The 93,637-nt window shown below is 33.7% G+C and carries 81 protein-coding genes (1 of these 81 running past the window's edge); 39 read left to right on the top strand and 42 right to left on the bottom strand.

Annotated features, from left to right (window positions below):
- A partial coding sequence (locus OD803_RS07720) for a restriction endonuclease (protein WP_262733010.1) occupies nucleotides 1-984 on the top strand: 984 nt, incomplete at its 5' end.
- A gap of 2 nt (nucleotides 985-986) precedes the next feature.
- Complete coding sequence (locus OD803_RS07715; RefSeq protein WP_262733009.1) at nucleotides 987-1,310, top strand: HNH endonuclease; 324 nt, start codon at nucleotides 987-989, stop codon at nucleotides 1,308-1,310.
- A 42-nt stretch (nucleotides 1,311-1,352) separates the two neighbouring features.
- On the opposite strand, the gene OD803_RS07710 is transcribed toward OD803_RS07715, so the two are convergent.
- Both OD803_RS07710 and OD803_RS07705 read right to left on the bottom strand, forming a co-directional pair.
- Entirely contained in the window at nucleotides 1,353-1,979 is a 627-nt protein-coding gene (locus OD803_RS07710; RefSeq protein WP_262733008.1) for a CHAP domain-containing protein, read from the bottom strand.
- On the bottom strand, nucleotides 1,969-3,114 hold the full coding sequence (locus tag OD803_RS07705; protein WP_262733007.1) for a cysteine desulfurase family protein: 1,146 nt from the start codon (nucleotides 3,112-3,114) through the stop codon (nucleotides 1,969-1,971). The genes OD803_RS07710 and OD803_RS07705 overlap by 11 nt, the downstream gene beginning before the upstream one ends.
- Nucleotides 3,115-3,203: 89 nt before the next feature.
- Here OD803_RS07705 and OD803_RS07700 point away from each other — a divergent pair, with 89 nt between their 5' ends.
- Entirely contained in the window at nucleotides 3,204-4,136 is a 933-nt protein-coding gene (locus OD803_RS07700) for a hypothetical protein (RefSeq protein WP_262733006.1), read from the top strand.
- Here OD803_RS07700 and OD803_RS07695 read toward each other — a convergent pair.
- Together OD803_RS07695 and OD803_RS07690 are read right to left on the bottom strand one after the other, a co-directional pair.
- Nucleotides 4,133-4,684 carry a Smr/MutS family protein gene (locus tag OD803_RS07695; protein ID WP_131507319.1) on the bottom strand — a complete coding sequence of 184 codons (552 nt, stop codon included), beginning with the start codon at nucleotides 4,682-4,684 and terminating at the stop codon, nucleotides 4,133-4,135. The genes OD803_RS07700 and OD803_RS07695 overlap by 4 nt on opposite strands.
- Entirely contained in the window at nucleotides 4,681-4,890 is a 210-nt protein-coding gene (locus tag OD803_RS07690; protein ID WP_131507321.1) for a hypothetical protein, read from the bottom strand. The genes OD803_RS07695 and OD803_RS07690 overlap by 4 nt, the downstream gene beginning before the upstream one ends.
- A 149-nt stretch (nucleotides 4,891-5,039) precedes the next feature.
- Here OD803_RS07690 and OD803_RS07685 point away from each other — a divergent pair, with 149 nt between their 5' ends.
- The 4 genes from OD803_RS07685 to OD803_RS07670 all read left to right on the top strand — a co-directional run bounded on the left by OD803_RS07685 (nucleotide 5,040) and on the right by OD803_RS07670 (nucleotide 6,412).
- Nucleotides 5,040-5,321: a DUF2752 domain-containing protein gene (locus OD803_RS07685; protein ID WP_129760746.1), complete on the top strand. Its 282-nt coding sequence runs from the start codon at nucleotides 5,040-5,042 to the stop codon at nucleotides 5,319-5,321.
- A gap of 14 nt (nucleotides 5,322-5,335) precedes the next feature.
- Nucleotides 5,336-5,668, top strand: coding sequence for a CCC motif membrane protein (locus tag OD803_RS07680; RefSeq protein ID WP_131507323.1), 333 nt, complete (start codon nucleotides 5,336-5,338; stop codon nucleotides 5,666-5,668).
- A gap of 68 nt (nucleotides 5,669-5,736) precedes the next feature.
- Complete coding sequence (locus tag OD803_RS07675) at nucleotides 5,737-6,012, top strand: CD225/dispanin family protein (RefSeq protein WP_129760744.1); 276 nt, start codon at nucleotides 5,737-5,739, stop codon at nucleotides 6,010-6,012.
- 31 nt (nucleotides 6,013-6,043) lie between these two features.
- Entirely contained in the window at nucleotides 6,044-6,412 is a 369-nt protein-coding gene (locus tag OD803_RS07670) for a DUF2752 domain-containing protein (RefSeq protein WP_262733005.1), read from the top strand.
- A 55-nt stretch (nucleotides 6,413-6,467) separates the two neighbouring features.
- Here the strand turns inward: OD803_RS07670 and OD803_RS07665 are convergent, their stop codons facing one another.
- Nucleotides 6,468-6,917 (bottom strand): DUF5362 family protein, encoded by a 450-nt coding sequence (locus OD803_RS07665; RefSeq protein ID WP_262733004.1) that lies wholly within the window; start codon nucleotides 6,915-6,917, stop codon nucleotides 6,468-6,470.
- A gap of 4 nt (nucleotides 6,918-6,921) precedes the next feature.
- On the bottom strand, nucleotides 6,922-8,166 hold the full coding sequence (gene rocD, locus OD803_RS07660) for an ornithine--oxo-acid transaminase (RefSeq protein WP_262733003.1): 1,245 nt from the start codon (nucleotides 8,164-8,166) through the stop codon (nucleotides 6,922-6,924).
- Between the two features lie 239 nt (nucleotides 8,167-8,405).
- On the opposite strand from rocD, the gene rlmD reads away from it, so the two are divergent.
- Genes rlmD through OD803_RS07635 form a run of 5 tightly spaced genes read left to right on the top strand, consistent with a single transcriptional unit; the run spans nucleotide 8,406 to nucleotide 12,202 of the window.
- Nucleotides 8,406-9,857 carry a 23S rRNA (uracil(1939)-C(5))-methyltransferase RlmD gene (gene rlmD, locus OD803_RS07655; protein WP_262733002.1) on the top strand — a complete coding sequence of 484 codons (1,452 nt, stop codon included), beginning with the start codon at nucleotides 8,406-8,408 and terminating at the stop codon, nucleotides 9,855-9,857.
- 51 nt (nucleotides 9,858-9,908) lie between these two features.
- Entirely contained in the window at nucleotides 9,909-10,433 is a 525-nt protein-coding gene (locus OD803_RS07650; RefSeq protein ID WP_262733001.1) for a DUF6452 family protein, read from the top strand.
- A complete protein-coding gene (locus OD803_RS07645; RefSeq protein ID WP_262733000.1) occupies nucleotides 10,399-11,154 on the top strand; it encodes a DUF6048 family protein in 756 nt (251 codons plus the stop codon). Before OD803_RS07650 ends, OD803_RS07645 begins: the two co-directional genes overlap by 35 nt.
- A 37-nt stretch (nucleotides 11,155-11,191) precedes the next feature.
- A complete protein-coding gene (locus OD803_RS07640; RefSeq protein ID WP_262732999.1) occupies nucleotides 11,192-11,716 on the top strand; it encodes a DinB family protein in 525 nt (174 codons plus the stop codon).
- Nucleotides 11,717-11,734: 18 nt separating this feature from the next.
- Nucleotides 11,735-12,202, top strand: coding sequence for a hypothetical protein (locus OD803_RS07635; RefSeq protein ID WP_129760737.1), 468 nt, complete (start codon nucleotides 11,735-11,737; stop codon nucleotides 12,200-12,202).
- On the opposite strand, the gene OD803_RS07630 is transcribed toward OD803_RS07635, so the two are convergent.
- Nucleotides 12,199-13,356 carry a THUMP domain-containing class I SAM-dependent RNA methyltransferase gene (locus tag OD803_RS07630; protein WP_262732998.1) on the bottom strand — a complete coding sequence of 386 codons (1,158 nt, stop codon included), beginning with the start codon at nucleotides 13,354-13,356 and terminating at the stop codon, nucleotides 12,199-12,201. The two genes, OD803_RS07635 and OD803_RS07630, sit on opposite strands and share 4 nt — an antisense overlap.
- Before the next feature lie 100 nt (nucleotides 13,357-13,456).
- On the opposite strand from OD803_RS07630, the gene OD803_RS07625 reads away from it, so the two are divergent.
- Genes OD803_RS07625 through OD803_RS07615 form a run of 3 tightly spaced genes read left to right on the top strand, consistent with a single transcriptional unit; the run spans nucleotide 13,457 to nucleotide 14,987 of the window.
- Nucleotides 13,457-13,885, top strand: a complete 429-nt coding sequence (locus OD803_RS07625; RefSeq protein WP_262732997.1) for a hypothetical protein — start codon at nucleotides 13,457-13,459, stop codon at nucleotides 13,883-13,885.
- Nucleotides 13,885-14,553, top strand: a complete 669-nt coding sequence (locus OD803_RS07620; RefSeq protein WP_262732996.1) for a ZIP family metal transporter — start codon at nucleotides 13,885-13,887, stop codon at nucleotides 14,551-14,553. The genes OD803_RS07625 and OD803_RS07620 overlap by 1 nt, the downstream gene beginning before the upstream one ends.
- A gap of 5 nt (nucleotides 14,554-14,558) precedes the next feature.
- A complete protein-coding gene (locus tag OD803_RS07615; RefSeq protein ID WP_262732995.1) occupies nucleotides 14,559-14,987 on the top strand; it encodes a DUF4268 domain-containing protein in 429 nt (142 codons plus the stop codon).
- Nucleotide 14,988: 1 nt separating this feature from the next.
- Here the strand turns inward: OD803_RS07615 and OD803_RS07610 are convergent, their stop codons facing one another.
- From OD803_RS07610 to OD803_RS07600, 3 genes are read right to left on the bottom strand one after another with little or no spacing between them, the layout of a single operon-like run.
- Nucleotides 14,989-15,477, bottom strand: a complete 489-nt coding sequence (locus OD803_RS07610; protein ID WP_262732994.1) for a GNAT family N-acetyltransferase — start codon at nucleotides 15,475-15,477, stop codon at nucleotides 14,989-14,991.
- Between the two features lie 10 nt (nucleotides 15,478-15,487).
- Nucleotides 15,488-16,117 (bottom strand): PAQR family membrane homeostasis protein TrhA, encoded by a 630-nt coding sequence (gene trhA, locus OD803_RS07605; RefSeq protein WP_129760732.1) that lies wholly within the window; start codon nucleotides 16,115-16,117, stop codon nucleotides 15,488-15,490.
- Nucleotides 16,114-16,803, bottom strand: a complete 690-nt coding sequence (locus OD803_RS07600; RefSeq protein WP_131507351.1) for a DUF4294 domain-containing protein — start codon at nucleotides 16,801-16,803, stop codon at nucleotides 16,114-16,116. Before OD803_RS07600 ends, trhA begins: the two co-directional genes overlap by 4 nt.
- 131 nt (nucleotides 16,804-16,934) lie before the next feature.
- Here OD803_RS07600 and OD803_RS07595 point away from each other — a divergent pair, with 131 nt between their 5' ends.
- The 10 genes from OD803_RS07595 to OD803_RS07550 all read left to right on the top strand — a co-directional run bounded on the left by OD803_RS07595 (nucleotide 16,935) and on the right by OD803_RS07550 (nucleotide 27,012).
- Entirely contained in the window at nucleotides 16,935-18,023 is a 1,089-nt protein-coding gene (locus tag OD803_RS07595; protein WP_262732993.1) for a M42 family metallopeptidase, read from the top strand.
- A 149-nt stretch (nucleotides 18,024-18,172) separates the two neighbouring features.
- Nucleotides 18,173-18,730, top strand: coding sequence for an NUDIX hydrolase (locus tag OD803_RS07590; RefSeq protein WP_262732992.1), 558 nt, complete (start codon nucleotides 18,173-18,175; stop codon nucleotides 18,728-18,730).
- Between the two features lie 21 nt (nucleotides 18,731-18,751).
- Nucleotides 18,752-19,429 (top strand): PrsW family intramembrane metalloprotease, encoded by a 678-nt coding sequence (locus OD803_RS07585; RefSeq protein ID WP_262732991.1) that lies wholly within the window; start codon nucleotides 18,752-18,754, stop codon nucleotides 19,427-19,429.
- Between the two features lie 36 nt (nucleotides 19,430-19,465).
- On the top strand, nucleotides 19,466-21,385 hold the full coding sequence (locus OD803_RS07580) for a DUF294 nucleotidyltransferase-like domain-containing protein (RefSeq protein WP_134200062.1): 1,920 nt from the start codon (nucleotides 19,466-19,468) through the stop codon (nucleotides 21,383-21,385).
- Entirely contained in the window at nucleotides 21,385-22,047 is a 663-nt protein-coding gene (locus tag OD803_RS07575) for a 3'-5' exonuclease (RefSeq protein ID WP_262732990.1), read from the top strand. Before OD803_RS07580 ends, OD803_RS07575 begins: the two co-directional genes overlap by 1 nt.
- A gap of 76 nt (nucleotides 22,048-22,123) precedes the next feature.
- A complete protein-coding gene (locus OD803_RS07570) occupies nucleotides 22,124-22,606 on the top strand; it encodes an acetyl-CoA carboxylase biotin carboxyl carrier protein subunit (RefSeq protein WP_262732989.1) in 483 nt (160 codons plus the stop codon).
- Between the two features lie 121 nt (nucleotides 22,607-22,727).
- Nucleotides 22,728-24,194 (top strand): acetyl-CoA carboxylase biotin carboxylase subunit, encoded by a 1,467-nt coding sequence (accC, locus tag OD803_RS07565; RefSeq protein WP_262733011.1) that lies wholly within the window; start codon nucleotides 22,728-22,730, stop codon nucleotides 24,192-24,194.
- Nucleotides 24,195-24,428: 234 nt separating this feature from the next.
- Nucleotides 24,429-24,731, top strand: coding sequence for a GIY-YIG nuclease family protein (locus OD803_RS07560; protein WP_262732988.1), 303 nt, complete (start codon nucleotides 24,429-24,431; stop codon nucleotides 24,729-24,731).
- Between the two features lie 136 nt (nucleotides 24,732-24,867).
- Nucleotides 24,868-26,409 carry an acyl-CoA carboxylase subunit beta gene (locus OD803_RS07555; protein WP_262732987.1) on the top strand — a complete coding sequence of 514 codons (1,542 nt, stop codon included), beginning with the start codon at nucleotides 24,868-24,870 and terminating at the stop codon, nucleotides 26,407-26,409.
- Nucleotides 26,410-26,451: 42 nt separating this feature from the next.
- On the top strand, nucleotides 26,452-27,012 hold the full coding sequence (locus tag OD803_RS07550; protein ID WP_262732986.1) for a DUF1579 domain-containing protein: 561 nt from the start codon (nucleotides 26,452-26,454) through the stop codon (nucleotides 27,010-27,012).
- A 57-nt stretch (nucleotides 27,013-27,069) separates the two neighbouring features.
- On the opposite strand, the gene OD803_RS07545 is transcribed toward OD803_RS07550, so the two are convergent.
- Nucleotides 27,070-29,628: a T9SS type A sorting domain-containing protein gene (locus tag OD803_RS07545; protein WP_262732985.1), complete on the bottom strand. Its 2,559-nt coding sequence runs from the start codon at nucleotides 29,626-29,628 to the stop codon at nucleotides 27,070-27,072.
- A gap of 116 nt (nucleotides 29,629-29,744) precedes the next feature.
- Nucleotides 29,745-31,262 (bottom strand): helix-turn-helix transcriptional regulator, encoded by a 1,518-nt coding sequence (locus OD803_RS07540; RefSeq protein ID WP_262732984.1) that lies wholly within the window; start codon nucleotides 31,260-31,262, stop codon nucleotides 29,745-29,747.
- A gap of 273 nt (nucleotides 31,263-31,535) precedes the next feature.
- Between OD803_RS07540 and OD803_RS07535 the strand changes: the two genes are divergently transcribed.
- The 3 genes from OD803_RS07535 (at nucleotide 31,536) to OD803_RS07525 (ending at nucleotide 34,036) form a co-directional block, all read left to right on the top strand.
- The gene (locus OD803_RS07535) at nucleotides 31,536-32,747 is read left to right on the top strand and encodes a multidrug effflux MFS transporter (RefSeq protein ID WP_262732983.1); all 1,212 of its coding nucleotides are present in this window, start codon (nucleotides 31,536-31,538) and stop codon (nucleotides 32,745-32,747) included.
- A 72-nt stretch (nucleotides 32,748-32,819) separates the two neighbouring features.
- Complete coding sequence (locus OD803_RS07530; protein ID WP_262732982.1) at nucleotides 32,820-33,599, top strand: S1/P1 nuclease; 780 nt, start codon at nucleotides 32,820-32,822, stop codon at nucleotides 33,597-33,599.
- Between the two features lie 152 nt (nucleotides 33,600-33,751).
- Nucleotides 33,752-34,036 carry a helix-turn-helix domain-containing protein gene (locus OD803_RS07525; RefSeq protein WP_262732981.1) on the top strand — a complete coding sequence of 95 codons (285 nt, stop codon included), beginning with the start codon at nucleotides 33,752-33,754 and terminating at the stop codon, nucleotides 34,034-34,036.
- Nucleotides 34,037-34,161: 125 nt separating this feature from the next.
- On the opposite strand, the gene OD803_RS07520 is transcribed toward OD803_RS07525, so the two are convergent.
- The 6 genes from OD803_RS07520 to OD803_RS07495 all read right to left on the bottom strand — a co-directional run bounded on the left by OD803_RS07520 (nucleotide 34,162) and on the right by OD803_RS07495 (nucleotide 40,252).
- Nucleotides 34,162-34,467 carry a GIY-YIG nuclease family protein gene (locus OD803_RS07520; RefSeq protein ID WP_129760718.1) on the bottom strand — a complete coding sequence of 102 codons (306 nt, stop codon included), beginning with the start codon at nucleotides 34,465-34,467 and terminating at the stop codon, nucleotides 34,162-34,164.
- Nucleotides 34,468-34,839: 372 nt separating this feature from the next.
- Entirely contained in the window at nucleotides 34,840-35,403 is a 564-nt protein-coding gene (locus OD803_RS07515; protein ID WP_262732980.1) for a YceI family protein, read from the bottom strand.
- A 98-nt stretch (nucleotides 35,404-35,501) separates the two neighbouring features.
- Nucleotides 35,502-36,086: a Crp/Fnr family transcriptional regulator gene (locus OD803_RS07510; RefSeq protein ID WP_129760713.1), complete on the bottom strand. Its 585-nt coding sequence runs from the start codon at nucleotides 36,084-36,086 to the stop codon at nucleotides 35,502-35,504.
- Between the two features lie 324 nt (nucleotides 36,087-36,410).
- Nucleotides 36,411-38,318: an acetate--CoA ligase gene (gene acs, locus OD803_RS07505; protein WP_262732979.1), complete on the bottom strand. Its 1,908-nt coding sequence runs from the start codon at nucleotides 38,316-38,318 to the stop codon at nucleotides 36,411-36,413.
- A gap of 3 nt (nucleotides 38,319-38,321) precedes the next feature.
- Nucleotides 38,322-38,687 carry a DUF779 domain-containing protein gene (locus OD803_RS07500; RefSeq protein WP_131507382.1) on the bottom strand — a complete coding sequence of 122 codons (366 nt, stop codon included), beginning with the start codon at nucleotides 38,685-38,687 and terminating at the stop codon, nucleotides 38,322-38,324.
- A 65-nt stretch (nucleotides 38,688-38,752) separates the two neighbouring features.
- On the bottom strand, nucleotides 38,753-40,252 hold the full coding sequence (locus tag OD803_RS07495; RefSeq protein WP_262732978.1) for an aldehyde dehydrogenase family protein: 1,500 nt from the start codon (nucleotides 40,250-40,252) through the stop codon (nucleotides 38,753-38,755).
- Nucleotides 40,253-40,480: 228 nt separating this feature from the next.
- Between OD803_RS07495 and OD803_RS07490 the strand changes: the two genes are divergently transcribed.
- Complete coding sequence (locus OD803_RS07490) at nucleotides 40,481-41,398, top strand: AraC family transcriptional regulator (RefSeq protein ID WP_262732977.1); 918 nt, start codon at nucleotides 40,481-40,483, stop codon at nucleotides 41,396-41,398.
- Between the two features lie 2 nt (nucleotides 41,399-41,400).
- On the opposite strand, the gene OD803_RS07485 is transcribed toward OD803_RS07490, so the two are convergent.
- On the bottom strand, nucleotides 41,401-43,125 hold the full coding sequence (locus OD803_RS07485; RefSeq protein ID WP_262732976.1) for a sodium:solute symporter family protein: 1,725 nt from the start codon (nucleotides 43,123-43,125) through the stop codon (nucleotides 41,401-41,403).
- On the bottom strand, nucleotides 43,115-43,369 hold the full coding sequence (locus OD803_RS07480; RefSeq protein WP_129760707.1) for a DUF4212 domain-containing protein: 255 nt from the start codon (nucleotides 43,367-43,369) through the stop codon (nucleotides 43,115-43,117). Before OD803_RS07480 ends, OD803_RS07485 begins: the two co-directional genes overlap by 11 nt.
- A gap of 181 nt (nucleotides 43,370-43,550) precedes the next feature.
- Between OD803_RS07480 and OD803_RS07475 the strand changes: the two genes are divergently transcribed.
- A complete protein-coding gene (locus OD803_RS07475) occupies nucleotides 43,551-44,444 on the top strand; it encodes an AraC family transcriptional regulator (protein ID WP_262732975.1) in 894 nt (297 codons plus the stop codon).
- Nucleotides 44,445-44,449: 5 nt separating this feature from the next.
- On the opposite strand, the gene OD803_RS07470 is transcribed toward OD803_RS07475, so the two are convergent.
- Nucleotides 44,450-45,832: an alanine/glycine:cation symporter family protein gene (locus tag OD803_RS07470; RefSeq protein WP_262732974.1), complete on the bottom strand. Its 1,383-nt coding sequence runs from the start codon at nucleotides 45,830-45,832 to the stop codon at nucleotides 44,450-44,452.
- Between the two features lie 186 nt (nucleotides 45,833-46,018).
- Here OD803_RS07470 and OD803_RS07465 point away from each other — a divergent pair, with 186 nt between their 5' ends.
- The 4 genes from OD803_RS07465 (at nucleotide 46,019) to OD803_RS07450 (ending at nucleotide 48,808) form a co-directional block, all read left to right on the top strand.
- A complete protein-coding gene (locus tag OD803_RS07465) occupies nucleotides 46,019-46,693 on the top strand; it encodes a T9SS type A sorting domain-containing protein (protein ID WP_262732973.1) in 675 nt (224 codons plus the stop codon).
- A 162-nt stretch (nucleotides 46,694-46,855) separates the two neighbouring features.
- Nucleotides 46,856-47,587 carry a T9SS type A sorting domain-containing protein gene (locus OD803_RS07460; RefSeq protein WP_262732972.1) on the top strand — a complete coding sequence of 244 codons (732 nt, stop codon included), beginning with the start codon at nucleotides 46,856-46,858 and terminating at the stop codon, nucleotides 47,585-47,587.
- A gap of 293 nt (nucleotides 47,588-47,880) precedes the next feature.
- On the top strand, nucleotides 47,881-48,342 hold the full coding sequence (locus OD803_RS07455; protein ID WP_131507394.1) for an SRPBCC domain-containing protein: 462 nt from the start codon (nucleotides 47,881-47,883) through the stop codon (nucleotides 48,340-48,342).
- 1 nt (nucleotide 48,343) lies between these two features.
- A complete protein-coding gene (locus tag OD803_RS07450) occupies nucleotides 48,344-48,808 on the top strand; it encodes a DUF1572 domain-containing protein (protein WP_262732971.1) in 465 nt (154 codons plus the stop codon).
- Here OD803_RS07450 and OD803_RS07445 read toward each other — a convergent pair.
- Nucleotides 48,800-49,750: a phosphoribosylaminoimidazolesuccinocarboxamide synthase gene (locus OD803_RS07445; RefSeq protein WP_131507398.1), complete on the bottom strand. Its 951-nt coding sequence runs from the start codon at nucleotides 49,748-49,750 to the stop codon at nucleotides 48,800-48,802. The genes OD803_RS07450 and OD803_RS07445 overlap by 9 nt on opposite strands.
- 88 nt (nucleotides 49,751-49,838) lie before the next feature.
- On the bottom strand, nucleotides 49,839-50,792 hold the full coding sequence (locus OD803_RS07440; protein WP_129760701.1) for a PhoH family protein: 954 nt from the start codon (nucleotides 50,790-50,792) through the stop codon (nucleotides 49,839-49,841).
- A 110-nt stretch (nucleotides 50,793-50,902) separates the two neighbouring features.
- Here OD803_RS07440 and OD803_RS07435 point away from each other — a divergent pair, with 110 nt between their 5' ends.
- The 3 genes from OD803_RS07435 (at nucleotide 50,903) to gldG (ending at nucleotide 54,534) form a co-directional block, all read left to right on the top strand.
- A complete protein-coding gene (locus OD803_RS07435; RefSeq protein WP_134200096.1) occupies nucleotides 50,903-51,739 on the top strand; it encodes an SAM hydrolase/SAM-dependent halogenase family protein in 837 nt (278 codons plus the stop codon).
- A 2-nt stretch (nucleotides 51,740-51,741) separates the two neighbouring features.
- On the top strand, nucleotides 51,742-52,038 hold the full coding sequence (locus OD803_RS07430) for a putative quinol monooxygenase (RefSeq protein WP_262732970.1): 297 nt from the start codon (nucleotides 51,742-51,744) through the stop codon (nucleotides 52,036-52,038).
- Nucleotides 52,039-52,143: 105 nt separating this feature from the next.
- Nucleotides 52,144-54,534: a gliding motility-associated ABC transporter substrate-binding protein GldG gene (gldG, locus tag OD803_RS07425; RefSeq protein ID WP_262732969.1), complete on the top strand. Its 2,391-nt coding sequence runs from the start codon at nucleotides 52,144-52,146 to the stop codon at nucleotides 54,532-54,534.
- A 49-nt stretch (nucleotides 54,535-54,583) separates the two neighbouring features.
- On the opposite strand, the gene OD803_RS07420 is transcribed toward gldG, so the two are convergent.
- Nucleotides 54,584-57,472, bottom strand: coding sequence for a S8 family serine peptidase (locus OD803_RS07420; protein ID WP_262732968.1), 2,889 nt, complete (start codon nucleotides 57,470-57,472; stop codon nucleotides 54,584-54,586).
- A 238-nt stretch (nucleotides 57,473-57,710) separates the two neighbouring features.
- On the opposite strand from OD803_RS07420, the gene dnaN reads away from it, so the two are divergent.
- Complete coding sequence (gene dnaN / locus OD803_RS07415; protein WP_129760696.1) at nucleotides 57,711-58,829, top strand: DNA polymerase III subunit beta; 1,119 nt, start codon at nucleotides 57,711-57,713, stop codon at nucleotides 58,827-58,829.
- A gap of 103 nt (nucleotides 58,830-58,932) precedes the next feature.
- Here the strand turns inward: dnaN and OD803_RS07410 are convergent, their stop codons facing one another.
- The 6 genes from OD803_RS07410 to OD803_RS07385 form a co-directional block, all read right to left on the bottom strand.
- Nucleotides 58,933-59,475 carry a hypothetical protein gene (locus OD803_RS07410; protein WP_262732967.1) on the bottom strand — a complete coding sequence of 181 codons (543 nt, stop codon included), beginning with the start codon at nucleotides 59,473-59,475 and terminating at the stop codon, nucleotides 58,933-58,935.
- A gap of 76 nt (nucleotides 59,476-59,551) precedes the next feature.
- On the bottom strand, nucleotides 59,552-61,612 hold the full coding sequence (locus tag OD803_RS07405) for a T9SS type A sorting domain-containing protein (protein WP_262732966.1): 2,061 nt from the start codon (nucleotides 61,610-61,612) through the stop codon (nucleotides 59,552-59,554).
- 191 nt (nucleotides 61,613-61,803) lie between these two features.
- Nucleotides 61,804-63,027, bottom strand: a complete 1,224-nt coding sequence (locus OD803_RS07400) for a hypothetical protein (RefSeq protein WP_262732965.1) — start codon at nucleotides 63,025-63,027, stop codon at nucleotides 61,804-61,806.
- Nucleotides 63,028-63,169: 142 nt separating this feature from the next.
- Nucleotides 63,170-63,922, bottom strand: a complete 753-nt coding sequence (locus tag OD803_RS07395) for a LytR/AlgR family response regulator transcription factor (RefSeq protein ID WP_262732964.1) — start codon at nucleotides 63,920-63,922, stop codon at nucleotides 63,170-63,172.
- Between the two features lie 3 nt (nucleotides 63,923-63,925).
- Nucleotides 63,926-66,757, bottom strand: coding sequence for a sensor histidine kinase (locus OD803_RS07390; RefSeq protein WP_262732963.1), 2,832 nt, complete (start codon nucleotides 66,755-66,757; stop codon nucleotides 63,926-63,928).
- Nucleotides 66,758-66,973: 216 nt separating this feature from the next.
- A complete protein-coding gene (locus OD803_RS07385; RefSeq protein ID WP_129760691.1) occupies nucleotides 66,974-67,312 on the bottom strand; it encodes a DUF4870 domain-containing protein in 339 nt (112 codons plus the stop codon).
- 131 nt (nucleotides 67,313-67,443) lie between these two features.
- On the opposite strand from OD803_RS07385, the gene OD803_RS07380 reads away from it, so the two are divergent.
- The gene (locus OD803_RS07380) at nucleotides 67,444-68,442 is read left to right on the top strand and encodes a metal-dependent hydrolase (RefSeq protein WP_262732962.1); all 999 of its coding nucleotides are present in this window, start codon (nucleotides 67,444-67,446) and stop codon (nucleotides 68,440-68,442) included.
- Between the two features lie 37 nt (nucleotides 68,443-68,479).
- Here OD803_RS07380 and OD803_RS07375 read toward each other — a convergent pair whose 3' ends face one another.
- From OD803_RS07375 to OD803_RS07320, 12 genes are all read right to left on the bottom strand, one after another.
- Nucleotides 68,480-69,895, bottom strand: a complete 1,416-nt coding sequence (locus OD803_RS07375; protein ID WP_262732961.1) for an MBL fold metallo-hydrolase — start codon at nucleotides 69,893-69,895, stop codon at nucleotides 68,480-68,482.
- A 63-nt stretch (nucleotides 69,896-69,958) separates the two neighbouring features.
- The gene (locus OD803_RS07370) at nucleotides 69,959-70,753 is read right to left on the bottom strand and encodes a sulfite exporter TauE/SafE family protein (protein ID WP_262732960.1); all 795 of its coding nucleotides are present in this window, start codon (nucleotides 70,751-70,753) and stop codon (nucleotides 69,959-69,961) included.
- Between the two features lie 98 nt (nucleotides 70,754-70,851).
- A complete protein-coding gene (locus tag OD803_RS07365) occupies nucleotides 70,852-73,581 on the bottom strand; it encodes a PQQ-dependent sugar dehydrogenase (RefSeq protein WP_262732959.1) in 2,730 nt (909 codons plus the stop codon).
- Nucleotides 73,582-73,747: 166 nt separating this feature from the next.
- Nucleotides 73,748-74,719 carry a PorP/SprF family type IX secretion system membrane protein gene (locus OD803_RS07360; RefSeq protein WP_129760686.1) on the bottom strand — a complete coding sequence of 324 codons (972 nt, stop codon included), beginning with the start codon at nucleotides 74,717-74,719 and terminating at the stop codon, nucleotides 73,748-73,750.
- A gap of 41 nt (nucleotides 74,720-74,760) precedes the next feature.
- Nucleotides 74,761-82,980, bottom strand: coding sequence for a T9SS type B sorting domain-containing protein (locus OD803_RS07355; RefSeq protein WP_262732958.1), 8,220 nt, complete (start codon nucleotides 82,978-82,980; stop codon nucleotides 74,761-74,763).
- 70 nt (nucleotides 82,981-83,050) lie between these two features.
- Nucleotides 83,051-85,636: a PorP/SprF family type IX secretion system membrane protein gene (locus tag OD803_RS07350; protein WP_262732957.1), complete on the bottom strand. Its 2,586-nt coding sequence runs from the start codon at nucleotides 85,634-85,636 to the stop codon at nucleotides 83,051-83,053.
- Nucleotide 85,637: 1 nt separating this feature from the next.
- Nucleotides 85,638-87,101, bottom strand: coding sequence for a gliding motility-associated C-terminal domain-containing protein (locus tag OD803_RS07345; RefSeq protein WP_262732956.1), 1,464 nt, complete (start codon nucleotides 87,099-87,101; stop codon nucleotides 85,638-85,640).
- Between the two features lie 133 nt (nucleotides 87,102-87,234).
- Nucleotides 87,235-88,539: a hypothetical protein gene (locus OD803_RS07340; RefSeq protein ID WP_129760682.1), complete on the bottom strand. Its 1,305-nt coding sequence runs from the start codon at nucleotides 88,537-88,539 to the stop codon at nucleotides 87,235-87,237.
- 279 nt (nucleotides 88,540-88,818) lie between these two features.
- Entirely contained in the window at nucleotides 88,819-89,268 is a 450-nt protein-coding gene (locus OD803_RS07335) for a hypothetical protein (protein ID WP_262732955.1), read from the bottom strand.
- A gap of 149 nt (nucleotides 89,269-89,417) precedes the next feature.
- Nucleotides 89,418-90,182, bottom strand: a complete 765-nt coding sequence (locus OD803_RS07330) for a glycoside hydrolase family 16 protein (RefSeq protein WP_262732954.1) — start codon at nucleotides 90,180-90,182, stop codon at nucleotides 89,418-89,420.
- Entirely contained in the window at nucleotides 90,179-92,482 is a 2,304-nt protein-coding gene (gene bglX / locus OD803_RS07325; protein WP_262732953.1) for a beta-glucosidase BglX, read from the bottom strand. The genes OD803_RS07330 and bglX overlap by 4 nt, the downstream gene beginning before the upstream one ends.
- 3 nt (nucleotides 92,483-92,485) lie before the next feature.
- Nucleotides 92,486-93,637: the 3' portion of a glycoside hydrolase family 16 protein gene (locus OD803_RS07320; RefSeq protein ID WP_262732952.1), read on the bottom strand. Its footprint extends 480 nt past the window's final position; only the last 1,152 of its 1,632 coding nucleotides appear in the window; the start codon falls outside the window, past its right edge; its stop codon occupies nucleotides 92,486-92,488.

Raw genomic sequence — 93,637 nt, 5'->3', positions numbered from 1 at the left:
AATAGGTATTACCTAAAGACCGTTCGAGTTCTCCTCTCTACTCTTGTTAAATTTAATAATATCAAAGTAAAGGAGACTGTTGTACATAATTTAACGAACGAAATGGAAATACCTAAATTTCACGAAACATTCATTCCTATTTTAAAGGTGTTAGAGAATGGAGAAACTCTACAAGCAAGAGAAATGTATCAAAAGGTTATTGATAATTTCTATTTTAAATTAACTAAAGAACAATTAGAACAAAAGACAAAAAGTGGAGATCGACTAATTATTAATAGAATTGCTTGGGGAAAATCTTACCTAAAAAAAGGTGGATATATAGAATTTCCAAAAAGAGGTTTTGTGAAAATTACTGAAAAAGGAAAATCCCATAATTCAAATAATCTAACACTTAAGCAGGTTGAAAGTTCAGATAATTTTTTAGAATTTTACACCGAAGAAGATCCAAAAGAAAATTCAACACCAACCAAAATTTCAAATGCCTCTCCACAAGATTTAATTGATGAAGGTTTTAATTCTATAGATATTCAGGTAAAAGATGAACTTCTTGAAAAATTAAAAACAATAGATCCTTTTTATTTTGAAAGAGTTATATTAAAATTATTGCATAAAATGGGATATGGTGACTTTATTGAGACTTCAAAAACTGGTGATGGAGGAATAGATGGAATAATTAACGAGGATAAACTTGGACTTGACAAAATATATATTCAAGCAAAAAGATACGGAGAAAACAAAGTACGCGAAAAAGATATCAGAAATTTTATCGGAGCAATGAGCGGAGACACTCAAAAAGGTGTTTTCGTTACAACTTCAACTTTCGATAAAGGAGCAATTAAAAAAGCAAACGATGCTCATCACACTATTATATTGATTGACGGCTCAAAACTAGTTGATTTAATGCATCAATATAATGTTGGTGTTCAGATCAAAATGATTTATGAAGTAAAAGAACTTGATAATGATTTTTTTGATAGTGAATAAATATGGCAAATAAATGGGGAATTCCGATTGAAGTAGAAAACTTAGTGTTATCAAGAGATAAATCCTGTGTTTATTGCGGAGTTATTTTTACTAAAAATGACAATTCAAGAAAAACAAAACAGTCTTGGGAACATATAGTAAATGACATTAGAATAAATGGAGCTGACAATATTGCTCTTTGTTGTATGTCTTGTAATGCTAGTAAAGGATCAAAATCATTAGAAGTATGGCTTGAAACTAAATACTGTAAAGAAAAGGGAATCACAAAAGATAAAGTTGCTTTGGTTGTTAAAGAAGCAATTAAAAATAAACCTGAACTGAAATAAAAAACTACCCGCAACAATTTAAACCACAATAACGGTTACTTCTCAATCTTTCTTTAACCAACCCAATACGCTAGTTTCATCAACAATCCATTTTCCGTTCACTTGTTTTAAACCTAATTGGTCTCTAGATTGTTTTCCAACGTTTTGTTGTACAATTTCAACATAGCTATCTTCTACCCTACTCACAATAGCTACATGTCCATAAGGGTTAAACACATTTCCTTTAAAGACAACCAAATCATTAACTTTTGGTTTGCTACTACTACCATTAGTGTATTGTAGTAAATTCCTATCTCTATTGATGCTGCCATCTGCTATTTCAGTATTAAAAAAATCGACAGCATGTCCATAACTATTAGGCATTTTATGGTTGAGATGTTGATAGTAGTAACGTTTTACAAACTCTACACACTGCCATTTTAACCCTAGATTATAACCGTCTTTGGTTAAATGCCTACCAGAAGTATTCCCTATACTTTTATTGTAAATAACATACACTTCGTTAAATACATCTAGTGTATCACCAATGTTTTTAACCTTAAAGGTTTTAGGAGATTTAGCTGTTAGTTGTTGCAACTCTTGAGTAATCACAATGTCTTGCTTAGGTTCTTGTTTACAAGACACAAACAATAAAGCAACAATAACTACTACAATTGGGTTAGTTTTCAACAAAGTCTTTTAAAACCTCTATAACGTAGTCTACTTCGTCTTTAGTATTAAAACTACTGAACGAAAAACGTACTGAAGGTTTTTTTAGTTGTTCTTCATCTAGTATTTGAGACAACACATGAGAGCCTAAAGTACTTCCGCTTTGGCAAGCACTTCCTTTAGAACACGCAATTCCTTTTAAATCCAACTGAAAATGTAACATTGGTGCTTTTTCGGGCGCAATTGGTAAACATACATTAACCAATGTGTATGTGCTGCTTTCAAAACACTTACTAGCTCCATTAAAGCTTGCTTGTGGTAAAACGTCTTTCAGCTTAGTAATGAAATAATGCTTTAAATCTGATATATAAGCAGTTTCTTCTTCTAGAGTGTTGTAGCTTATATTAAGAGCTTCTTCCATACCTACAATATCGTGTATAGCTTCAGTACCTGCTCTAAAACCTCGTTCTTGTTCACCTCCAAATACTGATGCTTTTAAACCAGAGTTTTTTCTTATGTAAGCGAACCCTACACCTTTTGGACCATGAAATTTATGTGCACTAGCTGTAATAAAATCAACAGCTACATCTTGTAAATCTATTTTATAATGTCCAACAGATTGCACAGTATCACTATGAAACAGAGCTCCATTGGCTTTGCACAATTGCGCAACACGCTTTATGTCTAAAATATTTCCTATTTCGTTATTAACATGCATTAAAGACACTAAAGCTTTTTCAGTAGATGTTAATACCGTTTCTAGATGTTCAATATCAATGTTACCATCGTCTAACAATGACACAAAATGAAGCGAAACGTTATACTCATTACTCAATGCTTCTAATGTATGTAGTACAGCATGATGCTCTATTTTGGACGTTATAATATCGGTTACTCCTAAATCTCTTACAGCACTCCTAAGTATTAAATTATCGGCTTCAGTACCACCTGCAGTAAATACAATTTCTGATGCTAAAGCATTAAAATGTTTAGCAATTGATTTTCTTGAATTTTCAATTAAAGCTTTAGATGACCTACCAAAACTATGTGTAGATGAGGCATTTCCAAAGTTACTCATCATCACTTCTGTCATCTTATTCACAACCTCTGCACGCATAGGCGTGGTTGCAGCATTATCAAAATACACTTTCTTCATGCTGCAAAAATACTTCAAATAAAATTATTTGCATCTTACTGCGTTATAAGTTTATCAAATCTTTTATTTTTGTTTCCAAATCAAATACAATGCGAAAAATACTCTATATATTTTGTCTAAGTTTACTGTTAACAAGTTGCGATGATGGCGATATTCTTGAAATTGAATTAGACTTTGAAGATGACCTTACGTTATGCGATCAATTTGAAGATGAATACAGCTTATATAAGATTAAAGCAGACCCTTATGAATCGTTGAGCATTGTTTTTCCTTCCAATACTAATAATGATCAAATTTTTAATCCTCCAACTGATGAAATTCCTTTTGAAGGTACTATAACTGGAAGTGTTAGGTTTATTTACAGAACTTATGATGGAAATCCAGAAAATCTTTTCTGTACTCTTGTTCCTGGTTCAGACGTTAATATTATTAGCGATAATGAAAGTGAATCAATAGATATAGATTTCACCTCTACTTTTGTGGATGATGATGATGATGGAATTCCTTCTGAATTTGAAGATTTAAATGGTAATGGTAATTATGATGACGATGACTTTGATGGAGATGGTATACCAAACTATATCGACCAAGATGATGATAATGACAATGTATTAACCATTAACGAAAATCATAATTTTAGCACTGAAAATGGCTTAGCTAATGCTGTAAACACTGATAATGACACGTACGACCACGATAACGATCCTACAACTCCCGAAATACCTTTACCTAACTATTTAGATAATGACGATGATGGTGATGGTGTATTAACGCGTTATGAGGATGAAGATATGGACAAAAACCCAACTAACGATTTTGCTATAGATGCAACTATTGCAAGGTATTTAGACGCAGATGCTGCTGATACTTTTGTGGTTGATGAGTTTATTGACAATACTTACACTAGAACAGTAACCACGAATTTTGAAATTAATGACCCTTTCAATTTAGGTGCTTTAAGTATGGATTATTACTTCTTTGGAACTTATGAAACTATAATTACGTTTCCTGAAGAAGACTAATTCACGTTTTGGTAAATATAAACCTCAGTAGCTCCTAAACCATATTTTTTGTAGTCTGCGTCGTAAAATTTGATGTTGTCGTAGCGTCGAAACAATGTTTCTAATTCCATTCTTAGAACACCTTCTCCTACTCCATGTATAAAAACGATTTTTTGGATTCGTTTTTTTATTGCAAATTCTAGTTGTCGTTGAGCAGTATCTAACTGTAAAGTTAACTTTTCATGGCTAGTCATTCTAGAATCATGATCAGTAAGCTTGTGTATGTGAAGATCAACTTCCATAGCAGGATTATTACGCTCTTTAGGCTTTATCTTAGGAAGTTTTCGTCTTTGTTGCTGCTCTTTTTCTTGAATAACAGCACTAGCACTTTGTGTAGAAAACAATTCAGATTGTATTGAAGCATCAGTTTTTATAAGTTCGCTTGCAGGAAACTCAAACACAAAACCATCAGGAGTTTCAATACTCACTTGTGCATCTGAAGTTTTTAAAACAACACCTGAAATGTCTTCATCTAATACTGAAACTTTATCGCCTTTTTTAAATTTCATTGTGCAGTATCATTATCAGATTCGTTAGTGTCATCGTTTTTATATTTACTAGGAATATTACGAGAAGTCCTGTAAATACCCATCATTAATAGTACAATTCCTGCCATTAGCAAATAAACACTTTGTCCATCACCTGCTTTGGCATAAATTGCAATAATTCCGCCAGATAAAATCAAAATAAAATTTATGGTTCTTGATAAACTCATGTGTTTGCCTATTAAAAATATGTTATCTATAAAGTAATAGATACAAAAGTAAAGCATTATGCTAAATCGTTCAAATTTTCACTAAAAAACAAAGAAACCTTAGTTTCATTTTTAACTTTTTTTACATTTGTAAGAACTAAAACAGTACCATGTCGCAATACGAAGACTATATGTTACCTTGCTTAAACAAAAAGTTGTTTGGCTTTGAGTGTATGGGTTGTGGCATGCAACGATCGGTTGCACTTATTCTTGAAGGCGACTTTATTGGTGCATTTTTTATGTATCCTGCTATTTATACACTTATACTCCTTTTTGGGATGCTAATAGTAAATGCGCTTAAGATTTATGAAATTTCTCAAAAAATTATTCTTACATTGGTAATCATTAACATCGTTATTATTGTAGGTAACTTTTTACTAAAAATAATCTAATCAAAACTAAAATTATGGAACAACAAAAACTCAACCCAACTATTGTTTATGTATTAGCAATTCTAGGATTACTATGCTGCTGCATAGGAGGTTCAGGATTTATCCTTGCTGGTATTGCTTTTTTTATTGCACAAAGTAAATTAAAGCAAGCTCAAGCAGCCCCTGAAAACTACGATCATGATAGTGTTAAAGCTATGAACACTGCCAAAATTGTAGCAATGGTAATACTAATAATAAATATAGCATACTTAATTTTTACTATATACCGAATTTCAACAGTTGGTTGGGATGAGATGATGGAACAGTCCAGAGAAATGATGGAACAGTACCAACAACAAAATCAATAAATGAGAAAAGCGACCAAATGGTCGCTTTTTTTATTACATTTGAACACTAACTTAACAAAAAATATTACATGGAACAAAAACCTACAAGACCTAATAGTTACTTAGCCTTAGCTATAATAAGTACCATTTTATGCTGTTTACCTTCTGGTATTGTGAGCATTATTTACGCTACAAAAGTTAATTCATTATATGAAGATGGAAAGTATGATGAAGCAGTACGTGCCTCTAAGAATGCAAAAACTTGGGGAATTGTTTCTGTGGTTATTGCACTTGTAGGATGGTTACTTTATATTTTAATCTTTGGAGTTGCAATGCTTGGAGCAATTGCTAATGGTGGTTACTAAGTCAAAAAAAATAATAGTATACACAAGTATAGTGATAGTATTTTTAGGAATGCTATCACTATATTTTTTTTGGAATCCGTCTAACCATGCCTTTTTTCCTAAATGTCCTTTTTATGCTCTTACTAGCATTTTCTGTCCTGGTTGTGGTAGTCAAAGAGCAATACACAAGTTAATTAATGGTGAAATTATTGAAGGTATAAGACACAATTATCTAATATTTCTTCTATTTATAGTTTTAGGGTATCAGTCTATCTTGTTTTTGCTTAACAAGTTTACCACAACAACCTATAAAAATCTAACTCATAAACCAATTACCACAAAAGTAATTTTAGTAATTGTTATTCTGTTTTGGATACTTAGAAATATTAGTGTTTTTCCGTTTACCGAGTTAGCACCTTAACAAAAAAAAAAGCAACCAAATGGTCGCTTTTTTTCTTATAAATTAATGTCAGTTTTTAAAATAAGGAAGCTCCAACTACTGCTCCTATTAAAATTAAAGTGTATAAAGAAATAACTACAATAGTAAAAATCCCGATAAACTTATAGTGAGATTTTAGGTTTGCAAACGCCTTTTTAAAGTCTTGATTATTGCTTAGTCTTAACGCACTTTTCATGTTTTTAGAAAACCTAAATAAGTATAACACAGGAAACAAATAAACAAGCGCTAAAACAACATATACAAACGCTACACCAACAGCGTATCCTGCTCCATACGCTCCATCAAATCCACTGTTTGCAATGCCTCCTGAAATGGCCATAATCAATGCTCCAATAAGCATAAAACCTATTCCTACAAATCCTAATATTGATAAAATATAAGACCATTTAGATGTTTCTTTTAAATAATCAATAATCTCTTGATTAACATCTAGTTCAAAGCTTTTAAAAGCCGATTGCTGTTCCATAAATTTAGTTTTCAAATTGTTGTAATGTCTTTGTTATAATTGACACACAGTCTAACAGTTGCTCCTTGTTCATTACTAAAGGTGGTGCAAATCTAATAATATTACCATGTGTTGGTTTAGCTAAAAGACCATTATCTCTTAATGCCAAACAAATGTTCCAAGCTGTATCGCTATCTTCATCATCATTTATAACAATAGCATTTAGCAATCCTTTTCCTCTTACTAAATTAACGGTAGAACTTGTTGCAATGTATTTATTCATTTCCTCACGGAATAATTGTCCTAGTGCTTCAGCATTTTCAGCTAGCTGCTCGTCTTTAACCACTTCTAAAGCAGCAATAGCAACAGCAGCAGCAACAGGGTTGCCACCAAAAGTACTTCCGTGGTTTCCTGGTTTAATCACATTCATAATGTTATCGTTTGCTAACACAGCCGAAACAGGATAAGCACCTCCAGATAATGCTTTACCAAGAATTAACACATCTGGTTTTACATTTTCATGGTCTACAGCTAACAACTTTCCTGTTCTAGCAATACCAGTTTGCACTTCGTCTGCAATAAAAAGTACACCATGGGCTTCACATAACGCCTTTGCTTTGGCTAAATACCCATCACTTGGCACATAAACTCCTGCTTCTCCTTGTATTGGCTCAACCATAAAACCTGCTACGTTAGGATTGTTTTTTAAAGCAGTTTCTAAAGCTTCTAGATTATCGTATTCAATTTTTATAAACCCTTTAGTATAAGGTCCAAAGTTTTTACGTGCTACAGGATCGTTACTAAACGAGATAATTGTAGTTGTTCTTCCATGGAAATTGTTTTCGCAAACAATAATTTCAGCATCGTTTTCTGAAATACCTTTTACTTCATAAGCCCATTTTCTACAAAGCTTTAAAGCCGTTTCAACAGCTTCAGCTCCTGTATTCATTGGCAATAATTTATCAAACCCAAACATTTCAGTTGCATACTGTTCATACTTTCCTAGCATGTCGTTATAAAACGCTCTAGAAGTTAAGGTTAAAGTTTTTGCTTGAGATACCATGGCATCTACAATTTTTGGGTGACAATGTCCTTGGTTAACTGCTGAGTAAGCCGATAAAAAATCATAATATTGCTTACCCTCTACATCCCAAACATGGACACCTTCTCCTCTACTCAACACTACAGGTAACGGATGGTAATTGTGTGCACCATACTTGTTTTCTAAATCTATCGCTTGTTGCGATGTTAATTGGTCTAAAACAGCCATTTTAAAAAAATTTTAATTGTGAAAAAATAACCATTCCTGCTCTACCTTTATTCTTTCATAAGCGTTGCGCAACCATTTTTGAAGTTATGGTGACGCTTAGAAAAAGCAGCGTGGGAGAGAAATCATCCCTAGAGGATGTAAATTTAGTAATTTCTGAACGATTTATAAATAATCACTATCAATTTTAAGTGTAGAATTTTATAAAATGCCACTATCTTTGCAATCAAAATTTTAAGCACATGGCAAGACGAGAACGCAATAAGTTTGTAAAACGTGGCGAAACGATAGATATCTTAATAGAAGATTATGCTTTTGGTGGTAAAGGTATAGGACGTATTAGAAATGAACATGGTGAGTTTGTTGTTTTTGTGCCTAATACTTTACCTGGTCAGTTAGTGAAAGCTCAGGTTAAAAAATCGAGTAAAAAATATGCCGAATGTAAGTTGCTTGATGTTTTAAAACCTTCTGAAGATGAAATAGAAACTCCTTATCAAGATATTCCTGGTGCACCTTATATTCAGCTTCCAATAGACAAACAGCATGACTATAAAACGCAAAGTACATTAGAACTTTTTAAGCGTATTGGAAAAGTAAAGGATATAGAAACCAAGTATGATGAGTTTGTAAGTTCACCTAATACATTTCATTATCGTAATAAAATGGAATATGGCTTTTCAGCTATTGGTTATAATCGTGAAGCTAAAACTGATGTAGACGAGTTTACACTTGGGTTTAAACGTCGTGGTCTTTGGTGGTGTGGTGATAACTTAAATAGCGATTCTGGTTTATTCGATGCGCAGTTAGAAAACCACCTTAAAGACATTAGAGCGTATTGCGAAAATACAGGATTAGCACCATGGCATGCTCCTAAAAAAGAAGGGTTTTTCCGTTTTTTCGTGGTAAGAAAATCCTATAAAACCAATAAGCTGCTATTCAATTTAGTGACTACTTCTTATGATTTAGACCAATTTGATTTAGATGCATTTGCTAATTATTTAGTAGAATTGTTTGGAGATAGAGTTGCTGGTTTATTACATACCATTAATGACGAAATTGGAGATAGAACCATTGCTACCACTGGAAGCATACGCTTAGTTTATGGTGAAGATAAAATAGTTGAAGAACTACTAGGTCTTAATTTTGAAATTAGCATGAAAAGCTTCTTTCAAACCAACCCAAAATGTGCTGAAAAACTATACTCTAAAGTAGTTGATTATGCTTTAGAAAATAAAGACGCTATAGACAATACCGTTGTTTTAGATTTATTTTGTGGTACGGGAACCATAGGACAAATAGTTGCTAGCAAATCCAACAATGCTAAAATTGTTGGTGTAGATATTGTAGCTTCAGCCATTGCAGATGCTAAAGAAAATGCAAAACGAAACAACATTAAAGGCTTAGAATTTTATGCTGCTGATGTTGGTAAATTCTTAACCGAGCATCCTGAGTTTAAAAACAAAATAAGAACCATTATCTTAGATCCTGCTAGAGCTGGTATTGCGCCAAAAACTTTAAATAAAATAATAAACCTAGGCGCAGAACGTTTGGTTTATGTATCTTGCAATCCAGCCACACAAGCTAGAGATACTGAGCAATTAATGCAGTCAGGATATGAAATAAAAAAGCTTAGTCTTGTGGATCAATTTCCACATACAGCACATATTGAGACTGTGGTTTTATTTGAAAAGTAAGCTATTACAAAAAATCTTGTGTAGACTATCACTGAAAAAAGAAAAATTATAATGATAAAAAAAATTAGCGTCTTAGTCTTTTTAATTGCTGTCCTATTTTTAGGCTGCGAAAGAGATGACATTTGTGCTGAAGCAACAGCAACTACGCCACATTTAATCATACGTTTTTATGACGTTAATAATCCTGAAGAAACAAAATCTGTAAGGCGTTTGTCTGTAAAAGGTCAAGGTGTAGATGAAGAAATTGTCACTAACACCAATACTGATTCTATCTTGCTTCCATTAAGGTTTCAAAACGAAGGTGAGACCATTTCAACTTTCTTTGAATTAAAAAAAGACACCGACTATGACACTAATGGTAACGATAGTAACGCTTCAAATACTGATGTTATTGAAGTAAGCTACACACCAGAATTTATATACGTATCAAGAGCTTGTGGTTATAAAAGTATATTTGCAGGTACTGAAATTGACGTCATTGAAGCCGATGACGATGACGTATGGATTATAAACGCACTAACCGTAAACACTACAATTGAAGATGAAAAAGCAGCACACATCAATATCTATCATTAGTCTGGTATTTTTGATGTTATGCTCCATAACATCATTTTCGCAAAATACAAGTGAACAAGAAGACAGCAAAACATCTAATGACACTCTTGTTTTTAAACAAAAATATGGATTGAGACTAGGTATAGACCTTAGCAAACCTGTGCGTTCCTTTTTAGATGACGATTATACTGGGTTTGAAATAAATGCCGATTACAGACTTACCAAAAGACTTTATCTAGCAGGAGAGCTTGGTACTGAAGAAAACAACTTAGTTACAGATTACCTCGATGTCACTTCAAAAGGAAGTTACTTTAAAGCTGGAGTTGATTACAACATGTACCTAAACTGGTTAGACATGGAAAACATGATATATGGCGGACTTAGAGCTGGAGTAAGCACCTTTAGTCAAACATTAAACAATTACACCATTTACAACCCTGACCAATACTGGAATGAGCCTTTTTCTCCTTCAGATACTAAAGAGTTTGATGGTTTGTCAGCTATTTGGGCCGAACTTATAATTGGTATTAAAGCCGAAACTTTAAACAATTTATATGTTGGATTAAACCTTCAATTAAAAGGTTTAGTAAGCGAAAATGCACCTAGCGATTTTGAAAATCTTTACATTCCTGGATTTAACCGAACCTATGACAGCGGACGTTTTGGAATAGGATTTGGATACAATATATCTTACCTAATACCTATCTACAAAAAAGATAAGAAAGTCGCTAAAGAAGACTAAAAATTGTGTATCTTTTCAATGAAAATGATCACAATTTATGGACAAGGAAAGCATTGCTGAACTTTTAGAATCAAAGCATCAGATTTTAATTGATGTGTTAAGTTCTCAAGATGATGAAAAATGGCAGCAAGGTCCTGAAGGAAAATGGACTTCTGGCCAGCAAGCATTGCATTTACTTCAAAGCATAAAACCACTTAACGATGCGTTAAGTCTTCCTAAGTTTATTATAAAATATCGGTTTGGAACAGCTAATAGAGCTGTGAGAGATTACGCAATTGTTGTAAATAGATACCAAGAGCGATTACAAGAGTCTAAAGGTATCGTTTATGGTCCATCAAAAAACATGAAAGTTCCTTTGCTAAAAGACAAAAACTACATTTTAAACCGCTTACAGGTTGAAAACAAAAAACTACAATACAAGACTCGAAAGTTATCTGACAAACATTTAGACACACTTATATTGCCTCATCCTTTAATGGGAAAAATGCCTTTACGAGAAATAATAATGTGGACTGCTTATCACGTAGAGCACCACACTAAACAGTTACAAGAAAACTATTAATCAATTAACTATATACTTATGAAAAAAACACTTCTATTTATCGCATTTTTAACACTTTCACTTAATGCCAATGCACAATACGTTAACGTTTGGAAAGATGGTAAACTCACCTTTGAAACAAAACAAAAAATTGATACTGAAGGAGATGAAGATGAAACCGATTATGATGGAGAAAATGATGTTTTAGGCATAAATATGCAAATTGTTACTATTAACCAAAACGTTGATAAAAATTCAAACACTCTTAAACTTGTGAGCAGAGAAGGTTGTAAAAATATGTATATGGATATTATTGAAGATGGTCGTCCTTTTTTACCTAACTATATGAGCCACTACACAGTTTGTCGTGATGGTGAAGATTATGTTTTAAATGCTGTAATTTATAGAGAGGACAATAAAAAAGCATATGATATAAACCTATATTGCTATGATATTAGTGTAAAACAAGGTGTTAAAATTCTGGAGTCCTTCAAGTTTTTAGACTAGTCCATATATTTAGCTTTCTTACTGCCTTCATACATTTCGTATTTTACTAAACGAGATTCTAATTTAGCATTAAACAGTTTTATTTTTCGTGAAGGTCGTAAGCCTACAAACTTTAGCGCATCTAAGTTAGAGGTAATAAACCAAGCGTGAGTTCCTGGGTAACCTTGTTTTAGGGTATCACCAATATTGGTATAAAATTTCTCCATGTCAATATCTAAACGTTCTCCATAAGGCGGATTAAAAACCATGTGCAGCTTTTTATCTCCTGCTTTTTGGGTCTTAAAAAAGTCTTCATGCTGAATGCTTATAAACTCGTCTAAGTGCGCGTTTTTTATATTGTCTTTAGCTTTTTTAACAGCACTTGGTGACTTGTCGTAACCTATAATTTTATGATGAAAATCTCTGGTCTTTTTCAATAAAGACTCTTCAATGGTTTCAAATAAATCCACATCCCAATCCTGCCATCTTTCAAAAGCAAATTCTTTTCGCATTAAATTAGGCGGAATATTACAAGCTATCATTGCTGCTTCGGCTAAAATGGTTCCACTACCACACATTGGGTCCATAAAATCACTCTGTCCATCCCAACCTGATAGCATAATCAATCCTGCAGCTAGCACTTCGTTTATTGGTGCAATGTTGGTAGCTGTTTTATAGCCTCTTCTGTGTAACGATTCTCCTGATGTATCTAACGAAATGGTACATTGTTGCCTATCGATATGGACATTTATTTTTAAATCAGGAAAACGTAAATCTACATTAGGTCGCTCTTGAGTAGTATCTCTAAATTTATCTACAATAGCATCTTTTGTTTTTAATGCAATGTATTTTGAATGTGTAAACACATTAGAATGTACTGTAGCATCAATTGCCAAAGAACCTGTAGGTTTCATATAGTTTTCCCAAGGCATTTTGTACACCTTATCATATAAATCTTGTTCAGTTATAACTCTAAACGTTTTTATGGGTTTAAGAATTTTTATGGCTGTTCTTAATCCTAAATTGGCTTTATACATAAATCCTTTATCACCAACAAAGCTTACATTTCGCACTCCTTTTTTAATGTCTTGTGCTCCTAATTGCAATAGCTCCTTTTCTAGTAAATCCTCAAAGCCAAATAAGGTTTTGGCAACCATTTTAAAATTATTCTCCATACATAAATGCCTTATAGTACTTTCAAAATTCAAAAATACTTTATTTTTGCCAATGCACTAAAAATCTCATTTATATTTAGCAGTAATTAATTAGAAATAGATGTTGGAAATTTTACAAAATATATCGCTAACCATAATTGGTATAATTATAGGTTTTGCCGGAAATTATTATCTAGCCATTTTTAATGCTCGCAATGAACTCAAAAAAGAGATCGCCATGAAAAGAGCAACGTATTACATTGAATTATGGAAACTTTGTGAATATAACTTAACAACTAAGGATGCTCAAATTGAGAAGTTGAATAATATGAAACAATGGTATGATGATGGTGGCGGATTGCTATTACCTTTTAAAGCCACTAATAGACTATTAGGAGCTATTAAAATTTTAAAAAAGAAAGAGGAATTAAATGATGTTGACATTTCTAATTTAAAAGAAAACCTAACTTGGTTAAGAACTGAAATGAAATACGAAGTAGGATCTTATTCTAGAAAAGAAGCAAAAACAAAACTACCAAGCACTAAATAATGAACAAATATTTATTTCCTGTATATGCAGTAATTTTGGGTGTTTTAATCGTATTGATTTACAAAAAGAAGAACCTACACTCTAAATTACTACTATCCTTTAGTGGTGCGTTTTTATTAGCTTTAACGCTTTTTGAATTACTCCCAGAAGTTTATCATCACTTAGAAGCCAAAAAAACAGGCTTACTTATAATGACAGGTATTCTTATACAGATTATTTTGGAGTTTTTCTCAAAAGGTGCTGAACATGGTCACGTACATCATGAGGACACCAAGGAATTTCCATGGTTACTTTTTATAAGTTTATGCATTCATAGCTTTTTAGAAGGGTTCCCAATACATCAACATAACGATATTGTTTATGGTGTATTAGTACACAAAATACCAATAGCTATAGTAATTACAGGGTTTTTACTAGAATCAAGATGTAATAAATTACAAGTAGTTCTGTTTTTAATTTTGTTTACTGCAATGACGCCTTTAGGAACATTTATTTCTAATCATACAAGTATGCCTGCCAATTATGTAAATGCAATTAACGCTATTGTAATTGGTATATTTTTTCATATTTCTACAGTTATTCTTTTTGAAAGTGATGAAGGACATAAATTTAGCTTAACCAAACTAGTTGCCATATTACTAGGTATTGGAATGGCTTATGTAATTTAAAAGGTATGTTTAGTAAAGAAGAATCAAGACGACTGCGTCAAGACTTTTGGATAAGCTTTGGAAAATCATTTCCAAGGAAATGGACGCTATACGATACCAAAATAAAAGGCTTTAGCTTTAAATTTCATTTTGACACCAAAAAAGCACTTATAGCGCTAGACATTGAAGACGATTTAGAAAACCGTATCACCTACTGGGAAAAACTAGTATCACTTAAATCTATTTTAACCCAAGATTACTTACCTGACGTTATTTTTGAAGAAGAATACTTTCTAGAAAACGGTAAAGAAATATCAAGAATTTATCTTCCATTAGAACAAAAAGTGTCTATCCACAATAAAAACACATGGCAAGATGTAATGGTGTTTTTCAATGAAAATATGAGCAAGTTTGAAGATTTCTTTGAAGACTACAAAGAGGTAATCAAGGATTAATTTATAGGTTTTTAACCATTCGGTAATCGTCCATCACAAAACCATTTCCTATATCCATTACCAGTGCTTCAACAGTTTTAAACCCTAATTTTTCATAGGCTTTAATAGAATTGACATTATATTTATTCACTGTCAACTCAATGTTCTTGCAATGTAATGTATTGGCTCTACGTTCAACAAACTGCATTGCTGTTTTTCCTATTTTTTTTCCTCTGTAATCAGAAAGCACATAAATCTTGCTTAAAAACAAAGCGTCTCGCTTTTTCTTAACGCAAATATATCCTACAGGCACAGTTTCAAAAGTGATTAAATAATACTCAAAACCTTCTTTTACTTGCTGATGTATAGCTTTTTCTGATTGAAACTTATCTAGCATATAAGCTACTTGTTCCGCTCCAATAATAGGTGTATAATGTTCGTTCCAGATGATAAAACCTAAATCGGCTATCTGTTTGTAATCGTTGGGTGTTGCAAGTGTAATTTCTGTCATCTATTAAAAACTAAAGCACGTAAAAATAAATCATAAAAAAATGACAAATGGCGCCTCCAAGAACAAAAAGATGCCAAATCACATGGTTATAAGGAATACGCTCAATAGCATAAAACACAATACCTATGGTGTAAAACAATCCGCCAGCAAATAATAATAACACTCCATTGCTTCCTAAAGCGGTTGAAACATTAGAAAAATCGAACACAATTAACCAACCCATAACCAAATACAGTAAGGTTGAAAACACTTCAAACTTTCCTGTAAAGAATAGTTTTAGCACAACGCCAAAAGCAGCAATTCCCCAAACAACCCAAAACAAAAGCCAACCAAGACTATCTGGTAATGCAATGAGCAATACAGGAGTATAAGTTCCTGCAATGAGCATGTAAATACTAATGTGATCTACTATCCTGAAATAATGCTTTCGCTTTTCTCCTTTTACAGCATGATAAAAAGCGGATGCACTAAACAAAACAATTATTGAAATACCATAAACTATTACGCTAAATAAACTCCAAGGCAACTTCACTTGTAAGGCTGAGAGAATAAGTAAAACCAATCCTGCAATTCCCAACAAAGCACCAAGTGCATGACTCCATGTGTTTAGACGTTCTTCAAAAGGTGTTTGTATTCTCATTCTTTATCAACAGTAGGTTTTGGGTTTAACCATTTATCGGTAAGATCATAAAAATCAATATCAACAGCAGGTTTTTGACGTACTAATAATCCATTTTGAAACGCACGTTCTAAAATATCTTCAATAAGATAATCCTCTTTCACATTCAAAGGGTCAAACTCTTTTTTAAGCGAAATATCAAACAGTTTTGCAGTGTTTTGAAACCAGAAAGCTCGCCAACCACTTCTAAGGTCTTTAATAAGCTCAAAAGTCGTTTTACCAGTTTGCCTATGAATTAGTTTTATTAGTATTTGCCCTTCGGTTCGAGTGAGTTTTTTTAATTCTGCTGAAAACTCTTCTTCAATATATCGCTGAATTATCTTTGCATACTGCCTACGTTCTCGTTTAGAATCTAGAGTTGCTAAACGTTCATTTAAAGTTTCTAATCGTTCAGCAGCTAGTTTTGCATAAGGATATACTTTTATAGTTTTTCGTTTTAAAATAAGATAGCGCTTTCGGTCTTCACTACTATCAAACTTTAATTTATTGAGCAGAATAACTTCATCTAAATCAATTGTTGTTCTTGGAACCGAATCACCTTCAATTATAATCCATTCAACCTCTGTTGTATCTTTCTCCACAACAGGTCGCAATTGGGCAAATGCCAAAAACGGAAACAATATAAAGATGTAGGTTATTTTATGCATACACAAGATATAAGCTAAAAGTATTCCAAACTTTTACGTACTTAAAACGTACTGACCAAAATTAATAATTTACAACCTCTAAAACCTTAAAATCGTATTAATATTATTATTTTAGTCCAAAATAATTGAATATGGCAAAAAAGAGTATACTGAATAAAAAGTCAATGGACTTTTTAGAAAAATATTTAAACAATGCGTCTCCAACTGGTTATGAATGGGATGGACAAAAACTATGGATGGAGTACTTAAAACCGTATGTTGATGAGTTTATTACTGACACCTACGGAACTGCTGTTGGTGTTATAAACCCTGAAGCAGAATACAAAGTAGTTATTGAAGGTCATGCTGATGAAATTTCGTGGTATGTAAACTATATTACTGACAACGGATTAATCCATGTAATTAGAAATGGTGGTAGCGATCACCAAATAGCACCAAGTAAAATTGTAAACATCCATACCAAAAAAGGGATTGTAAAAGGTGTATTTGGTTGGCCTGCAATTCATACCAGAAACAAAGCAAAAGAGCAAGCTCCTACTTTAGAAAACATCACTATAGATGTTGGTGCAAAAGACAAAGAAGAAGTTGAAAAAATGGGTGTTCATGTAGGTTGCGTCATAACTTATCCTGATGAGTTTCATATATTAAACAAAGACAAGTTTGTATGTCGTGCATTAGATAACAGAATGGGAGGTTTTATGATTGCTGAAGTTGCGCGTTTGCTTCACGAAAACAAAAAGAAATTGCCTTTTGGACTTTACATAACAAACTCAGTACAAGAAGAAATAGGACTTCGTGGTGCTGAAATGATTACACAAACTATAAAGCCTAATGTAGCTATAGTTACCGACGTAACTCATGACACTACTACTCCAATGATTGACAAGAAAAAAGAAGGTCATCTAGAACTTGGTTTAGGTCCTGTTGTGGCTTACGCGCCTGCAGTACAGCAAAAATTACGTGACTTAATTACTGAAACAGCCGAAGAAAAAAATATCCCGTTTCAGCGTTCAGCATTATCAAGAGCTACAGGAACTGACACAGATGCTTTTGCTTATAGCAATGGTGGTGTTGCCTCTGCATTAATTTCATTACCATTACGCTACATGCATACTACAGTAGAAATGGTACATCGTGAAGATGTAGAGAATGTTATCAAGTTAATTTATGAGTCTTTATTAAAGATTAAAAACGGAGAAACATTTAGCTACTTTAAATAAGATAGCAAATGTCATTGTGAGACCTTTAGGTCGTGGCAATCTTGCAATTGAATAAAACAAACTATGTCTGTTCGAGCGCAGTCGAGAACTTGAAAAAAGGTATCTCAAAAAACATCTCGACTGCGCTCGATGGGACAACTCTTATTTAAATGGATGAATTAATCGACATTGTTGATGCTTCTGGTAACCCAACAGGAGAAACTGCTTTAAAATCTGTAATACATACCAAAGGGTTTTATCATAATACAGCGCATGTTTGGTTTTACACTAAAAATGGAGACATTCTACTAGCGCAACGAGCAGCTTCAAAAACCATTTGTCCGTTACTATGGGATGTTTCAGTTGCTGGTCATATCGATGCAGGAGAAAGCATTACACAGGCAGCAGTTAGAGAAACAAAAGAAGAAATAGGTTTAGCTATTTTAGAACAAGACCTTAATAAGATTGGTGTGTTTGAATGTTTTCAAAGTTATGATAATGGCATTATTGATAACGAGTTTCATCATACTTTTATAACTAAACTTGAAGTTCCTATAGAAGAGTTAAAGCCTCAACTAAATGAGGTTGAAGCCTTAAAACTTGTTAGCTTTTCTACATTTCAGTCCTTATTGAATAACAGTGAAACCAACAACCATTTTGTAGCTAGCAATAGAGCCTACTACACTACTATTTTTAATGCTATCCAAAAAAACTGTAGCAGGTTTTAATATTTTACTTAATTTTCAACTATGAATCTACTCCTCCTTGCGATAGCTCCTGTTATAATGATTATCCTTTATATTTATTTTAAAGATAAATATGAAAAAGAGCCCAAACGGTTAATCTTATATTGCTTTTTGTTTGGTGGTATTGGAAGTATAACGATTACAACTTTTCTTTACCTTGTTACAGATAGTGTTATTCCAATACCTTTTAACACAAGTGTTTTTGACCAATTCATCAAAGCTTTTTTTATTGTTGGATTAGTTGAAGAGTTTAGCAAATATGTCATCGTACGCTATTTTGCTCAGCCTAAAAAAGACTTTAATGAGCCTTTTGATGGCATTGTATATGCTGTGGTAGTTTCAATGGGTTTTGCAGCTACCGAAAACATTATGTATGTGTTTGAAGGTGGTTATAAAATTGCATTTTTAAGAGCCTTTACTGCAGTTCCTGCACATGCTACCTTTGGTGTACTAATGGGCTATTTTATGGGTAAAGCAAAGTTTTCTAATAACAGAATAAAACTAAATCTTATAGGTCTTGCATTGGCAACCCTATTCCATGGTGCTTACGATTTCTTTTTGTTTATCGACTTTATTCCTGGTATTTGGGTTGGTGCTTTTGTCTCGCTAGCTGTTGGATTATTCCTAGCTAGAAAAGCCATAAAACGCCATCAAAACGATTCGCATTTTAAACTAGATTAATTATGCAAATACAGGTTTGGTGCTTAACTTAGCAGTATGAAGAACACTATAGCCGAACGTATTGCCGATTTCCTTAAACGCTTCCCTCCTTTTGATTTGCTTAAAAAAAATCAGTTGTTGGAGATTGCTGTTCAGGTTACTATTAAGTATCTCGACAAAGGACAGATAATCTACAACCAAAACGACACATTACACCAGCATTTTTATATTATTCACAAAGGTGCTGTGTCACTAAAAAAGACTATTAACAACACATCTGAAGTGATTGATAAGTTTGACGAAGGCGATGTGTTTGGACTTCGTCCGCTTTTCGCACAAGAAAACTATGCCATTACCTCCATAACCGAAGAGGAATGTATATTATACAGCATTCCTATTGAGGTCTTTAAACCTATGGCCGAAAAAAACAAAGAGGTAGGTAAATACCTTTTGGAGAGTTTTGCTTCCAATACCGAAAACCCTTTTTCTAAAGAGCATCAACTGCGCTTTTTTTCGGATACCGAAATTGTCTTAAACCCAACCGATAACTTATTTGAGCTACAACCAGTAAGCTACATTAAAAAAATTGTTACTGCTAAGCCTACTTCAAAAATTAAAACCATTGCAAAACTAATGAGCTCCAAAAACATTGGCTCAATAATTATTGAAGACAATGGTTTGCCCTTGGGTATTGTTACCGATAAAGACCTTAGAAATAAAGTTGCTACTGGCTTACATACCATTAAAGAGCCTGTTAAAAATGTAATGAGTGCTCCTGTGCTTTGTTATCCTAAAAACTTAACCATTGCTCAAGCACAAATTACCATGATGAAACATAAAATTGGGCATTTGTGTATTACCGAAGATGGCACACCAAACTCTAAACTCATTGGTTTAGTCTCTGAGCATGATATGACGCTTATGAAGGGAAATAACCCTTCTGTGTTAATGAAAGCGATTAAACGTACTAACAGCACCAAAGACCTTAAACGTGTACGAGAAAAAATAGCCATTTTACTAAAAGGCTATATCCTACAAAATATTCCATTGACACATACAAGCAAGATTATTTTTGAATTAAATGATGCCACAATAAAGCGAATTATTGAACGATGCCTTGAGAAAATGAAAGAAGAGCCTCCTGTTAAGTTTGCGTGGATGTCTCTTGGCAGTCAAGGACGTAAGGAACAGCTTTTACAAACCGATCAGGACAATGCTATTGTGTTTGAAAATGTCCCAAAAGAAGAACTTGAAACCGTTAGAGACTATTTTTTAAAACTGGCAAAAAAGGTCAACAAGCGTTTAAACACTATAGGTTTTGAGTTTTGTAATGCAGATATGATGGCTAAAAACCCTAAGTGGTGTTTAAGTCTTGATGAATGGAAAGCACAATTCAGTAACTGGACCTCCAATACAGGAAATGATGAAATCCTACTCTCTTCTATTTTCTTTGACTTTGATATTAGTTATGGCGAAGCATCACTCACCAATGCCTTGTCAGACCATGTATTAAGTATAACCAAAACCAATTCGGTGTTTTTAAGCAAATTGGGTGTAAATGCTTTAAGAAGTGCGTCACCACTTGGTTTCTTTAGACAGTTTCTTGTTGAAAGTGATGGTAAGCATAAAGACTTTTTCGATTTAAAAAAACGTGCACTTATGCCTTTAATTGATGCTGGTCGTTTGCTAACACTAACGTATCAAATCAAAAACATCAACAATACTGCTGAGCGATTTGAAAAACTTGCTGAACTGTTTCCTGAAAACAAGGAACTTTACTTATCGTCTTCTTATGCGTTTAAGGCTATCCTTAAGTTTAGAACCAAACACGGACTTCTAAATAACGACAATGGAAGATTTATAGCTCTTGAAGTCTTAACCAAAGAAGAAAAGATGAAACTAAAGCGTTGTTTTAAAACCATAGCAACACTGCAAGAGTTTATTAAAATAAGGTTTAACCTAAGTACTCTAGTATAATGTTATCTTTTTTTAATAAAAAACCAACACCTGAATATCCAAAGTATTGGTTAGACTATGAGGCTTTGTTTGCTACCACTAAACGCAGTGAATTGCACAATACACGCTTTGTTGTTCTTGATACTGAAACTACGGGTTTTGATTATGAAAAAGACCGTGTACTATGCATTGGTGCTGTTGATGTTTTTAATAATGAAATCAATGTTGCCAACGCCTTTGAAGTATATATTAAACAAGAACATTTTAATGAAAACACCGTAGAGATTCACGGAATCATAAAAAATGAACGTATAGAAACCACAACCGAAGAAGATGCCTTAAAGCTGTTCTTAAGTTATATTGGCAACAGTATTTTAGTGGCACATCATGCTCGGTTTGACATCACTATGATTAATAAAATGCTTCTGCGTCATAACTTACCCAAACTTAAAAACAGCGTTTTAGATACCGTAAATTTATATCGCGCGACACGCATTAAATCTAACCTTATTAAACAAGATAAATACACCCTTGACGAAATTGCAGAAAACTATGTACTTGATGTCTCTGATAGACATACAGCTGCTGGTGACGCATTACTTACAGCAATTATTTTTTTAAAAACCACTACACTCCTAAAAACCAACAAAGGCTTAACCTTAAAAAAACTCTTCAAGTTATAAGAAGTAGTCTTAACGCTTCAAAGGTTTCGAAAACGTTTTAGTTTATGTACCTTTACAGCTCTAAAATTATAATTTCATGACGAACTTTAAAACATCTGTTAATAACACAGATCATTTTGAAATTTCAAACGAAAACATCCAAAACCTTGATGTCGTTCCTACAAAAGCAAATACATTTCACATTCTAAAAAACAATCAATCTTTTAATGCTGAAATCATAGAAAAAGATTTCAATAACAAAACCTATGCTGTGAAAGTAAACAACACAGTATATAATGTTGCAATTGCTGATTATTTAGACCAACTTATTAAAGACATGGGATTTGAAGTAGGTGCTTCTAAACATGTAAACGATATAAAAGCCCCAATGCCAGGGCTTATCCTAGATATTAGCGTATCACAAGGTCAAGAAGTTATAGAAAATGACACATTGCTTATCCTTGAAGCTATGAAGATGGAAAACGTATTAACATCTCCACGTGATGGTGTTATAAAAACCATTTCTGTAGCAAAAGGCGATGCTGTTGACAAAAACCAACTATTAATAGAATTTGAGTAGAACTCAAGAGATGAGAAAAGAGATAAAAGAAATGATAAAATAGAGATCAAATATATACGTCTCTATTCTCTGCTCTCTATTCTATTTTCTATTATCTAAAAAGAACATCTAAAACATGAATATTAAAAAAATATTAGTAGCAAACCGAGGCGAAATTGCCATTCGTGTGATGCGAACTGCAAAAAAAATGGGTATAAAAACGGTTGCCGTTTATTCCACTATAGATAGACATGCGCCACATGTAAAATATGCTGATGAAGCTGTTTTAATTGGTGAAGCACCTTCTAATCAATCGTACTTATTAGGTGATAAAATTATACAAGTCGCTAAAGACCTTAACGTAGATGCCATTCATCCTGGTTATGGATTCCTTTCTGAAAATGCTGACTTTGCCGAATTATGCGAAGCCAACAACATTATCTTTATTGGGCCAAAAAGTAAAGCCATAAAAATTATGGGAAGCAAGCTAGCAGCCAAAGACGCTGTTAAAGCTTATGATATTCCTATGGTTCCAGGAACCGACGAAGCTATTACAGATATTGCTGAAGCCAAAAACATAGCCACAGGCATTGGGTTTCCTATCTTAATAAAAGCCTCTGCTGGTGGTGGTGGAAAAGGGATGCGTATTGTTGAAAAAGAAGCCGATTTTGAATCGCAAATGGATCGTGCTATTAGTGAAGCCGTTAACGCCTTTGGTGATGGTTCGGTGTTTATTGAGAAGTATGTAGCATCGCCGCGTCATATTGAAATTCAGGTGATGGCAGATACACATGGTAACGTCATTCATTTATTTGAGCGCGAATGTAGTATTCAACGTCGTCATCAAAAAGTGGTTGAAGAAGCGCCATCATCTGTACTAACTCCAGAGTTACGTGCTAAAATGGGTGAAGCTGCTGTAAAAGTGGCAAAAGCCTGCGATTATATTGGTGCTGGAACAGTTGAGTTTTTATTGGATGAAAACCATAACTTCTACTTTCTGGAAATGAATACGCGTTTGCAAGTAGAACATCCTGTTACCGAATTAATCACAAAAACCGATTTGGTTGAACAACAAATTCGTGTGGCTCGTGGTGAAGTTTTAGCCATAAAACAAGCCGATTTAAGTATTCATGGTCATGCTTTGGAGCTGCGTGTTTATGCTGAAGATCCGCTAAATGATTTCTTACCAAGTGTTGGTCATTTAGATGTGTATCAATTGCCAGTTGGTGAAAACATTCGTGTAGATAACGGTTTTGAGCAAGGTATGGATATTCCTATTTATTATGATCCTATGCTTTCCAAATTAATCACTTACGGAACGACGCGTGACGAGGCTATTCAACTTATGATAAAAGCGATAGAAAACTATCAAATTGAAGGTATTCAAACCACTCTTCCATTTGGAACGTTTGTTTGTGAACATGATGCTTTCCGTTCAGGTGATTTTGACACTCATTTTGTTAAAAAACATTACTCACCAGAAGCCATTAAAGCCAAACAAGAAACTGAAGCAAACATTGCTGCGCTTATTGCTGTAAAACAGTATCTGGAAGACCAAAACGTATTACGAACTTGTCATTCCGCACTTGATGCGGAATCCATAAAATAAACGCAGTGGATCCTGCGTCGGAGCGCAGGATGACAAAGAAAATGATACAAGTACAACGAGATAAAATTAGAACAATTGCTTGTCATTCCGCACAGAGCCTGTACTAAACTTGATTTGATAATGCGGAATATATATAAAATAATTAATAGTGAAACATTTTTAAAAACACATCAACTTTTGTCATTCCGTGCTACGACACGGAATCCATAAAAAATCATTTAAATGTTTTAAAAAATGAAAGGAAATTATTACCAATTTTATGTTTACATATTAACAAATAAAAAGAACGGAACACTTTACATTGGTATGACAAATGATTTAGAACGAAGAGTATTTGAGCACAAAGCAAAACTTATAGAAGGTTTTACTAAAAATTATGGATTAGACAAATTAGTGTACTTTGAACAATTTCAATATGTAAATGATGCAATAAAAAGAGAAAAGCAATTAAAAAATTGGAATAGACAATGGAAAATTAACCTAATTGAAGCTGAAAATAAAAACTGGAATGATTTAGCAGAAGATTGGATATATTAAGTGGATCCTGCGTCATAGCGCAGGATGACAAAGAACAACAATACTGTCATTCCACACTTGATGCGGAATCCAAGAAAAATTGACAAAGTGGATCCTGCGTCGTAGCGCAGGATGACAAAACAAAAACATACATGCTATGCAAGACAAAATAAAAGACTTAAACGAAAAATTAGCCCAAGCCTATTTAGGTGGTGGCGAAAAACGTATAGAAAAACAACATGCCAACAAGAAACTAACGGCTCGCGAACGCGTGCAATATGTATTAGATGAAGGCTCGTTTGAAGAAATTGGTGCTTTAGTGACGCATCGTACCAAAGACTTTGGTATGGACAAACAACAGTTTTATGGCGATGGCGTTGTAACAGGTTATGGTACTATTGATGGTCGCTTGGTGTACATCTTTGCACAAGACTTCACCGTATTTGGTGGTTCGCTTTCTGAAACTCACGCAGAAAAGATTTGTAAAATTATGGACCTTGCTGTAAAAGTTGGTGCGCCATTAATTGGATTGAATGATTCTGGTGGTGCACGTATTCAAGAAGGTGTGCGCTCGCTTGGTGGTTACGCTGATATTTTTTACAGAAATGTACAAGCATCAGGTGTTATTCCGCAGTTATCTGCCATTATGGGACCTTGTGCTGGTGGTGCTGTATATTCTCCTGCCATGACCGATTTTACCCTTATGGTTGAAAACACCAGTTATATGTTTGTAACTGGACCAAATGTGGTTAAAACTGTGACGAATGAAACTGTAACTTCTGAAGAGCTTGGTGGTGCATCTACACACGCATCAAAATCTGGTGTGGCGCATAAAACGTCAACAAATGATGTGGAATGTTTAGAAGACGTCAAAAAACTATTGAGTTACTTACCTCAAAACAACCAAGAAAAGCCAAAAGATTTACCGTTTGAATTAGGTGATGAATTGAGAGAACAATTATCTGACATTGTTCCTGATAATGCCAACAAGCCTTATGATATGCACGAGGTTATTTCTGGTATTATTGACGAAGATTCATTTTACGAGATTCATAAAGACCATGCCGAAAACATTATTGTTGGTTTTGCGAGATTAGGTGGAAAATCTATTGGTATTGTTGCTAATCAACCTATGTTTTTAGCAGGTGTATTAGATGTAAACAGCTCTAAAAAAGCAGCACGATTTGTACGTTTTTGTGACGCATTCAATATTCCATTGTTAACGCTAGAAGATGTTCCTGGATTCTTACCTGGAACTGACCAAGAATGGAATGGTATTATTGTTCATGGTGCTAAATTATTGTATGCTTTTAGCGAAGCCACTGTACCAAGAATAACGGTTATCACTCGAAAAGCTTATGGTGGTGCTTATGACGTGATGAACTCTAAACACATTGGTTCTGATATGAACTTTGCATGGCCTAGTGCTGAAATTGCCGTAATGGGTGCCAAAGGTGCTGCCGAAATTATCTTTAGAAAAGAGATAAAAGACGCTGATGACCCTGAAGCAAAATGGAAAGAAAAAGAAGCTGAATATGCTGAAAAATTTGCTAATCCTTACAGTGCTACCGAACGCGGTTTTATTGATGAAGTGATTTTACCAAAAGATACACGACGTAAATTGATAAAAGCCTTTGCGATGCTTGAGGACAAACATGTAGACACGCCAAAACGTAAACATGGTAATATTCCGTTGTAATTTTTAGTATCTTTATGATAATCAACTTTTAATCATACTATTATGAAAAAATTACTGATATCACTAACACTATTGATGTTTTGTGCAACAGGGTTTGCGCAAACTCCAGAAGAAATGAAAGCATGGCAAGACAACATGACTCCTGGCAAATACCATAAATGGTTAGCTGCTATGAATGGTGAATGGAACGCTACTGTAAAAATGTGGATGGATCCTTCGCAACCACCTTCAGAGTCTAAAGCAACTACCACTAACGAAATGATCATGAATGGACTGTACCAACGTTCATCGCATAATGGTGAAATGATGGGAATGCCTTTTATGGGAGAAAGCATTACAGGCTATGATAATGCTAAAAAAGAATTTATTGCCACTTGGATTGATAATTTTGGAAGCAGTATCATGCTCATGAAAGGACAGTTGGATGAAAAAACCAACACCTTAACCCTTGAAGGCAGTATGCTAGATCCTGCAAGCGGACAAGATATGCAAGTCAAAGAAGTGTTTACCGTATTATCTGAAACCTCTCATAAATTTGAAATGTTTATCGTTATGGGAGACCAAGAAATGAAAAGTATGGAAATAGTTTACACAAAAAAGTAACAATAAAAAAGGAGTCTTCATAAGACTCCTTTTTCTTCCCTCATAACTAATTGTTACTTACTTAATAACAACTTTTTGTGTTGACACATAATTGCCACTAGTCATTCTTACTACATAAATTCCTGATGCAATATCATTTACTTTAATTAGGTTATCTCCAGAACTTAGTTTTCCTTTTTTCACTAAGCCTCCTACTACGTTATAAATAACATAATCATAATCAAACTCAGTTGGTATATTAATATATAGCAACCCATCTGTTACAGGATTAGGATATAACTTTGGAGCATTATCATCTGTTGGTGATGTTTCATCAATACCTAATGTATTATTATTTATACTTATCTCCCAAAGCCCTCTTCCATACGTTCCTGCAATTAATTTATCAACTGTATAGTTTATTTCAATATCGTTTATGATAACATTTGGCAAACCTTGACCTAATGGTTGCCAATCATTGGCTCCTGTTTTGTAATAAACACCTAACTCTGTACCTAAAAACAAAATTTCTTCACTTTGATTTTGCTTCAAAACAACTTGCTTTACTAAAATATTAGGTAAACCAGAAGATATGTTTGACCAAGTCAATCCTCCATCTGTTGATTTGAAAACCTTAGAACCATCTACATACCCTTTAATTGTAGCATAAACAATATTTGGGTTTGATTGATTAAAAGTTACTGAATTCATATCAGCAGATACAGATGGTTCTACTATAGCTGACCAAGACACTCCATCATTTAATGATTTTCTTCCTCCATTCTCACCAATAACAAATAAGCTATTACCAAAGGTTTCAATAAACTCTATTTGTCCAGCTCCAGAGTTTAGGTTAGTCCATGTATCTCCTTTGTTTGTAGATTTATATATTTCACCAAAACCACCATATAAAGTTGTGGATACTGTTGAATTCATTTTCATTGTCCACACAAATGGCGCTCCAGAAGGTGTTGTAATATCAACATCACCTGCATAATTATTGGCAAAACCGGAATCTGTCCTAATGAGAGAGCCATTTTGTCCACCTAAATATCTAATAGAAGGGTTAGTAAAGTCAATAGCAGTACAAGTTCCGTCACCTGCTAAGGCAGACACCCACTTTAAAGTACCATCTTTCATCTCCAAACTATAACCGTCATTATCTTGGTTTCCTATTATTTTATGATCTTCACTTTGAGGAGAAATAGCTACCGAATATAATTGTGTAATTAATACACCATCTGACATGTACTCAACACCTGGTTTTTCTTCCGAAACTGTTGGATAATTAAAGTAAATTAATCCTCCATCATTACATGCCCAAAATGAATACCCATTGTCTAAATACCCCATTTCATGTATATCTGCATGTCCATAAGATCCTGCCGAACTATTGTCTTCCCATGCATTATTAAGAGTAGTATACCACACGCCTCCATTATTATCAGAGTTTATAGCATCTACGCCTCCACTAATTATTAGACCATCTTTTACAACCAAAGCTTGATTGTATGTTCCTTGTGGGTTATAATTTGTTGTTGGATTTCCTAAATCGGTTAAAGCAGGAACTGATGCTGCAGGATTGTAAGTTGATATTTGTCCTGCTTTGTTTTGAACATAAAATATACCTGTAGCTAAATCTGATGTCACAGCATGTCTTTCATAGTTTATACCTACAGGTTTTATTATTGACCATGTGTTACCATAGTTAGATGAAAACAGTAATCCTCCCCAACTATCAGCACACATTATATTTGCTCCATTTCTGTGAAACTTTCCTATTTGGGCATCATTATAAACATGCGTATAAACGTTGGTCCATGTTGCACCTCCATCTGTTGTTTTCTTTATATATTGATTAGTTCCTACGATTACAGTGTTATCATTTATTACTATTAAATTAGACGTTGTCTCTTGTTGAGACAAACTAAATGTTAATCCTGTTGATTGAAATGTTTCTCCAAAATCAGTAGATTTTAATACTCCTATGGATTTTATATGGTCAGCATCATAATCGCCTGTAGACACATATATAGTTCCTGGTGCATTAGCATCAGTAGAACTACTTTTAATATCAGTCACTCCAATTCCTGCTATAAAATCTAACTTAGGTTCCCAAGTGATACCGTTATCTATAGATTTCCAAACTCCTCCATTAGGCGCACTTACAAAGAGTACATTTTCGGTTTCAGGTACTTTTTGAAATCTTAAAAAATTAGTGAGCCTACCCATTTGTGGATAATTAGAGTAACCATTAGCATCTGGCACTACTTGAGGACCAACATTAACCCACGATTGAGAACTTTGAGCACTTCTAGACATTTGTCCTACAGAAGGTTGTATTACTCCATTTCTATCAATAATACCTGCATTGTAATATCCCAAAAGTTCATTTGGAAAATTACCGTTTGCATCTACTCTATCTTTCCAGTAATATGCCCAACGTTCAAATTGTTTAATTTTTTTAATATCGGTTTTTGAAGTACTGTTCTTTAGTGGTTCTAATTCTTGTCTTACAGTATTGACAATTTCAAAGTAATTACTCCCTTTTTTATTGGGAGCATTTTTGTAATTTGTAGTTTGCGAAAATACTACTGTAGTAAAAAAACACAGTAGAAAAAAGTAGCTTTTTTTCATTTTTGATATTGTTTGATTAATAGTTGTACAAATATCAAAAACCCTGTATTTAAAATTGATTTTATAGGTACTCACCTACTACGCACCACACAATTTTACTGGCTTTTTTAAAACATTTACAATTGTGTAAGATAGTCTAATAATGAAACGCTTTTATCTTTAAGTTGTAGTTTTTTTCCTATTCGGTAGCGCTTACTTTCAATAGACCGTTCTGTAGTATTTAAGAAGACCGAAATTTCTTTGTTTTTAAATCCAGTATGTATGTAATAGCAGATAATTAAATCTGAAGAAGTCAATTCAGGATGTTTAGAACTCATCTTATTAAAAAAAGCAACGTTAAGTTCATTAATAAGTTCTAAATGATTTTCACTTTTATTAAGCAATGTTGATGAGTTTAAATGTATGCTCTTATACATTTGTTTTATTTCATTTTTTTGGTCGTTTACATCGCTTATAGTAGCTATTTGCTTTATATTATGTTTTATATCTTCAATATAACCTTCTAAACCTTTAACTTTTACTTTTAATTTTTCATGGTTAGACTGTAAGTAGGCATATTCGCTATCTTTTTTTATAAATTTATTTATTCTTTTCTTAAAAGTGTTATACTTTACAACTACTAAACTGATTAAACCTAATAACACTATTACAAGCCCTAAGATATAGTATCTGTTAACATATTTTTTCTTAGTCTCAACACGTAACTGCCTTTCTGAATGTAGTAATGCTGTGTTTATTTCTAAACTTGCATCAATAGTCTCTGCTAATTCATTTTCATGAAATAACTGTAAAGAATCAACATATTTTTTTTTGTTTTTTAAATCTGATTTAGAATCATAATAATTTAAAAAAACAGTGTAATAGTTTTCCACATCAGCATCATTCATAAACTTACGTAAAGGTTTAGCTTTATTTAAATATATAAATGTAGAGTCTATTTCTTTTTGTTTTAAATGTTCATCAGCAAGACAAGTATAAATAGTCACCAAATGAGCATCGTGTAATGGTGGTGAAATAGTTGTGTCATTTTTTATACGCTCTAAATGGTAAAGGTATTTATGTGCTTTATCAATGTTATACAAGTGTGTATAATTAGATGACAGCATAAACAGTGCATACATATAGTAATAGCCATCATCTGTTATGTTTTTATACTCTTCAAGATGCTGTAACGTTAATTCATTACTTTTTTTAAAATTGTTATTGTGCATCTCAATGTAAGCGTACATTTGGTTAACTTCAATTAAGCCATTATAATTATTGTCAAGAGTATAAAAAGCTTTAGCTTGCTCAAGATATTTTACATCGGCTTTACCATCATTAACAATAATTGTATTGTAAAACAGTTCAATACTACTCATACCTGCAATATCATACTTTTGTTCTTGCTCAGCATATTTTAGAGCCAACAAAAAGTTTTGAAACTCTTTTGCTCCTTCATTAAGTCTATCATTTATAAGTGCTTTTAATTGGTAATACTCTGCAAGGCTACCAGCTATAGATGCAGTTACTGGCTCTGGTATAGAATCTAAATACTGTTGTGCTAGTTTAGGCTTAATGGAGTAATAGATGTCGGCAGAATCGATATACCTAAAAACATCTTGACCATTTTTATTTTGTCCAAATGAAACCATACAGCAAAATAAAACACATAATATACTTTTGTAATAATTAGCCATTTATTCGCTTTAAAATATGGAATAAATATAGCTATTAGTTTTAAAATTTAACTTAGCGGTTTTTTAAATAACAATTACTAAGGTGTAAATACAGTTTTAGCATATTTATTTTAATAATTTCACAAAAAAAGAGCTCCTTAATTATCGATTAAGGAGTTTTTCTTTTTTTAAGATAGCTTTAAGACTTTACATTCAATTCAATACAGTAAAACAAGGTACTTTTGTAGCATGCGAAAAAAACCAGCCTTCAAAATTGAGTTTATAGCACTTATGGCATCTTTGATGTCTATTGTAGCACTTTCCATAGATGCTTTATTACCTGCTTTACCGCAAATAGGTGATGCTTTGGGTGTGAGCGACCCTCATCAAAATCAGTATTTAATTACCATGATTTTTTTAGGTATTGGGTTTGGGCAATTAATCTTTGGTCCGCTATCGGACAGTTTTGGTAGAAAGCCCATGGTGTACTTTGGGTTTGCTGTGTTTGTTATAGCAAGTATCATTTGTGTAACCACCAATGATTTTACGGTTATGCTTATAGCTCGTGTGCTTCAAGGTGTGGGTCTGTCCTCTCCTAGAACCATTGCTGTCGCTATGACACGCGATACTTACAGTGGTGACTTTATGGCTAAGGTACTTTCCATAATTGTAATGTTCTTTATTTTGGTGCCTATTGTAGCGCCAACTTTTGGACAGCTCCTCCTCGACTTTTTCAATTGGCAATCTATTTTTAATGCCAACTTAATTATAGGTTTAATCATTGTGCTTTGGTTTTGGAAACGACAACCAGAAACCCTTTCGCCTAAAAAACGTATTCCGTTTAAGCCTTCTATATTTATAAGTGGTACTAAAGAGTTTTTTAAATATAAAGATGCTATTGCCTTTACTCTAGTGTCTGGTTTTATTACAGGTTCGTTTATGGTGTATTTAAGCACATCTCAACAAATCTTTCAGGTGCAGTATGATCTTGGGGATATGTTTCCTTATATTTTTGCGAGTACTGCCTTTTCGGTTGGGTTTGCAACCTTTAGCAATAGCCAATTGGTTATTAGGTTTGGGTCGTTTAATATTGCTTATACTGCTGGTATTGCGTACACTATTATCTCATTGCTATATGTAGTCTTGTTTCACACAGGTGTTAACCCTAGTGTGCATGTTTTGATTACCTTTTTTATTCTGCAGTTTTTTGCTGTTGGTTTTCTTTTTGGAAACTTACGCTCTCTAGCTATGGAACCTTTAGGACATATTGCTGGTATTGGGTCGGCAATTAATGGTTTTGTATCTACCGTTATGGCTGTTCCTATTGCCAACTATATAGGAAGTTTTGTCACCACTTCTGCATTACCACTATTTATAGGGTTTTCGGTATTTGGAATATTATCAGTACTAGTGTTTGCATGGTTGCGTAACGCACAAAAAAAGACCTTAGCAACAGCTTAATCTTTATCGGTTGTTGGTCTTCTGTTTTAATAAATACAGTTATCTTTACTACATCATTTTAAGTTATACGTTATGAAACCAAAACACCTATTCCTGTTAAGCCTGTGCCTCGTCTTGTTAGTTCCTACCAATGCCAATGTGAAATGGGGAAAAACAGGTCATCGTACTGTTGGAGCCATAGCTGATAACTATTTAACAGCTAGGTCTAAACGTATGATTAAAAAACTGCTTAATCATGAGTCTTTAGCTTTTGTATCGACCTATCCTGATGAAATTAAAGCCGATAATCGTTTCAACCAGTTTTACACTTGGCACTATATAAACATGCCACTAGATGCCGATTATGATGCCTCTAAACAACATCCTGATGGTGACTTGGTTTCTGGTATTGTACACTGTAAAGCCGTATTGCAAAACCCTGATGCTACACATGAGGATAAAGCCTTTTACTTACGTATGCTTGTACATCTTATTGGCGATTTACACCAACCTATGCATATTGGTTTAGCCGAAGATAGAGGTGGCAACGACTTTAAAGTACAGTGGTTTTATAAAGACACCAACCTGCATTCGGTATGGGATACTAAAATGATTGACGACTATGGCATGAGTTATACCGAACTTGCCGCTAATGCCGATTACCTTACCAAAGCCGAAGTAAAAGCCATACAACAAGGTACAGTGATTGATTGGGTCAATGAAACCCATATTCTTACACGAGAAGTATATGCCAATGTAGAACAAGGAGAAAACTTAAGACACAAATACTCTTATGCCTATTTGCACGTTGCTAGAACACAACTACAAAAAGCAGGTATTCGACTTGCAGAAGTGTTGAATAGTGTGTTGTAGCGCAATACTTTTAAAGTAACTACAATAATTTTATTACCAACTCATTAACAAGCAGTTATCAACATTACTTTGTTTATATTTTCAATACACACAGGTTAAAACATTGTGTTTTAATGCTTTACTTTATTTGTATTAAATTCATTTTTTACGTTATGAAAAAACAAGATAAAAACGTAACCCAGTCTCCCCAAAATTTACCTAACACACCTAACGGACTAATACTGGATTTAGCTATAGTCAATGAAGAAGAATGGTACACCACAGCAGATATGATGTACCACTTTAAACTAAGCCGAAGCAGTATTTACCGTTTACGTATGAAGAACATTATACCTGCTTTAAAACTTGGTGGCACTGTGGTGTATCCTAAAACCTTAGTCAATAAGATTTTAATGAACATGGCATTGCAAAATGTAAATGGGTCAATTAAAGAATAACTGATACTGTTTACACTCCTGAATAAAAAATTAATAGCATTTTTAAAGTGAATGGTGACACCTCTTTATGTCTTTTGTCATTATAAAAACACAAGGGTCATTGCGAACCTTTAGGCTGTGGCAATCTATCCTTCATACTCTAACAAAACTTTTTCATACAAATCTTCCCAAGCGGGATTCATACCTTGTATCAACGCTTCTTTTTTCGCTCTACTCCCTGCTTTCAATTGTTTTTCTCTTCCTATGGCATCACCAATCATTTGAAACGCTTCATAGTATACTAGTTTATTTATACGATAACGCGTGGTAAATGCCTTAGGATCACTTTGTGCTTTGTGCTGTTGCACACGTAATATCAAATTTGAAGTAACACCTACATATAATGTTGTATTATTATAATTGGTGAGTATGTAAATAAAGCCTGGTTTCATAAGACATTGATAACATATTAGTTATTAATACCAATATACTCATTTTTGAGATTGCTTCGTTGCACTCGCAATGACAATAGTAAAATCATTATAGAAAACACAAGCGTCATTGCGAAGCCTTTAGGCTGTGGCAATCTATACATTTAAAATAGACTGCCACGTTATACTCGCAGTGACAAAAAAGAGACTACCACGTCGCTACGCTCCTCGCAATGACAACAGTGTGAAATGCTGAACTAATGGATTCCGCATCAAGTGCGGAATGACAAAACTGAGATTGCTTCGTTGCACTCGCAATGACAATAAGGAAAGACATAAAAAAACCGTTTCTGGAGAAAGAAACGGTTTTAGTGCTATTAATCTATTAAGGGTTTAAAACTGAAGGTCTGCTACAATATCAAACTCATCATATATTGCTTTGTCTTTTAAGTTGTTGAAAAAACTTTTAGAACCATAACGTACGTTGTACTGGCTACGGTCAATTTTTAGGGTTACGGTTGCTTTACTACCATATACCGATAGTATAAAAATTACAGGGTTAGTGATGCCTTTTATGGTTAAGTTACCTTCTACTTCGTAAGCATTTTTACCTGATGGTGTTACTTTAGTAAATACCAACTTAGCTGTTGGATGATTCTCTACACCAAAGAAATCGTCGCTTTTTAAGTGTCCGTCCAATTGGTCTTTGTACTCGCCTTCGAGGTCTGTGGTGTTAATGCTAGTCATATCCATTACAAACTCGCCTCCTGTAAGTTGCTCGCCATTGAATTGTAATGTACCAGATTCAATCTTAATGGTACCTTCGTGAGATCCTGCTACTTTGTAGCCTTTCCAAACGACTTTACTCTCTGAAGTGTTTACGGTTTGTTCTTGTGCTTCAACTGAAGCTGTAAATGTTGCAAATGCTATAATTGCAGTGGTTTTTAATGTGTTCATTTTGTTGTGGTTTTTTTGATTAAAAAATTACACTACAAAACTATCAACACATCGTAAGGGTAAAAATGAAGTAGTTTATAAAATAAGGTTAAACTAGTTTAACTTTCTTGAGCGACCTGTTTTTTTATTTTGCTTAAAAACTCTTTGGTAATACCCAAATAAGAGGCTATCATGTACTGCGGAATACGTTGTTCTATCTTAGGATAGGTTGCTCTAAAGAACAGGTAACGGTCTTTAGCCGTCATACTAAAGTTGCGAATAATTCGGTTTAAGGCTGCTGCAAGACCACGTTCGGTCACCTTACGGAAAAAGCGCTCTAGCTTTGGGATGCGTTCGAAGATGTCCTCGATAGTGTCATAATGAAATTGTGCCAACTCGGTATCTTCTAAACACTGTATGTTGAATTCGGCAGGTGTTTGATTTATAAAACTTCCAATATCTGAAGTCCACCAATCTTCAACACCTAGCATAATGATGTGTTCGGTTCCTGTATCGTCTACATAAAATAGTTTGGTGCACCCTTTTAGTATAAACGAACTGGTTCTGCACACATCGCCTTGCTGAAGGATGTATTGTCCTTTTAAATACCTACGATAGTGTAAATGCTCCACCAGATAGTCAGTTTCTTCTTTGGTGAGCGCTACGTGTTTTGCTATGTAGTTTAAAAGTGGTTGGAAGTGCATAACTGTACTTTTGGTAAAAATAGAAAAAGTAGTTTATAGTTTTAAGGTTTATTTGGGTTTAGTTTTTGGGTTTTCGATACATTCCAACTTTGCAGTTGGAACACTTGAACTGACAGCACAAAGTAACTACGCTAAAATTATGGATTCCGCGTCGTAGCGCGGAATGACAAAACTGAGATTACTTTGTTATTTGTCTTCGACAGGCTCAGACTGACAAAAAGGGTGAGATTGCTTCGTCGCTTCGTTCCTCGCAATGACATATAAGGAATGACATAAAAAAACCGTTTCTGGAGGGAAACGGTTTATCATATAGAATTTAGTGTATTAAAGTACTCCGTCCATAATTTCTTTAACACAATCAGGGTTTAGCAATGTGCTTGTATCTCCAAGATTAGCTGTATCATTACTAGCAATCTTACGAAGAATACGACGCATTATTTTACCACTACGTGTTTTTGGCAACCCACTTGTAAACTGTATTTTATCTAGTTTAGCAATAGGCCCTATTTGCTCTGTAATGAGTTGGTTAATTTCCTTACGTAAGTTATCGTGATTTCTGCTTTCTCCTGTTTCTTTTAAAATAACATATCCATAGAGTGCGTTTCCTTTGATATCATGAGGGAATCCTACAATAGCACTTTCAGAAACTGCTGGATGTTCGTTAATAGCATCTTCTATTGGTGCTGTTCCTAAGTTATGACCAGACACAATAACAACATCATCTACACGACCTGTAATTCGGTAATATCCTACTTCATCACGTAACGCGCCATCACCTGTAAAGTATTTATTTTCAAAAGCTGAAAAATAGGTGTCTTTATAACGTTGGTGATTGCCCCAAATGGTTCTTGCCATACTTGGCCAAGGGAATTTTATACATAAGCGTCCGTCTACCTGATTGCCTTTTATTTCCTGTCCTTGCTCATCCATTAGCGCTGGTTGTATCCCAATAAACGGTAAGGTTGCATAGGTAGGTTTTGTAGGTGTTGCAAACGGAATAGGTGTTATCATTATGCCTCCTGTTTCGGTTTGCCACCAAGTATCTACAATAGGCGCTTTTCGTTTACCTATATTATCATCATACCAATGCCATGCTTCTTCATTAATAGGTTCACCAACTGTACCCAAGACCTTTAAAGACGATAAATCATGATTTTCGACGTGCTCTACTCCTTCTTTAGCTAGAGCTCTAATAGCTGTTGGCGCTGTATAAAATTGGGTTACTTTATGTTTTTCTACAATCTGCCAGAATCGACCATAATCTGGATAGCTTGGGACACCTTCAAACATAACGGTTGTTGCACCATTAGCTAGTGGACCATATACAATATAGCTGTGTCCTGTAATCCAACCTATATCTGCAGTGCACCAATAAATGTCATTTTCTCTATATTGAAATACGTTTTTAAAGGTATATGCTGTATACACCATATAACCTCCTGAAGAATGCACCATCCCTTTTGGTTGACCTGTTGAACCAGAAGTATATAAAATAAATAAAGGGTCTTCGGCATCCATTATTTCTGGTACACAGTCGTGATAAGCTTCTTCCAACAGTGGCTCCAACCAGTGGTCACGTCCTTCTTTCATATTGATTTCAGAATGAATGCGTTTAGCTACTAAAACTGATTCAACTCTTTCACAATCGTTTAATGCATCGTCAACTATTCCTTTTAAGTCTATTGTTTTTGAGCCACGATACGATCCATCAGAAGTAATCACCATTTTAGCATCACAATCCTTAATTCTTGTTGCTAGAGCCGATGATGAAAATCCTGCAAATACTACAGAATGAATTGCACCAATACGCGCACAAGCTAATACCGAAATAGCCAATTCAGGAATCATTGGCAGGTAAATACACACTCTATCACCTTTACCTATCCCTTTTTCTTTTAGCACATTGGCAAACCGACATACTTTATCATGTAATTGCCTATAGGTTATATGCTGAGCGTCTTCATCAGGATTATTGGGTTCAAAAATAATAGCTGTTTTATCGCCTCTCGTATAAATGTGTCTATCAATACAGTTTTCGGTAATATTCAATTTTGCACCTTCAAACCACTTTACTTCAGGTTTAGTAAAATCCCAACTTAATACATTGTCCCACTTTTTTCGCCACATGAAGTGCTCTTCAGCTATTTCTTCCCAAAAGACCTCTGGGTTTCTAACCGATTTACGATAGACTTGATAATATTCTTCTAAATGTTTGATATGGTAGTTACTCATTATTTATTCTGTTTTCGTTTTATTAAAATAGTTTTCTTCTTCTTGTGTTAGTAATCTAGACTTTATTATAAACCGGAGTCCTAAAGGGATTTCTAAAGAGAAGCTTGCGCCTCTACCTTCGGTAATATCTATGGTTAAGTGTGTGTGTTTCCAATATTCAAATTGGTCTTGATTCATGTAAAAATTAACACCTTGAAGCGTACCTAAAAACACATCACTCTCATCAAGATACATGTCATCCTTTTCAAAAATCATTGGTGCAGAACCATCACAACAACCACCACTTTGATGAAAAATAAGTTCACCATGTTTTTCTTTAAGCTGATTAACCACTGCTGCAGCTTTTTCTGTAATTGCTACTCTTTGCATACCCTAAATATATTAAAAAGGCTGAACATACATTCAGCCTTCGTTTCTAAATAAAACTAACTAATTTAAAAGAAACCTAACTTATTCTTGTCATAAGAAATAAGCATATTTTTGTTTTGACGATAGTAATCCATCATCATCACATGATTTTCTCTACCAAATCCTGACTTTTTATAACCTCCAAATGGAGCGTGAGCAGGATATGCATGGTAACAGTTTACCCAAACACGACCTGCTTTAATAGCTCGAGGTATTTGATATAATTGGTGTGCATCGCGTGTCCAAACACCAGCACCTAAACCGTATAATGTATCGTTTGCAATCTCTAAAGCTTCAGCTTCATCTTTAAATTTAGTCACACACACTACAGGTCCGAAAATTTCTTCTTGAAATACACGCATTTTGTTATGACCTTCTAAAATGGTTGGCTTAATATAAAACCCATTTGCAAGTTCGCCATCCAACTTATTGGCTTCTCCACCACATAATACTTTAGCGCCTTCTTCTTTTCCTATCTCTAAATAAGACTGAATTTTCTCATACTGATCGTTTGAAGCCTGTGCTCCTATCATGGTATTTACATCATACGGATTGTCTTGTACAATAGCATTTGTACGCGCAATAACACGCTCCATAAACTTATCATAAATATCTTCTTGTACTAATAAACGCGAAGGACATGTACAAACTTCACCTTGATTAAAAGCAAACAATACAGCACCTTCTATAGCTTTGTCTAAATAAGCATCATCAGCATCCATAACACTATTAAAGAAAATGTTTGGTGACTTACCACCTAACTCCATAGTTACTGGATTAAGGTTTTTAGACGCATATTGCATAATCAATTGTCCTGTAGTTGTTTCGCCTGTAAAAGCGACTTTATCTACTTTTGAACTTGATGCTAAAGGTTTTCCTGCTTCTGGTCCGAAACCATGTACTACGTTTATTACACCTGGAGGAAAAACGTCGGCTATTTTTTCCATTAATAACGTAGCGGATGATGGTGTTTGTTCAGCTGGTTTTAATACCACACAGTTACCTGTTGCTAATGCTGGAGGCAGTTTCCATGATAACATTAATAATGGAAAGTTCCATGGAATAATTTGTCCCACAACACCAAGTGGTTCTTTAATATTCATTGATAAGGTATTGGCATCTAGTTCGGTTGCACTACCTTCTTCTGCACGAATACACGCTGCAAAATAACGCCAATGGTCTGCAGATAAAGGTACATCAGCATTAAGTGTTTCTCTAATAGCTTTCCCGTTATCGCAGGTTTCAACCAATGCAAACTCTTCCAAATTTGCTTCAATAATATCTGCTACTTTATTTAATAAGGTTGCACGCTCTGTTGCAGATGTATTTCCCCAACTTTCTTTTGCTGCATTTGCTGCATCTAGTGCTAATTCTACGTCTTCTTTTTGAGATCTTGGATATTTAGCAATCACACTATTATCTATTGGTGATCGGTTTTCAAAATATTGACCATCTAATGGTTCTATAAACTTTCCGTTTATAAAATTTCCATAGGATGCTTTAAACTTTGGTTTTGAATAACTCATACTTTTTTAGTTTAGATTATTATTTCGTTTAAAATCAGATAATTATCAATCATGGTGAATTGTTAAAAATTTTAACACTTAAACAATTAAAAGCCTATATATTTAGGTTATTGATAATTTTTATAAAGTTATTTTATGATATTCTGATTTTATTGAACATATTTATTAAATTGTTGAACATATCTATCAACACTAAAATAGACTTGTTCAATTTTTGTAATATTGAGTATGAATCATTTATTAAGACATCATAAAAGCCATAGAAAGCTCACCACTTTGGTAGAGAATCGTACTACCTACAATGCAGATTATGCCGAATTGAATATTTATGAAACTCATGAATATGCCGAAAAGGTGTCATTGACTTTTGATTTTCCTGTAATTGCAAGCATGCTTACCGGAAAAAAGATAATGCATATTGATGGCTTACCGTCTTTTGATTTTTTTCCAGGCGAATCTGTTGTTATGCCAACTAATAAAGAAATGATTATTGATTTTCCTTTGGCAAAAGCTAATGACCCAACGCAATGTCTTGCGCTTGGAATAGATAGCGATAAAATTGATGAAGTGGTTGAAAAGTTTAATCATCATGTAACTATTGAGCGTGAAAACAACAATTGGAAATTAGATGATAACGCGTCGCATCTTATAAATAATGTAGATGTTAATCATTTAGTTGAGCGTTTGGTACATACTTTTACTAATACTACTTCGTCAAAAGATGTTTTATTGGATTTAATGATTCAAGAGCTTATTGTAAGGCTTTTACAAACCAAAGCAAAGGCTTTTTTATTGAATGATACTGATGGTATTTTTAACGACACACGTATAGGGTTTGTTATTAAATATATAAAACAAAACCTTACCAATAAAGACATTACCGTAGATTTACTTGCAGAAAAAGCATGTATGAGCGCGTCACATTTTCATAAGAAGTTTAAAAACACACTTGGTGTCTCACCTATAGATTATATCAATTCTGAAAAAATTAAATTTTCTAAAAAGCTTATCAAGGAAACCAAAGATTTACGCATGTCTGAAATAGCGTTTAAGTCTGGGTTTAATAACACCAGCTACTTTAACAGACAGTTTAAAAAAATGGAATTAATGACGCCACAGCAGTTTAAAAACTCTATCAGTAAATAGTTTTAATGCTGAACAGCTTCTCCTGCTCCACTTGGTATTCTTATGTTTTCTACAATTTCTTGAACTTCAGCTGGCGGTGCTTTTGTAAATTTCATAACAACTATAGACACTACAAAATTAAGTACCATAGCCACTGCTCCAAACCCTTCAGGAGAAATACCAAACCACCATTCGCTTTTATCAGGAACAACATCGTCAAACCAACCTAGTTTGTACTTAATCATGTACAACAACATAGCTGTAATACCAACTATCATACCTGCAATAGCACCTTCTTTATTCATTCGTTTGTAAAAGATTCCTAAAATAATAGCCGGAAAAAAGGATGCCGCTGCCAACCCAAAAGCAAGTGCTACAACAGCTGCTACAAAACCAGGTGGATTAATCCCAAAATAGCCTGCAACACAAACAGCTCCAACAGCTGATAAACGCGCAGCGATGAGTTCGCCTTTTTCAGAAATATTAGGCTTGATAATCTTTTTAACTAAATCATGAGAAACAGAAGCTGAAATAACTAACAATAAACCTGCTGCTGTTGATAGTGCTGCAGCTAGTCCGCCAGCAGCAACTAAAGCTATCACCCAATTAGGCAGTTTTGCTATTTCAGGGTTTGCTAACACCATGATATCTCTATCAACAGTTAATTCGTTTATAGATTCGTCAGCTACATATTGAATTAGTCCATCGTTATTTTTATCAGTAAATGCAATAAGTCCGGTTGCTTCCCACTTTTTAAACCATTCAGGAACCGTTGCGTAGGATTGATTGGAAACCGTTTCAATTAAGTTTGTTCTAGCAAAAACAGAAACTGCAGGTGCTGTTGTATATAAAATAACTATAAGCAGCAACGCAATACCTGCCGATTTACGAGCATCTTTAACTCGTTTTACCGTAAAAAACCTAACAATTACATGAGGTAAACCTGCAGTACCTACCATTAATGCCAAGGTAATTGCAAAAACATCAATCATAGATTTTGAGCCATTGGTATATTCAGAAAAACCGAGTTCTGTGCTTAACCCATCTAATTTATCTAATAGATAGGTTCCTGAACCATCACTTAAAGTATCCCCAAAACCTAGTTGCGGAATCGGGTTTCCTGTCATTTGAATAGAAATAAAAATAGCAGGAACCATAAATGCAAAAATAAGTACACAGTATTGTGCTACTTGTGTATAAGTAATGCCTTTCATTCCACCTAAAACAGCATAAAACAAAACAATAAGCATCCCAATAATAACACCTGTATCAATATCAACTTCGAGAAAACGAGAAAACACAACACCAACGCCACGCATTTGTCCTGCCACATAAGTAAACGACACAAGCAAAGCACAAAATACAGCAACAATACGTGCAGTTTTAGAATAATATCTATCGCCTATAAAATCAGGCACTGTAAACTTGCCAAACTTACGCAGATAAGGCGCTAGTAACAGGGCTAATAACACATAGCCTCCAGTCCAACCCATTAAATAGACAGAACCATCATAACCACTGAAAGAAATAATTCCTGCCATAGAAATAAATGATGCGGCACTCATCCAGTCAGCTGCTGTTGCCATTCCGTTTGCCAATGGAGAAACGCCACCACCAGCAACATAAAAGTCTTTTGTAGAACCTGCTCTAGACCAAATAGCAATACCTATGTATAAAGAAAATGTAATACCAACGAGTATGTAGGTCCATATTTGAACATCTACATTTAAAAAGAAATTATGCATCATATCCGTACTTTTTGTCTAGTTTATTCATTAATCTAACATAAACGAAAATAAGGACGACAAACACGTACATAGATCCTTGTTGAGCAAACCAAAACCCAAGTTTAAAGCCTCCTAATTGTATGGTGTCTAATTCATCCTTAAATAAAATTCCTGCGCCATAAGACACCAGAAACCAAATTGCTAAGAGGATTAAAACGTATTTAATATTGGCTTTCCAATACTTTACTGGGTTTTGTTTATTCATAATAAAAAACTGCTTTAATTTTCAATTTATAAATAAAAACCAATAATAATTATTAAACTATCACTATTTTCACTAATTCTTATACAATAATTTCAAATCATAATATTAATCTATCAAAATAAGCACTAGTTTTTGGGAATGGTTAATTTTTACTAAATTAAGGCTGCTTTTTTAATGAACCATGTGCGAAAATATCCATAGAGAAATTACCCAACTAAAACCCTTTGATGTGTTTTTAGTTATTGATCGAACCAAACCAAGTTTTGATTTTCCAATTCACTTTCACCCAGAGTACGAACTTAATTTTATTAGAAATGGTAAAGGTATACGACGTATTGTTGGTAACAGTATGGAAGAAATTGACGCTATTGAATTAACGCTTATAGGCTCAAACCTAGAACATGGTTGGGAGCATCATAACTGCACAAGTAATGCTGTTGATGAGATAACCATTCAGTTTCATGATTGGTTATTTACTGATGAATTGCTGAACCTAAACGCGTTTAAAGCTATAAAACAATTGTTTTTAAGAGCGAAGGAAGGCATAAACTTTTCAACAGAAACTGCTTTAAAACTTGAAAAACAGCTTACCTCTTTAGCGGAACACAATAATATTAATGATTATTTTGAATTGTTTTCAATACTTCAAACATTGGCTGACAGTGACGACTATAGACTGCTCAATACTGACAACGATGTTGAAATTAGTGAATATGAAAACAGTAAAAAAATACAATTAGTACATGATTTTGTACATAATAACTACCATCAGAAAATTTCTTTAGATGAAATTTCTAACTTGGTAAATATGAGTACAAGCTCTTTTAATCGTTTTATAAAAAAACGAGCAGGTAAGACTTTTATTAACTATGTAAATGATGTTCGTTTAATTTATGCTACTAAACAACTTATAAACACCGACATGAGCGTTAGCGAAATTAGTTACAATTGTGGATTTAATAACATATCCAACTTCAACAGGATATTTAAAAAAATCAAAAAAATTACACCAAGCAATTACAGAAACGAGTTTAGTAAAGTCACTCGTTTTTCATCTGAATTACACCAAGTATAATTCATTTATTTATCAGAAGAAGTCTTTAGCGTTTGTGTGTAGCTTTTAATTTGCTTAACCACTTTAGGTGCTAAAATAAGCGTAGAAATCATTGTTGGAAATGCCATTAGCGCAAAGAAACCATCAATTAAATTAATCATCATTGCAAGTGAGGTAGTTGCTCCCATTATGATACTAAGAATATACACTATGTTGTAATAGTTTTTGTTTTTAGCTCCAATTAAAAACGATAAACATTTTGTACCATAATATGAATATGAAAACAAAGATGATACACTAAACACTATAATACAACACAACAACATATACTTTCCTGTTGAAGCAAATGCTTGTTCAAAAGCTAAAGCTGTGAGGCTTACTCCATTGGCATCAGTAGTTTTCCAAACACCAGTAACCAATATAGCTAAAGCAGTAAGTGTACATACAATAATAGTATCTATAAATGGACCTAACATAGCTACTAAACCTTCACGAACTGGTTGTGATGTTTTAGTTGCTCCATGAGCCATTGGCGCAGTACCAATACCAGCTTCGTTAGAAAAAGCACCTCTACGTATTCCTAAAAGTATAAGTCCGCCAACTACACCTCCTAAAAATGTATCTCCTGTGTAGTGATGAGCTGTAAATGCTTCAGTAAAAATAAGCGAGAAATATTTTGGTACTTCACTCGCATTTAAAATTAAAATTGAAAGCACCATTACAAAATACAACAACACCATAGCAGGTACTAACTTTGAAGCTGTTTTACTAATTCTATTTAATCCACCAATAATTACCAAAGCAGTAAAAAACACCAAAACGCCACCTATAACAAGGTTTGAGGTAGTATTCACCTCCACTCCATTTGGTTGTAACAATATATCATTAATAGCTTGCGTAAGCTGATTAACATTAAACACAGGTAATGCACCAACCATACCACAAAAACTAAAAAACACTGCTAAGGGTTTCCAATGTTTGCCTAAACCTTCAACGATAACATACATTGGTCCACCTTGTAAGTTGCCTTGACTGTCTTTACCACGATACATAATCGCTAAAACAGCAGTGAAGAATTTTGTTGACATACCAATAATAGCACTCACCCACATCCAAAACACTGCTCCAGGACCTCCAATAGATATTGCAACAGCAACACCAGCAATATTCCCCATTCCAATTGTGGAAGACAATGCTGTAGTGAGTGCTTGAAAATGTGTAATTTCTCCAGGATCATCAGGATTATCATATTTACCTCTAAGTACACTTAAAGCATGACCAAACAACCGAAAAGGCAAAAACCTTGATAAAATGAGTAAGTACAAACCACCTCCAATTAACAAAATAAGCAATGGCAAGCCCCAAGCATATGAAGCAAAATCTGAAATAAATTGATTGAGTTGTTCCATGAAGTGTTTTAAACAGTACTAAAAGTAATAATTTATTTGAATAGGTAATATTTGTGATTTACAAACTTCATCTTTAATAAGAAAATAAAACCATAGCCATTCAAAGAAAAAACTCATTTTTTTCTTCATTATTCACCTAAAATAAATAGTTTTGATTCATTAAATATTAACCCCAAATTTTATATTATGACAAAACTTTACCTAACTTTTTTTGTTATTCTAACATGTACTATTCATGTAAGTTCGCAAATTACTTTTAAGGGCTGTACAGGAGTATTAGGAGACCAAGATTTTTACCTATCCAATACAGGTACTACTGATGATTCTGGAGACATCAGAAACACTTACGAAACGCAACCTAGTGACTTTGCCCAAAGTTGTCCTGCAGGTGTTTGTGAATTAAGAATTATATGGAACACATCCCTTGACAGATGGGAAATTCAGCTAGACAATGATGGACCACTAAATACTCCTGATTATACTACTGCAGTGATGTATTACAACACTACACCTTCTTTACCAAACCCTCCAGATTTAACCTTAGGTAGCTGGGTTAACGCTGAAGGTTATTGCCCAGAAACTATTACTACTTTAACAGGAAGCGTACAGGGCAATACATTAGGGAATGATGAAGTTGCTTTAATTAGTAATGTGAGTTTATACCCTAACCCTTCAAGCAACTTTATTGTTGTTGATGGCTTGACAAATACTACAACTTTTAATATTTATAATCTTGTTGGTATGAACCTTAAAAATGGTAAAATATCAAATAAAGAAAAACTAAATATTCAAAACTTAAATAACGGAATCTACTTATTAAAATTAGAAAACGGTACTACGTTTAAGTTTATAAAAGAATAACTATTACCAACTTATAATAACACACACCTATTTCTTATACATAGACCGAAAGGTTTTGTTTGAGAAATAGGTGTTAATAATTAACATCACTTTACTTCAGGCTTACTTAATAGTCAACTTATTTTTTAACTTTTTAAAATCCCTATAACTTAAATTAAAACCATGAAACACATTTACTCTGCCTTACTATTTACATTAATCAGTACATTATCATTCTCACAAGTTTTTGACTGGGAAACGGTTGAACTTGCTGATACTGGAGTTGCTCAAACAGTAGCTGGTATTACAGCTACATTTTCTTCATCTTATTCAAATACTGATGCAACGGCCTTATATGGTAATGGCTTCTCTGGCACTTCAGGTGTTGTTGTATTTACCTATCAAACAGATTCAGGTGATTCTGCAACTGTGAGTTTTAGTTCTCCTGTTGATATAACTTCGATTTATGCTTTTGCTCTTTATGATTATTCTGGAACTCGCACTTGGACCTTTACACCTTCAGGTGGAAGCAACACAAGTGTTAATCAAGACTTGATATACGAAACAGGATCAGCTGTAACTGTAAATTGGACTAACGTTAATTCTTTTACTATAACTAGTAGCCTTGGTAATGATTCATTTGGTCTTGATGATATCGTATTTTCTGCTGCAACATTAAGCACAAGTGATTTTAGCCTTAATGATAAAGTTGTTTACCCAAACCCTTCTTCAAGTTTTATTCATATTAAAGGCTTAACAGAAATAAGCAACTATAGTATCTTTAACAATCTAGGAGCCGAAGTAATGAATGGTACACTATTAAACACTAACAAAATAGACATTCAAAATTTAAACAATGGCATCTATTTCTTAAAGACTGATAATGGATATACGTTTAAATTCATAAAAGACTAATAATACTAACTGGTAATAAAAATTATAACTTCAATGGCTACAAGGTTCAAAAACTATGTAGCCATTGTTTTTATAAGGCAGCTTTTGTATTTTAACCTAACACACAAAACCTAATACAACCAACAAATTCTCACCAAAAACACATATATTAGTAGAGCTATAAGTGATTATATTAAATTTAAAAGCACCTTAAAACATAAATGCTTTTGTAGCTCATTTAATACAGAACTTTTAAACTCATTAAATCAAAGGGCATACCCATAAAACAATATAGTTTTTAAAACACTAAAACCATGAAAAAAATAAAATTTAGCACACAAGTAAATGCCTCTTCGCAAAAGGTATACGAAACTATGTTAGGGCTTAACAATAAAAATACTTATGAGCAGTGGACAGCTGAATTTAATCCAACCTCAACCTATGAAGGCAGTTGGAACAAAGGTGAAAAAATGTATTTTGTTGGAACTGATGAAAACGGAAAAAAAGGTGGAATGATTTCAGAAATTGCTGAAAATATCCCATCAAAATTCGTGTCCATTCGCCATTATGGAATTCTTGATGGTGATCATGAAATTACTTCTGGTGAGCAAGTTGAAAAATGGGCTGGAAGCCTTGAAAACTATTCGTTAACAGAAAACAATGGTGTCACTACAGTAGAAGTTGAATTGGATACTGATGATAATTACGCAGATTATTTTAATAACACTTGGCCTAAAGCACTAAACAAACTGAAAGAGATTTCAGAAAACCAATAAAATGAATTCAACACAACAACTCGCCAATCGTTTACGCGAAGTTATTTTAAATGGAACTTGGATTGCTAACACCAATTACAAACACCAACTAGAAGGTTTAGATTGGACTGTTGCTGTTGCCAAAGTAAAATCGCTCAACACTATTGCTGTGTTAGCACAACACATCCATTACTACATTGCTGGTGTAAAACATGCTTTTGAAAGTGGTACGCTAGAAATACGTGATCAATACAGTTTTGATTTTCCTCCAATAGAATCACAAGAGCAATGGAATGCTTTTTTAAATAGATTTTGGACAGATACTGAAGGTCTTATCGAACTAATTGAAAAATTACCTAACAGTAAGCTTAACCAAAATTTTATAGATGAAAAATATGGAACTTACCAACGTAATATTGATGCTATGATAGAACATAGTTACTATCACCTTGGACAAATAGTATTGTTAAAAAAACTATTAGCCTAAATAAGCCAATACATTAGTTTGAATACGCTCTTGTATATTACTTACATCAGCTTTTACAAAAGGTTCTCCTGTAATGTTTTCGTAAAGTTCTATGTAGCGTTCTGAAACACTTGTAATATACTCATCGCTCATTTCAGGAACGGTTTGACCTTCTAAACCTTGAAAATTGTTTGCAATCAACCATTGGCGTACAAACTCTTTTGATAATTGCTTTTGGGCTTCTCCTCTATCCTGACGTTCTTGATAACCGTCAGCATAAAAATATCGTGAAGAATCTGGAGTGTGGATTTCGTCAATCAATACAATCTTTCCGTCTTTGGTTTTTCCAAATTCGTATTTGGTATCTACTAAAATCAATCCTCTTTCAGCAGCAATTTCAGAACCTCTTTTAAAAAGCTTACGTGTATAATCCTCAAGTACTAGGTAATCTTCTTCTGATACAATTCCGCGTTTTAAAATGTCTTCTCTAGAAATATCTTCGTCATGATCTCCCATTTCTGCTTTTGTAGCTGGTGTAATTATAGGTTCAGGAAATGCATCATTTTCTTTCATCCCTTCAGGCATTGGCACACCACACAACAGTCGTTTTCCAGCTTTGTACTCACGTGCAGCATGACCAGACATATAACCACGAATAACCATTTCAACCTTAAAAGGATCGCACAAATGACCTACAGCAACATTTGGATCAGGAGTAGCTGTTAGCCAATTAGGAACCAAATCTTCAGTAGCTTTCATCATATTGGTTGCAATCTGATTTAAAATTTGCCCTTTGTAAGGAATACCTTTAGGCATCACCACATCAAAGGCGCTTAACCTATCGGTTGCAATCATTACTAACTGCTCGTCGTTAATATTATAAACTTCTCTAACCTTTCCTTTGTATACACTTTTTTGATTAGGAAAATTAAAATTGGTATCTATTATTGTGTTGTGTGACATTTGCTTTAATTTATCATCATTACATACGATATAATAATAACTCTATTTAATTTTTTGTTGGCTGCGACTAAAAAACTACCAACTTAATTTATTCTCTATTTTCTATGCTCTTGTATGCTGCTATAATCTTTTTTACCAGCTTATGGCGAATAACATCTTTATCATCTAAAAATATAATACCTACGCCTTCTACATTTTTAAGAATTAACAAGGCTTCTTTAAGTCCTGAAATAGTACGACGTGGTAAATCAATTTGTCCAGGGTCACCAGTTAGTAAAAACTTAGCATTTTTCCCCATACGTGTTAAAAACATCTTCATTTGTGCATGAGTAGTGTTTTGACCTTCGTCTAAAATCACAAATGCATTATCCAAAGTACGTCCACGCATAAAGGCTAAAGGAGCAATTTGTATCGTTCCGTTTTCTATAAAACTAGCCAGTTTTTCTGCAGGAATCATATCACGTAACGCATCATACAACGGTTGCATGTAAGGGTCTAATTTTTCTTTTAAGTCACCTGGAAGAAATCCAAGATTTTCACCAGCCTCAACAGCAGGTCTTGTTAAAATAATACGTTTTACCTCTTTATTTTTTAATGCTTGAACCGCTAGAGCAACTCCTGTATAAGTTTTACCTGTTCCTGCAGGACCAATGGCAAATACCATATCGTTTTTGCGCATGCTTTCAACAAGCTTCCTCTGGTTAAGGGTTTGCGCTTTTATAATTCTTCCACCAACACCATGCACAATGGTTTCTCCACTTTGTTCAGACGTTGTATAATCGTCACTACTTTGACTGGTAAGTACTCGCTCAATAACATTTTCGTCCAACTTATTGTACTTAGCAAAATGAGTCATTAACATGGTCATACGACGGTCAAACTCTTCAAGCAAGTCTTCGTCACCATATGCCTTAATTTTATTTCCTCTAGCTACAATTTTTAATTTTGGGAAGTATTCTTTTAGAAGTTCGATATTTATGTTTTGAGCTCCAAAAAACTCTTTAGGAGTTATTTCTTCTAATTCAATTATAAGTTCATTCAAAAGGCACCTGATTTAATAAATTAATCTGTTTTGTTTTATTAGTTTTGTGTAGTAACAAATCTACACAATTTTAAGCGAGGTTAGATTAAAAAAATATCAACAATTATTACATGGCAATAATCACATTAACAACTGATTTTGGCGAAAAAGACCACTTTGCAGGAGCTATTAAAGGTGCAATTTACAGTGAGCTTCCTGATGTTAGAATTGTTGATATCTCGCATTCGGTTTCTCCTTTTAATGTTCCTGAAGCGGCTTACATTATTCAAAATGCATACAGTAGTTTTCCTAAGGGAACTATTCACCTTATAGGTATCGACTCTGAGTTAAACCCTGAAAACAAGCATATTGCAGTAAAACTAGATGACCATTACTTTATATGTGCCAACAATGGAATAATGAGTATGATATGTGCCGAAATTGCTCCTGAAAAAATTGTGGAGATTAATATCCATGATAAAATTGAAACCAATTTTCCTGTTTTAGATGTGTTTGTAAAAGTAGCTTGCCATATTGCCAGAGGAGGAACGCTTGAAGTGATTGGAAAAGTTATTAACACAATTAAGCCTATTAGAGATTTAGTGCCTTTTGTAAATGATGAAAAAAACCAGATTATTGGTAGTGTTATTTACATTGACAATTATGGCAACGTAGTTACCAATATAAGACGCAAATTTTTTGAATCTATACAAAAAACTCGTGCCTTTGAAATTTCTGCTCGTAACTACAAGTTTAAAGAAATATTGAACAGATATAGCGATGTTGTAAATTTTGACACTCCTGAAGATAAACGCTATGATGAAGGAAAAGGATTGGTTGTTTTTAACTCTTCTGGTTATTTAGAAATTGCGGTTTATAGAAGCAATCCTACCACAGTTGGTAGTGCCTCTACACTTATGGGATTAAGCATGCGAGATACTGTAACGGTTAACTTTTCAAAAACTTAAATATGTTTGTACGAATTGTAAAAATGAGCTTTAAGCCAAAACACATTGATGAATTCTTATCGAACTTTGAGTTAAGCAAACACAATATTAGAGCTTTTGATGGCTGTGAGTTTTTAGAACTTTACAGAGACAAGCACAATACAAACGTATTTTTTACGTATAGTTATTGGAATACCGAAGCCGACTTAGAGCGCTACCGACAATCGAGTTTATTTAAAGGTATTTGGAGTAAAACCAAACCTCTTTTTAATGCAAAACCTGAAGCTTGGAGTGTAGATAAATTGGCAAGTTTAGATTGATAAAATTTGAAATTACAAATTAATTCATCACAGAAACAGAACTAAAAAATTCATGATTTACTAATAAACTTTTAACTTTCCACTTTAAACTTTTCAACTAAGATAATGCTAGCAATTCTAAAAAAAGAAATTACCTCATTTTTTGCATCACCAGTTGGTTACTTGGTTATCGCCATTTTTTTATTACTCAACGGATTGTTTTTATGGCTCTTTAAAGGTGAATTCAACATTTTAGATAATGGATTTGCTGACCTCAATAGTTTTTTCACTTTAGCACCTTGGATACTTATTTTTCTTGTTCCTGCAGTCACTATGCGTAGCTTTAGTGATGAAAAAAAACAAGGAACACTTGAACTGCTACTCACTAAACCTGTAAGTCATTTACAAATTGTTTTAGGCAAATACGTTGGCGCACTGGTTTTAATACTTATTGCCTTGTTACCAACACTATTATACGTGTATAGTATATACAAACTTGGAAGCCCAGAAGGAAATTTAGATTTAGGGAGTATTACAGGTTCATATTTTGGTTTATTACTTATGGCTGCTACTTACACAGCTATAGGCATATTTTCTTCAACCCTCTCAGACAATCAAATTGTAGCTTTTATTATTGCTGTGTTTATTTGCTTCTTCTTTTATTTTGGGTTTGAAGGTTTAGCTAATTTTAATCTTTTTGGTGATACTGTTCGTCTTGAAAAATTAGGAATGGACTACCATTACAAGAGCATTAGTAGAGGTGTTATTGATACTAGGGATTTACTGTATTTTATAAGTGTTATTGTATTATTTGTAATCATAACAGCTAGACGAATTGGCACAAAAGCCATTGATAAAAAAGAATGGTTACATCTATTGGTATTACCTTTAGGATTATTAGTTTTAAACCTCTTTACGCAATCAATTTATAAACGTTTCGATTTAACACAAGACCAACGTTATACGTTATCAAAAGCAGCACTAAACACTGTTGAAAATGTAGATTCTCCTTTAATTATCGATGTGTTTCTTGAAGGCGATTTCCCATCAGAATTCAGACGTCTTAAAACCGAAACCAAGCAGTTATTGGAAGAGTTTGCACTTCAAAATAACAACGTTAAATTTAGTTTTATTAATCCTATTGAAAATGAAACATCTCGAGACCAGAACATTCAACAATTGGTACAGCGTGGTTTACAACCCTTTCAACTTACCGTAAAAGAGAATGGAAAATCGTCTCAGGAATTAATTTTCCCATGGGCTTTGGCTAGTTACAACGAACAAACCGTAAAAATCCCATTAATAAAAAACAGCATTGGAGTTACTGACCAAGAACGCATCAACAATTCTGTGCAACATTTAGAATATGCTTTTGCTGAAGGTTTTAAAAAACTAACCACTGAAAAATCCAAAAAAATAGCCATTTTAAAAGGTAATGGTGAACTGAATGACATATATATTGCTGATTTTTTAACAAGCATTAAAGAGCATTACAACATTGCTCCTTTTACTATGGATAGTGTTGCTAACCATCCGCAAAAAACCTTAGAGCAATTAAAAGGTTTCGATTTAATAATAGCTGCAAAACCAACTATTCCTTTTACTGAAGAAGAAAAATATGTCTTAGACCAATATACTATGAATGGCGGAAAAAGTCTTTGGCTTACCGAATCGGTTATTATGGACAAAGACAGTTTGCTTAACGACTCAGGAAGAGCTATTGCTGTTATTAGAGATTTGAATCTAAATGATTTTTTCTTTAAATATGGTGTTCGCATTAATCCTGTGTTAGTTAACGACATGTATTCTGCACCAATAACTCTTGCTATTGGAGAAGGTAGTGACGCTCAGTTTCAACCAATACAATGGCAATATTCGCCATTAGCAGCTAGTAATCCAAATCATGCAATAACCAACAACTTAAACTTGGTAAAGTTTGATTTTGCTAGCCAAATAGATACTTTAAAAAACGATGATATTTCAAAAACTGTTTTATTACGTAGCTCTCAACTAACCAAGCTAGATGGTGTACCAAGAGAAATAAGTTTAGATATTGTTACCCAAGAACCTGACCCAAAAACATATACTAAAGGATTACAACCACTTGCTGTTTTATTAGAAGGTGAATTTACATCGGTTTATAACAATAGAGTAAAGCCTTTTAATCTTTCTAATGACAGAACGAAGAGTTATGCTACTAAAATTATTGTCATTGCTGATGGTGACGTTATTAAAAATGATGTAGTAAGAAACAAGCCGCAACAATTAGGTTTTGATCGTTGGACAGGTGAAAGTTTTGGTAACAAGGAGTTTTTAGAAAATACTGTTAACTACCTTTTAGACGACAATAAACTTATAGATATTAGAACAAAAGAAATTGCTATAGCGTTCTTAGATTCCAAAAAAATTGAAGCACAAAAAACAAAATGGCAGTTTATAAATATTGCTTTACCTCTGCTCCTTTTAGGCATTTTTGGTTTTGTCTTTAATTACTTAAGACGAAAAAAATACGCATAAAAAAAAGCGACCTTTTGGGTCGCTTTTTTATTTTATTGAGAGTTGTTTGTTATTTAACCATTAGTTTTTTAACTCCTTTTTGTTGACCATTTATTACTTCAACAAAATACATTCCGCTAGATAAGTTTTCTACACTTACAAGTTTACGCTCGTTAGTATTAAATGATTTTGAAATCAATAAACGACCATTAATATCATAAACACCTACTTTAACATTTTCTTGTTGGTTTAACAAAGTAAACTCAAAATGATTTTTAGCAGGATTAGGATAAATTGCAAATCCTTCTAGTTTTTTATCAGCAACACTTAAAGGTCCTGCAGTACTACATAATTCAAGTGTGAAACTATTTAAAAACCCACCATCTTCATCATAACCATCATTAACTGTAAGAGTCCAATCACCAGCTGCATTTTCTCCTATAAATGGAGTCAATAAATTTTGAGGCTGCATTGTTCCTGAAAGCGCTGGTACTGTTCCTGAACAAGAAAACTCAACACCCGAATCATCAAAAGTTACATTTGTATCGTCTAAATCATCACAAGCGTTACTAAACAACACAACAGAAGTACCTGATGGACTAGTTAAACTAACCGTTAAATCACCCATCCAAGTATGTGATAAATTAACAGTCACATTAATATCACCAACTAAAATATCTTGACCTGCTGGTACATTTATAACCGATGTAACCGTATTTGCCACAGCCGCTATAGGTTGTGGGTTATCATTTGCAGTAGATGAAATAGAACAATTAACAGCTTCAGTAGTAAAAGAAGAAGACACAAAATTTGCATCAACACACTCAGAGAATGCCATAACTCTCCAGTAATATTGTGTGTTACTATTCAATGCCGGAACACTAACAGTGTTTGCTTCTACTGTATCTTCAAAAATTAGAGTACTAAAGTCAGAAAGCTCAGAAACTTCAACTTTGTAACCACTTGCTCCACTAACAGCGTCCCAAGTTAATCCTGGATATATGTAAACACCTGACTCTCCTGCGCTAGGGTAATTTAATGTTACATCACTAATAGGGTCAGCGCTTAATACTTCAATTTCCATTTGTCTTGTCTTAGTATCAGAAGTACCAGTAGCAACAACATCAAAGGAATAAGTACCAGGAGTCACTGAGTCTAAACCAGATATTTCTAAAGTAAAGTCTTCATCGGCAGTGATTACGCTAGGAGTAAATGTTGCCACTGCTCCTGCTGGTAATCCAGTAACTGATAGTGTTGTTGGTCCATTGTAAGTGTCACTTGATGAATAGTTAAAGTAATAATCTCCAACTTCATCTGCACAAAAAGTTTTTGTAATATTTTCAGGAGTGAATGCAAAATCTGATTCAGAAATACCTGTTACGATTAATGCAAAATCTTGATTTCCTGAATCTAAAATCCCTTTATGATCTACTATAATTGTATAATCTCCAGCAGGAACATCTATTTCAACTTTTTCAACATTATCAACATTATTCACGCTTCTAATTGCAGGAGAAGTATAACTAAATGCACTTAAAGCCCAAGGATAAGTTGTATTATTACTAGCATCTACGACTCTTAAATCTAAATCATTAACTAGTCTAGGTGTAGTATCATCTACCGTAGTACCCTGTACTGTACCTGCAGGATCAGTCCAAGCAATTGTAACCACTAAAGGCTCTGTTCCTAATGCTGTTACTGACTTTGTGAATGTTGCTCCATCGGCAAGACTGTTCTCTTCAATTAAAGACTGAAATTCTTCTTCTAAAATTGTAATAGCTGCTGTTTCACAATCTAATAATCCCCAACCAAATTGATAATCTGGACCAGGAAAAACACCTGCTTCAGAAGCAGTATGAATTGCTAAAGCTCTTAATGTTGAAGACTTCATGAAATTACCATGAATATCACTGTAAAGCTCTTGGAGTAACCCTAAAGAACCTGAAACACTTGGTGTAGCCATAGATGTACCATTCATACTACCATATGCAGTATTAGAAGTAGCTACAGATGAATATGTGTTAACACCCTTAGCTGAGATGTCTGGTTTTATTCTTCCATCATCTGTTGGTCCCCAACTACTAAAACTTGACATCACAACACTTGAAGGTCCTGTATAATTATTAACTTGGTTTACAGCAGCAACTGTAATTCCGTTTTTAGAGACTCCTCTATCAGTTAATAAATCATAACCATTATCTCCAGTATTGTAACCTGCGTTTCTATCATTTCCGGCAGAAAAAACTGCAGTATAGTAAGGTGCATTGTATAGTATGTTATCTACTTGAACTGCTAAATTATCATATCTACCAAAATAATATGTTGGTAAAAATTCAGCATTAAGACCATAAGAATGATTAGAAATTAACAACCCATTTGCTGCGGCAGTAGTCATTTCTGAAAGATCGTTATCAAAGTCATACGCATTTAGACTAGCTCTAAACGCCATACCTCTAGCTTGACCACTTGCTGGCACATTAGAACCAATCATTGTTCCTGACACATGCGTTGCATGGTTAGACAATGTTGTTGATCCATCTTGCTGAGTAACTCTATCAACTAATAACTCATGCGTATCCAAAACTTTTCCACCATCCCAAACACCTAGAGTCATTCCTGTACCTTCAACAGATAAATTTAGTCCTCCACTTGGACCTGTGTAGAGCTTATTTGCTCTAACCGTAACTCCAGCTCCTCTATTGTCTGTTGACAAATAAAGTAAAGTTCCATCTTCTAAAACTTTATGCAATTTTGACATACCTCCATTTTCTGTAAAAATTACAGTTGGTAAATTGTTTTCCATAGCATAAACTCTAGCTGCCTTTAAATCATTTTCAAAAGCTAACGAAAATTCATTCGCCATTTGTGAAAGTAATGCATGGTCATAAGTAGCGATAATTTCTCTTTTTTGTTCATCAGTTTGGGCTGTTAAGAAATTAAAACTAACAAAAGAGAGCATTAGGATTAATTTATACCCGAAAGTATTTTTATACATTTTTCATTTTTTTAAGCGTATAAATATACCACATAATATTATAATCACAATACTTTTTATGTTAACGAGAATCTAAAATTCTGGTTAAGAAATACAAAAAATTTACTTGTTAATAAAAATGTATAACTAAGGCTTACAATTATCACTTTAATAAAATATATTTGCTTAAATATTCATAACGATAAAAATTTAAAGCAATTTCATGAAGTTTATAGTATCGAGTACGTATTTGCTTAAACAATTACAAGTTTTAGGTGGAGTAATTAACAACTCTAACACACTTCCAATTTTAGATAATTTTTTGTTTGAACTTGAAAACTCAAAATTAACGGTTTCAGCTAGTGATTTAGAAACCACAATGTCATCAGTAATTGATGTTGAAAGTGACAGTAATGGTAGTATAGCCTTACCTGCACGATTACTATTGGATACCTTAAAAACGTTCCCTGAGCAACCATTAACATTTGTTGTTGAAGATAACAACACAGTTGAGATTAGCTCTAACCATGGTAAGTATGCTTTAGCTTATGCTGAAGGAAACGAATTTCCTAAAGCTGTTGAATTAGAAGACCCAAGTACAACTATGGTTTCTGGTGAGATACTAGCAACAGCTATTAGTAAAACTATTTTTGCTGCTGGAAATGACGATTTAAGACCTGTTATGAGTGGTGTATTCTTTCAGTTTTCAACAGACGGTTTAACCTTTGTTGCTACAGATGCTCACAAATTAGTTAAATACACTAGAGAAGATGTTAAAGCAAATCAAGTTGCTGAATTTATCATGCCTAAAAAACCTTTAAATCTTTTAAAAGGAATTTTAGCTACAAGTGATGATGATGTAAAAATTGAGTATAACGATTCAAATGCTAAATTTACTTTTGAAAACTCTGAATTAGTTTGCCGATTAATTGATGGAAAATACCCTAATTATGAAGCTGTAATACCAAAAGAAAATCCAAATAAATTAAGTATTGACAGAACACAGTTTTTAAACTCTGTTAAACGTGTTAGTATTTTCTCAAATAAAACAACACATCAAATTCGCTTAAAAATTGCAGGAGCTGAATTAAACATTTCTGCCGAAGATATTGATTACTCAAACAAAGCTGAAGAACGCCTAACATGTGACTATCAAGGTGATGACATGCAAATAGGTTTTAACTCTCGCTTTTTAACTGAAATGTTAACAAACTTAAATGCTGACGAAGTACAATTAGAAATGAGCTTACCTAACAGAGCAGGTATTTTAACGCCTGTTGATGGGTTAGACGAAGGCGAACAAGTTACTATGCTTGTTATGCCTGTAATGTTAAATAGCTAGTCTTTTCAAATTAATTATATCATATATAAAAAGCGCTTACATTGGTAAGCGCTTTTTTTGTGTTAAAATTATAGTCCCTCTTTTATAATTAATAGTAACACTTTTAATTATTAGTATCATCCAAATAGATGAATGAGCCATTATACGTTCCTGATACCAATACACCATCAGCTCTCTCAAATTCAAGAGACAAAGTAATATTATCTACTGAGTAGTCAATTACTGTTATATGTCCTGATGTTACTTCTAAATCAGCGTTACTTCCACTTTTATAAAATTGACTGAAACCGTTTTCAAATTCAGAATTAATAACATCTCCATTAACAATAAATTCTAAACTATAAATGTCATCTAGATCGTAAGTTTCTCCAGGAGTAAGATCAAACTCATTAATTCTTGCTGAAAAATAATCGACATTATTAAGTGTTGCTCCAGAAAAAGAAGCATTAATCTCAGCTTCTGTACTATTGGTTAAGCCTAAATATACCGAGCTTAATGAAGGTTGTACTACTGCTGTTTTCATTTCAAAAGAAGCGTCACCAACGTGTATAAAATTTGTTTCTGAAGAATTAGAATCATCATCAGATGAACAAGAGGTTAATAAAATTGTTAAGAATACGAATGTGACTGTTTTTAAATGTTTCATGTGATTGTTTTTAATTACTTAGTTAAAAAAAGCGCCCACATAAGTGAGCGCTCAATCAAGTTGATGTTACATCAACTTAGCCCTTAAGGAACTTCTGATTAATAGTATTGTTATTGGTTTTGATTTCAATCATATATAATCCAGAAGACAATACAGACACATCAACACCATTTATAGTTTCGTTAGTGCGCTTTATTAATTGACCATTAATATTATAAATAGTTACGCTTTCAATTTGTTCTGTAGATTTAATAAATAATTTATCACTTACAGGATTTGGGTATAGTTTTACTGAATTTGTATTTAAAGAAATAGCATCTATGCCTAAAGTAGAATCGTATTCATAAGCTCCTAAATCTATCGTAGTGTTAAATATTCTATCATTACCTGATAAATCTAAATCGCCAAATAAAGCAGTATCATATAAAGAATTATTTCCTTGGTCTATAATGTAAGACGAGCTTGATGTTGGTTTATAATCTGCACTTAAATTAAGAGACACAGTGTTTGGATCTAAATCTTGAACATTATTAAATGATGGTGCTGCATAAGCTCCAGATGCGCCTCCGTTGTTTGTTATTTGAGTTATTGAATTATTAATTACTAATTCATAATGATTACCTTGTGTCCCATAAGAAATATCTCTGTCTGCGTAAACTCCATTTAACGTATTGCCAAAGAAGATAGAGTTATTTATCTCTAAATGTCCCCAAGTATTTTCAGATCCCATGATAATAGCCTGACCATAAGATGTATTATTGACGTTTACTACATTATTATTTATAAAAGATGAATTAGTTATTATTAAATCTAATTCTCTGTAGTTTGTAAATGACCCATCAGGAATTCTATATGCATTGATAACAGAAAACTTGGTTTGGTTATCAGCAAACAGTACGTTAGAAAAATCTGCATAAATATCATTAAAACGATCTGTATGTAATAAAATAATACTTTGCCCCACACTTACATTGTTTGTAAAACTTACGTTGTAAAGTTTGAAATTATCTTTTAGTCCAATACCTTTTATTAAAAAGTCATTACTATAATTGTTTTTAAAAGCACAGTTTTTTATACTAAGATTTTCTATCCAAGTTGAAGCTCCAACCTGTTTTGAATAAATAACACCATTGTCTTGATTGTGTGCATTGCTCGTATTGTCGTAAATATTTTGAAATACCAAACCATCAAGATTGATACCAACAGCATCTACCAATATTAACCTATCGGCATTATCGCTTTTATTACTTGTAAAATCACCATCAATATCATCACCATTTATATCTCCAGTAATAATAGTGGCATTGTCTGTGTTAATTTTGGTTACATCTCTATCCGATAGTTCAGTTTCAGTACCATCAAAACCTCCATAAATAGAAATAGTTGCATTTATTTCTAAAGGTGTGTTTTGAGCTGTTGGTTTATAAATACCCTTAGCCACCCATATTCTACTATTAGTACTGGCAATAGCTAAGGCATCTTGTATGCTAGTGTAAGCATTAGCCCAAGAACTACCATCATTTGCTCCTATAGCACTTACATTTACATAAATAGGTTCGTAACCACAGTTAGTAGAATAACTAGAGCTTGTATCTTTAGTCCAACCTGTAGCATACTGACCAGCATTGGTGTAAGGTGGCGTAAAACTTGCATCATGCTGAATACAGGTTAAATTAGGATTTCCATAAGATTTCATATACACAAAATTAGCATTGTTACCATTGGCTAAATTTAACTCTACCAACTGATTGTTTTGACAATGAACTTGCTCTAATGTTGAAATGTCACTAACATCTAGTGTGGTAATTTGGTTATCTGCACAATGTAATCGTGTTAAATTAGTGTTATTACTAACGTCTAACGATGTTAGTGAATTTGTATATACTTCTAATATCGTAATGTTTACAAATGCTTCAATTCCTGTTAAGTCTGTAATTCCAAGTCCTGTTGCCGATATAGTTCCTGTAAAAGCCTGTGCTTCAGCTACAGAAATTTCCGTATCAGAATTTGTATTAATTGCAGTATTATTTAACAAATAATTTTTAAAGTTGAAATCAGGAATGTTAACGTTTTGAGCGAAAATTGCAGAAACACCCAAACATAAATAGGTTGTAAATAAGAGTAATGTTTTTTTCATTGTAGTTGAGATTTGTTTTTATTTTCAACCACAAAACAACTACTACATATAAGGTTTTCAATTTGCTTTTTTCTGAATAGGTCTAATTTCTTTCTGAATGATTTATGAAGATTATTCTTACACTAAATATTATAAAAAAAGCCTACTTAATAAGTAGGCTTAAAAACTATAAATTAATAATACGTTTATAGTTATTCACAATTCATTTTTTGTCCGTAAGGCATTTGTCCATGAATAATACCACCAAATTGTGAGCTGCCATAACCACTTCCATTATACTGTTGTTTGATTAAAAACCCTTGTAAATAACAGTCATCATTTTTATTTTTTTCAGTAAATGCACCTTTAATCCAACGGTATAAAATACGACCTGTGTATTTATTTTTAACAATACTCCAATCGTTAGATTCTATAGTTAACTTTAAAAGCTTTGCGCCATCTTTTGCAATGGTTTTAGAAACATTTTCTTTCGCAAAATTCACTAATGAAGCATTACTATTCATGCTACCAGCTTTTGGCATTTTTATAGCATCCATAGTTGATTTTGCAGCAGCATCGTAATTCGCTTTTAACGTCGCTTCAAATTCTTTTACAATTGGTTTCGCTTTTTCTAACCAATCTAAATGGAATTGTTGCTCGCCTTTACCAATCACATTTAAAATAGTAATATCTTTTTCATGCATGTACGATGGTACATTAAATGCATGTCCACCTTGGTGCGATGCAGCATAAATAATAAAAACATCGTCTGCAATTAACATCCCTCTTACCAAAATTGGCATACCGGTACCAAGTTCTAAGGTTTGTGATCTGTCTGGACCTACTTTGGTGGTAAACATTCCTGAAACCAACTCGTAACCTATGTAACCTTCTGGCGACATTGCGACTAGTTCTGGTGTTGTTAAAAAGCGTAACCAAGAATATTCTGGATCTTGTGCTGGTAATATATCTACATTATCACCCATATCAGTCATTTGGCGTCTTAGTTTTACGCGATCAACACCAACTGCGCTCATCCCTTTTGTCATCGCAAAAGGATACGACATGTATAAAAAATCGTCACTTACAGTATTATCTGATTTAGGTTTATTAGCTTCGGCTTCTTGTTGCTTTTTCTCAAGGTATTTTTGATAGTATAAATCTTGCTTTGCTTTATCGTTTGGGTATTTTTTGGCTAATTCTGCTTTAAATTCTTCATCGGTGTATGCTGTTTTAGAGGCATTTTGATTGGATGTTGAAGAACTGCCAACCATTCCTGAAGCATTTTCCGATTTTGAAGAGGAATTGCTCGTTTCTTTTTTATCTAACTTCTTCTCTACTGCCGCTTTGGCTTTATTTTTAAGTATTTTGCCAAATTGTGCATGTGATGTCGTGTAGCTCAATGCTAACACAAATAATAGAACTAATTTTTTCATAAGAATTTTGTTTAAGTGGACTTCAAAATAAAGCACTTAACAACCATTCTAAATTTGGTTTTTTCTAAAAGCGAGGATTTTTTTTCTGAAGGAATACTCAAGATACTTAGCTTTACCCTGAACGACAAGATGCTCAGAAAAGCTACATAAACGTTTCCTTGATCACTTCAAGAAACTGATCGCGTTTAGATTTTGAAATTGGAATGCGTTTTTGATTATTCAACAATAAATAATCGCCATCATTTTTAACCAATTCATCCACATATTTTAGGTTAATCAAATACGACCGATGACATTTAAAAAACATAGCATTCCGTTCTAATTGCTCAACAAAATGCTTTAAGGGTTTGCAAATGGTTTTTTGTTTGCCATCAATAAGTTGTACGTTGGTGTACATGCCATCGGCTTCAAAATACACGATATCGTGATGTGATGCGAACATGATCCCTTTTGGTATTTCCAAAGCAATTTTGTCTATGGAGAGTTGCTTCAATGAATCACGCAACTTGTTTAACTGGTCGTTTAAATTGTTGGCTTTTATAGCTTCTTCTGCTTTTGTAACAGCTTCTTTTAATTCGTTAGTATCAACCGGTTTTAAGAGATAATCTACAGCCGATAATTTAAAAGCTTCAATCGCATATTGGTTGTATGCTGTTACGAAAATAATTTTAAAATCGACAGGGTTTGGGAAGTATTCTAAAATATCCAATCCTGACTGATTAGGCATTTCAATGTCTAAAAATACAACATCAGGTTTACTGGTTTTAATCAAGTCCACACCAGATGCTAAATCTTGCGCTTCTTCAATGCTTGTAATACTCGAGCAATGTTCGGTTAGCAAGTTGGATAGTAAGTGTCTCGCGCGTTTTTCGTCGTCTATAATTATCGCTTTCATATCTTAATGTATTGGCATGGTAATGACCACTTTTGTACCTGCAGCTACTTCATTTTCGTCATACAAGTCGTTGGTAATTATGGCTATATCACGTTTTAATTTGTTTTTATAAAGATGCACACGTTCTTCATTGGCTTTGGTGGCAAATGGTTTGTGCTGTTGGTTTGGTCGTTTTAATTTTTCGGATTGTTCTCGACCTATACCGTTATCTTCGATTGTGATTTGCAATTTATTTTGCTTAATAATCTTGGCTTCAATATGTAATTTTCGGTTGTTTATTTTGTGTAACAACCCGTGTTTTAAAGCATTTTCAACATACGGTTGAATGAACAACGACGGTACTTTTATCTGTTTTGTATTCAATTGATTATCGACAGAGATATCATACTGCAATTCATCTTCAAAACGAACTTTTTCCAATTCTAAATATAGTTTTAAAGCATTTAATTCTTCCTCTAGAGTAATTTCGTTTTGCTGGCTGTAATCTAAATACATACGGATTAATCGGCTAAACTTCACTAAATACGAACTTGCCAATTCCTTTTCATTGGAAATGATATAATCCTGAATAGAATTTAAAGCATTAAAAATGAAATGCGGATTCATTTGCGAACGCAGATTTTCCAACCTTAAATTCGTTATTTTTTTATCAATTAAAATTTTATCAACTTCTGCAATACGCTGTGCTTCTTTCTGTTGTAATCGCCATCTAAAATACAACCAGACTAAACAAATTATTGTGGCTATAACTAAACCATAAAACCAATACGTTTCCCAAAATGGTTTAGCAATAACAAAGGTAATTGGTGTTGCAAAAACAGGTTGTTTTGCACTTAAATTTTGCGCTTTTAATTCAAATGTGTACGTGCCACTAGACAAACTATTAAAAGTAACAAAATGGGTATTTAAGGGTATGGTTTGCCAAGTTGTATCTATTTGTTTAACTCGGTATTGATAATTTACATGTTGGTTAGATTGAAAACCGTTTGAGTTAAAATCGAATCGTAATTTATTATAATCATAAGGTAAATTGTAATTGGTATTTACAACCGTATCTTTATCATTTATTTGAACGGATGTTATCCAAACTTTAGAGGTTTTAAAAGCCTTAAAAAGCGTATTGTTTTTGGGCATTACATACAATGAATTTGGAAAAACAGACACCAAATAATCTTCAAGAATAATAAACTTATCTACTGATAATGTTAATCCATCTTGCGTATTTAATCGCCTTACTTGATTGGTTTTGGGATGAAACTTATAAAACCCTTCTTCGGTAGAAATCCATAAAAATTCACCATCAGATTTTAATGTATTTATTTGCACTTGCTTTGGCAACGCATCATGACTAGAAATTAATCGATCATCCTTAAAACACAACAAGCCATTGTGCTGTGTTGCCAACCAAATAGCATCGTTTATTTTAGCGATTGAGTTTACTAAAATACTTTCGTCATCTAGCTTAATTTCTTTTGACTGAAAATTATTAGCATCAAATTGATATAAGCCATCAATAAAAGAAACAAATAGCTGATTGTTTAATATTTCAGATGCTTTTACTCTGCTTTTTCTAATAACTCTTGTAGAATCTGAAATATATGGTTTGTTATATATTATGGCTTCTTTGTAGCTTCCGTAGAAGAGATTTTCATCATTAATTTTTGAAAATGTTTTTGCAACAGAGTATTTATTTTTTTGGTCATTAATGGTGAACAGATTTAGATCTACACTATAAGATTCTGATGCATTAATACTAACAATTACATGGTTTTGTGATGCATCAAAAAATAAATTACCTATAATTTTTGATCCAGGTAATTTAAGCGTCTTAAAAATACCGTTTGTATTATAAAACAACAACTTACCATTATTTGTACCTAATAAAAATTGATTGTTATTTAATGCACATGCTGCGGTAATTTTATCTTTTGCTTGTTCTAAATTAAGCTGTCTAATATTAAGATTAGAAGACACAAAAACACCGTTATCTAATGTTGTAAACCAATAATTTTTATTAAAATCCACCAATACATCGGTAACAGACTCATTACTAAATAATTGTTCTTTTAAAACTAATTGCTGACCTTTTAGTTGAAAAATAAACACACCAGATGTTGTTAAAAACCAATAGTCATTATTTAAATAAGTAATGTTGTAAATGGTTAAATCTTCTAATGATTTAGGTGTCTTTAGCTTTAAAACATCATCAGTTTCAGTTTTATAAATATAAAGTTGATTTTTGCCTTGTTCTTTAAAATTTAAAAGCGCACTATTTTTAAAAGCATATACCTTTGGTGACTGCATTCTGTATTTAGACGTGAATGTTTTAAGCAGTTTTATCTGGTCATCTTTGATTTGGTACCAATTCTGTTTTTCTTTTGAAGGTCTGTTATTTGCATTCATTTTAATGACATAGGACAAATCATTGTGAGTACTCTCACTAACAGACATACCTTCAAAAAGCTTGATGGTGCTTTTATCATTTAAATTAATATCATAAATACCATCTACAGTAAATAAGCGTATGGATGTATTGGTAATTTCAAAAGGTGACAACTGCCCTTTCACCAGTTTACTAGCGTCATAAAAAAGGTGTAATGTATCGTTTTCAACATAGAAAATTTGCCCGTGAATATTAATACACCAAAGTTTCCCTTTTTCATCTAATTTTAATTGAAATAAAGAATTCGCTTTTTGGTTAGGGTTTGTAAACTTTTGGTAATTATTTCCGTTGTAACGGTATAAACCTTTATCAGCAGCAAGCCAGATATAGTGGTTGTGATCTTCTAGAATATCATAAAACTCAACATCAGGAAGATTTGATACTTTAGACATGTGCTGTGTCACCGGATTTTGAGCAACTACAAAAACTGGTAACAATAAAAATAATATGATTTTAAAATAACGCCACATAAATATCAATTAACAAACTTAATATTTATGTTCACAATGAGCGTCTTATTTTTCTGTAACTACCTTATTTTTTTCTAAATATAAAAAAACGCCCACTATACAGTGAGCGTTTTTAATTTACCTCTGTAAAAAATATAACTAACTAATAAAACTAAGAGATAAAGGGTATGTTGGAGTTTCTCCATTGTTTGCTTTAATAGCGTTTATGATAGGAAAAACTAATGAAATAATGCCAAGTATTATAAAACCTAGTATACCTAAGCCAAAAGCTAAAATTAAAGGAATGCATAATAAAGCATAAAGGATCATGCTAATTTGAAAGTTTACTATGTTTTTTCCATGAGCATCCATTTGAAATACTTTCTCTTTTTGAGTTATCCAAATTATAAGCGGAACAATTAAACTTCCAAAACCAGTAATAAAACACAATAATTGACTTAAATGTGTTATTACTATAAGTTGTCTATCTTCTCTCATGATGGTGTAAATTTTGATTGATACTTATTTGACGCTGAAAAATCAAGAATGTTACACCTTTAATATAAAAAATATTATTGACCCATTTTATATAAAGACAATCCAATTTTAAATAGTTTTGTGATAATATTATGGACTCACTTACTCAAATAGTTTTAGGTGCTGCTGTTGGCGAAGCAGTTTTAGGAAAAAAAGTTGGTAACAAAGCTATGCTTTACGGAGCAATTGCTGGCACTATTCCTGACTTGGATGTATTGGCCTCTAATTTTACCGATACAGTATCAGCTTTAGAAATTCATAGAGGGTTTACACACTCCATAGTATTTTCTATTGTATTTGCACCTATTTTTGGTTGGCTGGTTTCAAAAATCGAATCCTTTAAAAGCTTTAAATCTTGGTCATGGTTATTCTTTTGGGCTTTTATAACACACCCTTTACTAGATGCACATACCACTTGGGGAACTCAATTATTTTGGCCTTTTGATTTGCGACTTGCTTATAAAAACATTTTTGTAGTAGACCCTATCTACACTTTACCTTTTTTAGTGTGTTTACTCTTAGCACTTTTCAGCAGAAGAACAAATCCTAAACGGCAATTTTTTAATAAACTTGGGTTAATTTTAAGTTCAACCTACCTTGTTATTACTTTATTCTTAAAATGGGCTGCATTTTCCCAATTTAAACAAGCATTGAACAATCAAAATATTGATTATATAGATATTGATACAAGACCGTCGCCTTTAAACACGATCCTTTGGAATGCTAATATAGATACTAAAGATGTTTATTTATTGGGAGACTATTCGTTTTTTGATTCACAACCAATCTCGTTTTCTATATATGAAAAAAATCATCATTTAATTGATGACTTAAAACATAATGAGAAAGTACAACGAATGATTGCCATTACTGAAGGTTGGTACAGCATTTCTCAGAAAAACGGAAACTTATATTTTAATGATTTACGCTTTGGACTGTTGAATTTAAAACCAGAATCTAACGATTTTGTGTTTCAATTTTTAATAGAAAAACATACAGATGGGACTGTAAATTTTATTGAGCAACCAAGAGACAGAAGTGATGCTAAAGGTATGCTCAATGCATTATGGCAACGCATTAAAGGAAATTAAAATCGGTAAAGCATATTACCATACCGATTTAATCTTTCTATTTTTTTAATGTACTAGGGCAAACCTCATCAGTTACTGGAATTCCTGATTTTTTTATTGCTCCAAATCCTCCAGCTACATCAATTAAATTATGAATACCTCTACTCTTTAAGATTGAAGCTGCTATAACAGAACGATATCCTCCTGCACAATGCACATAAAAAGTCTCTTCGTTAGGAAATTCTGCTAAGTGCTGATTTAGATAATCTAAAGGTGTAAAATGTGCAGTTGGTAAATGCGATTTTAAAAACTCGCCTTCTTTTCTAACATCAAAAACAGGAATGGTATTTGCTTCCATTCTATTTTTAAATTCATTGGCAGAAATTGACTCAATACTATCTGTTTCTTTTCCTGCTGCTTCCCAAGCTTCATAACCACCTTCTAAATAGCCTAAAGTATTATCAAAACCAACACGAGATAAACGTGTCACAGTTTCTTCTACTCTATCCTTATCAGCAACAATAAGAATTGGTTGCTCAACATCAGCAATAAGCGCTCCAACCCAAGGTGCAAAACCGCCATCAATACCTATAAAAATTGAACGTGGGATGTGGCCTTTTACAAATTCTGATTGATGACGAACATCTAAAACGATTGCTCCTGTTTCGTTTGCCAAAACTTCAAAGGCATTAGGAGACAATGCTTTTGTTCCTCTTTTTATAACCTCATCAATATCATCATAGCCTTCTTTATTCATTTTTACATTTAAAGGAAAATATTGAGGTGGAGGTAATAAACCATCAGTCACTTCAGCAATAAACTCTTCTTTGGTCATATCAGCACGTAAAGCGTAGTTCATTTGCTTTTGGTTTCCTAAAGTATCAACAGTTTCTTTCATCATGTTTTTACCACATGCTGACCCAGCTCCATGCGCTGGATAAACAATAACATCATCAGCTAAAGGCATGATTTTGTTTCTTAAACTATCAAACAAGAAACCTGCTAAATCTTCTTTTGTAATATCACCTGCTTTTTGAGCTAAATCTGGTCTACCTACATCACCTAAAAATAATGTATCACCACTAAAAATCGCATGGTCTTTACCGTTTTCATCTTTTAATAAATAAGTTGTACTCTCCATGGTATGCCCTGGAGTATGTAGAGCAATTATTGAAATATCTCCTATTTTAAACTCCTGATTATCTTCAGCAATTATTGCATCAAAAGCAGGATTTGCAAGCGGTCCATAAACTATTGGAGCTCCTGTTTGTTTAGAAAGTGTAACATGACCGCTAACAAAATCGGCATGAAAATGTGTTTCAAAAATGTACTTAATCTTTGCATTATCCTGAGCTGCCTTTTTAATATATGGACTCACTTCTCTTAAAGGGTCTATAATAGCAGCTTCACCATTACTTTCGATATAATAAGCACCTTGTGCTAAACAACCTGTATATATTTGTTCTATTTTCATAGTCTTTACGTTTTAATGTCATTAAATATTTTACAGTTTTGCAAAAATAACATTTGCTGTCTATTACTTTGCAAACTCTTTTATAATTATATAAACAGCCATGATAAGTACAAACCAACCAAAGCTCTTTTTTAGTTTTTTATTAGATACATACTTTGAAAAATAGCCTCCAAGTAAAATTCCTGCAATAGTTACTAGAGAGAATGTAATAAGAAATTTCCAGTCAATTACTAGCGTTTGCATATCTCCAAGAAAGCCTATCAACGAATTTATTGCTATGATTACTAATGATGTTCCTACTGCTTTTTTCATGGACAACCCAGACCATAACACTAATGCAGGAACATATAAAAAACCTCCTCCTGCTCCTATCAATCCAGTTACAGTACCAATTACCAATCCTTGAATAAAGGTTTTATAATACGGTTGAGGCACAAATTCGGTTTGAGTATCTCTTCTATTTTTTATCATTGAAATAGCAGCAAACAACATTACCAAAGCAAAAAACACCATTATGAGCATATCTTTAGTAATTGAAAAACTACTAGTACTAAAAATAACGTCTGGAATATTAGGAACTAAAAATCTTCTAGAAGCATAAACTGCCAAAAACGAAGGAAAACAAAAGAGCAATCCTGTTTTAAAATCTACTTGCTGTTTTTGGTGTTTTTGTATTACACCTACTACTGACGAAGAACCAACAACAAACAAAGAGTATGCTGTTGCTACAACTGGGTTATAGCCTAATAAATAAACTAGAAGAGGCACTGTTAATATTGAACCTCCTCCACCAATTAAGCCAAGTATAAGACCAATAACTAGTGCTCCAAAGTATTCAAAAAACAATAACAAATCCATATCTTATTAATATGAGACAAAAATAAGATAGATATATTAGTTTATTGGCAACTAATGTTACAAAAGCGAAATAATGAATATATACTAATAGTTTTGTTTTATTCTATCACTAGTTTTTTAACACTGGTAGAGTTTTCAGTTTTTATCTTAACTAAGTAAAGACCAAGAGGAAGTTCTAACTGTATTGGAACATTATTAGCTATTACAGACTCAAATACAGACTGACCTGTTAAGTTATATATTGCAATTTTGCCTTTAGCCTTCAGTCCTTTAAAAAACAGTTTTCCGTCTGTAGGATTTGGATACATTACAACTTGCTCCTGCGCTACAGGATTAATTGCTAATGTCTCTTCAATTGTATACGTTGCTTGGACATTAACCGAGTTTCCGCAATCATCAGACAAAGTAAATGTTACAGTTTCAAATGCATTACAACCAAGTGTGCCATCACTATCATGAGTCACAGTTGCGCTACTACAGTTGTCGGTTCCAGAAAAACTAGCTAACCAAGATTGAAAATCAGCATTAGCACTAGCTGAACATTCTACAGTAACATTAGCTGGTGTCGAATCCCATTGAGGGTTTGTGTTATCTTCAATAGTAAAAGTCGCGTCTTTAGTTATGCTATTTCCGCATTCATCAGACAATGTAAATGTAACAGTTTCTGAACCTGTTGCTCCACATAAGTCACTTAAACCTGTACTATTATGAGTTATAGTTGCAGCTCCACAAGACACTGTACCTGAAAAACTACTAAGCCAAGTAGCAAATGCGCCTCCTGGATCTGAAGTTCCATCACAGGCAACTGTCATATCAGTTGGTTCATTGGTCCATTGAGGTGCAGCAAATGTAATTCTACGCAACTCGCCTATGTAAATATTAACATAATACACAAAACCATCTAAAGGGTTTTGATACATATGAACAATTCCTAAACCTGTATTTAATGGTGCTAATTCTGAAATATCGCTTATCCAGTTTTGGGAGCCATCAGTTAATGTTGCAGTGTTAATCCAGTTTCTTACATAGTCCGTGAACAAAAACTTCCCATTCATGGAACTCCCAAGTGCGTCTCCTTGAATATAAACACCAGTTATGGCAGTATTTCCTCTAAACTGAACTCCAGTTGTAGGAGCTCCTGTAGTCCCTACTCTAGGATCAGTTGGAGTTGTTCCATTAAACCATGGCACACGTGCATCATTTGTGCTACCATGTCTCCAAGCTACTTCTGGTCTGTCATGTACAAAACGTCTCATTGCTGGATCAGCGTTATCAGTCCAATTGGTTGGTTGAGGACAATTACTTACAAAAAGTGCATTACCTTCATCAGGATTTGTAGCTCCACTATTATAATAACTATTAAGTTGTGTTTGTCCTTCATACAAAGGCCAACCACCATTTAAACCTCCTTTATCAAAAATGTGTAAATCTTCCCATACATTCCAACCAACATCAGCCACAAATATGGTTCCAGGATCACCATCAGCAGGATTAGTACTTCCGCTTCCTGGTAAAAGTGACATTCTAAATGGATGACGTAATCCCATTGCCCACATTCTAGATTCTGGTGCTCTAGGATTTGAAGCATTATAGTGAGGGTTAGAAGGCACACCATCTCCAGTAGCAGGATCTAAACGTAATACTTTTCCGCAAAGTGAAGTAATCATTTGACTTCTGAAAGCTCCAACATTTTCTTCTGGACGCATAATACCATCATTTATAGCTTGCTGATAATATGTTTCGTTAGCACTTCCAACATCAGTTGAAGAATAACTTGCATTATCTCCTGTTGACACTAATAAAGTTCCATCATCAGCAAAAATAACTGTTCCTCCTGCATGCGACTCATGTGTTAATGGCACTCCAGTAGAAACCGATTCACCTAAAAGCACAGTTCTTGATGTATAATCAGTTGTTAATGGGTTACTTCCAATATTTAATTGATAGCGAGTTAATCGGCTTATGGTAGCTTCATAATAATCATCATCGTTTGGATCGTAACTTGGAGTTCCGTAATTCATAAGATGTTCTCTATCTACCATATAATACATATACACCAATCCGTTATTGTCAAAATCTGGGTCCAAGCAAAAACTTTGAAACCCAAAATCTCTCCAATCTCCTACTTCATCTGAAATGTCTAAAACTGGTGTTGCTTGTTTTACATAAGTAGATCCATTCCAATTAGATACATAAACATGCCCTCTTTTTTCCCAAACAAACATTTTAGTACCATCATTATTAAAGACTACTCCCATAATGGTATTGTAGCCTGTTTGCACTGTCTCGTGATTGTAAGTAGGTGTTGGTGTATTTGAATATAATTGTACTTCTGATAATTGAATACTATTATCAGAACCACATTGCGTAGTGAAATTTATTCTATAGTATTGATAGTATGTTGAATTTGTAAAATTAAATGTTCTTTGATGAAATCTAGTTCCTACACAAGGAATGGATCCAGAAGCGATTTGTGTAAAGTCAGTTCCATTATTTGAACCTGAAACAGTATAATTTTGAGGATCTCTATTGGGAGAATCGTTTGCAGTAGTAATCGATATTGACGATGCAGCTTTTGGGTTTGCACCTAAATCTACTGTAAAGCCCATACCATCGGCATAATTAAAATCTAAAAACTTAGTGGATGTTGAACCATCAATAATATTTTCTACAGTTTCATTTGCTGGAGAATTTACAGAACCTAATTCTGTAACTGTCATAGCTGGTGAAAAAATAGGCGTTTGCGAAAATGAAAAGCTAACAAGTAAGAAAAAGAAGCTTAAAAACGAAATAGTCTTAGAATAAGACTTAATATAATAGCAAAACATGTCTAGTGACTTTAAGTTAAAATAAAATGATTTGCTATTAATCTTAATCCAAATGTAGGGATAAAAAATTAATGAAAAGAAATAATCTCGATAAGTCGTTTAAATAGGCTTTAAACTACCATATTTTAACAATAATTAACTAATTACCAACACATAACACCTAATATTAATGTACAGGATTTTGTGCACATGGACAGTTACTAATTCCTTGTAGAAAATCAAACCCAACAGTTATACTATGCGTACCAGAGTTGTAACCAGCCAAATCATTAATTGTAAACTGATAGGAATACGCAAAATAAAACTTTGACTTCATGATACCTGCCATAGGACCAATATTTAAAGGTTTAAAAAACTGGTCGTTAAGAAACCTATAGGATGCTCCAACCCAATAATAATCTTCATTTCTGTTATACTTTCGGTATTTGAAGTTGATATCAGTACTTGAACGCTTATCACTATTGAATAGTTGATAGTAAACAGACGGTTCAAACTCTACTCTTTTATTTTGCTTACTCTGAATGATTAAACCTGAATATAATTGAAAGTTTAAAAGTAAACTTGGTTCTATTCCAACAAAATCATCAATTTCTTTTTCAAGAATATTGTTAGCATTTAAGCTAAAATAAAATCCTTTGTATCTATATAAAGCTCCAATATCAAAGTTATTGTTATTAATTGCTCTATCATCAGTGATACTTGGATCTACAATAGGAATTTCGTAAGTAGGTTCAAAATTTTCAATATCAATTCTAAAGCTATTAATATTATAAGAAACACCAAATGACAGGTATTGCTTAGATTTATAATCTAAAATAAGGTGATGCGCAAAAGAGAATTTAACTCCTTTTTGACGTGTATTTCCGTTTTTATCATTGTACAACGACAAACCAACTCCTGAACGGTCTGCAATTCTAAAATCGGCATAAAGCGCTTGATTATCAGGAGCGTCTTTAATACCAACCCATTGTGTTAATCCGTTGGCTCTAATTCTAAAGTTATCTCCAATTCCTGCATAGGTTGGTGAGATAACAAAACTATTGTCGGCTAAATACTGTGTCCAAACTGGCAAATTCAACTCTTGTCCATAACCATTTATGACTACTAAAAACAGAATGTATTTTATAATTTTTTTCATGAAATTCCTTTTTTATTAAAAGACCATTTAGACCTTAACTATTATCTGTAAAGTGTAAAGTGTCCTACAAAATCTCTATCATCTACTGAACTATTTAACCTAACCACATACCAATAGTCTCCAGTTGGCAACTCGGTATTATTATATCTACCATCCCAATATTGTCCTTGTCTATAGGTACCTACTTTACGACCATAGCGATCAAAAATGTCGAACTCTAGATTAGGGTAATTTTGAGTGCATCCTGGAGCCCAATAATCGGTAACTCCATCTCCATTTGGTGTAAAGTAATTTGGAATACATATATCTATATACTCCATAACTATAGTAGCCGTTGCAGTACATCCACTACTATCAGTTACAACTACTGTATATTCACCAGTTTCCATAATGATAAACGTATTAACATCACCATAATCTTCATCATTAAGTGAGAATTGATAATCTCCTGTTCCACCAGAAGCCACAGCTATTATTTCATTTATTTCTCCTTGATTTAAAACCAGAGTTAATGGCTCATAGCTTTCAATATCGAAAAGTTCAGTAGTTTGAATACATCCATTAGTATGTCTTACATCTACATAATTGCCAATACCTGAAGGTACATCTACAAAGATGTTGCTTGTTTGGTATGGTCCGTTGTTTAATGAATAGTCCAAATCAGCAGGATCAACATCTCCTGTAACTGTAACAATAACACTATTTGAAGACGCATTGTCTACACACGCATATTCAACTTCTACTGCTGGTTCAAAACTTATAGCTTCAGGAAAAGTTATATTCCATTCAGATTCGCAACCTTGACTATCTCTTACAAAAACAATATGGTCGCCTCCATTTAAATCAGTAAAATCAAATTCTGTTTGAGTTGCTGTTCCTGTAGTGTATGGACCATCATAATCATCTAAACTCACACTGTAAGGCGCTGTACCACCTGAAATTTCAATACTGAATTCTCCATTAGCATCACCTTCACATAGTTCAGGGAACATAGAATCTGGAACAATACTAATAATTACAGGTATTGGCTCTTCAATGGTGAAATTGTAAGTTAAATAACAACCTAACTCATCTTGCACAATAACATCATAAGTTCCAGGAGCTAAATCATCAAAAATATTCGTTTCAAAAAACTGATTAAGTTGAGGCGAAATCGCATACATGATAACTCCTGTTCCTCCTGTAGCTGTTATTTCTAAAACACCATCATTTGCTCCTGTACATGTTACATCGGTCACTGTAAACGTCGCGTCTAACATTTGAGATGGTTCAGTAATTGTTATTGGTGCAGAAACTGTACTACAATCTCCACTTTCAACACTAACTACATATGTACCTGCAACAAGTTCGGTAAACATTCCTGGTGTATTTTGAGTTGCAGAAATTGGGTTACCAGAAGTATCTTGTAACGTGTATACATAGTTTCCTAAACCTCCTTGAGCAGTTGCAATAATAGATCCTGTATTATCTCCAGCACAATTTATAGTTGGATTGTTAGAATACAAGTCGATTTCTAAATCTAGAAGAGGGTCAATTGTAATTTCATTGGACACATTAGCTACACAACCATTGGCATCCATAACATAATATTGATACGTTCCTACTGGAACTGAAAATGTTGTAGAGGTTGTAAACGTTCCTAATATTGTGGCAAACGAACTATCGTTACTGTAGTTATATGTTCCTGTTCCACCAGTTGCACTCAATGTTAATGTTGATTCTATTAAACAAGTTTGAGTACTAGCAGTCACCAAACTAGCTTGTATAGGTGTTGGCTCATCAATCACTATATCTAGCGAAGTCATTTCACAATTATATCCATCGTTTATAACTACTGAATATGTACCAGCTCCTAAATTTGAAAACACATTAGACGTTTGTGGTCCTGATGAGCTAGGAGTTGGTAAAATAGTGTTTAAAGTATATGTGTAATCACTTCCTTGACCACCAGTAACATTTGTTACTGTAATTGTAGCGTTTTGATCACCAAAACAAGACAATACTGTTGTACTTGGCGTAAACGTTGCATTAATAGGTGTTGGTACTTCTAGTGTAATAGTTTCAGAAGCTATACAACCTCCAGCATCCATTACATTTACTGTATACGTACCTGCAGAAAGGTTTTCAAACATTCCGTTTGGAGAATACGCGACTGTTGCTGCTCCTGTTAGTTCATACTCATAACTTCCCCATCCTCCAGTAGCGATAGCAGTAATAGTCCCTAGGTTATCGTCACAAGTTACATTTGAAGTTTCTGAAACTGTTAGTGTTAACGCTTCTGAAGGTGAAGAAATAATCACACTCTCAGTTGCACTACAAAACGGACTTTCAGTTTCTGTGATAACAACAGAGAAAGTTCCTGCAGTCATTCCTGTTACAGTTAATGGGTTTGTAGCTGTATTAGCATTAACTGCTCCAGTTACTGAAGTTCCAATGCTATCAAACACTTCATAAGTATATGCTCCTGAATATCCACTAACATTAATATCAAAACTTCCTGAAGTATCTCCAAAACAGGTTACAGCAGTTGGCGTTGTTGTAAATGTAGGTGCTATTGCTTCAGGTAACGATACTGTAACTTCTTCAGTACAAGAGGTAACTGTATCAGTTACTGTTACTGTATAAACTCCAAAAGGGAGTCCTGAAATTACATCTCCAGCAATACTCACAGAAGCAGGATTAGGGCTTATGGAATAAATATAAGAACCTGATCCTCCTGATACTGACATTGTAATTTCACCATCATCATTATTACAGGTAGGAACCGTATTTACTGTTGGCGTTAATCCTAAAGGTGGCTCAATTGTTACTGAAACTAAGTTTCCACAACCATTGACATCGTTTATTTCAACAGTATGTGTTCCTGAGTATAGATTTGAAATTGTAAATGGAGCTGTTAGTGTTTGAAATGCACCTCCATTAATACTATAACTATAAGGAGCAATTCCTGCAGTTGTTAGTGCTACTTCAATTTCAAAATTACCTTCTTCTGTTGTACATTGATCGTTTAATGTTGCTGTAATTACAGGAGAAGAATCCATAGGTAACACAACAACAGGACTTGTTACTACACAACCATAAGCATCAATAACATGTACATAGTAACTTCCTGCATCCATATTAAATGTACTTACTGAACTCCATGAAGGATCGTTAGCTGCTGGAGCAGTTGCTGTTGTTGTAATTTGATATTGATAAGGCGCTGTTCCATCATGACCAATAGCGCTAATAACACCTGAACTTGGGTTACAGTTAGCGTTTTGATCTACTGAAGTAGTTAAACTTAATGGAATTGCAGATTCAGTAATATTAAAAGGAGCAGTTACCACACTACAGCCTGCATTGACTCCTGAAGTTTCAGTAATTAACACATAGTAGTTTCCAAATGGTAAAGGCCCTAAGTTTGTAACATTTAGCGAACCTCCTGCAGTAACTGTTCCAGAACCTGTTATTCCTGTATTTTGTTGTGATATGGCATCAAATATTGTATAATCTACTGTTACATCAGTCCCATAAATACTGTTTACAGTAAACGATACATTACCATCGTCACTTCCTGTACAAGTTATATTATTAAAACTCTCAGCACTTATTGACAAGGTTGAATTTGTAGGTATAGGTGCTGTTGCAGGTTCATAATAACTACACATAGTAGAGGCATCATATACAATAAAAGTATAGGTAACTCCAGGTGTTAATCCAGTAAATGTAGCTGATTGACTTCCTGGTGAATCTTCAGGAATCCACGTTCCTGCAGGATTAGGATATACCGAAGTAGGTCCTTGGTAAATACTGAAAAAGAATGGACCAAGACTTGGTAAACTAGAACCAATACTTACTACTGCTTCTCCTCCTAATGCACAATCTACCGAAGTACTAATTACAATATCTAAATCTGTAGGTGGAGACGCTACTAATACATCTTGATGTAAAACCGAACAACCATTAGCATCGACTACATTAATTTCATATAAACCAAAATCAACCACATCAAAACTTACCGAAGTTGACCCAGTAGCATTCAATTCAGAATTTGAATAACCATTAGTTCCTGTTACAAAGTAATTGTAAGGAGCTGTACCACCTACAACGCTATCAATAATAATAGAACCTTGAGACACTCCTCCTGCTGTACACGTAATATCAATGGTATGATAATCTACTACAATTGCATCAGGCTCATTTATAGTAATGGTTTCAGTGCCTGTACAAGAATTAGCATCAGTAATAGTAATAGTGTAAGTTCCTGCTTCTAATCCTGAAGTTTGCGTACCATAATCTGTAGCTGTTGTATCATTAAATACATTTATTGTAAAAGGAGGCGTTCCTACTGAAGGATCAATTGTAATATCAATTGCTCCATTAGTATCTCCATGACATAAAATAGGCTGAGTTTGAACCACAGCACTTATTGCAGGAGGAACAATTGGTGCTACAGTATGAATTACAGATTGAGCTGTACATCCATTAGCATCAGTAATTTCAAATTGATAAGCTCCTGGAGTTGCAGTTGTATAGGTAAATGTTGTTCCTGTTGCTCCTAAATTACTAAACGCTCCACCATCAATAGATACTGCATAAGTAAATGGAGCTACTCCACTTGATATTGTCCCTTCAATTACAGCATCAGGTGTTGCTGTACAATCAAGACCTTCAACTAAAACTGTATTTACCGAAACTACTGGCAAAGGATCTATAGTATAAGATTCTGAATATTCACAGTCATTTTCGTCTCTTACTTGAAATGTATATGTTCCTGGAGCTAAACCTGAAAATACATTTGACGTTTGGTAAGATGTTGCATAAGAAGCTGGAGCAGTAATTTGATATTCTAAAGTTCCTGTTCCACCTGTTACACTTGTAATTGTAACAGTTGATTCATTTGTTGGACAAGTTAATGGTGTATGACTAAAGGTTAAATCTGTTGGAGGATTCAACGCATCAATTGTAATTGTATTAGTAATAAAAGTACATCCACTTGCATCTTGAATAGTTACAGTATACGTTCCACTAGTTAATCCGCTAAAAGTATTACCTGACTGAAAATTAACACCATCAATACTATAAGTATAAGGTGGTGTTCCACCTGTAACTCCTGTAACTGTAATTGTTCCGTTTGTTGTACAAGTATAAGGTGCTGATAATTCTGCTGTACCATCAATAGGGTCTGCTGAAGTAATTGTTACCGTTTGAGGATCAGTTAAACAAACCGAAGTTCCTACCGTATATTGAACGACTACATCATAATCTCCTTCTGAAAGTCCAGAAAACACTGAGGAGTTAGAAAAAGTCGTTCCACCATCAATACTGTATTGTAAACTATTACCATTAGTATTGGTCACATTTATGGTAATTGTTCCATTTGACGAACCTGAGCAAGAAATATCTGTTGTTGCAATGGTGAAATCTGGAGCAGGAATAGCATCTACAGTAATAGTTGTTTCTGCTGAACAGTTGTTAGAATCTATTACTAAAATATCATAAACTCCTGGTGAAGTAACTACAAATTCAGGTACAGTTTGGAAATCTGTTGTACTATTTATAAAATAAAAATATGGAGCTGTTCCACCTTCTGGATAAATAGTAATTTCTCCATCACTACATGTTAAAGGTACGGTTACTGCTGCAGTAACAGTTAATAATGGTGGCTCGATAATTTCTATATCTTCAGTATGTAAACAACCATCTTCAGTTTCTATATTAACTGTATACGTTCCTGGGTTTAAGTTTGCAAACGTATAGTTGTTTTCGGTAATAGGACCAACACTATTTACTAATGTTCCTCCATCATATATTGAGAAGAAGTATTGAGGATCAACATCATTAGCAGCTAAGTGTACACTTCCTAAATCACCATGACACAAAGGTTGTGTTACTAAAGTTGAAACTGTAAAATCACGTTCTAAAATTTGAACATCTGGTACAGTAAACACACATGGATTTGTTGACACTCCAATTTGTCTAATATATACAGTATAAAGTCCAGGAGTTGTTACTGAAAACACATTGCTTGTTTGATAATTTACATCATCTAAACTATACTCATAACCATTTGGCACATCTAAAACCGTAATACTTCCTGGTGTTGTACAAATAATATCAGTCGCAATTACCGAAGGACTTAAAAGATTTTGATATACATTGAAATAGAATTGCACAAAACAACCACCTTCATAATTAATAGTTAACCTAAATTGACCTGCTGTGTTTGCTGTAAAGTCTGAACCTGTTGCTACTTGATTCCAAGTACAAGCATCGTTTTCGTTAGCACAATCGTCATCAGTTACAGGAGCACAACTCGATTCATCTAATTGTTCCCAAATTATTGAGGTGGCTCCAGCAATATCAGTTTCAATTTCTCTAAAATCATTTGCTCCACATAAAAATATATTTGGTAATAATTTTCCATCGTTTGGACAAGTCACCACCTCATCAGCATAAGGAATAACAGGGTTCGTTAAGTTATTACCTCCATAAAGCCCAACAACATATTCTTGCTCAATAGATTGACAAGGTGCTAATGCAGTATTAAAAGAATAATATGTACCTGTGTTTGTAACTGTAATGGTTTGTGTAGTCCCAATTACAGGAGTTCCTGTTGGACTTGTTGACCAAGAGTACGAATCATAACCATCAGCTGCAGTAAGTTCAACACTATCACCACATAACACTATGTTTTGTGTAAACGTACAATCTAAATCTGCTAAAAAGTTTGTGGCTTGAGGAGTAATTAAACATCCTGTATTACTACTTAAACTTGGGTCATCTGTAATTGTGAAATTAGGATTAAAAAAACCACTGTAAGACGCAAAAGCTTGATTACTTACAATGTTTGAACACGCATCAGCCAACTCATTACAAGTATCTACAACTTGAACTTCAATTCTAATTTCGTAAACTGGATCATTTTCTTCAACTAGATAGTCTTCAATATCAAATATAATTTCTCGAGTAGTAGGATCGTAACTTACAACTGTAACTCCTGGAGGTAAAACCAAATCCTCTGGGTAATTAAAAATAATATTTACCGGAAGAATATCCCTTATTTGAAAATTTGTAGCATTATCATTTCCTGTATTTTGAAAACCAATAACATAATTTAAGGACGCTCCTAAACCAACAGTTTGCCCTCCAATGTTGTTTCCTGAGTTGTCCTCTACAATTTTTGTAAGTACAATATGTGGCTCAATAATTTCTACTGCAAATGCGAAAAAGTAAGGAAAATAAGTGTCACCACTTGTTTCTAACCTAATTACTGCAGATGTAGCATCGTTAGCAATTACTGTATTTCCAGGATTAGGAACAGTCATTACACCTGTGTCAAATCCTAATGTATTGGTACTATTAGGAACTCTGTTATTTACAGGTGTTGCATCTAGTTGCGTTACAGAACTATTAAAAAAGTTACCTACTGGTCTATCTGCAGTAGATAATGGCACACCATTAAGTAACAAACGGTCTCCTAAAATAGGCTTATCTCCTTCTAAAGTTGCAAAAGCAAAATTTGCTCTTACAGGAGCAGGTGCTGGAATAGTTCTAAATCCACTAACAGGAATATCAAGATTTGGATTACCTCCTGCAACACTAATTGCACTAAAACCGTCAAAACTGGTAATTGATTTACCAGGTAGTGTTGGGTCTTCATACACAACAAAAAGTGACCATCCAGCAGATTCTCCGGTTCCATTATATGGACTATAATCAGACGATTCTCCCTCAGCTGATGACACATTTGCTACAGTATAAGTTCCCAAATCAACACCAGTTCCAAAACTTGTTACAATACTGGTTACATCAGCAAAACAAGCATAAGAAAAGCTGTCTCCTCCATCAACCGAACTACCATTTGCATCATAAATTACTGTACCAGTAATATCATTATAACCTCCAACAGGACCTCTTAACTTAACATTTGTAATTGGTTCGTCACCAGGATTTACTGCTCCCCAATATAAACCAGCATAAATAATTTGGTAACAGTTTGGGTTAGGAATTTCTAAATCAGCACTTGAAGAAGAAAACGTTGTTGGGTCTCCATCAATATCAATATAAGTCATATTAACATTGTGGTTATACACCGAGTTATTATTAAACGCATTATTATTTGGTCCAAGAATATTGTTACCTATAAGCACAATATCACCTTTTAAATCTTCATTGAATCTTGGTGTAAAAGGCTCGTAGTTTTGGGCATAACATTGTAGGCCTAAAAACAATAATGAAACTAAGGTTGCTAGTTTAGAAAAAGTAGGTTTTTTCATGGTATTCAATTTTTTTAATTCTGAGTTCAAAAAGGGGCATAATTGAACCTAGAATTGGCCTATTATTTTATTAGTTTTCTATTTTCAAGAGTGATGCTTTTGCTTTATATGGTTTACTTTCTTTAGCCTCCAGTGCTGCATTTGCAGCTTGAATGCTTTCAAAACTTTCGTAATAGATGTAATACTTACTTGTCTTAACATCGTAGAAGAAATTAATATTCTTCTCACCTGAAGCTACTGCTTTAGCTAAGAAATCATCCCTCTTTTCTACATCAGTATGTACTGCTACTACTAAATAATATCCATTTTCTACATTTTGAACATTCTTAAGAATTTGGATATTGCCACTTAATTCTTCTCCAAAATCAAACTCTTCTTCAGGAATTGGACTTATGCTAAGTGGTGTGTTTTGCTTAATACTATTTAACCTCGCTTTATCTTGAGCATATCTATCTTCTTCATTATCATAAAGTGCGCGTTTAATTCTTCGTTTTCTTTCAAAGTCAGTTGCTAAGTTTATATCTTCCAACCTACTTTCTAAATCAGATTTAGCTTTAATAGCAGCCGCTTGTTCGGCTTTTAAAGATTTAAGTGCTTTTTGATAGTATAAGTACACTTCATCCATTGCTACGGTTTCTATTTGCTGTCTTTGATTGTATAAAGATTCTAATTCGTTGATTTTATCACTAGTCGTTTTAATCGCATTATCTAAATCTGTTCTTATTGCTTCAAGAGCAGCATTTTCAGCTGTAATACTCTTAAATGGTTTAGGCTCCATATAAATACCTTTTTCACTTAAATCGTTTTCCTCTTTTAAGTCTTTAAGGTCTTGGTCTTTTACATCAATAGCATCTAAAAACTTCTTTAATAAAGCTTCTTGCTCTTTCTTAGACGCTTCAGTAGACTCAGATATTTCGTTCATAGACTTACCAAGATTATCAGTTGCTTCTGGCGGTGTATCTTTCTCTTCATCAACCACTTCATCCTCTTGACTTCCTTCTAATTCCTGCTGAGCTTTTGCCTTAGCTTCAGCTTCTTGTCGTGCTTGTTCTTCTGCTGCTGCTTTGGCTCTTGCTTCTTCCTCAGCTTTTTGTTGTGCTTCAGCTTGGGCTTTTGCCTCAGCCTCTGCTTTGGCCTTAGCTTCTGCTTCTTGTCGTGCTTGTTCCTCTGCTGCTGCTTTGGCTCTAGCTTCCTCTTCAGCTATTTGTTGTGCTTCAGCTTGGGCTTTTGCCTCAGCCTCTGCTTTGGCCTTAGCTTCTGCTTCTTGTCGTGCTTGTTCCTCTGCTGCTGCTTTGGCTCTAGCTTCCTCTTCAGCCTTTTGTTGTGCTTCGGCTTGGGCTTTTGCATCAGCTTCTGCTTTAGCCTTAGCTTCAGCCTCTTGTCGTGCTTGCTCTTCTGCTGCTGCTTTGGCTCTTGCTTCCTCCTCAGCTTTTTGTTGTGCTTCGGCTTGAGCTTTTGCCTCAGCCTCTGCTTTGGCCTTAGCTTCTGCTTCTTGTCGTGCTTTCTCTTCTGCTGCTGCTTTTGCTCTAGCTTCCTCTTCAGCTTTTTGTTGTGCTTCGGCTTGGGCTTTTGCATCAGCTTCAGCTTTAGCCTTAGCTTCCGCCTCTTGTCGTGCTTGTTCCTCAGCTGCTGCTTTCAATTTACGTTCGGTAGCTTCTGCTTTAGATAGTTTAACAGCAGGTTTTATTTTTCTTGTTGGAGAAATTAAAGCACTTACTTCATCTTCGCTACTATAATCATAGTTTGTGTTGTTCTTAAATTTGTAGGCTAGTGTAATTTCATGTGATGGACCAAAATCTGTTAAATCACCTAGCGCTTTTTCAAAGTTGTATTCAATTGAAATTTGATTCGTGATATTAAGTCCTAAACCTGCTGAACCACCATACAGAGTGTTATAACCAACTTGTGCCCAAATACCTTTAGGTACCATCACCATAGCTATACCAGAAATAACTGTTTTATCTTTTTTAAATTCTGAACGTAATAAACCTGTAAACTTACTTTCATCAAAAAAACCACGACTATCCATATAACCTGTATACATCATGTGTGCTTGAATAGCTTGTTCGGGATTATCTTCTATAAGTTGAGAACTATTGAGATTATATAAGACTAGGTTGTTTATTGATAACCCAAAGTCTAAAAATGCTGTTCCATAGTTTATTCCTGGATTAACGGTAAGCATAAAGTTTGAAGGAATATTGTCTAACGAAGGGTCTGGAAAATTAGTAACTACATTTCCATCGTTAACTCCACTTTTATAAGCTCCAACGTTAAGACCAAACGTTAGGTTATTATCAGTATTGAGCCTAACGTTATAGGCAAAGTTAGCAAGTCCTCCAAAAGTAGTTAGTACTCCGTAGTTTTGTTGAAATACACCTACTCCAATACCAATATTTTCTTTAAACCTTCCTGAAAAACTCACTAAGTAGGTTTGTGGCGCGTCTTCAAACTGAACCCATTCTCTTTTATTAGTTAAACTTATATATTTATTTTGTTCTCTAACAAAACTAAATGTTGGATTAATAACATATCTGTTGAACTTTAAAGAGTTTCGTACTGGTAGCGCAAGAGCAACTACTCCATCATCTTCTTGAGAGTAGGACATCTGTGTAGAACAGATAAATAACGCTATTACTAGTACAAAAAGTTTCATTTCATTTTACTACGGTTATTGAACCTTTTTTGGGTTTTTGATTTGGAATTGTGATGATATAATAGTAAACCGGATTTATGTTTTTAAAATCCAATTGATTTTCAGGCCAATTGTTTTGGTAATCATTAGTTTGCAACACTACTTTTCCTTGGTTTGTCATAATAATAACTTCGGCATTTGTACCACTAACATATTGTGGAGGTATTACCCAAGTATCATTAACACCATCTCCATTAGGACTAATAAGATTAGGTATGTTTGCTACATCAGGAAATTGCTCTATTGGTGCAGAAATTGAAAACAGAAATTCGCTAGACACAATACAACCTGAAGTTTGATAAATAACAACTCTATAATCTCCATAAGCTGTTGCTTGATAGGAGTCTTCGGTTGCTCCTGCTATTAAATTGTTATTGAAATACCATTGAAATTCTGGGTCAATAGCTGTTGTTGTTAAACTCACCCATAAGGTTTCGCCTTCTTCCATAGTATTTTCTTCAGGAACATCAATAGTGCTTGTAAAGCTTTCACTCACTAAATCTATGGAACCTGAAGCTTCACAACTTCCTAAATCTACTTGAACAGAAAACACTCCAGATTCGTTTGTTTGATACATTTGCTCTGTAGCATCTGGAATTATATTTCCATCTTTATACCATTGGTAACTATTTCCGCCAATAGTGCTTAATGTTGTCATTCCTTGATCTGGACAAAACGGATTTCCTAAACTAGAAACTATTGATGCATTAGCTTCTCCTGAAGTTGCCTCACTAATAGTAACTCTATTTGAAAATGAATTAGAGGTACAAGTACCATAATTAGTTTCAACAAAATAAGTTCCTTCTTCAGTAACCTCTAGAGTGCTTCCTTGAGCTACAAATACTGAAGTTGTTGGACCAGTTTCTTTATACCAATTAAATGTAAGTGATGGATAGTTTAAAGGAGAATCATTTGAACCTGTTCCTGGATTATCAATAGTCAACAAATAACTACCTCCAGTACAATACGCTCCTGTAGACACTAAATTATTAATAGTAAACGGACTATCCTGTGCTTTATAATAAGCTGCAAAAGTTGCTGAGCCAGAGCTAGTAGCTACAGGAGCAGTACTTTTAATTCTTATTCTGTAACCTTCACCTGAAGTTGTTTCAGGCAAAGAAAAGCTTAATGTAGCTGGTGAAGTTGTAACTTCTCCTGCATTTGATGTAAATACAATTGTTGGATCTGAAAAGCTTCCATCAGCGTCAGACATTTCAATGATAAATTGGTTTGAAGCGCTCAAAGCAGATTCTGGTGAAAATACAAATGTTGTGTTATACGTATTGAACGACTCACTTGCGCATGCTTGACTGAATCCTAAATTTGGCGTACCAATAACTATTTGAGCGTTTGATTTTTCTGTTGAAAGAAAAGCCAACAAACAAATTCCGAAAAATAGGGCTTTAAGGATGGTAGTTTTTTGCATTCAGTTCTGTTTTTTAATTCCCTTTTTTTTATTCTCAATGTTAACTCTTAAAAGAGCTTCTTAATTGATTAATCAAAAAGAACACGCAATTCATTATGAATAGAGTGTTTAAAAAATTACATGAATCTATCTATTAGTCTTCGTAGGCGTTAGAAGCTATAATTTTGTTAATACGTAATCTGTAATCAGGACGTCTCGTGCTTGTTGCATCAATAAATGTTTCAGAGTCGTCTCCTTTAGAATACACATTAAAAAATACACTGTTTCCGTACCAATTCTCTAAGTCTTCGTTATTGGAGTTATTTTTAGTAAAAATGTTTCCGTTGCAGTTGTTGAAATACATTTCACTAAATCTTATCTTTTTGAGATTTTCACTATTTACTTTGATATTGTCATCTAAAATAACCGCTGGGTTAAATCCAGAAATTACACTTTTGTTCATTCTCAATGACGCATCTTGATCAATATAAAGTGCTTCTTTTACCAAACCAACTTTTATATCAGCTTCTAAATTATCACTAATGTTTACTAATGTTAAGTTTTCAGCATTAACAAAAGTTCCAGGTTTAGTAAAATCTACTTCATCTTTTTTATCATAAGATGCAATGTGCATACATATTGAACCATCAGCTCCTGAGATATAAGGAGATCTAATTGCTAGAGAATTTGAAATGTTACACAATGTTCCATAATTAAACTCATAGTCATTACTACTTGTTCTATATGAAATCATCTTATTTAAATTTACTTCTCCTCCAAGAATATTGAAAGAGTTTCCTTCGCAATAGCTAACCATAACATTTTCAATTATGGTTTGGTTACCAACTCCTGCTAAAGTAAGTGCGTTAAAATAACCAAAGTCTTTAGTTCTTTTACCTGCGAATTCAATTCTTACATATTTTAAAATACCTGAATTGCTTTCAGTATTGTCACCACCATAACTAATATTTTCATAAGATGAAGGTCTTAATCCGTATTCAACTGAAGAACCATTTCCATATTTATTAATTGGTGCATCTCCCAATACAAAAACACCTCCCCAATCTCCTTGCTTTTTTACGCTTCTGTTTGAAGTGAAAATAATTGGATCGGTTTGAGTCCCTTCTGCAATAATTTTACTGCCTTTACTAATGGTAAGTGATCCATTAGTATCAAAATCTCCAAGTATTACTGTACCTGGTTCAATTGTAAGTGTAGTACTATCAGTAACAAAAACACTTCCTAATAAAAGGTAAACATCTCTTTTATTAAGCTTTGTATCTTTTGTGATGTTTCCGGTTAAAATTTGTGTTGGCTCACCATAATCAGTATGATTTGGTTTAAACTCTGTCCAATTATTCAACCAGTTATTTGCTCCTATTATTCCCTTTTCCTGTTGGGCAAAAATGTTGCCAACAACAAAAAGTAATACACATAAAATTTGAGTAGAGTTTTTCATAGTAGGTAAATTTGTAATTAGGTTTGGGGTTCATTTTTATACTATTAGACCAAACATATTAACTTTTCCTATGAAATACAAATAATATCGGCAAAATACATTTTTTTAATACAAAAGACAGTTTATTCCTACAAAAATTAAGATAATTTGACTATTTTTTAATGAAGAAGAAATACTAATTAACAAGAAAACTCCTATTTATCAGAAAAATAAAAGATTACAAATAAAAAAACCTCAACTTATTAGGTTGAGGTTTTTATAAAAACAATATCAAATTGTTTAGTTATTAAATTCGTTATAAGTATGTAGTGATTTTAGTGTTTGTTCATAAAAAAGAATGGCTGCAATTAAATTTGATTTATCTGAATAAGGCAACACCTTTTTTTGAAATTCAATTGTACTATCAAAGTAAATTTTTGAGGCGTTTTTATTATCCTCTAATGCTTTTCTATTATCCTTAGTGTCTGGAATTCCTAAAGACGTCATTGTAATACCAGGCTTGGTTGCAAAAGCAATATTAGGGAGAATGTTAACAATGACTTCTATACGTTCGGTATACAAATCCAACAACTCTCCTTTTTGCATCTTTTCTAAATCTTCACGATCATGATACTTAGATATTGAAACTTTACCGCTTATAATATTTTGAGCCTCATCCTTTTTTTGAGCAAATCCGTTACTCATAGCTAGGAAAAAAACCATCATAAGTATAGTAAATTTAGTTTTCATAGTTTAGATTTAAGGGGTTCAATATCGCAAATTTATGTAATTAAACGAAAAAAACAAGCGTTTTGTCGATTTTTTAAGGAATTTACGAAAAAAAATTTGTAAAAAATTAACAAATAGGACTTTAGAAGACATTTTATGATTAAACCATCTTATTCATAAACCTTTACATAATCTACAATAAACTCTTGAGGAAAAATTGAATCATCTACTTCTGGACCTCCAAAATTACCTCCAATAGCCATGTTTAGTATAATATAAAACGGTTTATCAAAAGGCCATGTTTTATCGTTTTTAACTTCTGGATTAAAAGTGTAAACCAAAGTATCATCAATAAAAAACTCAATAAAATCTTTAGTCCAATTACATTTATAGATATGAAAGCCTTCTTCTATTTTATCGTTTGTTGTAATTTTAGTGTTTTTAGATTGACCATAACTATCAGGAGTATGTAATGTTGTGTGTACTTCATGTGGTACTTTACCAACATATTCCATGATATCAATTTCTCCACATGCTGGCCAACCTTTGTCACCAATATCAGAGCCTAACATCCAAATTGCAGGCCAAATACCTTGTCCTTGTGGCAACTTTGCTCTAACTTCAACTGTTCCGTATTGAAATTCAATCTTTTTTGCTGTAGTAATTCTTCCTGACTCGTAAAGCGTACTATCTTTTGTTGCTTTAATATATAACAAACCATCTTTTACTGAAACATTGTGCTTGGTATAAGTCTGTCGTTCATTATTGCCCCAACCACAGAGGTTAGGGCAACCATCTCCTAATTCGTAATTCCAAAATGATTCGTTTAATGAACTTCCTGTAAAGTCTTCTTCAAAAATTAATTCTTTTTTTGATGCTTTGTTACAAGATGTAAAAGCAATACACAATAATGCTATTAAAAAACTATTTCTCATTCTAACGTAAATTTAGCTTCTAATGTTGTATTTGAACTTCCTCCAACATACACTTTAAAGTCTCCTGGTTCAAGTAAAAATTTTCCTTCGTTGGAATAAAACCCTAACTCATTTTTAGACAATGTAAAATTAATTGTTTTTGACTCGTTAGGGTTTAGCTCGACTAATTCAAAACCCTTTAACTCTTTTACTGGTCGTGTAACACTTGCAAATAAGTCTTGCATATATAATTGCACTACTTCTTTACCTTTTAGTTTACCAGTATTAGTCAGTTTAACACTTACCTCAACTGTGTTGTTAGAAACTACGTTAACCTTTAAATTGGTATAATTAAACGTAGTGTAGCTCAAACCATATCCAAAAGGATATAATGGTGTATTGCTTACATCTGTATAATGAGACCAAAATACTTCACCTGGTGAAGGCATATTTGGTCGTCCTGTACTTTTACTATTATAGTATAATGGTAGTTGACCTACGCTTCTTGGAAAAGTCATTGGTAATTTACCACTTGGGTTATAATCTCCATACAACACTTGTGCAATAGCATTACCACTTTGTGTTCCTAAATGCCACGCTTCAACAATTGCTGGTATATGCTCATCAGCCCAATTAATGCTTAACGGTCTTCCATTATTAAGCACTAAAACAATGTTTTTATTTACTTTATAAATCTCTTCAAGTAATTCTTGCTGAACTCCAGGTAAATCAATATCTGCTCTACTTCTTCCTTCTCCACTTTGAAACCCATGCTCTCCTAATACCATAATAACAACATCTGCTTGTTTAGCAACTTGTTTAGCTTCGGCAAACCCACTTTTATCAGATACATTAATATCTAACTCTCGTGCAAAAACAGTTTGTCCATATACCAAATCTGCTCCTTTAGCATAGGTAACTTGATTTCCAGAATATGCTTTTAATCCTTCTAAAACTGAAACTGCTGTTCCGTCATCAGCTCCAATTCTCCAACTACCTAACGGACTTGTTTTATCATTAGCTAAAGCTCCTATAACTGCTATTTTTTGTCCTTCCTTTTTTAAAGGCAAAACATTGTTTTCATTTTTTAATAACACTATAGATTTTTTAGCCATATCCAACACTGCATCTTGAATTTTCTTACTACCTGTTACGCTTTGCTCTCGCTCTTCATTGCAATACTTATAAGGGTCATCAAACAATCCTAATTCAAATTTTACTCTTAAAATTCTTCTCGCAGCATCAGTGATTAATTGCTCGTCTACTTTACCTTCTTTTACTAAAGTGACTAACTCATTAACATAAAGGTTTGATTCCATATCCATATCAGACCCTGCATTAACTGCTAATTCTGTAGCATGAGTACCATCTTTAGCATGACCATGTGCAATCATTTCTGCAATTGATCCCCAATCTGATACTACAAAACCTGTAAAACCCCATTGATGTTTAAGAATTTCTCTTTGTAAATATTTATTACCAGTAGCAGGTACACCATTAAGCTCGTTAAAAGAATTCATAAAAGTTCTTACACCTGCTTCATTTGCTGCTTGAAATGGTGGAAAAATAGTATTGTAAAGTGTTGAAGTACCAACATCTACAGTATTATAGTCTCTACCTGATTCGGCAAAACCATAACCAGCAAAATGCTTTGCACAAGCTGCAATAGTATTGTGAGCTGAAAGGTCTTCGCCTTGAAACCCTTTTACTCGCGCAACAGCTATTTTACTTGATAAATAGGTATCCTCTCCAGATCCTTCCATTACTCTTCCCCAACGTGCATCTCTTGAGATGTCGACCATTGGAGCAAAAGTCCAATTTATACCAGCAGCTGCAGCTTCTTCAGCTGCAACTTCTGCTGATTTTTTTATAGCTTCTAAATCCCAACTAGCTGACTCAGCTAATGGAATAGGGCTAATCGTTTTATAACCATGAATAACATCAAACCCAATAATTAACGGAATACCTAAACGTGTTTCTTCAACGGCTATTTTTTGAACAGCTCTCACATCCTTTACGCCTCTCACATTAAGCATTGACCCTACTAACCCTTTTCTTAAATCGTCATATTTTTTTGCCGCATCACCATTTTCAGGCACTGGACCAGTAACATCCCAAAACCCATTGTACTGGTTCATTTGCCCAATTTTCTCTTCTAAAGTCATTATAGCTAAAAGGCTATCTACTTTAGACTCGATGGTAGTATTAAGATTAGTATTGACAGTATTTATTGCCAATTTTTTCTCATCAGTTTGGTTGCATGAAACCAATAATAGTCCTATACAGACGAGCTGCAGATACGTTTTTATATAGTCTTTCATTTCTTACTGGTATACTCTTACATAATCAACTTCCATAGTATCTTCGGTAAATGCAGGATCAATTGTTCCTCCTAAAGTTCCTCCCATTGCAACGTTTAAAATCAAAAAGAAATCACTGTTGAAAGGTAAACCTGCATTATTACTTACAGTATGGAAGACAGTATCATCAACTAAGAAAATAATTTCGTCTGTTCTCCACTCAACAGTATAATTATGAAATTCTGTTGTTGAAGTTGGTGCACTTGTACTAGAAGAATCTCCAGCTCCAGGAGATACTGCAGGATGATGAACTGTTCCTAGAACTACATTTTTGTCTTGTCCTGTTTGTTCCATAATATCTATTTCACCACATGCTGGCCATGTATTAGTTTGGTAATCTTCTCCTAACATCCATATTGCTGGCCAAGTCCCTTGTGAAGCAGGTAGTTTTGCTCTTACTTCAACTCTACCATAAGTAAACTCATATAAGTTTTCGGTTTTTAACCTAGCAGAAGTATAACTTCCTCCATCGGCTTTTGCAGTTATTTTTAGCAAACCGTCTTCAACAATAACGTTATCAGATGCGTTTGTGTAAGTTTGGGATTCACCATTTCCCCAGCCACCAGCACCTAAATCATAGGTCCATTTTGTAGCATCAGGAGCTCCATTAACATCAAAAGCATCTTCCCAAACTAAATTATCAAAGTCCGTTTCGAAAGGATCTTGTCCTGCTCCTTCTTCTTCTGAAGTAATAATAAACCACCAATCGAACTCTCCATTTCCATCAGTAGTTTTTAATAAAATTTCATTTGGAACAGAGCGATCTACAATTTGATAATTATGGTTACCACCACAGTAATAGCTTATAAATGCTAATCCTGATAAGCTTAAGGTTTCTTGCCCTCCAGGAGCAATAAGCGTCCAAGTCTCAGAATAATCATTATAAGGGAAGTTTTCAACATCAGCTCCATTAATTGTTCCTGTACCACTTCCTAATTCACTTACAAGACCATCACGACCAAAAATGGTTCCTGTTGGATCGTTTGTAGGATCATCATTAGTATTATTAGTAATGTGAGTGAAAGTTCCATCTGCATTAAATATAAAACGATCGTCATACATTCCTACTCCAACTTTTTCATTAGCTGCAGCTCCATACCATTCCGCTGGAATTTG

Origin of the sequence: Gaetbulibacter sp. NE (assembly GCF_025548475.1) — a bacterium.
GTDB classification, from domain to species: domain Bacteria; phylum Bacteroidota; class Bacteroidia; order Flavobacteriales; family Flavobacteriaceae; genus Gaetbulibacter_B; species Gaetbulibacter_B jejuensis.
This window is presented reverse-complemented; position numbering and strand designations above follow the sequence as displayed.

Excerpts from the sequence above, each read along its gene's own strand:
- bglX (WP_262732953.1), bottom strand. The coding sequence starts at position 92,482 with ATGAAAGACTATATAAAAACGTATCTGCAGCTCGTCTGTATAGGACTA.
- OD803_RS07480 (WP_129760707.1), bottom strand. The coding sequence starts at position 43,369 with ATGAATAAACAAAACCCAGTAAAGTATTGGAAAGCCAATATTAAATAC.
- dnaN (WP_129760696.1), top strand. The coding sequence starts at position 57,711 with ATGAAGTTTATAGTATCGAGTACGTATTTGCTTAAACAATTACAAGTT.
- OD803_RS07580 (WP_134200062.1), top strand. The coding sequence starts at position 19,466 with ATGAAGAACACTATAGCCGAACGTATTGCCGATTTCCTTAAACGCTTC.
- OD803_RS07375 (WP_262732961.1), bottom strand. The coding sequence starts at position 69,895 with ATGAAAATAGAACAAATATATACAGGTTGTTTAGCACAAGGTGCTTAT.
- OD803_RS07640 (WP_262732999.1), top strand. The coding sequence starts at position 11,192 with ATGGACAAGGAAAGCATTGCTGAACTTTTAGAATCAAAGCATCAGATT.
- OD803_RS07675 (WP_129760744.1), top strand. The coding sequence starts at position 5,737 with ATGGAACAAAAACCTACAAGACCTAATAGTTACTTAGCCTTAGCTATA.
- OD803_RS07390 (WP_262732963.1), bottom strand. The coding sequence starts at position 66,757 with ATGTCTAAAGTATCAAATCTTCCTGATGTTGAGTTTTATGATATTCTA.
- OD803_RS07690 (WP_131507321.1), bottom strand. The coding sequence starts at position 4,890 with ATGAGTTTATCAAGAACCATAAATTTTATTTTGATTTTATCTGGCGGA.
- OD803_RS07525 (WP_262732981.1), top strand. The coding sequence starts at position 33,752 with ATGAAAAAACAAGATAAAAACGTAACCCAGTCTCCCCAAAATTTACCT.
- OD803_RS07520 (WP_129760718.1), bottom strand. The coding sequence starts at position 34,467 with ATGAAACCAGGCTTTATTTACATACTCACCAATTATAATAATACAACA.
- OD803_RS07535 (WP_262732983.1), top strand. The coding sequence starts at position 31,536 with ATGCGAAAAAAACCAGCCTTCAAAATTGAGTTTATAGCACTTATGGCA.
- trhA (WP_129760732.1), bottom strand. The coding sequence starts at position 16,117 with ATGAGAATACAAACACCTTTTGAAGAACGTCTAAACACATGGAGTCAT.
- OD803_RS07515 (WP_262732980.1), bottom strand. The coding sequence starts at position 35,403 with ATGAACACATTAAAAACCACTGCAATTATAGCATTTGCAACATTTACA.
- OD803_RS07370 (WP_262732960.1), bottom strand. The coding sequence starts at position 70,753 with ATGGATTTGTTATTGTTTTTTGAATACTTTGGAGCACTAGTTATTGGT.
- OD803_RS07630 (WP_262732998.1), bottom strand. The coding sequence starts at position 13,356 with ATGGAGAATAATTTTAAAATGGTTGCCAAAACCTTATTTGGCTTTGAG.
- OD803_RS07340 (WP_129760682.1), bottom strand. The coding sequence starts at position 88,539 with ATGAAAAACTCTACTCAAATTTTATGTGTATTACTTTTTGTTGTTGGC.
- OD803_RS07545 (WP_262732985.1), bottom strand. The coding sequence starts at position 29,628 with ATGAAAAAAAGCTACTTTTTTCTACTGTGTTTTTTTACTACAGTAGTA.
- OD803_RS07685 (WP_129760746.1), top strand. The coding sequence starts at position 5,040 with ATGTCGCAATACGAAGACTATATGTTACCTTGCTTAAACAAAAAGTTG.
- OD803_RS07665 (WP_262733004.1), bottom strand. The coding sequence starts at position 6,917 with ATGGAACAGCAATCGGCTTTTAAAAGCTTTGAACTAGATGTTAATCAA.
- OD803_RS07625 (WP_262732997.1), top strand. The coding sequence starts at position 13,457 with ATGTTGGAAATTTTACAAAATATATCGCTAACCATAATTGGTATAATT.
- OD803_RS07395 (WP_262732964.1), bottom strand. The coding sequence starts at position 63,922 with ATGAAAGCGATAATTATAGACGACGAAAAACGCGCGAGACACTTACTA.
- OD803_RS07650 (WP_262733001.1), top strand. The coding sequence starts at position 9,909 with ATGATAAAAAAAATTAGCGTCTTAGTCTTTTTAATTGCTGTCCTATTT.
- gldG (WP_262732969.1), top strand. The coding sequence starts at position 52,144 with ATGCTAGCAATTCTAAAAAAAGAAATTACCTCATTTTTTGCATCACCA.
- OD803_RS07360 (WP_129760686.1), bottom strand. The coding sequence starts at position 74,719 with ATGAAAAAAATTATAAAATACATTCTGTTTTTAGTAGTCATAAATGGT.
- OD803_RS07540 (WP_262732984.1), bottom strand. The coding sequence starts at position 31,262 with ATGGTTTCATTTGGACAAAATAAAAATGGTCAAGATGTTTTTAGGTAT.
- OD803_RS07420 (WP_262732968.1), bottom strand. The coding sequence starts at position 57,472 with ATGCTCTCTTTTGTTAGTTTTAATTTCTTAACAGCCCAAACTGATGAA.
- OD803_RS07590 (WP_262732992.1), top strand. The coding sequence starts at position 18,173 with ATGGATGAATTAATCGACATTGTTGATGCTTCTGGTAACCCAACAGGA.
- acs (WP_262732979.1), bottom strand. The coding sequence starts at position 38,318 with ATGAGTAACTACCATATCAAACATTTAGAAGAATATTATCAAGTCTAT.
- OD803_RS07600 (WP_131507351.1), bottom strand. The coding sequence starts at position 16,803 with ATGCATAAAATAACCTACATCTTTATATTGTTTCCGTTTTTGGCATTT.
- OD803_RS07530 (WP_262732982.1), top strand. The coding sequence starts at position 32,820 with ATGAAACCAAAACACCTATTCCTGTTAAGCCTGTGCCTCGTCTTGTTA.
- OD803_RS07365 (WP_262732959.1), bottom strand. The coding sequence starts at position 73,581 with ATGTTTTGCTATTATATTAAGTCTTATTCTAAGACTATTTCGTTTTTA.
- OD803_RS07410 (WP_262732967.1), bottom strand. The coding sequence starts at position 59,475 with ATGAAACATTTAAAAACAGTCACATTCGTATTCTTAACAATTTTATTA.
- OD803_RS07430 (WP_262732970.1), top strand. The coding sequence starts at position 51,742 with ATGTTTGTACGAATTGTAAAAATGAGCTTTAAGCCAAAACACATTGAT.
- OD803_RS07460 (WP_262732972.1), top strand. The coding sequence starts at position 46,856 with ATGAAACACATTTACTCTGCCTTACTATTTACATTAATCAGTACATTA.
- OD803_RS07470 (WP_262732974.1), bottom strand. The coding sequence starts at position 45,832 with ATGGAACAACTCAATCAATTTATTTCAGATTTTGCTTCATATGCTTGG.
- OD803_RS07385 (WP_129760691.1), bottom strand. The coding sequence starts at position 67,312 with ATGAGAGAAGATAGACAACTTATAGTAATAACACATTTAAGTCAATTA.
- OD803_RS07465 (WP_262732973.1), top strand. The coding sequence starts at position 46,019 with ATGACAAAACTTTACCTAACTTTTTTTGTTATTCTAACATGTACTATT.
- OD803_RS07555 (WP_262732987.1), top strand. The coding sequence starts at position 24,868 with ATGCAAGACAAAATAAAAGACTTAAACGAAAAATTAGCCCAAGCCTAT.
- OD803_RS07620 (WP_262732996.1), top strand. The coding sequence starts at position 13,885 with ATGAACAAATATTTATTTCCTGTATATGCAGTAATTTTGGGTGTTTTA.
- OD803_RS07585 (WP_262732991.1), top strand. The coding sequence starts at position 18,752 with ATGAATCTACTCCTCCTTGCGATAGCTCCTGTTATAATGATTATCCTT.
- OD803_RS07715 (WP_262733009.1), top strand. The coding sequence starts at position 987 with ATGGCAAATAAATGGGGAATTCCGATTGAAGTAGAAAACTTAGTGTTA.
- OD803_RS07380 (WP_262732962.1), top strand. The coding sequence starts at position 67,444 with ATGGACTCACTTACTCAAATAGTTTTAGGTGCTGCTGTTGGCGAAGCA.
- OD803_RS07450 (WP_262732971.1), top strand. The coding sequence starts at position 48,344 with ATGAATTCAACACAACAACTCGCCAATCGTTTACGCGAAGTTATTTTA.
- OD803_RS07695 (WP_131507319.1), bottom strand. The coding sequence starts at position 4,684 with ATGAAATTTAAAAAAGGCGATAAAGTTTCAGTATTAGATGAAGACATT.
- OD803_RS07615 (WP_262732995.1), top strand. The coding sequence starts at position 14,559 with ATGTTTAGTAAAGAAGAATCAAGACGACTGCGTCAAGACTTTTGGATA.
- OD803_RS07435 (WP_134200096.1), top strand. The coding sequence starts at position 50,903 with ATGGCAATAATCACATTAACAACTGATTTTGGCGAAAAAGACCACTTT.
- OD803_RS07575 (WP_262732990.1), top strand. The coding sequence starts at position 21,385 with ATGTTATCTTTTTTTAATAAAAAACCAACACCTGAATATCCAAAGTAT.
- OD803_RS07680 (WP_131507323.1), top strand. The coding sequence starts at position 5,336 with ATGGAACAACAAAAACTCAACCCAACTATTGTTTATGTATTAGCAATT.
- OD803_RS07335 (WP_262732955.1), bottom strand. The coding sequence starts at position 89,268 with ATGAAAACTAAATTTACTATACTTATGATGGTTTTTTTCCTAGCTATG.
- OD803_RS07700 (WP_262733006.1), top strand. The coding sequence starts at position 3,204 with ATGCGAAAAATACTCTATATATTTTGTCTAAGTTTACTGTTAACAAGT.
- OD803_RS07645 (WP_262733000.1), top strand. The coding sequence starts at position 10,399 with ATGAAAAAGCAGCACACATCAATATCTATCATTAGTCTGGTATTTTTG.
- OD803_RS07490 (WP_262732977.1), top strand. The coding sequence starts at position 40,481 with ATGAATCATTTATTAAGACATCATAAAAGCCATAGAAAGCTCACCACT.
- OD803_RS07610 (WP_262732994.1), bottom strand. The coding sequence starts at position 15,477 with ATGACAGAAATTACACTTGCAACACCCAACGATTACAAACAGATAGCC.
- rlmD (WP_262733002.1), top strand. The coding sequence starts at position 8,406 with ATGGCAAGACGAGAACGCAATAAGTTTGTAAAACGTGGCGAAACGATA.
- OD803_RS07500 (WP_131507382.1), bottom strand. The coding sequence starts at position 38,687 with ATGCAAAGAGTAGCAATTACAGAAAAAGCTGCAGCAGTGGTTAATCAG.
- OD803_RS07570 (WP_262732989.1), top strand. The coding sequence starts at position 22,124 with ATGACGAACTTTAAAACATCTGTTAATAACACAGATCATTTTGAAATT.
- OD803_RS07560 (WP_262732988.1), top strand. The coding sequence starts at position 24,429 with ATGAAAGGAAATTATTACCAATTTTATGTTTACATATTAACAAATAAA.
- OD803_RS07330 (WP_262732954.1), bottom strand. The coding sequence starts at position 90,182 with ATGAGAAATAGTTTTTTAATAGCATTATTGTGTATTGCTTTTACATCT.
- OD803_RS07355 (WP_262732958.1), bottom strand. The coding sequence starts at position 82,980 with ATGAAAAAACCTACTTTTTCTAAACTAGCAACCTTAGTTTCATTATTG.
- OD803_RS07475 (WP_262732975.1), top strand. The coding sequence starts at position 43,551 with ATGTGCGAAAATATCCATAGAGAAATTACCCAACTAAAACCCTTTGAT.
- OD803_RS07705 (WP_262733007.1), bottom strand. The coding sequence starts at position 3,114 with ATGAAGAAAGTGTATTTTGATAATGCTGCAACCACGCCTATGCGTGCA.
- OD803_RS07350 (WP_262732957.1), bottom strand. The coding sequence starts at position 85,636 with ATGAAACTTTTTGTACTAGTAATAGCGTTATTTATCTGTTCTACACAG.
- OD803_RS07405 (WP_262732966.1), bottom strand. The coding sequence starts at position 61,612 with ATGAAAAAAACATTACTCTTATTTACAACCTATTTATGTTTGGGTGTT.
- OD803_RS07485 (WP_262732976.1), bottom strand. The coding sequence starts at position 43,125 with ATGATGCATAATTTCTTTTTAAATGTAGATGTTCAAATATGGACCTAC.
- OD803_RS07510 (WP_129760713.1), bottom strand. The coding sequence starts at position 36,086 with ATGCACTTCCAACCACTTTTAAACTACATAGCAAAACACGTAGCGCTC.
- OD803_RS07495 (WP_262732978.1), bottom strand. The coding sequence starts at position 40,252 with ATGAGTTATTCAAAACCAAAGTTTAAAGCATCCTATGGAAATTTTATA.
- OD803_RS07550 (WP_262732986.1), top strand. The coding sequence starts at position 26,452 with ATGAAAAAATTACTGATATCACTAACACTATTGATGTTTTGTGCAACA.
- OD803_RS07345 (WP_262732956.1), bottom strand. The coding sequence starts at position 87,101 with ATGCAAAAAACTACCATCCTTAAAGCCCTATTTTTCGGAATTTGTTTG.
- rocD (WP_262733003.1), bottom strand. The coding sequence starts at position 8,166 with ATGGCTGTTTTAGACCAATTAACATCGCAACAAGCGATAGATTTAGAA.
- OD803_RS07635 (WP_129760737.1), top strand. The coding sequence starts at position 11,735 with ATGAAAAAAACACTTCTATTTATCGCATTTTTAACACTTTCACTTAAT.
- OD803_RS07455 (WP_131507394.1), top strand. The coding sequence starts at position 47,881 with ATGAAAAAAATAAAATTTAGCACACAAGTAAATGCCTCTTCGCAAAAG.
- OD803_RS07595 (WP_262732993.1), top strand. The coding sequence starts at position 16,935 with ATGGCAAAAAAGAGTATACTGAATAAAAAGTCAATGGACTTTTTAGAA.
- OD803_RS07445 (WP_131507398.1), bottom strand. The coding sequence starts at position 49,750 with ATGTCACACAACACAATAATAGATACCAATTTTAATTTTCCTAATCAA.
- OD803_RS07400 (WP_262732965.1), bottom strand. The coding sequence starts at position 63,027 with ATGAAAAAATTAGTTCTATTATTTGTGTTAGCATTGAGCTACACGACA.